At 68.2% G+C, this 111898-nt stretch carries 108 protein-coding genes, 5 tRNA genes and 1 other RNA gene (2 of these 114 cut by a window edge); 63 read left to right on the top strand and 51 right to left on the bottom strand.

The annotated features are described in order from the left end of the window. Nucleotides 1-621, top strand: the 3' end of a protein-coding gene (locus ACKY0X_RS21370) for a PE family protein (RefSeq protein ID WP_409427610.1). The gene continues 7872 nt to the left of window position 1, outside the view; the window shows 621 of its 8493 coding nt (coding positions 7873-8493); its start codon lies beyond the left edge, outside the window; it ends in the stop codon at nucleotides 619-621. Between the two features lie 158 nt (nucleotides 622-779). Here ACKY0X_RS21370 and ACKY0X_RS21365 read toward each other — a convergent pair whose 3' ends face one another. Beyond that, nucleotides 780-1406 (bottom strand): GNAT family N-acetyltransferase, encoded by a 627-nt coding sequence (locus ACKY0X_RS21365; protein ID WP_409427609.1) that lies wholly within the window; start codon nucleotides 1404-1406, stop codon nucleotides 780-782. Nucleotides 1407-1596: 190 nt separating this feature from the next. Continuing rightward, nucleotides 1597-2565: an NAD(P)H-quinone oxidoreductase gene (locus ACKY0X_RS21360; protein WP_409427608.1), complete on the bottom strand. Its 969-nt coding sequence runs from the start codon at nucleotides 2563-2565 to the stop codon at nucleotides 1597-1599. 75 nt (nucleotides 2566-2640) lie between these two features. Between ACKY0X_RS21360 and ACKY0X_RS21355 the strand changes: the two genes are divergently transcribed. From ACKY0X_RS21355 to ACKY0X_RS21310, 10 genes are all read left to right on the top strand, one after another. Continuing rightward, entirely contained in the window at nucleotides 2641-3732 is a 1092-nt protein-coding gene (locus ACKY0X_RS21355) for a MarR family winged helix-turn-helix transcriptional regulator (RefSeq protein WP_409427607.1), read from the top strand. Between the two features lie 341 nt (nucleotides 3733-4073). Continuing rightward, complete coding sequence (gene gjpA, locus ACKY0X_RS21350; protein WP_409427606.1) at nucleotides 4074-5147, top strand: outer membrane porin GjpA; 1074 nt, start codon at nucleotides 4074-4076, stop codon at nucleotides 5145-5147. A 46-nt stretch (nucleotides 5148-5193) separates the two neighbouring features. After that, nucleotides 5194-7659 (top strand): PGRS repeat-containing protein, encoded by a 2466-nt coding sequence (locus tag ACKY0X_RS21345; RefSeq protein WP_409427605.1) that lies wholly within the window; start codon nucleotides 5194-5196, stop codon nucleotides 7657-7659. 45 nt (nucleotides 7660-7704) lie between these two features. Beyond that, complete coding sequence (locus ACKY0X_RS21340; RefSeq protein ID WP_409427604.1) at nucleotides 7705-10206, top strand: PGRS repeat-containing protein; 2502 nt, start codon at nucleotides 7705-7707, stop codon at nucleotides 10204-10206. 100 nt (nucleotides 10207-10306) lie between these two features. Next, nucleotides 10307-10393 (top strand) — tRNA-Ser (locus ACKY0X_RS21335). Nucleotides 10394-10806: 413 nt separating this feature from the next. Next, nucleotides 10807-11352 carry a MarR family winged helix-turn-helix transcriptional regulator gene (locus ACKY0X_RS21330; RefSeq protein WP_409427603.1) on the top strand — a complete coding sequence of 182 codons (546 nt, stop codon included), beginning with the start codon at nucleotides 10807-10809 and terminating at the stop codon, nucleotides 11350-11352. Between the two features lie 412 nt (nucleotides 11353-11764). Beyond that, entirely contained in the window at nucleotides 11765-12277 is a 513-nt protein-coding gene (locus tag ACKY0X_RS21325) for a MarR family winged helix-turn-helix transcriptional regulator (protein ID WP_409427602.1), read from the top strand. Between the two features lie 84 nt (nucleotides 12278-12361). Next, entirely contained in the window at nucleotides 12362-12838 is a 477-nt protein-coding gene (locus tag ACKY0X_RS21320) for a MarR family winged helix-turn-helix transcriptional regulator (RefSeq protein WP_409427601.1), read from the top strand. Nucleotides 12839-13377: 539 nt separating this feature from the next. Beyond that, on the top strand, nucleotides 13378-14523 hold the full coding sequence (gene gjpA / locus ACKY0X_RS21315; protein ID WP_409427600.1) for an outer membrane porin GjpA: 1146 nt from the start codon (nucleotides 13378-13380) through the stop codon (nucleotides 14521-14523). Between the two features lie 61 nt (nucleotides 14524-14584). Beyond that, a complete protein-coding gene (locus ACKY0X_RS21310) occupies nucleotides 14585-19165 on the top strand; it encodes a PGRS repeat-containing protein (protein ID WP_409427599.1) in 4581 nt (1526 codons plus the stop codon). A 133-nt stretch (nucleotides 19166-19298) separates the two neighbouring features. On the opposite strand, the gene lipE is transcribed toward ACKY0X_RS21310, so the two are convergent. The 4 genes from lipE to ACKY0X_RS21290 are packed head-to-tail and all read right to left on the bottom strand — an operon-like array spanning nucleotide 19299 to nucleotide 22590. Further along, nucleotides 19299-20540 (bottom strand): lipase LipE, encoded by a 1242-nt coding sequence (gene lipE / locus ACKY0X_RS21305; RefSeq protein ID WP_409427598.1) that lies wholly within the window; start codon nucleotides 20538-20540, stop codon nucleotides 19299-19301. Between the two features lie 33 nt (nucleotides 20541-20573). Further along, nucleotides 20574-21446 (bottom strand): acyl-CoA thioesterase, encoded by an 873-nt coding sequence (locus tag ACKY0X_RS21300; RefSeq protein ID WP_409427597.1) that lies wholly within the window; start codon nucleotides 21444-21446, stop codon nucleotides 20574-20576. Continuing rightward, nucleotides 21443-21766, bottom strand: coding sequence for a DMT family transporter (locus tag ACKY0X_RS21295; protein WP_409427596.1), 324 nt, complete (start codon nucleotides 21764-21766; stop codon nucleotides 21443-21445). The genes ACKY0X_RS21300 and ACKY0X_RS21295 overlap by 4 nt, the downstream gene beginning before the upstream one ends. Continuing rightward, complete coding sequence (locus ACKY0X_RS21290) at nucleotides 21766-22590, bottom strand: crotonase/enoyl-CoA hydratase family protein (protein ID WP_409427595.1); 825 nt, start codon at nucleotides 22588-22590, stop codon at nucleotides 21766-21768. The genes ACKY0X_RS21295 and ACKY0X_RS21290 overlap by 1 nt, the downstream gene beginning before the upstream one ends. Before the next feature lie 23 nt (nucleotides 22591-22613). Between ACKY0X_RS21290 and ACKY0X_RS21285 the strand changes: the two genes are divergently transcribed. Next, the gene (locus tag ACKY0X_RS21285) at nucleotides 22614-23189 is read left to right on the top strand and encodes a TIGR03086 family metal-binding protein (protein WP_409427594.1); all 576 of its coding nucleotides are present in this window, start codon (nucleotides 22614-22616) and stop codon (nucleotides 23187-23189) included. Between the two features lie 56 nt (nucleotides 23190-23245). Further along, nucleotides 23246-24232 carry a TerC/Alx family metal homeostasis membrane protein gene (locus ACKY0X_RS21280; protein WP_409427593.1) on the top strand — a complete coding sequence of 329 codons (987 nt, stop codon included), beginning with the start codon at nucleotides 23246-23248 and terminating at the stop codon, nucleotides 24230-24232. 9 nt (nucleotides 24233-24241) lie between these two features. Here ACKY0X_RS21280 and ACKY0X_RS21275 read toward each other — a convergent pair whose 3' ends face one another. The 3 genes from ACKY0X_RS21275 to ACKY0X_RS21265 are packed head-to-tail and all read right to left on the bottom strand — an operon-like array spanning nucleotide 24242 to nucleotide 26197. Beyond that, nucleotides 24242-24712, bottom strand: a complete 471-nt coding sequence (locus tag ACKY0X_RS21275; protein WP_409429731.1) for a DUF4334 domain-containing protein — start codon at nucleotides 24710-24712, stop codon at nucleotides 24242-24244. 13 nt (nucleotides 24713-24725) lie between these two features. Next, on the bottom strand, nucleotides 24726-25139 hold the full coding sequence (locus ACKY0X_RS21270; RefSeq protein ID WP_409427592.1) for an SRPBCC family protein: 414 nt from the start codon (nucleotides 25137-25139) through the stop codon (nucleotides 24726-24728). Between the two features lie 11 nt (nucleotides 25140-25150). Continuing rightward, on the bottom strand, nucleotides 25151-26197 hold the full coding sequence (locus tag ACKY0X_RS21265) for a pyridoxal phosphate-dependent aminotransferase (protein ID WP_409427591.1): 1047 nt from the start codon (nucleotides 26195-26197) through the stop codon (nucleotides 25151-25153). 98 nt (nucleotides 26198-26295) lie between these two features. Here ACKY0X_RS21265 and ACKY0X_RS21260 point away from each other — a divergent pair. The 3 genes from ACKY0X_RS21260 (at nucleotide 26296) to ACKY0X_RS21250 (ending at nucleotide 26978) form a co-directional block, all read left to right on the top strand. After that, nucleotides 26296-26384: transfer RNA gene (locus ACKY0X_RS21260), tRNA-Ser, on the top strand. Between the two features lie 37 nt (nucleotides 26385-26421). After that, nucleotides 26422-26494: transfer RNA gene (locus ACKY0X_RS21255), tRNA-Arg, on the top strand. A gap of 106 nt (nucleotides 26495-26600) precedes the next feature. Beyond that, on the top strand, nucleotides 26601-26978 hold the full coding sequence (locus tag ACKY0X_RS21250) for a BlaI/MecI/CopY family transcriptional regulator (protein WP_409427590.1): 378 nt from the start codon (nucleotides 26601-26603) through the stop codon (nucleotides 26976-26978). A gap of 24 nt (nucleotides 26979-27002) precedes the next feature. Here the strand turns inward: ACKY0X_RS21250 and ACKY0X_RS21245 are convergent, their stop codons facing one another. The 7 genes from ACKY0X_RS21245 to ACKY0X_RS21215 form a co-directional block, all read right to left on the bottom strand. After that, a complete protein-coding gene (locus ACKY0X_RS21245; protein ID WP_409427589.1) occupies nucleotides 27003-27752 on the bottom strand; it encodes a hypothetical protein in 750 nt (249 codons plus the stop codon). Further along, nucleotides 27749-28489, bottom strand: a complete 741-nt coding sequence (locus tag ACKY0X_RS21240; RefSeq protein WP_409427588.1) for a hypothetical protein — start codon at nucleotides 28487-28489, stop codon at nucleotides 27749-27751. Before ACKY0X_RS21240 ends, ACKY0X_RS21245 begins: the two co-directional genes overlap by 4 nt. Nucleotides 28490-28498: 9 nt before the next feature. Next, nucleotides 28499-29254 (bottom strand): hypothetical protein, encoded by a 756-nt coding sequence (locus ACKY0X_RS21235; RefSeq protein ID WP_409427587.1) that lies wholly within the window; start codon nucleotides 29252-29254, stop codon nucleotides 28499-28501. A gap of 28 nt (nucleotides 29255-29282) precedes the next feature. Beyond that, the gene (locus ACKY0X_RS21230) at nucleotides 29283-29591 is read right to left on the bottom strand and encodes a hypothetical protein (protein WP_019737957.1); all 309 of its coding nucleotides are present in this window, start codon (nucleotides 29589-29591) and stop codon (nucleotides 29283-29285) included. A gap of 70 nt (nucleotides 29592-29661) precedes the next feature. Continuing rightward, nucleotides 29662-30906 carry an amidohydrolase gene (locus ACKY0X_RS21225; RefSeq protein WP_409427586.1) on the bottom strand — a complete coding sequence of 415 codons (1245 nt, stop codon included), beginning with the start codon at nucleotides 30904-30906 and terminating at the stop codon, nucleotides 29662-29664. Continuing rightward, a complete protein-coding gene (locus ACKY0X_RS21220) occupies nucleotides 30903-31901 on the bottom strand; it encodes a phosphotransferase family protein (protein ID WP_409429730.1) in 999 nt (332 codons plus the stop codon). Before ACKY0X_RS21220 ends, ACKY0X_RS21225 begins: the two co-directional genes overlap by 4 nt. A gap of 93 nt (nucleotides 31902-31994) precedes the next feature. Continuing rightward, on the bottom strand, nucleotides 31995-32339 hold the full coding sequence (locus tag ACKY0X_RS21215; protein WP_409427585.1) for a nuclear transport factor 2 family protein: 345 nt from the start codon (nucleotides 32337-32339) through the stop codon (nucleotides 31995-31997). 75 nt (nucleotides 32340-32414) lie between these two features. Here ACKY0X_RS21215 and ACKY0X_RS21210 point away from each other — a divergent pair, with 75 nt between their 5' ends. The 6 genes from ACKY0X_RS21210 (at nucleotide 32415) to ACKY0X_RS21185 (ending at nucleotide 37638) form a co-directional block, all read left to right on the top strand. Further along, nucleotides 32415-33119, top strand: a complete 705-nt coding sequence (locus tag ACKY0X_RS21210) for a response regulator transcription factor (RefSeq protein WP_409429729.1) — start codon at nucleotides 32415-32417, stop codon at nucleotides 33117-33119. Next, nucleotides 33097-34605, top strand: coding sequence for a sensor histidine kinase (locus ACKY0X_RS21205; protein WP_409427584.1), 1509 nt, complete (start codon nucleotides 33097-33099; stop codon nucleotides 34603-34605). Before ACKY0X_RS21210 ends, ACKY0X_RS21205 begins: the two co-directional genes overlap by 23 nt. 111 nt (nucleotides 34606-34716) lie before the next feature. Further along, complete coding sequence (locus ACKY0X_RS21200) at nucleotides 34717-34902, top strand: hypothetical protein (RefSeq protein ID WP_409427583.1); 186 nt, start codon at nucleotides 34717-34719, stop codon at nucleotides 34900-34902. Between the two features lie 4 nt (nucleotides 34903-34906). Then, nucleotides 34907-35041, top strand: a complete 135-nt coding sequence (locus tag ACKY0X_RS21195) for a hypothetical protein (protein ID WP_256364631.1) — start codon at nucleotides 34907-34909, stop codon at nucleotides 35039-35041. A 46-nt stretch (nucleotides 35042-35087) separates the two neighbouring features. After that, complete coding sequence (locus ACKY0X_RS21190) at nucleotides 35088-36959, top strand: alkyl/aryl-sulfatase (protein ID WP_409427582.1); 1872 nt, start codon at nucleotides 35088-35090, stop codon at nucleotides 36957-36959. 34 nt (nucleotides 36960-36993) lie between these two features. Then, complete coding sequence (locus tag ACKY0X_RS21185) at nucleotides 36994-37638, top strand: histidine phosphatase family protein (RefSeq protein ID WP_046282685.1); 645 nt, start codon at nucleotides 36994-36996, stop codon at nucleotides 37636-37638. 9 nt (nucleotides 37639-37647) lie between these two features. Here the strand turns inward: ACKY0X_RS21185 and ACKY0X_RS21180 are convergent, their stop codons facing one another. Then, complete coding sequence (locus ACKY0X_RS21180; protein WP_046282686.1) at nucleotides 37648-37977, bottom strand: lipopolysaccharide assembly LapA domain-containing protein; 330 nt, start codon at nucleotides 37975-37977, stop codon at nucleotides 37648-37650. Nucleotides 37978-38081: 104 nt separating this feature from the next. Here ACKY0X_RS21180 and ACKY0X_RS21175 point away from each other — a divergent pair, with 104 nt between their 5' ends. After that, nucleotides 38082-38678, top strand: coding sequence for a putative glycolipid-binding domain-containing protein (locus ACKY0X_RS21175; RefSeq protein WP_409427581.1), 597 nt, complete (start codon nucleotides 38082-38084; stop codon nucleotides 38676-38678). Here the strand turns inward: ACKY0X_RS21175 and ACKY0X_RS21170 are convergent. Then, nucleotides 38644-39585 (bottom strand): prephenate dehydrogenase, encoded by a 942-nt coding sequence (locus tag ACKY0X_RS21170; RefSeq protein ID WP_409429728.1) that lies wholly within the window; start codon nucleotides 39583-39585, stop codon nucleotides 38644-38646. The genes ACKY0X_RS21175 and ACKY0X_RS21170 overlap by 35 nt on opposite strands. A gap of 84 nt (nucleotides 39586-39669) precedes the next feature. On the opposite strand from ACKY0X_RS21170, the gene ACKY0X_RS21165 reads away from it, so the two are divergent. From ACKY0X_RS21165 to ACKY0X_RS21155, 3 genes are all read left to right on the top strand, one after another. Then, the gene (locus tag ACKY0X_RS21165) at nucleotides 39670-40191 is read left to right on the top strand and encodes a tRNA adenosine deaminase-associated protein (RefSeq protein ID WP_046282688.1); all 522 of its coding nucleotides are present in this window, start codon (nucleotides 39670-39672) and stop codon (nucleotides 40189-40191) included. Next, nucleotides 40188-40655 (top strand): nucleoside deaminase, encoded by a 468-nt coding sequence (locus ACKY0X_RS21160; protein WP_409427580.1) that lies wholly within the window; start codon nucleotides 40188-40190, stop codon nucleotides 40653-40655. The genes ACKY0X_RS21165 and ACKY0X_RS21160 overlap by 4 nt, the downstream gene beginning before the upstream one ends. 29 nt (nucleotides 40656-40684) lie before the next feature. Continuing rightward, nucleotides 40685-40775 (top strand) — tRNA-Ser (locus ACKY0X_RS21155). 77 nt (nucleotides 40776-40852) lie between these two features. Here ACKY0X_RS21155 and ACKY0X_RS21150 read toward each other — a convergent pair. The 4 genes from ACKY0X_RS21150 to ACKY0X_RS21135 form a co-directional block, all read right to left on the bottom strand. Further along, nucleotides 40853-41695 (bottom strand): formate/nitrite transporter family protein, encoded by an 843-nt coding sequence (locus ACKY0X_RS21150; RefSeq protein WP_409427579.1) that lies wholly within the window; start codon nucleotides 41693-41695, stop codon nucleotides 40853-40855. 164 nt (nucleotides 41696-41859) lie between these two features. Next, nucleotides 41860-42183 (bottom strand): DUF4333 domain-containing protein, encoded by a 324-nt coding sequence (locus ACKY0X_RS21145; RefSeq protein WP_409427578.1) that lies wholly within the window; start codon nucleotides 42181-42183, stop codon nucleotides 41860-41862. Nucleotides 42184-42547: 364 nt separating this feature from the next. Beyond that, on the bottom strand, nucleotides 42548-44011 hold the full coding sequence (locus tag ACKY0X_RS21140) for a neutral zinc metallopeptidase (protein ID WP_409427577.1): 1464 nt from the start codon (nucleotides 44009-44011) through the stop codon (nucleotides 42548-42550). Nucleotides 44012-44013: 2 nt separating this feature from the next. After that, nucleotides 44014-44754 (bottom strand): Rv3717 family N-acetylmuramoyl-L-alanine amidase, encoded by a 741-nt coding sequence (locus tag ACKY0X_RS21135; RefSeq protein ID WP_409427576.1) that lies wholly within the window; start codon nucleotides 44752-44754, stop codon nucleotides 44014-44016. Nucleotides 44755-44804: 50 nt separating this feature from the next. Between ACKY0X_RS21135 and ACKY0X_RS21130 the strand changes: the two genes are divergently transcribed. Next, nucleotides 44805-46163, top strand: coding sequence for a WS/DGAT/MGAT family O-acyltransferase (locus ACKY0X_RS21130; RefSeq protein WP_409427575.1), 1359 nt, complete (start codon nucleotides 44805-44807; stop codon nucleotides 46161-46163). Between the two features lie 3 nt (nucleotides 46164-46166). Next, nucleotides 46167-46643 carry an NUDIX domain-containing protein gene (locus ACKY0X_RS21125; protein WP_409427574.1) on the top strand — a complete coding sequence of 159 codons (477 nt, stop codon included), beginning with the start codon at nucleotides 46167-46169 and terminating at the stop codon, nucleotides 46641-46643. Here ACKY0X_RS21125 and ACKY0X_RS21120 read toward each other — a convergent pair. Beyond that, entirely contained in the window at nucleotides 46640-48493 is a 1854-nt protein-coding gene (locus ACKY0X_RS21120) for a fatty acyl-AMP ligase (RefSeq protein ID WP_409427573.1), read from the bottom strand. The two genes, ACKY0X_RS21125 and ACKY0X_RS21120, sit on opposite strands and share 4 nt — an antisense overlap. Nucleotides 48494-48674: 181 nt before the next feature. Beyond that, complete coding sequence (locus tag ACKY0X_RS21115; protein ID WP_409427572.1) at nucleotides 48675-49091, bottom strand: DUF302 domain-containing protein; 417 nt, start codon at nucleotides 49089-49091, stop codon at nucleotides 48675-48677. A gap of 78 nt (nucleotides 49092-49169) precedes the next feature. Between ACKY0X_RS21115 and ACKY0X_RS21110 the strand changes: the two genes are divergently transcribed. The 3 genes from ACKY0X_RS21110 to ACKY0X_RS21100 are packed head-to-tail and all read left to right on the top strand — an operon-like array spanning nucleotide 49170 to nucleotide 52159. Further along, a complete protein-coding gene (locus ACKY0X_RS21110) occupies nucleotides 49170-50087 on the top strand; it encodes a haloalkane dehalogenase (RefSeq protein WP_409427571.1) in 918 nt (305 codons plus the stop codon). 16 nt (nucleotides 50088-50103) lie between these two features. Further along, nucleotides 50104-51138: an ATP-dependent DNA ligase gene (locus ACKY0X_RS21105; protein WP_409429727.1), complete on the top strand. Its 1035-nt coding sequence runs from the start codon at nucleotides 50104-50106 to the stop codon at nucleotides 51136-51138. Nucleotide 51139: 1 nt separating this feature from the next. Next, nucleotides 51140-52159, top strand: a complete 1020-nt coding sequence (locus ACKY0X_RS21100; RefSeq protein ID WP_409427570.1) for a DNA polymerase domain-containing protein — start codon at nucleotides 51140-51142, stop codon at nucleotides 52157-52159. Nucleotide 52160: 1 nt separating this feature from the next. Here ACKY0X_RS21100 and ACKY0X_RS21095 read toward each other — a convergent pair whose 3' ends face one another. Further along, a complete protein-coding gene (locus ACKY0X_RS21095) occupies nucleotides 52161-52844 on the bottom strand; it encodes a TetR family transcriptional regulator (protein ID WP_409427569.1) in 684 nt (227 codons plus the stop codon). 56 nt (nucleotides 52845-52900) lie between these two features. Between ACKY0X_RS21095 and ACKY0X_RS21090 the strand changes: the two genes are divergently transcribed. The 4 genes from ACKY0X_RS21090 to ACKY0X_RS21075 all read left to right on the top strand — a co-directional run bounded on the left by ACKY0X_RS21090 (nucleotide 52901) and on the right by ACKY0X_RS21075 (nucleotide 57536). Then, nucleotides 52901-53377 carry an MmpS family protein gene (locus tag ACKY0X_RS21090; protein ID WP_065040214.1) on the top strand — a complete coding sequence of 159 codons (477 nt, stop codon included), beginning with the start codon at nucleotides 52901-52903 and terminating at the stop codon, nucleotides 53375-53377. Continuing rightward, entirely contained in the window at nucleotides 53374-56274 is a 2901-nt protein-coding gene (locus ACKY0X_RS21085) for an RND family transporter (protein ID WP_409427568.1), read from the top strand. The genes ACKY0X_RS21090 and ACKY0X_RS21085 overlap by 4 nt, the downstream gene beginning before the upstream one ends. A 214-nt stretch (nucleotides 56275-56488) precedes the next feature. After that, nucleotides 56489-56962, top strand: coding sequence for a DUF5078 domain-containing protein (locus tag ACKY0X_RS21080; RefSeq protein ID WP_373693076.1), 474 nt, complete (start codon nucleotides 56489-56491; stop codon nucleotides 56960-56962). Between the two features lie 10 nt (nucleotides 56963-56972). Next, nucleotides 56973-57536, top strand: coding sequence for a hypothetical protein (locus ACKY0X_RS21075; RefSeq protein ID WP_409427567.1), 564 nt, complete (start codon nucleotides 56973-56975; stop codon nucleotides 57534-57536). A gap of 31 nt (nucleotides 57537-57567) precedes the next feature. On the opposite strand, the gene ACKY0X_RS21070 is transcribed toward ACKY0X_RS21075, so the two are convergent. From ACKY0X_RS21070 to ACKY0X_RS21060, 3 genes are all read right to left on the bottom strand, one after another. Then, nucleotides 57568-59073, bottom strand: coding sequence for a DUF4226 domain-containing protein (locus ACKY0X_RS21070; protein WP_409427566.1), 1506 nt, complete (start codon nucleotides 59071-59073; stop codon nucleotides 57568-57570). A gap of 30 nt (nucleotides 59074-59103) precedes the next feature. Next, nucleotides 59104-59838, bottom strand: a complete 735-nt coding sequence (locus tag ACKY0X_RS21065; RefSeq protein ID WP_409427565.1) for a hypothetical protein — start codon at nucleotides 59836-59838, stop codon at nucleotides 59104-59106. An 81-nt stretch (nucleotides 59839-59919) separates the two neighbouring features. Then, nucleotides 59920-60005, bottom strand: a tRNA-Ser gene (locus ACKY0X_RS21060). 115 nt (nucleotides 60006-60120) lie between these two features. Here ACKY0X_RS21060 and ffs point away from each other — a divergent pair. From ffs to ACKY0X_RS21040, 4 genes are all read left to right on the top strand, one after another. Continuing rightward, nucleotides 60121-60215: signal recognition particle sRNA small type (gene ffs / locus ACKY0X_RS21055), an RNA gene on the top strand. A gap of 32 nt (nucleotides 60216-60247) precedes the next feature. Further along, the gene (locus ACKY0X_RS21050) at nucleotides 60248-61525 is read left to right on the top strand and encodes an aminotransferase class I/II-fold pyridoxal phosphate-dependent enzyme (RefSeq protein WP_409427564.1); all 1278 of its coding nucleotides are present in this window, start codon (nucleotides 60248-60250) and stop codon (nucleotides 61523-61525) included. Between the two features lies 1 nt (nucleotide 61526). Next, a complete protein-coding gene (locus ACKY0X_RS21045) occupies nucleotides 61527-62120 on the top strand; it encodes a CHAP domain-containing protein (RefSeq protein WP_409427563.1) in 594 nt (197 codons plus the stop codon). 54 nt (nucleotides 62121-62174) lie between these two features. After that, nucleotides 62175-64118: a DNA polymerase III subunits gamma/tau gene (locus tag ACKY0X_RS21040; protein WP_409427562.1), complete on the top strand. Its 1944-nt coding sequence runs from the start codon at nucleotides 62175-62177 to the stop codon at nucleotides 64116-64118. Nucleotides 64119-64122: 4 nt separating this feature from the next. Here ACKY0X_RS21040 and ACKY0X_RS21035 read toward each other — a convergent pair whose 3' ends face one another. Beyond that, entirely contained in the window at nucleotides 64123-65433 is a 1311-nt protein-coding gene (locus ACKY0X_RS21035) for a class I SAM-dependent methyltransferase (RefSeq protein ID WP_409427561.1), read from the bottom strand. A gap of 83 nt (nucleotides 65434-65516) precedes the next feature. Between ACKY0X_RS21035 and ACKY0X_RS21030 the strand changes: the two genes are divergently transcribed. Continuing rightward, entirely contained in the window at nucleotides 65517-66740 is a 1224-nt protein-coding gene (locus tag ACKY0X_RS21030; protein ID WP_409427560.1) for an FAD-dependent oxidoreductase, read from the top strand. A gap of 5 nt (nucleotides 66741-66745) precedes the next feature. On the opposite strand, the gene ACKY0X_RS21025 is transcribed toward ACKY0X_RS21030, so the two are convergent. From ACKY0X_RS21025 to ACKY0X_RS21015, 3 genes are read right to left on the bottom strand one after another with little or no spacing between them, the layout of a single operon-like run. Then, a complete protein-coding gene (locus tag ACKY0X_RS21025; RefSeq protein ID WP_409427559.1) occupies nucleotides 66746-68050 on the bottom strand; it encodes a class I SAM-dependent methyltransferase in 1305 nt (434 codons plus the stop codon). Next, a complete protein-coding gene (locus ACKY0X_RS21020; protein ID WP_409427558.1) occupies nucleotides 68047-69426 on the bottom strand; it encodes an FAD-binding oxidoreductase in 1380 nt (459 codons plus the stop codon). Before ACKY0X_RS21020 ends, ACKY0X_RS21025 begins: the two co-directional genes overlap by 4 nt. Before the next feature lie 53 nt (nucleotides 69427-69479). Continuing rightward, the gene (locus tag ACKY0X_RS21015) at nucleotides 69480-70253 is read right to left on the bottom strand and encodes an Rv3717 family N-acetylmuramoyl-L-alanine amidase (RefSeq protein WP_065040205.1); all 774 of its coding nucleotides are present in this window, start codon (nucleotides 70251-70253) and stop codon (nucleotides 69480-69482) included. A gap of 118 nt (nucleotides 70254-70371) precedes the next feature. Between ACKY0X_RS21015 and ACKY0X_RS21010 the strand changes: the two genes are divergently transcribed. The 3 genes from ACKY0X_RS21010 (at nucleotide 70372) to ACKY0X_RS21000 (ending at nucleotide 72283) form a co-directional block, all read left to right on the top strand. Then, on the top strand, nucleotides 70372-70707 hold the full coding sequence (locus tag ACKY0X_RS21010) for a YbaB/EbfC family nucleoid-associated protein (protein ID WP_024443029.1): 336 nt from the start codon (nucleotides 70372-70374) through the stop codon (nucleotides 70705-70707). Then, on the top strand, nucleotides 70708-71319 hold the full coding sequence (gene recR, locus ACKY0X_RS21005; RefSeq protein WP_024443030.1) for a recombination mediator RecR: 612 nt from the start codon (nucleotides 70708-70710) through the stop codon (nucleotides 71317-71319). Nucleotides 71320-71425: 106 nt separating this feature from the next. After that, complete coding sequence (locus ACKY0X_RS21000; protein ID WP_409427557.1) at nucleotides 71426-72283, top strand: hypothetical protein; 858 nt, start codon at nucleotides 71426-71428, stop codon at nucleotides 72281-72283. On the opposite strand, the gene ACKY0X_RS20995 is transcribed toward ACKY0X_RS21000, so the two are convergent. The 7 genes from ACKY0X_RS20995 to ACKY0X_RS20965 form a co-directional block, all read right to left on the bottom strand. Continuing rightward, entirely contained in the window at nucleotides 72280-73452 is a 1173-nt protein-coding gene (locus ACKY0X_RS20995; RefSeq protein WP_409427556.1) for an NAD(P)/FAD-dependent oxidoreductase, read from the bottom strand. The genes ACKY0X_RS21000 and ACKY0X_RS20995 overlap by 4 nt on opposite strands. After that, nucleotides 73449-73631, bottom strand: a complete 183-nt coding sequence (locus ACKY0X_RS20990; RefSeq protein WP_409427555.1) for a rubredoxin — start codon at nucleotides 73629-73631, stop codon at nucleotides 73449-73451. The genes ACKY0X_RS20995 and ACKY0X_RS20990 overlap by 4 nt, the downstream gene beginning before the upstream one ends. Beyond that, entirely contained in the window at nucleotides 73628-73801 is a 174-nt protein-coding gene (locus ACKY0X_RS20985) for a rubredoxin (protein ID WP_065040202.1), read from the bottom strand. The genes ACKY0X_RS20990 and ACKY0X_RS20985 overlap by 4 nt, the downstream gene beginning before the upstream one ends. Further along, the gene (locus ACKY0X_RS20980; RefSeq protein ID WP_409427554.1) at nucleotides 73801-75024 is read right to left on the bottom strand and encodes an alkane 1-monooxygenase; all 1224 of its coding nucleotides are present in this window, start codon (nucleotides 75022-75024) and stop codon (nucleotides 73801-73803) included. The genes ACKY0X_RS20985 and ACKY0X_RS20980 overlap by 1 nt, the downstream gene beginning before the upstream one ends. Before the next feature lie 104 nt (nucleotides 75025-75128). Further along, on the bottom strand, nucleotides 75129-76418 hold the full coding sequence (locus ACKY0X_RS20975) for a PucR family transcriptional regulator (protein WP_409427553.1): 1290 nt from the start codon (nucleotides 76416-76418) through the stop codon (nucleotides 75129-75131). Nucleotides 76419-76431: 13 nt separating this feature from the next. Continuing rightward, a complete protein-coding gene (locus ACKY0X_RS20970) occupies nucleotides 76432-77139 on the bottom strand; it encodes a type 1 glutamine amidotransferase (protein WP_409427552.1) in 708 nt (235 codons plus the stop codon). After that, on the bottom strand, nucleotides 77136-78356 hold the full coding sequence (locus ACKY0X_RS20965; RefSeq protein WP_409427551.1) for a MurT ligase domain-containing protein: 1221 nt from the start codon (nucleotides 78354-78356) through the stop codon (nucleotides 77136-77138). The genes ACKY0X_RS20970 and ACKY0X_RS20965 overlap by 4 nt, the downstream gene beginning before the upstream one ends. Before the next feature lie 130 nt (nucleotides 78357-78486). Between ACKY0X_RS20965 and ACKY0X_RS20960 the strand changes: the two genes are divergently transcribed. Continuing rightward, a complete protein-coding gene (locus ACKY0X_RS20960; RefSeq protein ID WP_409427550.1) occupies nucleotides 78487-79485 on the top strand; it encodes a DEDDh family exonuclease in 999 nt (332 codons plus the stop codon). Nucleotides 79486-79698: 213 nt separating this feature from the next. Then, nucleotides 79699-80700: an alpha/beta hydrolase fold domain-containing protein gene (locus ACKY0X_RS20955; protein ID WP_409429726.1), complete on the top strand. Its 1002-nt coding sequence runs from the start codon at nucleotides 79699-79701 to the stop codon at nucleotides 80698-80700. Here the strand turns inward: ACKY0X_RS20955 and ACKY0X_RS20950 are convergent. Both ACKY0X_RS20950 and leuA read right to left on the bottom strand, forming a co-directional pair. Next, nucleotides 80682-82511 carry a sigma-54-dependent Fis family transcriptional regulator gene (locus tag ACKY0X_RS20950; RefSeq protein WP_409427549.1) on the bottom strand — a complete coding sequence of 610 codons (1830 nt, stop codon included), beginning with the start codon at nucleotides 82509-82511 and terminating at the stop codon, nucleotides 80682-80684. The genes ACKY0X_RS20955 and ACKY0X_RS20950 overlap by 19 nt on opposite strands. Before the next feature lie 38 nt (nucleotides 82512-82549). Next, nucleotides 82550-84424, bottom strand: coding sequence for a 2-isopropylmalate synthase (gene leuA, locus ACKY0X_RS20945; protein ID WP_409427548.1), 1875 nt, complete (start codon nucleotides 84422-84424; stop codon nucleotides 82550-82552). 281 nt (nucleotides 84425-84705) lie between these two features. Between leuA and ACKY0X_RS20940 the strand changes: the two genes are divergently transcribed. The 12 genes from ACKY0X_RS20940 to egtE all read left to right on the top strand — a co-directional run bounded on the left by ACKY0X_RS20940 (nucleotide 84706) and on the right by egtE (nucleotide 96768). Continuing rightward, nucleotides 84706-85971 carry an aspartate kinase gene (locus tag ACKY0X_RS20940; RefSeq protein WP_046282719.1) on the top strand — a complete coding sequence of 422 codons (1266 nt, stop codon included), beginning with the start codon at nucleotides 84706-84708 and terminating at the stop codon, nucleotides 85969-85971. Continuing rightward, nucleotides 85972-87009, top strand: coding sequence for an aspartate-semialdehyde dehydrogenase (locus ACKY0X_RS20935; RefSeq protein ID WP_409427547.1), 1038 nt, complete (start codon nucleotides 85972-85974; stop codon nucleotides 87007-87009). A 95-nt stretch (nucleotides 87010-87104) separates the two neighbouring features. Beyond that, the gene (locus ACKY0X_RS20930) at nucleotides 87105-88211 is read left to right on the top strand and encodes a DUF4185 domain-containing protein (protein WP_409429725.1); all 1107 of its coding nucleotides are present in this window, start codon (nucleotides 87105-87107) and stop codon (nucleotides 88209-88211) included. Between the two features lie 134 nt (nucleotides 88212-88345). After that, a complete protein-coding gene (locus ACKY0X_RS20925) occupies nucleotides 88346-88681 on the top strand; it encodes a hypothetical protein (RefSeq protein WP_046282722.1) in 336 nt (111 codons plus the stop codon). Nucleotides 88682-88762: 81 nt separating this feature from the next. Beyond that, a complete protein-coding gene (locus tag ACKY0X_RS20920; RefSeq protein ID WP_409427546.1) occupies nucleotides 88763-89152 on the top strand; it encodes a hypothetical protein in 390 nt (129 codons plus the stop codon). 133 nt (nucleotides 89153-89285) lie between these two features. After that, on the top strand, nucleotides 89286-90734 hold the full coding sequence (locus ACKY0X_RS20915) for a catalase (protein ID WP_409427545.1): 1449 nt from the start codon (nucleotides 89286-89288) through the stop codon (nucleotides 90732-90734). Nucleotides 90735-90753: 19 nt separating this feature from the next. Further along, complete coding sequence (locus tag ACKY0X_RS20910) at nucleotides 90754-91395, top strand: sensor domain-containing protein (protein ID WP_409429724.1); 642 nt, start codon at nucleotides 90754-90756, stop codon at nucleotides 91393-91395. Nucleotides 91396-91459: 64 nt separating this feature from the next. Continuing rightward, nucleotides 91460-92746, top strand: coding sequence for an ergothioneine biosynthesis glutamate--cysteine ligase EgtA (gene egtA / locus ACKY0X_RS20905; protein WP_409427544.1), 1287 nt, complete (start codon nucleotides 91460-91462; stop codon nucleotides 92744-92746). Further along, a complete protein-coding gene (gene egtB, locus ACKY0X_RS20900; RefSeq protein WP_409427543.1) occupies nucleotides 92743-94023 on the top strand; it encodes an ergothioneine biosynthesis protein EgtB in 1281 nt (426 codons plus the stop codon). The genes egtA and egtB overlap by 4 nt, the downstream gene beginning before the upstream one ends. After that, the gene (gene egtC / locus ACKY0X_RS20895) at nucleotides 94023-94724 is read left to right on the top strand and encodes an ergothioneine biosynthesis protein EgtC (RefSeq protein WP_409427542.1); all 702 of its coding nucleotides are present in this window, start codon (nucleotides 94023-94025) and stop codon (nucleotides 94722-94724) included. Before egtB ends, egtC begins: the two co-directional genes overlap by 1 nt. Next, nucleotides 94721-95689 (top strand): L-histidine N(alpha)-methyltransferase, encoded by a 969-nt coding sequence (gene egtD, locus ACKY0X_RS20890; RefSeq protein WP_409427541.1) that lies wholly within the window; start codon nucleotides 94721-94723, stop codon nucleotides 95687-95689. Before egtC ends, egtD begins: the two co-directional genes overlap by 4 nt. Then, nucleotides 95686-96768, top strand: coding sequence for an ergothioneine biosynthesis PLP-dependent enzyme EgtE (egtE, locus tag ACKY0X_RS20885; protein WP_409427540.1), 1083 nt, complete (start codon nucleotides 95686-95688; stop codon nucleotides 96766-96768). Before egtD ends, egtE begins: the two co-directional genes overlap by 4 nt. Nucleotides 96769-96786: 18 nt before the next feature. On the opposite strand, the gene ACKY0X_RS20880 is transcribed toward egtE, so the two are convergent. Next, complete coding sequence (locus ACKY0X_RS20880) at nucleotides 96787-99102, bottom strand: hypothetical protein (protein WP_409427539.1); 2316 nt, start codon at nucleotides 99100-99102, stop codon at nucleotides 96787-96789. A 294-nt stretch (nucleotides 99103-99396) separates the two neighbouring features. On the opposite strand from ACKY0X_RS20880, the gene glpK reads away from it, so the two are divergent. Together glpK and ACKY0X_RS20870 are read left to right on the top strand one after the other, a co-directional pair. Next, nucleotides 99397-100914 carry a glycerol kinase GlpK gene (gene glpK / locus ACKY0X_RS20875; protein WP_409427538.1) on the top strand — a complete coding sequence of 506 codons (1518 nt, stop codon included), beginning with the start codon at nucleotides 99397-99399 and terminating at the stop codon, nucleotides 100912-100914. Nucleotides 100915-100916: 2 nt separating this feature from the next. Next, nucleotides 100917-101645 carry an HNH endonuclease family protein gene (locus ACKY0X_RS20870; protein WP_409427537.1) on the top strand — a complete coding sequence of 243 codons (729 nt, stop codon included), beginning with the start codon at nucleotides 100917-100919 and terminating at the stop codon, nucleotides 101643-101645. Nucleotides 101646-101660: 15 nt separating this feature from the next. On the opposite strand, the gene ACKY0X_RS20865 is transcribed toward ACKY0X_RS20870, so the two are convergent. Beyond that, nucleotides 101661-102440: a PadR family transcriptional regulator gene (locus tag ACKY0X_RS20865; protein WP_409427536.1), complete on the bottom strand. Its 780-nt coding sequence runs from the start codon at nucleotides 102438-102440 to the stop codon at nucleotides 101661-101663. A gap of 151 nt (nucleotides 102441-102591) precedes the next feature. On the opposite strand from ACKY0X_RS20865, the gene ACKY0X_RS20860 reads away from it, so the two are divergent. Continuing rightward, a complete protein-coding gene (locus tag ACKY0X_RS20860) occupies nucleotides 102592-102831 on the top strand; it encodes an AbrB/MazE/SpoVT family DNA-binding domain-containing protein (protein WP_065038981.1) in 240 nt (79 codons plus the stop codon). Next, complete coding sequence (locus ACKY0X_RS20855) at nucleotides 102828-103265, top strand: PIN domain-containing protein (protein WP_409427535.1); 438 nt, start codon at nucleotides 102828-102830, stop codon at nucleotides 103263-103265. Before ACKY0X_RS20860 ends, ACKY0X_RS20855 begins: the two co-directional genes overlap by 4 nt. A gap of 6 nt (nucleotides 103266-103271) precedes the next feature. Here the strand turns inward: ACKY0X_RS20855 and ACKY0X_RS20850 are convergent, their stop codons facing one another. Further along, nucleotides 103272-104102, bottom strand: coding sequence for an RDD family protein (locus tag ACKY0X_RS20850; RefSeq protein WP_409427534.1), 831 nt, complete (start codon nucleotides 104100-104102; stop codon nucleotides 103272-103274). A gap of 228 nt (nucleotides 104103-104330) precedes the next feature. On the opposite strand from ACKY0X_RS20850, the gene ACKY0X_RS20845 reads away from it, so the two are divergent. Then, a complete protein-coding gene (locus ACKY0X_RS20845) occupies nucleotides 104331-105323 on the top strand; it encodes a stage II sporulation protein M (protein ID WP_409427533.1) in 993 nt (330 codons plus the stop codon). 21 nt (nucleotides 105324-105344) lie between these two features. On the opposite strand, the gene ACKY0X_RS20840 is transcribed toward ACKY0X_RS20845, so the two are convergent. Genes ACKY0X_RS20840 through ACKY0X_RS20820 form a run of 5 tightly spaced genes read right to left on the bottom strand, consistent with a single transcriptional unit; the run spans nucleotide 105345 to nucleotide 110589 of the window. Next, entirely contained in the window at nucleotides 105345-106664 is a 1320-nt protein-coding gene (locus ACKY0X_RS20840; protein WP_409427532.1) for a DUF58 domain-containing protein, read from the bottom strand. After that, nucleotides 106661-107638 carry an AAA family ATPase gene (locus ACKY0X_RS20835; protein ID WP_409427531.1) on the bottom strand — a complete coding sequence of 326 codons (978 nt, stop codon included), beginning with the start codon at nucleotides 107636-107638 and terminating at the stop codon, nucleotides 106661-106663. Before ACKY0X_RS20835 ends, ACKY0X_RS20840 begins: the two co-directional genes overlap by 4 nt. Beyond that, nucleotides 107635-108744 carry a DUF4350 domain-containing protein gene (locus ACKY0X_RS20830; RefSeq protein ID WP_409427530.1) on the bottom strand — a complete coding sequence of 370 codons (1110 nt, stop codon included), beginning with the start codon at nucleotides 108742-108744 and terminating at the stop codon, nucleotides 107635-107637. The genes ACKY0X_RS20835 and ACKY0X_RS20830 overlap by 4 nt, the downstream gene beginning before the upstream one ends. Continuing rightward, entirely contained in the window at nucleotides 108741-109349 is a 609-nt protein-coding gene (locus tag ACKY0X_RS20825) for a DUF4129 domain-containing protein (RefSeq protein ID WP_409427529.1), read from the bottom strand. The genes ACKY0X_RS20830 and ACKY0X_RS20825 overlap by 4 nt, the downstream gene beginning before the upstream one ends. A 10-nt stretch (nucleotides 109350-109359) precedes the next feature. Further along, on the bottom strand, nucleotides 109360-110589 hold the full coding sequence (locus ACKY0X_RS20820) for a hypothetical protein (RefSeq protein ID WP_409429723.1): 1230 nt from the start codon (nucleotides 110587-110589) through the stop codon (nucleotides 109360-109362). A 28-nt stretch (nucleotides 110590-110617) separates the two neighbouring features. Here ACKY0X_RS20820 and ACKY0X_RS20815 point away from each other — a divergent pair, with 28 nt between their 5' ends. After that, nucleotides 110618-111082, top strand: coding sequence for a GatB/YqeY domain-containing protein (locus tag ACKY0X_RS20815; RefSeq protein ID WP_046285066.1), 465 nt, complete (start codon nucleotides 110618-110620; stop codon nucleotides 111080-111082). A 309-nt stretch (nucleotides 111083-111391) separates the two neighbouring features. Here ACKY0X_RS20815 and ACKY0X_RS20810 read toward each other — a convergent pair whose 3' ends face one another. Together ACKY0X_RS20810 and ACKY0X_RS20805 are read right to left on the bottom strand one after the other, a co-directional pair. Beyond that, nucleotides 111392-111793 (bottom strand): hypothetical protein, encoded by a 402-nt coding sequence (locus ACKY0X_RS20810; protein ID WP_409427528.1) that lies wholly within the window; start codon nucleotides 111791-111793, stop codon nucleotides 111392-111394. A gap of 102 nt (nucleotides 111794-111895) precedes the next feature. Beyond that, on the bottom strand, nucleotides 111896-111898 hold the 3' portion of the coding sequence (locus tag ACKY0X_RS20805; RefSeq protein ID WP_046285064.1) for a DUF3297 family protein. The gene runs 255 nt beyond the window's last position; only the last 3 of its 258 coding nucleotides appear in the window; the start codon falls outside the window, past its right edge; it ends in the stop codon at nucleotides 111896-111898.

Raw genomic sequence — 111898 nt, 5'->3', positions numbered from 1 at the left:
ACCGGTGGTAACGGCGGCACCGGCGGTGCCGGCGGCGCGGGTGACCTGGGTCTGCCCGGGCGTACCGGTGGTACCGGTGGCGTCGGCGGTCAGGGCGGCGACGGCGGTGTCGGCGGCGCGGCCGGTCAAGGTGGCGCCGGTGGTGTTGCGCTGGGTGTTGGAAATGCCGGTGAACACGGCGCCGGCGGTCTCGGCGGTCAGGGCGGCACCGGCGGGAAAGCGGGTACCGGTGGCACCGGCGGTGCCGGTGGTGCCGGCTACAACGGCCTCGTCGGTCAGGGCACTGGTGGTGGTGGTACCGGAGGTAGCGGCGGTGCCGGCGGTACCGGTGGCACCGGCGGCCAGGGCGGGGCCAACGCCGACGGCACCCAGGCTCAGGGCGGTGCCGGTGGCATGGGCGGTAAGGGTGGTAACGGCGTCAACGGTGCCTCCCGGCCCAGCAAGTCCAACTGGGCGGGTGCAGGCGGCAGTGGTGGTCAAGGTGGTACCGGTGGAACCAACGGCGACGGTGTCGCCGGTAACGCGGGTGCCAATGGTGTGGCCGGCACTCCTGCTGGCGCTGGCAAGGGCCCGGCTGGTGTGGGCGGTGCCGGTGGTGCTGGCGGCACGGGCGCACCCTAGCCAGACGCCTGGACAGGGCGTAAACGGACGAATCCCCGGTCCGGCACTTCGGTGTCGGGTCCGGGGGTTCATCCGTTGCGGGCCAAGCGAACTCACGCCAACGAACAGGGCGGTGACGGATAATGATCCGTCACCGCCCTTATCGCGCCATCAAGACGCTACGAGGTACTGCGATAACCCGGAATATCTTCGGGCGTTCTCGGCCAGGCAAATAGGACGATGTGCTGATCCCACTTGGACATATAGTGTTCGCCGAGGTAGGCCCCGCCCCGGCGCTCCCAGAATCGACGGCCGTACGAGCCGGCGGCTTTGGAGTCGCCGATGACACGTCGGCACTGGGGTTCGGCCGCGAATATGCTCGACACCAACGGTCCGAAGATGTTCTTTCCATGTCCTTTCTCAACCATGTCGGCCGAGGCCATGGCGCCATGCAGACCGACGTCATAGGGGTGCGCGTCGTAAACAGTCGCGATGTCATCCTGTGCGGCCCGGAACAATTCCATGTATCCGAGGGGCTCCCCGTCGACGCTAAAGACATAGGGGCGCGAGTAGCTGCCTTCGAATTGGACGTTCAAGTGACGCTGCCATGCATCGGGCGGATACGCGTAGCCCCATGTTGATTCCAAATGCGGCCGGTTCATCCACTCGGAGATCATTGCGGCATCGCCGTCCTGGTCTGCAAAGCGAATACTGTACGGCTCATCGAGGATAGGCAATGGTGGCGGCGGAACGCTCAGGAGCGCATCGCTCAAGCCGACCCGTTGCCGCGGCATACGCGAACTCATAGCGCACCCGAATCCGTTGTAGCCGCTCCGGTTTCGGTGGTCATTGCACGTGCCTCCTGGTCTCCGTTGACGGCAGCGCCGTCGCAATCTTCCTCAAGAATGATGCTACGTTGAGGCACGCGTGTCAGCGCCGAAATACCGGTCGCTGCCGCAAAAGTCAGTCGGATGGACACCCCATGGGTGCCGGCGCTCAGAGCGTCAGCACAACCTTGCCCGTCACCTCACCCGACGACAGCATCCGGTGTGCCTCGGCGGCCTGCGTGATGGGCAGTCGCGCACCGATCACCGGCTTGATCCGGCCGTCGCCGAGCATCGGCCAGAGCTCGCTGGTCACCGCGGCAACCACCGTGCCCTTGCTGTGCGGCCCTTCCACTGGCCGGCCGCGCAACGCGGTGCCGATCACCCGGGCGCGCTTGGAGATCAGCTTGCCCAGATTCAGCTCGCCTTTGACCCCGCCCTGCATCCCGATAACCACCAGCTGGCCGTCGTTGGCCAGCGCATCGACATTGCGGTCCAGGTAGGCCGCCCCCATTATGTCCAGGATCACGTCGGCGCCGCCGGCCTCACGCACCCGCGCCACGAAGTCCTCGTCGTGATAGTTGACGGTGATCTCGGCGCCAAGTTCACGACAGAACGCCAACTTGGCCTCGGATCCGGCGGTGACGGCCACCCACGCCCCGAGCTGACGTGCCACCTGAATGGCGTGGCTGCCCACGCCGCTGGCTCCACCGTGTACCAGCAGCAACTGGCCCTCGGACAACCCAGCGGTCAAGACCAGGTTCGACCAGACGGTGCAGGCCACCTCCGGCAGGCCGGCCGCATCCACCAGGTCGACCCCGACCGGGATGGGCAGCACCTGGGGCGCGGGAACCGCGACGTACTCCGCGTAGCCGCCCCCGGCCAACAACGCGCAAACCTGTTGGCCGACCGTCCAATCCGACACGTCATCGCCCACCGCGGCAATGACGCCGGAGACCTCCAGGCCCAGGGTGTCGCTGGCCCCGGGTGGGGGCGGATACAAGCCTGCCGCTTGCAGCAGATCGGCCCGGTTCACCCCGGCGGCGGCAACCCGGATCAGCACCTCGCCCGGGGCCGGTTGAAGATCGCCGACCTCGCGCCAAGCGAGGACTTCGGGGGATTCAGCGATGATGGCGTGCATGTCGGACACGCTACTACCGGCCCGACGCGGTCGAAAACGATGAGGAAACCTAAGTGTTGGGCTTAGCATGACGCTGTGCAGCGCAACGATCGCCGCCGGACGGGGAGTGATTTACCCGGCTTGGATCTCGCCGAACGCCAAGCATGGCAACACTATTTGGAAGCCGTGCTGCGATTCGACGCGGTGCTGAACCGGGCGCTCAACGCTGATCACCAACTGTCGGTAATCGACTTGCGGGTGCTCGACATCCTGGTCAAGTCCTCGGACGGATCTGCTCGGATGGGCGATGTGGCCGAACTGCTCGGCGCGACCCGGCGTCAGATGACGACGCGGATGGACCGGCTGGGGGAGCGCGGGTTGGTGCGCCGCAAGCCTGATCCGCAGGACAAACGCGGGGTGGTCGCGCTGCTCACCGACGACGGGCGCACCATGATCGATCAGGCGATCATCAGTTACGCGAAAGCCGTCTCGACCTACTTGCTGGGACCACTATCGACTCGCCAGGTCACCACTGTCGCGGAGAACTGTTGGCGCATTGGCGAGGGTCTGCGGCTTTCCGAACTGCGGCGCGCCTTGGTTGAACCTGGCACGCCCGTTTCGGTTCGCGTTGACTCCCAAGCCTTTCCGGAGGCGCCCACGTGCTATATGCCCGGGGTTGATGATGCTGGGAAGCGGTGCTGGCATCAGTTCATGTCGTCGTCGGCGACGCTCTTCCCGGTATTGAACGACCGTTTGACCCAGGCGATCCAGCTCGGATTTATCGACATTCTGCTGCTGGATCTGATTGCCAAGTCGCCGGGCGGATCGGCGCCCTTGAGCGCGCTGGGTCAGGCGTTTTCCCTGCAGCCCAGCCGGATAACTCAGCAGATCACCCGTCTGGAGTCCGAAGGCCTGGTGCGCCGTGCACCGGTTCAGGGCGATCGACGACGCGTCGTCGTCAACATCACGCTGCACGGACGCGTGCGACTGGGGCCGGCGCTCTCCTTCTACGGCAGGGAAATTCGCCGGACCTACTTGGACCCGATGTCGCGCCAGCAGGCGATCGCGCTCGGCGACGCATGCCGCCGGATCGGCTTACCCCTCAACACCCGTGCCGACCGGCCGGTACGGACCGTTCGCCGGAGTGCGCCGATAGTTGCGGTGGAAAGCGACGCCGGTCACCGGTAATCCGCCGCTCGAACTATGCCTGGGGCCACCACTGCCTTGTGCTTCCCAGTGTTTTCACAGTTTGCTGATAGGTGGTTGGCGCCATTCCCCATGGGGGACAAGCGGACTGGTTACCCGCTGGTAGTTACAGGTTGAAACAGTTGACCCCGCTGCTTGGGTCGATCCGCCACCCCCGATTACGGCGCTGACCTGGGAATCCACGGTCTGGAGTCGCAACCCGGCGCGGTGTGACAGCAAACGTATTCACGGATAACAAGGTTCGATTGGAGACACTCAGCCCTCGCTTAGTTACGTTCATCGCTGTTCAGTGCGTCACCAATCCATCAGCCGAGGAGTTCCCCTTGCACGCCACCGTTCGCCCCTATGCCACCGCTGGCGTGGCCCTGGTCGGAGCCAGTCTCGTCGCGGTCACGCCGTTGTCTGCGCCGGTGCCGGTTCCCTCTGATGTCCAATCCCACGCGGTCGCATTGACGGGGGCGTTCCAGGACGTCCTCAATGCCGCGTCGGCGAATGTCACAACGATGCTCAACAACTGGTATCTGGCACCCGGCGTAGGGATGCAACAGTTTTGGGCCAACCAGATGGACTACTGGGACCGGCTGCTCAACGACCCGTCAGGATCCACCAACGACGTCAACGAGGAGATCCAGAAGCACCTGAACGCGGTGATCTCGGGCTGGGCGCTGCAGAACGAGACCGACGCGACCCACTCCACGGTGCTCAACCACACGATGGATGGCACCCATCAGTTGATGTTCGGCCAGGTCGCCGGCTACATCCCTGCGGATGTGGACAAGGAATCGATCATGCCGATCATCGACTACCTGGGCTCCCCTGCCAGTGCGGTGTTGATGGGGATGATCGGCCCGATGATCAGCCCGTGGATCGCGTTGCTCAACGGCATCACCGACGGCGACAACCCGTTCGACATCCTGGCCAACATGGGTGGGGCGTTCTTCAACGGCGCCACCTTGAACCTGGATGCGCTGCTGCCGATGATCAACTCGTCGGGCTATTTCCCGGCCGGTATGAACATGGACCACCTGGACTTTGCGTTCGGCGGGTTGCTGTCCACGGGTGCGCCAGCAGTGAGCTATCAGGTACTCGGCCCCGGTGGTGTCGTCGCAACCGAGACGCCCGCGGTCGGCGGCTCCATCTTCCAAAGTGTGGGTATCGAATTCAGCGGTGTCCCGGTTCTGGGAACCCTCGATCTCAACAGTGCCGGCATCGGGCCGATCGCCGCCTGGCAGGCCTGGGGACAGACCGTCGGCGCCCTGCTCGGGTCGGGTTGGGACGGCAAGGGCCCGGTGGTGGTGACGCCACCGTTGGCGGGTGCGGAACTGCCCATCCTTGATGACGGTGGCGCCGCAGCGACCGATGCGTTCGGTTGGCTGGGCGACCTGCTCGGGCTCTGATCCCCTAAACCCTTAACTCCCAGTTGCTTAGAGAGGCACCCGCAATATGAGTCGTCACCTCACCGCCGGTCGCCGCGCGATCAGCGCCGCCAGCACCGCTGGTGCGTTCCTGGCGTTCGGAATGGCCCCGCTGACCGTGGCCCCGCAGGCTCAAGCCGATGAATTCGATTGGATCGCTGATCTTTTCGATTCGTCGGCATGGCTGGTCGCCGAGCCGGCCGACGCGGGTGCTTTTGACTGGACTTCCATGCTGGATCAGTGGTTCTACGACCCGATCCACACCTCGATGGAGGCCTGGATCAACAGTGATTTCGGGTCGATGGTCAACGGCTGGATCAACACCTCGGCGGGGCAGTTCCTGATCGGTGACGGGGTTGACGGCACCGCCGAGAATCCCGATGGCGGCAATGGTGGGCTGTGGTTCGGTGACGGCGGAAACGGCTGGGACAGCACCGAAGCCGGCGTGGCCGGCGGTGCCGGTGGCAACGCGGCCGGCTGGCTCGGCGACGGCGGCACCGGCGGTGACGGTGGCGCGGGCGCCAACGGTGGTGACGGCGGAGCCGGCGGGATCTGGATGGGCAACGGTGGTGCCGGAGGCAACGGTGGGATCGCCCTGGAGGCCGGCGGGAACGGCGGGATCGGCGGCAACGGAGGCAACGCATCGGGCTGGTTCTTCGGCAACGGCGGTGCTGGTGGTGCCGGCGCGGACGGCGCCGCCGGAATCGCTGGCACGTACGCCAACGGTGGTGACGGCAACGCCGGTGCGGGAGGCTCTGGCGGTAACGGCGGCGCCGGAGGCCGCAGCAGCTTCATGTTCGGCAACGGCGGAAGCGGAGGCAAGGGAGGCGCCAGCGGCGACGGCGGCAACGGAGCAACCGGCACCGCCGACCACGTCGACGGCGGTGACGGCAGCTACTCGGGCAGCGCCGGCAACGGCGGCGACGCCGGTGGGCGCGGCTCCACCATCTACACCAGCCCGATATTCGGGCATGCCGGGCAGATGGGTGACGGCGGCGACGGCGGCCACGGTGGCAACGGCGGGGACGCCTATAAGGATGCAAACGGCAATTACGTTGGCGACGGCGGCTCCGCCAGTGACGGCGGCTTTGCCGGTTACGGAAGCAACGGCGGCAACGGCGGTGACGGCGGCCACGGGGGCAACGGCCTGAACGGAGGCCAAGGCGGTGGGGGCGGCTACGCCGGAAACACCCGAGGCGGCGGTGTCGGCGGCAACGGCGGAACCGGTGGCAACGGAGGCGATGCGACCGCCGGCACCGGGGGCGACGGTGGCAGGGGCGGCGTCGGTTACGGCGACCACAGCGGCAACGGCGGCAACGGCGGCAACGGTGCTACCGACAATCCCACCGTCAAGACCATCGGCGGTAACGGTGGCGCCGGCGGCAGGGGCGGATCAGCGGTCCCCGGCGCGAACGGCGGGAACGGCGGAACCGGCACCTATGCCGGCGGTAACGGCGGTGCCGGCGGCTTTGCCGGTACTGACGGGCATGTCGGCGGTAACGGCGGTAACGGCGGCACCAGCACTGGCTGGCAAAACAACGGCACGACCTACAGCCATGGCGGCAACGGCGGTGACGGCGGGCGAGGCGGCAGCGGCAACGCTGATGTTGGCAGTGGAGTCGGCGGCGCCGGGGGCGCCGGCGGTAACGGCGCTACCGGTGCTGGAGTGGTCAGCGTCGGCGGCAACGGCGGTAATGGCGGCCAGGGCGGAACCACCAACGGCGGGACGACGGCCGGCAACGGTGGCATCGGCGGCGCTGGCGGCTCGGGCACGGCATCCGGTGGCAACGGGGGTACGGGCGGCCGCGGCGGTAGCGCAGTTGTCCCCGTGACCGGCGGTACAGGCGGCACCGCAGGCAACGGTGGCGCGGGTGGTGCCGGCGGCGACAGCGGCGGTGTCACCATGCCCACTGATAACCCCTACGGCGCCGGCCCGAGCCATGCCGGCAACGGCGGCAACGGCGGTATGGGCGGAACCGGAACCATCGGTGCCGGCGGTATTGGTGGTGCCGGCGGAGCCGGTGGCAATGCGCAAGGTGCTGTCAACGCCGGTAACGGCGGTAGTGGTGGCCAAGGCGGCACTGGCGCCACCGGCGGAGTCGCCACCAACCCCGCACATGGGCCTGGCGGTGATGGTCACGACGGTGGTACCGCCGGCAACGGCGGCGTTGGCGGTGCCGGTGGTACTGCGGTGGACGGCAACGGTGGCAACGGTGGAATCGGCGGCAAGGGCGGCACCGGCGGAGCCGGAAGCAATGGTGGCAAGGGCGGCACGGACGCCGATGGCAACGTGCTGCCCGGCGGCAACGGTGGCGACGGCGGAACCGGCGGCAATGGCGCGGCCGGTGGAGCGGGCGGCGCCAGCACCAACGGCACCAACGGAACTCACGGTGCAGGCGGTGCGGCGGGTGCAGGTGGCGCCGGTGGCACGGGCGGCACCGGAAACCCCGACGGCCAGCCGGGCGCCGTCGGCGGCACCGGACAACCCGGTTAAACCGTTATCCCCCCGACCGTTTCCGATGAAAGAGGTAACTCGACGATGAATCGTCCTCACCAGCGCGCGATCGGCGCCGCCAGCACCGTAGGAGCGTTCCTGGCCTTGGGAATGGCCCCGCTCACTACGGCCCCGGCGGCGCACGCCGATGAATTCGATTGGATTGCCGATCTTTTCGACAGTTCATCTTGGTTGACTCCCGAGCCAGCCGATGTAGGTGCCTTCGACTGGACTTCCATGCTGGATCAGTGGTTCTACGACCCGATCCACACCTCGATGGAGGCCTGGATCAACAGTGATTTCGGGTCGATGGTCAACGGCTGGATCAACACCTCGGCCGGTCAGTTCCTGATCGGTGACGGGGCCGATGGCACCGAGGCCAATCCCGACGGCAGCAACGGTGGCTTGTGGTTCGGCGACGGCGGAAACGGTTGGGACAGCACTGAAGCCGGTGTGGCCGGCGGTGCCGGTGGCAATGCGGCCGGCTGGTTTGGCGATGGCGGCGACGGCGGTGATGGTGGCGCGGGCGCCAATGGTGGTGATGGTGGCGCCGGCGGGATCTGGATGGGCAATGGCGGTGCCGGAGGCAACGGTGGGATCGCCCTGGACCCCGCGGTGGCCGGTGGCAACGGCGGAGCGGGCGGCAACGCATCGGGGTGGTTCTTCGGCAACGGTGGGATCGGCGGTAATGGAGCGGATGGGTTAGCCGGTGCCGCAGGCACATTCGCCAACGGCGGCGACGGCAATGGTATAGCCGGCGGTTACGGCGGCAACGGTGGGGCCGGCGGGCGCAGCAGCTTCATGTTCGGCAACGGCGGCAACGGCGGCAACGCCGGAGCCGGCGGTAAGGGGGGCGACGGCGCCACCGGCACCGCCGATCACGTCGACGGCGGAAACGGCGGCTGGTCCTGGGGCGGCGGCGCCGGAGGTGCGGCCGGCGGGCGCGGATCCTCCATCTACACCAGCCCCATGTATGGACACGTCGGGCAGCTCGGAAACGGCGGCGACGGCGGAGACGCCGGTAACGGCGGCGACGCCTACCAAGACGTCAATGGCCACTACCTGGGCAACGGTGGTTCCGGCAGTGACGGCGGGATCGCCGGCAACGGCAACGTCGGCGGCAACGGCGGCCTTGGTGGCCACGGCGGCAACGGCCTCAACGGTGGTGGCGGCGGCTGGGGCGGAAACGGCGGCCAGTCCGCCGGCAACAACACCGGCGGCGCCGGCGGAAATGCCGGAGCCGGCGGAGATGCCACCGCGGGTACCGGCGGCAGCGGCGGCTGGGGCGGCTGGGGCGCTCCATCCCAAAGCGGTGCCGGTGGTGCGGGCGGCAACGGAGGCGCCGGAGGCAATGGGGCTACCGGCGACAACACCGTCAAGACCATTGGCGGAGACGGCGGCGGTGGCGGCATGGGCGGAAGCAGCCAAGCGGGGGTCGGTGGGGCCAGCGGCGACAGCGGGGACGGCGGTACCGGAACCTATGCCGGCGGCAACGGTGGTGACAGCTTCTTCGGTGCCGGATCGGGTGCCACCGGCGGGGCCGGCGGCCGCGGCGGAAACGGCGGCGACAGCACCGGGTGGGACGACGGAGCCGGCACCATCTGGAGCCACGGCGGTAACGGCGGCAGCGGCTCGTCGGGCGGAGGCGCTTACACCGGCGATGGTGCGGTCGGCGGCGCCGGCGGAAACGGTGGTGCCGGGGCGACCGGGCCGGGTGTGGTCAGCGTCGGCGGCAATGGCGGCAGCGGCGGCACCGGCGGCACCGCGTACGGCGGCGGCAATGCCGGTGCCGGCGGTGTAGGCGGCAACGGCGGAAGCGGCACGGCATCGGGCGGCAATGGCGGCACCGGCGGCAGTGGCGGCGCGGGCATGGTCCTTCTCGGCGGTAGTGGGTCAGGCGGCACCGCCGGTGACGGCGGTGCCGGTGGGACCGGCGGCAACAGTGGCGGAGTCGCCATGCCCGCCAACAACCCCTACGGTGCTGGCCCCAGCCACGCCGGCAATGGCGGCAACGGCGGTATGGGCGGCACCGGCACGGTCGGCGTCGGCGGTGACGGCGGCGTGGGCGGGACAGGTGGGAGTGCGCAAGGCAGCGTCGATGGTGGCAATGGCGGTACCGGCGGCGTCGGCGGAACCGGCTACACGGGCGCGCCGGCCACCAACCCCGCGCATGAACCAGGCGGTAACGGCCACGACGGTGGCACCGCCGGCAACGGCGGCGTCGGCGGCGCAGGTGGCGCTGCGGTGGACGGCAACGGTGGCAACGGCGGTACCGGCGGAGCGGGCGGCACCGGTGGAGCCGGCAGCCGCGGCGGCAACGGTGGCACCGACGCGGGCGGCAACACCCTGCCCGGCGGCAACGGCGGTGACGGGGGAACTGGCGGCAACGGGGCGGCCGGAGGCGCCGGTGGCACCAGCACCAATGGGTCCAACGGTGCCCACGGAACAGCCGGGGCGGGCGGCTCCGGTGGCGCCGGAGGCGTGGCCGGTACCGGTACCCCGCCGGGCCAGCCCGGCACCACCGGCGGCAGCGGCCAACCCGGCTGACCCGGCGACGAGCGGCCGCAGACTCGCACTAAAGGCGCCGTGCGCGTGCGAGTTTGCGTCTGCTCGGGAGCACTGACCCGGCCAAGGTACGATTTCCCGCGGTGGCGTGGCAGAGCGGCCTAATGCACTCGCCTTGAAAGCGAGAGACGGCTAACACCGTCCGGGGGTTCAAATCCCTCCGCCACCGCCCTTTTCGCACCCGATGCACATCGGGTTCGGCGTATTCCTTCCGCGGGCCGCTCACCGCCGGTGGTTGCGACCCCGCCGAATTCAGCCCATGGCCCAGGCATTCAGCGCGTAGAGATTCGGCAGCAAATTTCGGGCACCGTCGCTGCAGTCCCGATGCGTCTTGCGCATCGCCAGCCGATCAATTTGTATGCAAAATGTGGACAAGCGGTCGGTCTGGGAATCTCTCGCGGCACTGATTCAACGAGCGCATACCCCTCACCCCTGGGCCTTGGTCGGCATTTGTACCGACCGGCTCGGCGGCATTAAATGTATTCAACGAACCGCCAGGCTCGTCGATCCTTAACAGGTGCGAGGTTCTCGGATGCGGAATGACGTTGGTGCGCTGGAGCTAAGCGTGGCTACCATGACGCTATGCAACGTTCGGCTCGTCGCCGCACCCCCAGCGATCTCCCCGGATTGGACATCGCCGAACAAAAGTCATGGCAGAACTTTCTGCACGCTGCGCTGCGCTTTCACGCCACGATGGACCGCTGGCTGACCGAAGCGCACAACCTCTCCGTCATTGACTTGCGGGTGCTCGACATCCTGGACAAGTCTGACGGCGGTGCGGCGCGGATGGGCGACTTGGCCGACGCTCTGGGCGCGAACCCGCACCATATGACGAAACGGATCCGTCGACTCGAAGAGCGGAGTTTGGTTCAGCGCGAACAGAATTCCGATGACCGGCGTGGGGTGGTCGCCCGGATCACCGACGACGGCCGGCGGGTGGCCGGACATGCCAGCCACAACTACGCCCAGGGGGTCAAGACCCATCTCATCGGCACCCTGTCGCGGCGCCAGCTCGCCACGCTCGAGGAGAATTGTCGACGGATCAATTCTGGTCTGCGGCAGGCCGACTCGACTTTGTATGTGTCCCGGGCCCCCGGTGGCGAGCTCGCAGTCAAGCCGCCGCTCTGATCTGCGCCAGCTCGCAGCGCCCCGAGGTTTGCTCCAATGCCGTTTTCACTCCCTGTGAAGTAGCTGGGAAATGCATTACGGGCGTTCATCATTGAAATTCTCGGCCAATGCTCGTTGGGCTCGGGCAGCGCATGTGTCCAGCGGTTACCGGCTGGGTGCGGGACTTCGTCGCTGCTTGGACCCCCTGCTAGAACACGTTCTGATTGCTACTCGCGAGTTAGTTGCCGGTTGAATCAACCGTCCCCATTTGTATATTTGCTGGGGATGCCTCAAAAGGGCGTGTGAAAGGCCTCGATGCCTTGGCTGGCAGCGTTGCGGGCTGGCGCCGCGCAATACTGATGTATGTAGAAGGATGCAAACGCCCCCGATTTTCGTGGTCATTGTGGGAAGGGTTTCGGTACCGTCGCCCGCCGTGGAGGACACAGGGGGCCAAGCGCCGGCGATGCGGCTGCCGGGGCTCGAAGACATCGAGCAGAGTTCTTGGCAAGAGTTCGTCGAGTCGTCGACCAATCTGTTGGGCGCGCTCAACCGAAGCCTGCTGGGCCGGCACCGACTGGATCTGTCCGAGCTTCGACTGCTGGATCTTCTTGCCAAGTCCGACAGCGGATCTGTCCGAATGAGCGAACTGGCCGCGGCGCTGATGCTGCTCCGCAGCCGGGTGACTTGGCTGACCCGGCGGCTGGAAAGTCGCGGTCTGGTTCGCCGGATACCTATTCCCGGTGATGGTCGGGGAGTGCGGGCCGAGCTCACGCCCGAGGGCCGAATGAGGCTGGGGGAGGCCCGCAAAACCTACGCCGAACAGATCCGCCGGCTCTACGTGAACCAGATGTCCCGCCAGCAAATGCTTGCCCTGGGTGCCAGCTGTCATCAGATCAGCGCGTCACTGGACGCCGCAGACCTTCCGAAAAAGTCGACGATGGACTGAGCCACTCGCCTCCTGCGCTGTCCGAAGCACCAAGTTGCCGAATTAGACTCCGGGCGTCGCGTGTCGTGGATACGATCGCCCGGCATGGGGCACCTGCGGGCTCTTGAGCGGCCAGTGTGGGAACTGCCGGCGCTTGACGCCGCTGAAAGTGCCTGCGTCCACCAATTTGTCGATACCTCCGAACGCCTGCTTGCCGCGTTGAATGAATGCCTGGTCCATGCCCACGGATTGACCCTCTTTGAAGTCCTGGTCCTGGACCGCCTCGCCAGTACCGACGCCGGGTCGGCCCAAATGAGGGACCTGGCCAAGGCTTTCGCGCTAGGGCCGAGTCGGGTGACGTCGCTGATCGACCGCCTGGTAGCCGAGGCATTGGTCTATAGGCGGCCGCACCCGGATGACCGCCGAGCGGTGCTTGCACACATCACCGCCGAGGGTCGGAAGCGGTCGGCAGCGGCGGGCGTGACCTACGCGCGCGGGATTCGTGCGTACTACCTCGCTCGGCTGTCGCGACAGCAGGCGATCGCGCTGGGCGACGTCTGCCGGCGAACCGGCCTTCCTTAGCAGATGCCCCTGGGCCGGTTTGGCGATGGAGGCGCGAGGCCGCGCGAGGAGATTCTCAGGATTACGGTCCCTTGAATTGGGGAGCTAGGGCATCCGTGTCTGACGCCCTATCGGCGTGTATGCCCGCTACCTGCGGAGACGCATGTCGACCGCATGTTAGCTAAAGTTTGCCTTATAGGTATCCGTGCTGTCGCGGAATTACTTGACACTTGTTTCTGCGGCGCGGTTGGAGACTTTAGCGCCGTGCTGGACCCTTTCCAGGTCAGCGGCTATTACGCGACGGCGAGGCGCGGAAATACTGTGAATGAACGTGTTTCAGTTCTTACCCGTCGGTAATTTCCAGTTGAACCATTTGGCGGGTGATTTTAGTTTGCTGGCGGCAGATGTAAACGCTTGTACCTGGGCATTTGTTGACCGATCAGATTGCGGGCACCGTATCGGGATGGTTCCTTTGCGGGGAGGCCCTTTCTGACTGCTGATTTTCAGGTCTCCCTCAGTTAAGTTCCGTGTGCTGAGTCACATGACCTGAAGGAGCTCCCTTGCACGCCATTCTTCGCCCCTACGCAACGGCCGGTGTCGTCATCGCCGGGACCGGCCTGATCGCCGCCACGCCGGTTGTGGCGCCGGCGCCTATGGCCCACACGGTCATTGACGTCGCGCTCACTGCCGGCGGCGGGCTGCCCAGTCTCGCCGATCCGTGGATTGACGTGTACAACACCGCGGCCAGCAACGCGACGACTCTGCTCAACAACTTTCTGCTGGCTCCCGGGGTGGCCTTTCAGCAGATGTACGCGAACTGGATGGGCTACATCCAGGATTTCCTGGACGACCCGAGTAGTAGCACTCTTGCTGCCATTAACGCGGAGCTCCAGCAGAACTGGATAGCGGTGCGTGATGGGTGGTCGCTGCCGTTGGATGTCGCCGGCACGACATCGACCATCGTTACCAACCACACCATGGATGGGACCATCACGACAGGCCATAGCGTGCTGTACAACCAGGTTCCGGGGTACCTGCCGCCCGGCACCGACGTAGACATGGTCAACTCGATTCTGAATTGGATGATCTCGCCGGCTTCCGCGGTCCTTATGGGCTCGATTGGCCCGGGCATCAGCCCGTGGATCGCCATGATGAACAGCATCGGCGAAGGTGACAGCTTCAACGAGATCATCGCCAGCATGTGGAACGGCTTCCTCAACGGCGCCACCCTCCACCTGGACTCTTTGCTGCCTGCCATCAACGACGCGGGCTTCCTCCCGGCGGGAATGAGTCTGGATCGCTTGGATTTCGCCTTCGGTGGACTGCTCAGCACCGGCGAGGTGAAGATGACCACCTACCAGGTGCTGGGCCCAAACAGCGAAGTGTTGCAATCGGTTCCCGTGGTCGGCGGCTCGCTGTTCAACGCCCTGGGTCTGGAAATGGTCGGTGTCCCGTCGCTGGGGAAGATCGACGTTGAGGGCCACGGGATCGGTCCGATCGCTGCCTGGGAGACGTGGAGTCAGACCGTCGGTGCGCTACTGGGCTCCGGCTGGACCGGTAAGAACGCCGTCACCGTGACACCGCCGTGGTTCGGTGTCGAATTCCCGACTATCCCAGACAACTTCCTTGATGACGGCGGCGCGAGCGCACAGGCCACTGACGTGTTCAGCGGGCTGGACGACCTGCTTTCCGGTCTCTTCAGCTGATCCGCCACTCAATAAACCCTAACTACCCCAAGGCTTTACATCTGATGAAAGGTGTTCCTCAATGAGTCGTCGTCACAGCAGCAACCGGCGTCGCGGCCAACAGGCTGGCCAGTCGCGCCGCAAGCGGGTGATCGGTGCCAGTGGTGCGGCCACTGCTTTCTTGGCGTTCGGGATGACGCCGCTGGCGGGCCTCCCGTCCGCCCAGGCCGACGATGGTCTGGACTGGCTGTTGGACCTGTTCGACCCCGCGGCGTCGGCGGCTGACCCGCTGCCCGCTGCCGGCGGCTTCTTCGACCTGTCCACGATCATCGACCAGTGGTTCTACGAGCCCATCCACTTCGGTGTGGAGGCCTGGATCAACAGCGATCTCGGTGAGTTGGTCAACGGCTGGATCAACGAATCTTCTGGCCTGTTCTTGATCGGTGATGGTGCCGACGGAACCGCCCTCGACCCCAACGGTGGTGATGGCGGACTGTGGTTCGGAGACGGTGGCGCCGGCTGGAACAGCGATGACGGAGCGCTGGCTGGCGGTAACGGTGGTACCGCAGGCTGGTTCGGCAACGGTGGTGCGGGCGGCGATGGCTTCGAGGGCAGTGCCGGTGGCAACGGTGGCGTCGGCGGGTCGTTCATGGGTATCGGCGGTGACGGTGGCGCCGGTGGACTCGGTGTCGGCCAAGGCGCCGGTGGTGGCATCGGCGGTGCCGGTGGCGACGCAGTCGGCTGGTTCTTCGGCACCGGCGGCAACGGCGGCGCGGGCGGAGACGGCACCGCCGGTGCCAACGGCAGCTACGCCAACGGTGGTAACGGTGTCGGTGGTAACGGCGGCAGCGGCGGCGGCGGTGGTATCGGCGGCCGAAGCGGCTACTTGTTCGGCAATGGTGGCAATGGTGGCGACGGTGGTAAGGCCGGCGCCGCTGGGACCTCCGCTGACGGCGTCAGCGATGGCATTGCCGCGCACCTCAACGGTGCCGCCGGTGCCAACGGTGGCAATGGTGGTGCCGCAGGTGCAGCGGGCATCAAGTTCGACGGCTCCTATGGAAGCGCCGGCCAGGATGGGACAGCCGGTGCGGCTGGCGATGGAAGTGACGGCGGCGACGCCTATAAGGACCCAATTACCGGTGCCTACCTTGGCAACGGTGGTGCCGGTGGCAATGGCGGTTTCGGCGGGGCCGGCGTGCACGGCGCGGCCGGCGGCGCAGCCGGAGACGGCGGTGCCGGAAGCACCGGCGGTAACGGCGGCAATGGCGGTGGCGGCGGCGCCGCGCTCAAAGACAGTGGCGGCGTCGGAGGCGATGGTCGTGATGGTGGCGCCGGCGGATTCGGCGCGCTCAAGGGCGGCAATGGCGGAACCGGTGGCGCCGGTGGTTCCTCCGGCGGCACCCTTGCCAGTGCCACTGGCGGTATTGGCGGCAAGGGCGGTGCCGGTGGCGCCGGTGGTGACGCCGCCACCGATGACAACACCGTCAAGACCACCGGCGGCAACGGCGGCACCGGTGGTGCCGGTGGTGCCGGTGGTTACCTGCCTGCCCTCACTGGGACTCCCAGGGACGGCACCGGTGGTGCCGGTGGTGACGGTGGAGCGGCCGGCACTGGCACCTACGTCGGCGGTAACGGCGGTAGTGGCGGCGCCGGCGGCCAGGGCGGTGGTGGCTGGGCGAGCCTTGGCGGTGACGGCGGCCGTGGTGCTGACGGCGCTGCCAGCACCGGCTGGAAGGCCCTCGACGGCACCATCTTCAGCAAGGGCGGTGACGGCGGCAACGGCGGGGTCGGCGGCAAAGTCGCCTCCAACGGCACGGCTGGGGCCGGCGGTGAGGGCGGCGACGGCGCGGACGGCGCGACTGGCGCCAACGTCATCAGCACCGGCGGTAACGGCGGTAACGGTGGGGCGGGGGGCGCTACCTCGCCGAGCATCGGGGTCGCCGGTGGCTTCGGCAATGACGGCGGTGACGGCGGCAACGGCGGCAACGGCACCGCCTCCGGCGGCAACGGCGGTAACGGCGGCATCGGCAGCACCGCGCAGGTGCAAGGCGGTAACGGCGGCAGTGGCGGCAACGGCGGCAACAGCGCCGGCGCCACCAGCCCCAGCAACCCCTTCGGCGCCAGCCGGGCCGGCAATGGCGGAGCCGGCGGTTCCGGCGGAGGCGCCACCGGTGGATCTTCCGGTTTCCCGGCCGGCGCGGGTGGTAACGGTGGTGACGGTGGTAACGGTGGTACCGGCGCCGGCGCGGTCAACGGTGGCACCGGCGGTGCCGGCGGCAACGGGGCTGGCGGTACCACCGGCAGCGATGCCGGCAATGGCGGTAACGGTGGTGCGGCGACGGGCACCGGCAATGGCGGTAACGCCGGCAGTGGCGGCATGGGCGGCACCGCAAATGTCGCCGGAACTGCCGGAGTACCGCACCCGCGCGCGGCCGGTGGTGACGGTTATGCCGGCGGCGACGGCGGGGCCGGCGGCAAGGGCGGTGTTGGCGGCGCCGCGGTCACCGGTAACGGCGGCCTGGGCGGTAACGGCGGCGTCGGTGGCACCGGTGCTAACGGCGGCAAGGGCGGCCTAGGTGGCGTCGACGCCAACGGAAACGGCCTCAAGGGTGGTAACGGCGGCACCGGTGGCAATGGCGGCGCCGGCGGTGACGGTGGCGCCGGTGGTGTCAGCACCGGTGGCACCAGTGGAGCCGCCGGTAGCGATGCCCTGGATGGCAACGGCGGCGCCGGTGGTGTCGGTGGGGCCGGTGGTGTCGGAACCACCGGGGTCTCCGGTGATGGCGGTAACGGTGGTACCGGTGGAACCTCCGGCACTGGCAACGGCGGTGTCGGTGGCGTCGGTGGCGCCGGTGGCGCCGGCCATGCGGGTGCGGTTGGCAGCAGCACCGTGGCGGGAACCGCTGGCGGTGATGGCGGCAACGGCGGTAGAGGCGGTGTCGGCGGTGCCTCCACTTCCGGCAGCTACGGCAACGCCGGGGCAGGCGGTGCGGGTGGTGTCGGCGGCGTTGGTGGTGTCACCGTGGCAGGCAACGGCCTGAACGGCGGCAATGGTGGTACCGGTGGCGCCGGTGGTTCTGGCAGCAACGGTGGTGTCGACGGAAACGGCGGCGCCGGCGGTAACGGCGGAATCGGTGGTGTCGGAGTAAACGGCGGGACCTCCGGTGGTGGTGGCAACGGTGGTGTCGGTGCTGCGGGTGCGATCGGCAGTAGCACGGTTGCGGGAACCGCTGGCGGTGATGGCGGCAACGGCGGCAAGGGCGGCGTCGGCGGTGCGTCCACTGCCGGCACCTACGGCAAGGCCGGCGACGGAGGCTCCGGTGGGGCTGGTGGTGTCGGCGGCGTCAGCGCCGCAGGTAACGGCCTGAACGGCGGCAATGGTGGTACCGGTGGCGCCGGTGGTTCTGGCAGCAACGGTGGTGTCGACGGTAACGGTGGCGCCGGTGGTGCCGGCGGAACCGGGGGCACCGCAACCGCCGGGACCTCCGGTAATGGCGGCAACGGTGGCACCGGTGGTACCTCCGGCACCGGCAACGGTGGCACCGGCGGCTCCGGTGGTTCAGGCGGACAAGGAATCCTTGGCGGAGCTGCCGGTGACGGCGGCACCGCTGGTAACGGTGGCGCCTCAGTCAGTGGCAGCGCCGGTAACGGCGGCACCGGTGGCACCGGTGGATTCGGCTACAACGGCAACGGCACGACAAACGCCGGCGGTGATGGCGGTAGCGGCGGTAAGGGTGGCAGCGGAGGCCTCTCCGACACCGGTGTCAATGGCAAGGCCGGCGTTGGTGGTCAGGGTGGTTCTGGCGGTATCGGCGGCATCGATGCCATCGGAAACGGCCTGCGCGGTGGCAACGGTGGCACCGGTGGTGCCGGTGGCGCCGGCGTCGCCGGTGGTCTCGACGGCAACGGCGGCAACGGCGGTGCCGGCGGTTCCGGTGGTTCCGGAACCAACGGGGCTTCCGGCGACGGTGGCAACGGTGGTGCCGGTGGTACCTCCGGCAGCGGTAACGGTGGCACCGGTGGTGTCGGTGGCGCTGGCGGAGCCAGCCGCATCCCACCGGTTGGCGGCTCTGCAGGCACGGGCGGCAACGGCGGTGTCGGTGGCACCGGTGGCGCCTCGATCAGTGGCAACGGTGGTATCGGCGGTAACGGCGGTGCCGGTGGCCTCGGCAGAGCGGGGACTGCGGGAACCGCTGGAACGACCACGCCCGGCCTCAGCGGAACCAACGGCGGGAACGGCGGTAACGGCGGTGCCGCGGGTAACGGTGGCACCTCCGAGACCGGCACCGGTGGCAAGGGCGGCACCGGTGGCGCAGGTGGCGCCGGTGGGGTCGGCGGCACCGGTGGCAAGGGCGGCGTCAACGCCGGCGTCGGCCAGGCCGGCGGTGCTGGCGGTAACGGCGGCAACAGCGGTACCGGTGGCAAGGGCGGTGCAGGCGGTGACAGCACCAGCGGCACCGATGGCGCCAACGGTAACGGCGGTGCGGGCCCGGCCGGTGGCAAGGGCGGCAACGGCGGTAACGGCGGAAGCCCCGGCGGTACCGGTGGCACCCGCGGGACCGGCGGCGCTGGCGGTACCGGTGGTGCGGCTGGTGGACCCGGCGCGATCCCCGGCACCAGCGGTGCAACCGGCGCCAACGGCAACAACGGCACGCCCGGCTAAACGCCGACAGATCGCGTATCGCGGCCGTCGGGTCCCTCACCGGACTCGGCGGCCGCGGTCGCGTTTCAGGCCAATTCGTTCACTCTGCGTCCACGGCGCAGTGCACTCGCACTTTCCCGCCTTGAGCGCAGAGTCAACGCCAAGAGATAGGGATCTCCGCGGCGATGGTGTTCATCAGCGCGGTGTAGCGCTTGGCCTCCGGGTCCTGGCCGGGCTTGCCGCTGGAGATCAACCCGGCCGACAGCCCCCGCTCGGGGTCGGTCCAAATAGCACAGTTGACCAGGCCAAGATGCCCGAACGCGGCCGGCGCATTCCGGCCGAACGGCCCGAACCGCTTGGACCCCAGCATGTAACCGGTGCCCCAACGCAGCGGCGCCAACCCGGTGGCGACATCGGGCCGCAGCCGGCGGCACTGCGCCGTCGCCCCACGCAAGGTCTCCGGCGACAGTACCCGCACTCCGTCGAGTTCGCCTCCGCGGCGCCAGATCTCGGCGAACCGCGACAGCTCGAACGCGGTGGAGATGGTGTTCGACGACGGCACCACCGTGGTCAGGAAGAACGGGCTGTTGGTGACCGGGATGATCTCGTACACCGACCCGCCGATCGCCTTGCGGAAAACCGCGACCGCCGCGCCGGTCGGCTGCTTGCCGGTGGCATGGCTGGGTGCCACCAGCGGAATATCTTGTGGGGCAACGCCATAGTTGGTCCACCGGAAGCCCAACGGGTCCAGGATCTCGGTGGCCAGCACGTCGCGGATGTCTTTGCCGGTGGCTGCCCGCACGATCTCCCGCGTCAGCGGCCCCCAGGTCAGGGCGTGGTACATGTGCATCAGCCCGGGCGGGTACACCAAGCGCAGATTGGCCAGCTGTGCCTGGGCGTACTCCGGGTCGTCGGCGCGATTGAGGTCGGGCTTGGGCCCGGTGGCGAACGGCACTCCGGCGCTGTGGGTCATCACGTGCCGAATGGTGGTGCGGTGCTTGCCGTGTCGGCCGTAGTCGGGCAGATAGTTGCTGACCCGATCATCGAGGGAGAAGGCGCCGCGCTCGGCCAGCATGTGCATCACGGTGCTGGTGATGGCCTTGGCGGTCGAGTACACACAGAACGGGGTGTCCACGCTCACCGGGACCAACTCGGCGTCCTCGGGATCTTCGGGGCCGTTGCCCCAGCCGTGCCCGATCGCCCGGTTGAGCACCACGCGGCCGTTGTGGCGCAGGCACAACTGGATGGCCGGGTGCAGGCCGGCGGAATACCAGTGCCGGGCGGCCCGCCAGATCCGGTCCACGGCCGCCGGGTCGATACCGGAGTGGTCCTCGTCGCCGATCGCGGTGACGACGTCGAGGTCGGCGGGGATACGGACGGTGCCGTCAGGAGTCATGCCCGCCAGGTTACGTGCGAGGCCCGGCGGGCCTCAGACGGCGCGGCCCCGGCCGAAATAGAGCTCCTGGGTCGCCAGGCAGACCAGCTGCCCCGCCCGGTTGTACATCGTCGAGGTCGTCAGGCCGCGCCCGGCGATGCCGCTGGGCGTGAACTGGTCCGACAACACCCAGTCCGAGAGGTCGACGGGGCGCTGGAACCACAGCGCATGGTCGATCAGCGCGTTGAAGGTGCTGGCCTGGTTGGTGCGCCGCATGGCCAGCGCGGCCTCCACCATGGTGGTGCCGGACAGGTAGGTCAGCAGGGCGCTGTGCATCGCGGGATCAGCGGGCACCGCCTCGGCGGGTTTCCACCACAACCGCAACCGCGGCGATGGCTCGGCACGCTCCATGGCGATCCGCGGCGGTGCGTCCACGTAGCGCAGGTCGAAGGGGTGCGGCTGGACCCAGTAGCCACCGAGTTCCTCGGCGTAGGCGGACAGTTGTTCCTGCGACGACGGCAGCGAATCCGGGTCGGGGACATCCGGTATCGGCTGCTGGTATTCCGGTGCGTCCACGGCGGTGGTGAACGACGACAGCACCTCGAGCAGGATCTGGCCGTCTTGGCGGGCGGTGACCTGGCGCGTCGACAGCGTGCCGCCGTCGCGGGCCACCTCCACGTGCAGGTCGACCGGGCGGCGGGCGTCCCCGGCCCGCAGGTAGTAGACGTGCACGCTGTGCGGCACCCGCCCCGGCGCGGTGCGGCTGGCGGCGATCAGCGCCTGGCCGGCGATATGTCCGCCGACGATGTGGTGGATCCGGTTGTCCAGCTGGGTGGCCACGAAGTGCTCGTCGTCGACGCGGTCGACGTCGAGGGTGGCGATGATGTCGGCCAGGGCCGGCTGGCGGTGCGGCACGTCAACGCTCATGCGTGCGCCCCCATCTCCATCAGGTACACGCCCGCGCCGATCAGCACCACGCCACCGGCCATCACCGGGGTGAACGGATCGTCGAACAAGAACCGGGCCAGCACCGCCGTGGCCGCCACGCCGATGCCCGACCAGACCCCGTAGGCCACCCCGACCGGAATCCCGCGCTTGAGCACCAGCGCCAGCAACACGAACGACACCACATAGCCGACGGCCACCGGGATCGCCCACTGCCAGCGGGAGAAGCCGTCGGAGGCGCGCATCGACAGCGTGCCGGCGACCTCGAAACCGATCGCTCCCAGCAGCAGCAGCCAGGCCATCACTCGCCGGTGAACTCGGGCTTGCGTTTGCCCATGATGGCGCCGATACCCTCCATCAGGTCTTTGGACGCCAAGAACGCCGAGTTCCACGCCGCGACATAGCGCAGGCTGGCCGCCACCCGGTCGGTGCGCTGCTCGTCCAGAACGTCTTTGACCCCGGCCACGGTCAGCGGCGGGTTGGCGGCGATCTCGGTCGCGGTGGCGTGTGCGGCGGCCAGGCAGGCCTCGGCGTCGGCATAGACGTCGTTGACCAGGCCGATCTTCTCGGCCCGGGCGGCGTCGATGTCCTTGCCGGTCAGCGCGAGTTCACGCAGGTGACCGTCGGACAGGATCAGCGGAAGCCGGGCCAGGCTGCCCACATCGGCGACGATGGCCAGCTTGACCTCGCGCACGCTGAACTTGGCGTCGGCCGCGGCGTAGCGGATGTCGACCGCCGAGATCAGGTCGACCCCGCCGCCGATGCACCAGCCCTGGATCGCGGCGATGGTCGGGGTGCGGCAGTCGGCCACCGCGGTGATCGCACCCTGCATACGCTGCAGCTCGCGATGGAAGTCCGCCCGCGGCCGGGCCAGCGCACCCTCGGCCAGCATCGGTGTCATGGTGCCGCCCATCGCGGCCAGATCCAGCCCGTAGCTGAAGTTCTTGCCGGAGCCGGTCAGCACGATCGCCCGCACGTCGCGGTCGGCGTCCAACGCGGCGAAGACCCCCGGAAGCTCCGCCCAGAACGCCGGGCCCATCGCATTGCCCTTGCCCGGCCCGATCAGCGTGACCTGGGCAACGTGGTCTTTGATCTCGACGGTGAGGGATTCATAGGTCTCGGCCATACTCCAGACCGTAGCGTGGAACCATGGCCTCCGATCTGCGACCCGGTCCCGACGCACCCCCTGCCGACGAGCTGGCCGGCGCCGAAGCCGCCCTCGCGGTGTTGGAGCAGGTGCTGCACCACATCAGCAGCGACGAATTGACCAAGCCGACGCCGTGCTCGGAATTCGACGTCGCGCAGCTGACCGAGCATCTGCTGAACTCCATCCGCGTCCTGGGTGGCGCGGCCGGCGCTGTGTTTGCCGACAGCGACACCGCCGAGTCGCCGGAACGGCAGGTCATCGCCGCGGCCCGGCCCGCTTTGGACGCCTGGCACGGCCGTGGCCTGCAGGGCACCGTCGCGATCGGCCCCAACGAGTTGCCTGCCACGATGGTGGTGGGCATTTTGTCGCTCGAGTTCCTGGTGCACGCGTGGGACTACGCGACGGCGACGGGCCGCACGGTGCAGGTGGCCGAACCGCTGGCCGAGTACGTGTTGAGCCTGGCGCACGCGATCATCACACCGGCGGGCCGGGTGCGAGCTGGGTTCGATGACCCGGTCGACGTCCCCGATTCGGCGTCTAGCCTGCAGAAGCTGATCGCCTTTACCGGACGGTCATAGCCTCGCAACCTGCTGTCCAGTCCAGCGTCGTTCAAGGTGCCTAGCGTTGGTAGGACATGGACATTGCCGGATGGTTATGGGCATTGACGATCGTCGGCCTACTAGGGCTCCTGGCGTTCGACTTCTTCATGCATGTCCGCAAGGCGCACATTCCGACGTTGAGGGAATCCGCGCTCTGGTCCGCCGGCTACGTCGGTGTCGCCGTGCTCTTCGGGGTTGGCGTGTTTGTCTTCGGTGGAGCTGATCCGGGCTCGGAGTACTTCGCCGGCTACGTCACGGAGAAGGCGCTTTCGGTCGACAACCTGTTCGTATTCCTGGTCATCATGGCCAGCTTCCGAGTGCCGCGCGCCGACCAGCAGAAGGTCCTGCTGTTCGGGATTGTCATGGCGTTGGCCGCCCGCACCGGCTTCATCTTGCTCGGCGCCGCGCTGATCAACCGTTTCTCCTGGGTTTTCTACTTCTTCGGCCTGCTCCTGCTGCTGGCGGCGGGCAACATGCTCAGGTCGGGCAGCGCAGAGGAGGCCCACCGAGCTCCCGATGTCATCGTCGGGCTGGTGAAGAAGGTGGTGCCCACCACCGAGCGCTATGTCGGCGACCGACTGTTGACCCGCATCGACGGGCGCTGGGCGATCACCCCGATGGTGTTGGTGATGCTGGCGATCGCCGGCACCGATGTGCTCTTCGCGCTCGACTCGATCCCGGCGATCTTCGGCCTGACCCAGAACAGCTACCTCGTGTTCACCGCGACGGCTTTCTCCCTGCTGGGCCTGCGGCAGCTCTACTTCCTGATCGACCAACTGCTCGACCGGCTGGTGTACCTGTCCTACGGATTGGCGCTGATCCTCGGGTTCATCGGCGTGAAGCTGATCATGCACGCGATGCACGAACAGGGCGCCGGCGGCATCGAGATCGGCACCGGACCGTCGCTGCTGGTGATCGTCGGTGTGCTCACGGGCACCGTCATCGCCTCGCTGCGCCACCGCCGGAAAGCACCGGACACAACCCGGAGCGACACCGATCCCGGACTGGTGCTACGCCGCTGATCGCGGCGACTACACCCGCTCGAGATAGAAGTAGAAGTACCGCCCGTTATCCAACACTCCTGCTTTGCCGTTCATGATGCCCAGCACGGTGTTGTCGTCGACCCGCTTGAAGTGGTCATGGGTGGGCTGACCGTCATAGACCATGGTCGCCACCACCTCGCCGCGGAACTCCTCGGCCCACAGGCTCGCCTCGCCCTTACCGAGCTTGACGTTGGAGAACTTGTTGCCGTCTTCGTCCAGGCACACCAGCGGCTGCACGTCGGTGAGCGAGTTGAACGTCTTGCCGAACCAGCGGACCTTTTCCAACAGGCCGTTCATCTTGTGGCCGGTGACGAATTCCCCGCCGCGCCACTCGCCGATCATCTGCTCGACGGTGGCCGGCGGCAGCGCCGCCCAGAATTCGTCGATCTCGGCGTCGGGGATCTGTTCGGTGCGCTCCTTGAGCGCATTGAACGTCTTGCGGGCCAGCTCGTCATTCATGGCGGTCATCGTCTCAGGCGGCCTTGTTCACGGCCCGCTTGAGGCCGAACAGCAGGCCCTGCGCCAGCACCGCGGCGACCCCGGGCAGGCGGTTGTCGGCGCTGACGGTGTAGCTGATCTCGGTGCCGGATCCGGTCGGCCGCAGGGCCACGTTGCCGACGTAGTTGCGGAACGGGATGCCCGAGACACCGCGGTAGCTCAGCCGCTGATCCGGCTCGAACGCGATGATCTCCTCCACCAGCGGCGCCATGCCCGGCACCGCCTGGATGCGACGCTGGGCGCCGACGCCGTTGGGCTCGGGTGTGCCGGGCCGGATCACGGTGATCTTCAGCCCGGGGGCCCAGCTGGACATGCCTTCGTAGTCGGAGAGCACCGCCCACACCTGAGCCGCGGATGCGGTGACGGTGGCAGTCGCGGTCGCGTGCATAAAGTTCCTCCTCAGCGGTACGTCTGTGCGAACCGTAACAGCGCGTCGTTCTCCTCCGGCGCGCCGATGGTCACCCGGACTCCGTCTTGCCCGTAGGGGCGGACGACGAGGCGGGCCGCCGCGGCAGCCGCTACGAAGTCGGCGGTGCGCTCGGCCAGGGGCAGCCATACGAAGTTGGACTGCGAATCCGGCAGCTCGAACCCGGCTTCACGCAGCGCTGCCGACACCCGGGCCCGTTCGGTGACCACCGCGTCGGTGCGTGCCATCAGCTCTTCGGCTGCGTCCAGCGAGGCGATCCCGGCGACCTGCGCCACGCTGGACACCGTGAACGGCACGTAGACCTTGCCCAGGGCGGTGATGATCTCCGGATCGCCGACCGCGTAGCCCAGTCGTAGACCGGCTAGCCCGTATGCCTTTGAAAACGTGCGCAGCACAACCACATTCGCGTGGCGCCGCACCAGTCCCAGGCTGTCGGGGAGCAGGCCGTCGCGGATGTACTCCACATAGGCCTCGTCGATGGCGATCAGGATGTGCGGTGGCACCGCGGCGACGAACCGCTCCAGCGCGTCGGGGTCGACGACGGTGGACGTCGGATTGTTCGGGTTGCAGACGAAGATCAGCCGGGTGCGCTCGGTGATGGCGGCCAGCATCGCGTCCAGGTCGTAGGTGTGCTCGCGCAGCGGCACCTGCACCGGAACGGCGCCGGCGGTGCGTACCTGCAGCGGGTAGATCTCGAAGCTGCGCCAGCCGAACACCACCTCGTCGCCGGCTCCGGCACTGATCTGGATGAGCTGCTGGCACAGGCTCACCGATCCGCAACCGGCCGCCACATGCTCCCGGCCGAACCCGACATGCTCGGCCAGTCGGGCGCGCAGCGCGGCGTAGCCGTTGTCCGGGTAGCGGTTGGTGGTGGCCAGGGCGGCTTCGACGGCTTTGGCCACGCTGGGTAGCGGCGGGAACACCGTCTCGTTGCTGGCGAGTTTGATCGATCCGGGGACCGTCTTGCCCTCGACGTAGGCTGGCAGCGCGGCGATCTCCGGGCGCAGTCGGGCGGTCACGGACCACAGCATATGTGTGTCGTTGGCGGTCTTGTTGCCCGCATCAACCCCGCGGTTTCAGAACTGGGGGAGTGATCCGGTACCCTCAACGAGTTCGAGGAGGCGTGCCAGAGCGGCCGAATGGGACTCACTGCTAATGAGTTGTCCCCTTTACGGGGGACCGGAGGTTCAAATCCTCTCGCCTCCGCAACGGCCGGGCTTGCTCGACCGACAACTGAAGACCGGCGCCCGTAGCTCAACGGATAGAGCATCTGACTACGGATCAGAAGGTTGGGGGTTCGAATCCCTTCGGGCGCACATTTTCATCGGTGACAGATTGCCCCGGCTACGGCCGGGGCTTTTCTGTTTTATGGGCGGGGCCACTCCGGGCCCCAAATCCCTCTAATTAGGTTAGCCTTACCTTGTGGCGGCGCGCATTGGGTTGGGTGATCTCGAACGCACGGTCATGGAGTGCCTGTGGTCGGCGTCGGGGGCGTTGACCGTCCGTGAGGTGCACGCGTCGGTGGCGGTTAAGCGAAACCTGGCTTACACCACGATCATGACTGTGCTGCAACGACTTGCGAAGAAGAACCTGGTGGTCCAGCGGCGTGACAATCGCGCCCACCGGTATGTACCGACGCAGGGCCGTGCCGAGTTGGTCGCCGAACTGATGTCGTATGCGCTCGATCAGGTGGCCGACTCCTGCGGGCGTGAGGCCGCGTTGGTTCACTTCGTCGAACGCGTCGGCGTCGACGAAGCCACCGCGCTACGACGAGCGTTGGCCGAACTCGACGGCGCCTGACGGATCGGTGCCACGCGCCGTCGGCTAGGACCGCCCGCTTCGTCTATCGCTGCGCGGGGTGGAGGTGTTCGGTGCGAACCATGCCCTCTTGGCCTGCCAGGACCTCGCCAGCCCATAGGCGAAGATCGACACCGAGAGACAGACGCAGGCCCAGATCGCCGGGCCGGCGTCGCGGTCGATACAGATCGAGATGATTCCGGCCAGGCAGGCCGCCACCGCGAAAGTCATTGCCGCCAGGTACAGCACGAGCGTCGTCCGGGCCCGGTGGTCGTGCCGCAGCGACAACATCAGCCGAGCGACGTAACCGGTCAGGTACAACAACACCACAGTGCCGGTCACCTCGAAGGCCGCCACCCAGTGATCGCCGGCCAGCGTGGCGAACAGATCTGGCTCGAAGCCCCGATCGGTATTGAAGAACGCCACCAGCATCACCGCGACGCACAAACCGACCGGCACCAGGAGGTGCTTGCGCATGATCGGCCACACGTGCGCGGGATCGGTGAGCCGCACCAGCATGTGGTAGATGTTGCCGATCACCCCGGCGAGCAGGCATAGCAAACCGAGCACCTGCTGGGCGTTCCACCGCCCCAGCACGTCGTAGAGGGTCGGACCCAGCTCGGTGCCCGCCCAGGGCGTCAGCAAGAGCAGGGCAAGACCCTCCATCGCGATGGCAAAGGTGGCGCCGGCCTCCCAGCGTGATCGCCAGGTGTCGCGACGAACCCACAGGCAATAGATGACCATCGCTACGGTGGCCAGGATGAACGCCGGTGTCATTGCGCGCCGATCACCGACTCGTCGCCGTTGGCGGTAAACCAGGCGCTCTTGGCTTTCCAGGATCGTGCGGACCCGTAGGCGAACGTGCCCACCGCCAGGCAGATGCAGAGCCAGATCCCGGGGCTGGCGTTGTCACCGTCGACCCACGTCGAACCGATCACGATCAGACATGCTGCCGTGGCGAATGCCATCGAGACCAGGTAGAGGTCAATGGTGGGCTTGGCGCGCGGATCGTGCCGCAGCGTCAGCATCAGCCGGGTGACATAGCCGCTCAGGTAGATCACCAGCGCACTGCCGACCACTTGGTACAGCTCCATCCAGGCGTCGGTCCTGAGTGCGGCGAAGACATCAGGCTGGTAGTCCTGATCGGAGCGTAGGTAGGCCGGGACCATCACGGCGATGCCCAACCAGATCGGGATCATCAGCTGGCGGCGCATGATGAACCGCACTTGATCGGGGTCGGCCAGACGCACCAGCATGTGATAGATGTTCGCCGTGACGGCCACGATCAGGCACACGTGGCCGATCAGCTGCTGAACGTTCCACACCCCCAGGCCGTTGTGCAGTACCGGGCCGATCTGGGCTCCGGCCCACGGCGACATCAGTAGCAGCGCACAGGCTTCCAACGCCAACGCGAAGGTGGCGGCGTTCTCCCAGCGCGTCCACCAGGTGTCGCGGCGAACCCAGAGGCTATAGGCGACGACTGTCAAGGTGGCGACAATGATTCCGGACGTCATCGGGTGCCCTCACGACAGGGCTTGCGGAGGATTCTGCTGCGCAACCGGACGATCACTGCTGGTGAACCACGCGGCTTTGGCCTGCCAGGAACGGGCCGAACCGTAGGCGAAGATCGCCACCGAAATACATGCGCACAGCCAAATCAGCGGGCTGACATCGGCTTTGGACCAGGCGTTGCTCAAAAGTGCCATGATGGCCGCCACCGCGAAGGCCGTAGAGGCCGTGTAGAGCTCGACGGTCTCTTTGGCGCGTGGATCGGATCGCAGCATCGACAGCACCCGTGTCGCGTAGCCAGACAGGTAGATCAGCATCAGGGACAACAGCACCCAGTACGCGCGCGCCCAGGCACCGCCGCCCCCGAGCGACGAGAAGCCGTCCGGTCGATAGCCGGCGTCGGCGATGAGGAACACTGCCACCATCGCCACCACACCGGCCTGTAGGGGCAACTGCACGTGCAGGCGGAACAGCGGGCGGACTTGGTCGAAGTCGGCCAGGCGTGCCAGCACATGGTAGATGTTGGACGCGATGGCGACGACGAAGCAGATGTGACCGGCCAGCTGCTGGATGTTCCATATCCGCATGACATGGTGCAGCGCCGGGCCCAGGGCCTCGGCTGCCCATGGCGACATCAGTACGAGCGCGAAGGTCTCCAGTGCGATCGCCAGGGTGATACCGATCTCCCACCGCGACCACCACGTATCGCGGCGCACCCACAGGGTGTACAGCGCCACCGCCACGGTGGCACCAATTAACGCCGACGTCATGCGTCGACGGTACTTCCTAGCGGTCCGATTAGACGGGCGGTTTGTCCAGATCCGCCTTCAGATCACCCAGCCGCAGCGGCCGTGATGAGGACTCCAGGTATTCGGCGACGGCGTCGTGCTCGATCAATCCGAACCGTACCTGCAGGTCGACGGGGTTGAGGCCGAAGTACCGGGCGACTCGGATCAGATTGTCCGCGCTGATCAGTCGGCCCTCATGGGCCGCCTTGTAGTAGGCGGACTTGCGATAGCCGAATGCCTCGTAGACCTCGGTCGCTCCTAGCGGCCTGCCCACGAGGTAGGGCAACACGACGGTTGGGTCTTTGTGACGATCGTCCACAGCAATACACCTTAGCTCGTCTTCGTGGACCGCACAAGTGTTTCAGAAACTCGGCGGCGTGTAATTACTACTAAAACCGACTGGGAGTAAGCAATTCAAGCATTGCACGGGCTGCAATCCTGGTTCCGAGCGGGATAGCGGAAAGGTCGACCATATAGTCCGGCGAGTGCGGTGTATAGGGGAACAATTGACCCTTTTCCGCGGACTTCGCGTACACCTGTGGATCGGCCACCCCTACCAGCAGATATGCCAGCGGTACATCGGCGTGCGGCCCTTTGAGCAGGTGGCAATCCTCCGAGCCGGTCAGTGCCGGAAGCTGGCGCACGACGTTGTCCGGGCCGAGCAGATCGCCCAGCGCGGTTGCCACCCGGTCGGTCAGCGCGGTGTCGTTGACTAGTGGGGTGGCACCACCGGCCATGTTGACCTCCGGCAGCCGGTCTTCGGGCATGCCGTAGCTGCGTGCGATGCCCGTGCAGATCGCCTCAATGCGGCTCAGCATCGTTTCGCGCACGGCCGGGTTGAACCAGCGCAGATTGACTTTGAGCAGTGCCCGGTCCGGAATGACGTTGTAGGCACTGCCGGCCTGTACCGAGCCGACCGTCAGCACCGCCGTCTCGCTGGGGGCCACGGCCCGGCTGACAATGCTCTGGAACTGCACGACCGCCTGCGCCGCCATGAGCACCGGGTCGCGGGCCAGCTGGGGCATCGATCCATGCCCGCCGACGCCGTGGAACACGATGTCGAGCTGATCGGTACCGGCCATCCGTTCTCCGCCGACCGCGGCGACCATGCCGACCGGTACCGGCGCGGTGTGCAGCGCCAGGAAAGCGTCCGGTCGCGGAGCGACGTCATAGAGGCCCGCGTCGATCATGGCTTGGGCGCCGGTGATCAGTTCCTCGGCGGGCTGTCCGATCAGCACCGCGGTGCCCGCCCAGGAGTCGGTGGTCTCGGCGAGCACCTTGGCCAACCCCAACATCCAGGTCACGTGCGCGTCGTGGCCGCACATGTGTCCCAGTGCCGGGTTGCTGCTGGCGTAGTCCAGGCCGGTGGCCTCGGGAACTGCCAGCGCGTCCATGTCGGCCCGGTACATCACCGCCGGGCCCGGGCCGTTGGCCAGCACCGCCACCACGCCGGTGCGACCGATCCCGGTGGTCACCGTGAAGCCGAGGTTGCCCAGTGCCTGCGCGGCGGTGCGCGCGGTGCGCACTTCCTGAAACCCCAACTCGGGGTTGCGGTGCAGGTCTTTGAAGATGTCGACCAGACGCCGCGTGTCGGCCTCAACGATCCGGTCGATGTCGTCGATACGCTCCGTCATTTCGCGCTCGCCATCCAGGTCTGGGCCCGGTCGAAGAGCCAGACGGCGGCCTCGTGCAACTGATCGCCCACTTCCTTCTGCGCCATGCCTGCCGACGCCCGGGCCAGGGTGCCCTCGATCACGATGGCCAACTTGAAGGCGGCCATCACCGTGTACCACCCGATATGCGTCAGATCGCGAGAACTGCCCGCGGCGTAGCGCTGCACCAGGTCATCGGGGGAGGCCAGCCCGTCCATGCCGGTCAGCGTGTGGCTGAACACGCTGGACCCGTCATCTTGGCGCCAGGTGGCCAGCAGCCAGCCCAGGTCCAACAACGGGTCCCCGATGGTCGACATCTCCCAGTCCACGATGGCCGCCACCTCCGGTCCGGTGGGGGAGAACATCACGTTGGCCGCGTGATAGTCGCCGTGCAGGATCCCCGGCTGCCAGGACGTCGGCACATTGCGCTGCAGCCAGTCGGCGACGTCGTCGAGTCCGGGCAGGTCGGGCCCGGGGTAGTTCTCGAACTGCCGGTAGGAGTCCAGTTCGGAAAGCCACCGCGGCACTTGGCGTTCCAGGAAGCCGTCGGGTTTGCCGTAGTCCGCCAACCCCACCGCGACATGGTCGACAGCACCGAGCTTCGCCAGCGCGTCGGCCATCGACAGTCCCATCCCGTACCGGACCGTCGCGTCGCCGGCGTGCAGGGCGGGCAGTTCCCCACTCGCGTTGAACCCGTCGACCGGCTCCATCAGGTAGAACACCGCGTCACCGAGCATCGCCGGGTTGTCGCAGACCGCGATCAATCCCGGATGGGGCACGTCGGTGCCGGCCAACGCGGCCAGCAGCCGGGTCTCCCGCAGCATCACCGCGTTGCTTCGCGGTCGCAGATGCCGTGGGCCGCGCCGCAACACGTAGCTGCGGCCGGATCGGGTGAACTGCAGCATGACGTTCTGGGTGCCGCCGGACAGCTCGGTGACGTTTTCCAGCGGGCCCTCGCCCAGGCCCGTGGCGGACATCCAGTCCGCGACCGCTTCGAGGTTCACGGGGGGAAACCTAACCCGTCAGCCCGCGCCGATTCAGTGGTTTCGCGGGCCCCGATTTCAGCGGCGTCAGCTCTTGGGTCGGACCTGCTGGGAGATCGTCTGCACCCGGATCGAGTCATCGCCGAACAGGAAGGTGTCTACCCCGTCGACGCTGAAACCCGGTGCGTCCAGGGTCCATTCCAGCAGCAGCACGTTGCCGCTGTAGGTCTGTGACTTGATCTCGAAGGTGGCGTCGGCCAGTGCGGCGGACAGCTGGCTGAACGCCGCCCGGATGCCGCTGCTGCCCTGCGCCACGCCGGCGGCGGTGATCAGCTCCGATTCGTCGGTGTAGTCGACGAGCAGCTCGTCGACGTCGCGGGCGAGCAGAGCCTGGAGGTGGTGGTCGAAGATTTCCTGCGGTGAGCGTGCCATGCGATGAACATATCGGCGCTACCGACATACTGGAACGTGATGTCTGCGCCACGGGGATCGGTCGAACGCGTCGTGATGTCGCGCGCCGACGGCAAGCCCATCACGGTGCTTGTGGTCGACGATGAGTCGGTGCTGGCCGAGATGGTGTCGATGGCGCTGCGCTACGAGGGCTGGACTACCGCGACGGCGGGGGATGGCGCTTCGGCGATTGCCGCCGCCAAGGCCGAACGCCCCGACGTCGTGGTGCTCGACGTGATGCTTCCCGACATGAGCGGACTTGACGTTCTGCCCAAGCTGCGGGAGATCAACCCGCGGCTGCCGGTGCTGTTCTTGACCGCCAAGGACGGCCTCGAGGACCGCATTGCGGGGTTGACCGCCGGCGGCGACGACTACGTCACCAAGCCGTTCAGCATCGAAGAAGTGGTGTTGCGGTTGCGGGCGCTGTTGCGCCGCGCCGGGGTGAGCACCGCCGAGGCCGGCGCCCAGATAGTGGTCGGTGATCTGGTGCTCGATGAGGATTCCCATGAGGTGACCCGCGGCGGTGACCCGATCACGTTGACGTCCACCGAATTCGAGCTGCTGCGTTACCTGATGCACAACGCCAAGCGGGTGCTGTCCAAGGCGCAGATCCTGGACCGGGTGTGGGACTACGACTTCGGCGGCCGAGCCAACATCGTCGAGCTCTACATCTCCTACCTGCGAAAGAAGATCGACAACGGCCGAGCGCCGATGATCCACACGCTGCGCGGTGCGGGCTATGTGCTCAAGCCGGCTCCCTAATCTCTGGCGCCCCTGGTCGCTGCGGGCGCGGCTGCTGGCCGGTCAGATTGTGCTGCTCACCGTGGCCTGCCTGGGTATCGGCGCGGTGACGGAGCTGGCCCTCTACCAGTATCTGGTCGGCCAACTCGACCATCAGCTCTCCGACGCCGCGCGCCGCTCCGCGCGGCTGCACGGCCAGCCCCTGCCGCCGCCCGGGCACCGGCACCACCGGCCGCGGCCGGGTCCCGGCCCGGACTTCCTGGACGCCCCCGGCCAGCCGGCCGGCATGGTCGGTGCCGTGATGGAAAGCGGGAGCGCTCCCGGGCCCGGTCAAGACGTCGAGGCGGGTTATCTGAGCATCTCGGGTCAGCGGGAGGAGCTGAGTCCGTCCGCCACAACACGATTGATCGACGTGTCGGCCGGGGAACCGCCGGTGACGCGTCGCCTCGACGGTGTGGGCCGCTACCGGGTGGTCGCGACCACCGCTCGACGTGGCGACGACGTGATCGTCACCGGGCTGCCGCTAGCCGGGGTGGACGACACCATGGTCCGGGTGCTGCTGATCTTCGGGCTGGTCACCCTGGTGGCGGTGGCCGCGGTGGCCACCGCGGGCAGTGTGGTGATCCGGCGAGCACTGACCCCGCTGCGCCGCGTCGCGCAGACCGCCGGGGAAGTCGCCGGCCTGCCGTTGGATCGCGGTGAGGCGACGCTGCCGGTGCGCGTCGCCGAATCCGACGCCAATCCCCGCACCGAGGTCGGACAACTGGGCGCCGCGGTCAACCGGATGCTCGACCACATCGCTGCCGCGCTGTCTACCCGCCAGGACAGTGAGACCCGGGTACGCCAGTTCGTCGCCGACGCCAGTCATGAGTTGCGCACGCCGCTGACCGCGATCCGCGGTTACACCGAATTGGCGCAACGCATTCCGGTATCAGACGGAGCGGACTCGCAAGCCCTGGCGCATGCGTTGAGCCGGGTGCAGTCCGAGACCGAGCGGATGACCCAACTGGTCGAAGACCTGCTGCTGCTGGCCCGGTTGGACTCCGGCCGGCCGCTGGAGCATGAGCCGGTGGACCTGTCCCGGCTGGCGGTCGACACGGTCAGCGACGCCCACGTGGGAGGACCGGACCATCAGTGGCAACTCGATCTGCCCGACGAGCCGGTGACGGTGCCCGGCGACGCCGCCCGGTTGCACCAGGTGGTGGCCAACCTGCTGACCAACGCCCGCGTCCACACCGGCCCGGGAACCGTGGTGACCCTTCGGCTGGGTGTCGACGGCGACGAGGCCGTGCTCAGCGTCACCGATGACGGCCCGGGAATCCCCGCGGAGTTCCTGCCGGAGATCTTCCAACGGTTCGCCCGCGGCGACACCTCCCGGTCGCGCAAGGGCGGCAGTACCGGTCTCGGGCTGGCGATCGCCTCGGCGGTGGTCCGTGCGCACCGGGGCACCATCGCCGTCAGCAGCGAACCCGGCCGGACCGCGTTCACCGTGCGCCTGCCCCGCTAGCCCCATCTCCGCGAGCGTGCGTGTCTGTCCGGCGACACGCCGGGTTTGCCGTACAACTGCGCACGTTCGCCCCCGGGTTTGCAGCCGCCGCCCCGCGGGTAGGCGACCCAGATGAATCCCGAACTGCCTCCCGAACCGGGCCGGCCGGAAGAGCCGCCACACCGGCGTGTTCCCGAAGAGCCGCCGGAACGACTGGTGCCCACGGAACCGCCGGAACGACTGGCGCCCGCCGAGGTGCCCGAACGGCTGGTTCCCGAAGACCCGCCGGCCCCGCCCGACGACACACCGGAGAAGTGATCCCATGCGTGCTGAAGAAGGCGACGAATCCATCCGTGACTACGCGCACGAGGCGCGCGAGACCCGCGACCGGGTCGCCCGCCCATCGTGGCCGACGCGGCTGCGTCACGCACTGACCTCGTTGCGTCGGCGCCACTGACGCGACAACCGCACGGCGGCACAGCATTGATGGCAAGCTGGACGCCATGGAAAGCCAGCCGGTGAGTGCAACGATCGAAGCCGCCCACGCCGCGCACCTCAAGGCGCTGCCCTTTGGCGACACAACGGATTTCGCCGACGCAGACCGCGGCTTCATCGCCGCATTGACACCGTGCGTCATCACCGCGGCCGACGGCCAAGTGGTTTGGGATAACGACAGCTACGACTTCCTCGCCGGTGACCCGCCGACCTCGGTGCACCCGTCGCTGTGGCGCCAATCGCAGCTGGCCGCCAAACAGGGCCTCTATGAAGTGGTCGAGGGCATCTACCAGGTGCGCGGCTTCGACATCTCCAACATCACCTTCGTCGAAGGCGACTCCGGGGTCATCGTCATCGATCCGCTGATCTCCACCGAGGTCGCCGCCGCCGCACTGAAGCTCTACCGAGAGCACCGCGGCGGGGACCGCCCCGTCACCGCGGTCATTTACACCCACAGCCACGCTGACCATTTCGGCGGCGTGCTGGGCGTGACCTCGCAGGCCGACGTCGACGCCGGGCGGGTGGCCGTGCTCGCCCCCGAGGGCTTCATCGAGCACGTGGTGGCCGAGAACGTCTACGCCGGCACCGCGATGCTGCGCCGGGCCGGCTACATGTACGGCACCGTGCTGGCCCGAGGCCCGCGCGGGCAGGTCGGCTGCGGCCTGGGGCAGAACACCTCGACCGGGGAGGTGTCGGTCATCGTCCCCACCGTCACTATCTCCCAGACCGGCGAGTCCCATGTCATCGACGGCGTACAGATCGAATTCCAGATGGCGCCGGGTACCGAGGCGCCGGCCGAAATGCATTTCTATTTCCCGCAATTCCGGGCGCTGTGCATGGCCGAGAACGCCACCCACAACCAGCACAATCTGCTGACGCTGCGTGGTGCGCTGGTTCGTGATCCGCGGGCCTGGGCCGGCTACCTCACCGAGGCCATCGACACCTTCGCGGGACGGGCTGACGTCGTCTTCGCCTCGCACCATTGGCCGACATGGGGCACCGAGCGAATCACGGAGTACCTGGGGCTGCAGCGTGATCTATACGCCTACCTGCATGACCAGACGCTGCGGCTGCTCAACCGCGGCTTCACCGGGATCGAGATCGCCGAACAGTTCCAGCTGCCGCCCGCGCTGGAAAACGCCTGGCACGCCCGCGGTTACTACGGCTCGGTGAGCCACAACGTCAAGGCCGTCTACCAGCGGTATCTGGGCTGGTTCGACGGCAACCCGGCCCGGTTGTGGCCGCACCCGCCCGAGGCGCTGGGGCCCCGTTACACGGCAGCGCTGGGCGGCGTGGACCGCGTCGTCGAACTGGCCGAAGCGGCCTTCAACGACGGCGATTTCCGTTGGGCCGCAACCCTGCTCGACCATGCGATGTTCACCGACGCCGACCACGCCGGGGCGCGCAGGCTCTACGCCGACACGCTGGAACAACTGGCCTACGGGGCGGAGAACGCGACCTGGCGCAACTTCTTCCTCTCCGGCGCCACCGAATTGCGCACCGGCAACTTCGGCACCGTCGGCCAGGTGACCTCGGTGGCGCTGATCTCGCAACTGAGCCCCGAGCAGCTCTTCGAGAGCCTGGCGATCCGGATCAACGGCCCGCGGGCCTGGGACCTGGCGCTGGCCCTCGACGTCTCGTTCGCCGACACCGGGGTCAACTATCGCCTCACCCTGCGCAACGGGGTGCTCGTGCACCGCAAGACGCCGGCGGACCCGGACAGCGCGGACGTCACCGTCACGGCGCCCACCAAGCTGGCGCTGCTGGCGGCGCTGCTGGGCAATGCTGGGCTGGAGGTCTCCGGCGACCAGAGCGCCTGGGCGAACCTGCTCGGTGCACTGGACAACCCCGACCCGAACTTCAACATCGTCACCCCGTAAGGCCGGGCCGAGCTGGCCCCTTAGGGTGAAACTCATGCAGTTGCTGCTGATTCGCCATGCCCTCCCGCTGCGCAGCGAGTACGGCCAGGGCTCAGACCCCGAGTTGTCCGAGACCGGCTTCGCCCAGGCGCAACGCCTGCCGGACGCGCTGGCGCGGTTCCCGATCACCCGGCTGGTCAGCAGCCCGCAGCGTCGTGCGATCCAGACCGCCGAGCCGCTGGCCGCGCAGCTCGGCCGCAGCGTCGACATCGATGAGCGGTTCGCCGAGTACGACCGCGATCTGGCCGGCTATCTGCCCGTCGAACAGTTGCGCACCGAACGGCCCCAGGATTGGGCCCGGATGGCGCAGGGGCACCTGCCCGCCGACGTCGACGAGGCCGCGTTCTGCGCCCGAGTCGCTGACGCGGTCGCCGACGTGGTGGCCGGCTCAGGTCCCGACGACACGGTCGCGGTGTTCAGCCACGGCGGCGTGATCAACGTGATCCTGCACCAGGTTCTGGGCACCCAGCGGCTGCTGTCGTTTCCCATCGACTATGTGTCGATCACCAGGCTGCTGTACTCGCGGTCGGGCCAGGCGGCAGTGGCATCGACGAACGGCACCGAGCATGTCTGGGACCTGCTGCCGCGCAATCAGGCCCGCTTGCCCGGCGGTGACGAAAGCGGCGAAGCCGCGGGCTGATCCGGCGGGCTACCGCCGAGCCGCGAGGGTCTTCTTGGCGGCGCGACGCAGCTGGAAGATCCGCGCGGTACCCACCAGGGCCGTCACCAGCCCGCCGCAGATCGCCGCCAGCAGGATCGCCACGCCCTTCGGCAGGCTCCAGGTCCAGGTCAAAAACGCCAGGTCGACCGGATCCGTGTTCTGGGTGACGAACACCAGCAACACGATCAGGACCAGAAAACCAGCGATCAGTGCGCTCCACAGCGCGCCGGCACGGGTGAACGGCATCGTCGCCGCAGGCGGCGGAGTGCTGGCTTCGCCCGCAGGCGGGTCGACGGGCACGCTCGGGTCGCTGCTCATGAGGACATCTTGCCGCGTAGCACCCAGAAATGAACGGGTTCCGGTGAGTTTGCGCATCGGGGGGCCTGACTGCGGATCGTTGGCCGGTCGCTTACGGTGGGTTGGTGAGTGCAGCCCCGTCCGGCCAGTGGCCGGCGATTCTGACCTGGCGGGCGCCCGACGCCCCTCGGATGGAATCGGTACGTGTGCAGCTGTCCGGAAATCGGATTCGGGCCAATGGCCGCATCGTGGCCGGGGCCACCGCCGACCATCCGGCGTTCGGCGTCTATTACGACCTGCACACCGATGAGTCCGGCGCCACCAAACGGCTGGGGCTGACGGTCACCCTCGCCGAACGGGAACGCCAGCTGGTGATCGCCCGCGACGAAGAGAACATGTGGCTGGTCACTGACGCCCGGGGCCAGTCCCGCGCCGGCTATGACGGTGCCCTGGACATCGACATGCTGTTCAGCCCGTTCTTCAACACCTTGCCGATCCGGCGGGCCCGGCTGCACGAGCGCGCGGCAGCGATCACCCTGCCCACGCTGTACCTGAACCTGCCCGACATGTCGGTGGTGGCGGCGACCGCCAGCTACAGCAGTGCCGGGACCCAGCCTGGCATCAAGGTGATCACCCCGGGCACCGATGCCCGCGGCACCACCCTCACCGTCGATGCCGACGGCTTCGTCATCGACTATCCCGGGTTGGCAACGCGGATCTGATCACCCCGCCGGCCCGGCCGGCGGCGGCCAACTCGCGGCGCCAGTCCTTGGCACCGACGACGACCGTGACGATCTCGCTGCGGGGGAAGTTGTCGTAGCGCGTGCGGGCGGCGTGCCCATGATTGACCAGTTCGGCCACCGAATCCGAGGCCGACAGCGAATCACGCGCATCGGCCAACAGCGCGATCGCGCGATCCAGCGCCGGCAGCAGCCGCTGCCAGTTGGCCTCACACATGGCCCGGACCAGGTCCGGAGCCGTTCCGGCCACCCGGGTGCCGTCGCGGAAGGAGCCGGCGGCCAGCGCGAACGCCAGCGGTACGTCGGCCGCGGTCACGGCTAGCGCCTCAGCCATCAGGTGCGGCAGATGGGAGATGGCGGCCGCGGCCGCATCGTGTTCCTCCGAGCGCGCCGGTACCGCCAGCGACCCGCAGTCCAGAATCAGGTCCAGCACCTCAGCGAACACCGCCGGGTCCACGTGGTCGTCGACGCTGATCACCCACGGTGCGCCCTGGAACAGATCGGCGTGCCCGGCCGGCCAACCGGAGTGGGCGGTGCCAGCCATCGGATGGCCGCCGACGAAGCGAGCCTGCAGTCCAGCGGCGGTGATCTCGTCGAGAACCGGGCTCTTGACGCTGGTGACATCGGTCAACGGGCATTCGGGTGCCAGGCGGCCGATGGGGCCGAGCAGCATCGGCAGCGCCGGCACCGGGACGGCGATCACGATCAGCGCACCGGTCGCCGCGGCCCGCTTCAGGGCCGTTTCGAGCTCGGTGGTGGCGTCGAATCCGTCGGCGACGGCGGCGTTCACCCCGTCGGCCGACCTGTTGTAGCCGAACGCCGTCCGGCCTGCCGCCGCGGCCGCACGCAGCACCGAACCGCCGATCAGGCCGAGTCCCAAAACACACACCGGAGTTTTCACTGCGCTTACTGCCACCTGTCCAGGTTGGCACACGCTGGTCAAGGGCGTAAGCGGCGACTACCGTAGGCGCCCATGGGAGCACAGAGCTCGTCTGCACCGGGCCGGCCGGCAGAGACGCTGGACGGTTTTGGAGTGGCTGTTGTGCGCGAAGACGGCAAGTGGCGTTGCACGTCGATGCGTGCCGCGGCCCTTACCAGCCTGTCCACAGCAGAGACCGAGCTACGTGAACTGCGCAGCGCCGGAGCTGTTTTCGGTCTGATCAATGTTGACCACGAGTTCTTCGTGATCATCCGGCCGGGTCCGGCCGGCACCCGCCTGCTGCTCTCGGATGCCACCGCAGCCCTGGATTACGACCTTGCCGACGAGGTGCTTGAGGAGATCGACGCCGACATCGACGCCGACGACCTGGAGGATGCCGATCCCTTCGAGGAGGGCGATCTGGGGGTGCTGTCCGACATCGGCCTGCCGGCCGCGGTGCTGGGCGTCATTCTCGACGAGTCCGACCTGGCCGTCGACGAGCAGCTGCACCGAATCGCCAACGAGATGGGTTTCGACGAGCAGCTCACCGCGGCGCTGCCGCGACGCAATCGGTGAGCGGTCCGCTCACCGACGAGGACCTGATCCGCGCGGCCCTGGCGGCCGCCGGCCAGGCCGGACCCCGTGATGTGCCGGTGGGTGCGGTGGTGGTCGGTCCCGACGGCACCGTGCTGGCCCAGGCGGCCAATGCGCGCGAAGCTCTGTCGGACCCGACCGCGCACGCCGAACTGCTGGCCATCCGCGCTGCCGCCGCCGTCCTCGGTGACGGTTGGCGGCTGACCGGCGCGACCTTGGCCGTCACCCTGGAGCCGTGCACCATGTGCGCGGGCGCACTGGTGGCCGCGCGGGTGGAGCGCCTGGTGTTCGGGGCCTTCGAACCCAAGACCGGGGCGGTCGGTTCGCTGTGGGACGTCGTGCGGGATCGCCGGCTCAATCATCGCCCCGAAGTGCGAGGTGGAGTGCTCGCCGCAGAGTGCGCTGCACCACTGGAAGCGTTCTTCGCCCGGCAGCGATTGGGTTGATGGCCGCTTCATTGGGTACGCTGTCCCGCGGTGGCGTGTCCGAGCGGCCTAAGGAGCACGCCTCGAAAGCGTGTGTGGGGTAACCCCCCACCGAGGGTTCAAATCCCTCCGCCACCGCCAAATGCCCCCTATCTGCACTTGCAGGTAGGGGGTCATTTTTGCGTTCGCTGGACGTCGGGCCTTGCCGGCTGCGGCCGTCAGACTCCGGCGGTCACTTCCTTCTGCAGCGCCGAAGTGTTGCGCTTGGGTGCGGTCCGCGAATGAGTCGCGTACATCGCCAACCCGGTGAATGCCAGTCCGCCCACCAGGTTGCCCAGCACCGTGGGAATCTCGTTCCACTCGATGTAGTCGAGGATGGTGAAGTGCCCGCCGAGCATCAGGCCGGAGGGGAACAGGTACATGTTGACGACCGAGTGCTCGAATCCCATTGCGAAGAACAGTGATACGGGTAGCCACATGGCGATCACCTTTCCGGTGACGTCGGTGGCCAGCATGGCCCCCACCACGCCGGTGGAGACCATCCAGTTGCACAACATGCCGCGCACGAACAAGGTCAGCATGCCCGGAAAGCCGTGTGCGGCATAGCCGAGCGTGCGAGCCTCGCCGATGTGCCCGATCGCCTGACCGATTTCGTTGGGCGGGCTGGAGAAGCCGTAGGTGAACACGATCGCCATCAGCACCGCGACGGTGAAGGCACCGGCGAAGTTGCCGAGGAAGACCAGTCCCCAGTTGCGCAGCACCCCGCCGATCGTGACACCGGGACGCTTGTCGAGCCAGGCCAGCGGCGCCAACACGAACACACCGGTCAGCAGGTCGTATCCGAGCAGGTAGAGGATGCAAAAGCCGGCCGGAAACAGCATTGCCCCGATGATCGCGTGACCGGTCTGCACCGTCATGGTCACCGCGAACGCCGCGCCCAGCGCCAGCGTCGCACCGGCCATGAATGCGCGGATCAGGGTGTCGCGGGTGGACATGAAAATCTTGGACTGGCCGGCGTCGATCATCACATTGATCAGCTCGGGCGGTTTGACGTAGGTCATCGAACTCCTCGGGGCCATACGGCGCAGTAGTTGGATCGGCGCGTGTGACCCTATTTCGCTGCGGCCCGCTCGGGCCTAGCTGGTCAGCCAACTCCTAGCCAGCCCACAGACGTTGCCCAACAACGTCTTTGCGGTGACTTTTGCGCGTTTTACCAGCTAAGACCTCACCGCGGACGGTCGACCGCATACGTCCCGGCGTCGTCGGTGAACTCCACGAGCACCCGGCGCTGAGCGCCGTCGACAGTGACCACACAGCTGAAACTGGTGCCCTTGCGCACGGTCGGATTCACCCCGTTGTTGCATCGAACATTGGTCACGTTGTCGCGTCCATAGCCGTTGATCGGGTCGGCGAGCACCTGGCGAACACCGTCTTGGGCCTTGAGCACATCGAGCTCGACGGGGCCCGAGCCGCCGACGGTGCCACGCAGCACCAACATCAGAAGCACGCCGAGGACGAGCAGTCCGGTCAGGCCCGCGGCGATCAGCACGGCGCGGTTCGACGGAGGTTGCGGGCTCGCCGGTTTCGGGGCACCGGCATCCGAGCCCGCCCGCGGCTGGCGACGGTCCGGCGGTACCGGAGGCCGAGGGCCCGACGGCGGCGGCCGGTGCGGCTGCGGGGGCGCCGGCACTCGGTGCGGCGGGGGTGTGGGGGGCCGGCGGACCTCCAGATACCAGGGCCGTTCAGGCGGCCGCGGCCGCTGCGGTGGTGGTCCCTGTGGCCCACCTGGCGGTCCACCTGGCCCACCCGGTCCGCGCGGCCCCTGCGGCTGCTGTGGTGGCCGCGGTATCGGCGTGGTCCGCCGCTCCGGCCGTTCGCGCGGGTCGTCTGGACGGTTCATGGCGTCACGCTCATCACGGGAACCGCTCGAAGCATCCGTCGATGTCGCCGTGCAGCCCGGAGCGGAACGCGAGGATCCGGGTGAAACCCGCCGGCACGGTGTTGTCCTCGGCATCGCTGGCGACGATCCCGTTCATCAGCAGGCCCGTCACCGCCTCGTCGAGATCCCCGCCGGCCAGCGTCAAGCCCTGGCCGGATGACAGCGCCATGGGCTCGGCCATCCGACGCTGGGCCACCCCGGTCAGGCACGCGGTGCGCAACGCCGCCGCCGCCGACTCCAAGCCGACCTCGCGTTCCCGTTGCACCGCAAGCGCATACCGCGACGTGACGGCCGACAAACCAGTGTTGTCGCCCTGCGGCATACCCAGCGTCGACTGATCGGTCGGCGCGCTCATCTCCTGCAGTCCGGCCAGATCGACGACTATCAGGTTGGACTCCGGGCAATAGGCCACCGGGTCGGGGCGGCGGCCACTGGGGCATTTGCCCGACGTGGCCAGCTCCGGCGGGCGGGACAAGCCGAAGATCTGGCCCAGCTGCTCCATCAGGGTCGACAACACCGACGCGTCGATCGTGAGATCGCTTTGCGGATTCTCGGAATCGAACAGGGAATTGGGCAGATTGCCACGGCGCTTGCGGATCTCGTCCATGTCGATCTCGGCGCACATCGCCGCGCCGCCGTCGAAGCCGGTTTGGAAGGCACCGACCCGGTCCAGTGCGGTGCCATGCTCATCAGAGATCGAGACCGGATTGTCCGGCGTCGACACCGGGTCGCGGATCACGATCAGCCCGGCCAGCACATGGTTGAGGCCGTCGCCGGTGCTCAACTGCACCCGTGCGGAACTGCCCGCGGCCACCCACTGCAGATACACCCCGGCAAAACAGTCGGCCTGCTGTTCGCGGACCAGGGTGCGCGTCAGCGGGTTGACGATTCCCGCCATGTTCTGCAGGGCGTGCCCGTATTCGTGAGCCAGCGTCCCATTGATCGCCATGTCGCCGAAGTACTTTCGGGCGGTGGGCAAGAATTTGGCGCGGTCCCAGGCCATCGTGTCCATCCGACGGCAATACATCGCGTTCGGCAGATGGTAGACGTCGCCGCCGCACACCGACGGGCCGTCTGCGTCGGTGGAGTCATACGACATCAGCGTCGAGACCGGCTGGAAGCGTCCGCGCAGCGCCTCGGCGTAGTGCTGCGTCCAGAAGTCCTCGATGTCATCGATTGCCAGCAGAGACAGGCGGTCGATGTCTCCGCCGTCGCTGTTTTGCACCCGGGCGGTGACCGCCGGAACGTCGCCGCGCGGGCCGCTGGGCCCCTCCGCGGTAGGCAGCCCGCCGACCCGTCCGGGGTCATACAACATCGATATCGCGTGCCCAGCGATCACCGTCGGCGTGGTGTTCTGTGCGCACCCCGTCAGCGCCAGAGTCAGGGCGGCCACCCCGAAGAGTGTTCTGGCGGTAAGGCCGAATCCGCGTTGAGACATCGTCACCTGCTGAGGTAGGCCACGATCCCGTTGGTGACCGCCGCGGCGTACTGCGCTCGCCCGTCGGCACTTTCCAGCAGCGCCGCGTCCTGGGCATTACGCATGTTGCCCAGCTCGACCAGCACCGCCGGATACTCGGCCAGATTCAGCCCGGCCAGATCCGCTCGCCCGTACAGGCCGTCCGCCCCGAGATAGGTGGACTGGGGAATTCCCGCGGCCAACAGGGAATCCCGGATGTCGCCGGCCAGCGCCACCGCCGGCCCGGACTGGGCGTCGTTGAGCGCTGGGCTGGAGTAGTTGACGTGAAAACCGCGGCCTGAAGCGGGCCCGCCGTCGGCGTGGATGGACACGATCGCGTCCGGGTGCGCGGCGTTGGCCGCGGCGGCGCGCGCGTCGATGCACGGGCCTACCGAGGTGTCGTCGCCACGCGAGAGTTCGGTGCGCACGCCCAGCCGGTCGAGTTCCGCCCGGATCCGGTTGGTCACGTCCCAGTTCAGGCTGTGCTCGGGGTAGCCGTCGTCGGCGGCGGTTCCGCTGGTCTGACAGGGCTTGGTGCCGCCGCGCCCGTTGGGAACCTGCCGGGCGATTGAGGCGTCGTTGGCGCCGCTGTGCCCGGGGTCCAGAAACACCGTCTTGCCGGCGACGGCGGGGCTGGCGGGATCTGCGGGAGCGGCGGGCGCGACAATGCCGGCCGCGAGCAAGCACGCGGCCGCGGTGACACAGACAACGGCCCGCCGGCGCACGGGGCAAGACTAGCAAGCGGCCATGGGCCCCTCCGGGGTCTAATGGGTTGATGCAGCTGATGTCACCGCTCGACTCGGTCTTTCTGTTGACCGAAACGCGTGAGCACCCCATGCACGTCGGCGGGCTGATGTTGTTGGAGCCGCCGGAGGGCTCCGGACCGGAATTCGTCGGCGAGATCTACCGGGGCCTGCTGGGCGCCCGTGATCTGCAGCCCGCGTTCCGGAAGCGCCCGGCGTCGCTGTTCGGTGGCGTTTCGAGTCTGCGCTGGGCCTTCGACGACGACGTCGATCTGGAGTACCACGTGCGGCGCTCGGCGTTGCCGGTGCCCGGGCGAGTGCGCGACCTGTTGGAGCTGACCTCGCTGCTGCACGGCAGCCTGCTTGACCGGCATCGCCCGCTGTGGGAAGCCCACGTGGTGGAGGGGCTCAACGACGGCCGGTTCGCCGTCTACGTCAAGATCCACCACTCGCTGATCGACGGTGTCTCGCTGCTGCGGTTGATGCGCCACACGCTCTCGACCGACCCGCGGGAGTCGGAACTGCGTACCCCGTGGTCGGTCCGGCCCCAGTCGCGGCCGCGCCCGGATTCTCCGTCACCGTTGAGCGAACTGACCTCGATGGTCAAAGGCGTTGCCGCCCTGGGGCCGTCGACGGTGAAGCTGGCGCGTGCCGCACTGGTGGAGCAACAGCTGACCCTGCCGTTCGAAGCGCCGCGCACCATGTTCAACGTCAAGATCGGCGGCGCCCGCCGCTGTGCGGCGCAGTCCTGGCCGGTGGAGCGGGTGATCGCGGTAAAACGGGCGGCCGGCGTCACCCTCAACGACGTGGTACTGGCGATGTGCGCCGGCGCGCTGCGTGGCTACCTCGATGAGCGCAACGCCCTGCCGGACCATCCGCTGGTGGCGATGGTCCCGGTGAGCCTGCGTACCGAGGCCGAAGCCGACTCCGGCGGCAACATGGTCGGCACCATCTTGTGCAACCTGGCCACCGACATCGAAGACCCGGCGCAGCGGCTGGAGACCATCAGCGAGTCGATGCGCCGCAACAAGAAGGTGTTCAGCGAGCTGCCGCGCACCCAGGCGCTGGCGTTGTCGGCGGCCAACATGGCGCCGCTGGCCTTGGCGGCCATCCCCGGATTCGTCTCGGCGGCCAAGCCACCGTTCAACATCGTCATCTCCAACGTGCCCGGCCCGGCCGAGCCGCTGTACTGGCGGGGCGCCCGCCTGGACGGCAACTATCCGATGTCGATCGCGCTGGACGGGCAGGCCCTGAACATGACCGTCGTCAGCAACGCCGGAAACCTTGATTTCGGACTGGTCGGCTGCCGTCGCTCGGTTCCGCACCTACAACGCCTGCTCGGGCACCTGAACACCGCGCTGGAAGACCTGGAACACGCCGTGGGGGTGTGAGACGTGGCCAAGCGCAGCGCGGGGCTGCTGGTGTACCGGCCGAGCGCCGACGGCGGAGTCGAGGTGTTGATCGCCCACCCCGGTGGCCCGTTCTGGGCGCGCAAGGACGACGGGGCCTGGTCGATCCCCAAGGGTGAACAACCCGAGGGTGAGGACCCGTGGGACACCGCGCGACGTGAATTCGCCGAGGAGCTTGGCCTGCAGCCGCCGGACGGCGAGCGCGCTGATCTGGGTGAGGTGCGCCAGGCCGGCGGAAAGGTGGTCACGGTGTTCGCCGTCGGCGGCGACCTCGACGTGACCGACGCCCGCAGCAACACCTTCGAACTGGAGTGGCCGCCGCGGTCGGGCCAACGACGGGAGTTTCCCGAGGTTGACCGGGTCGGCTGGTTCTCGGTGCCCCAGGCGCGAATCAAGTTGTTGGCCGGGCAGCGGCCCATCCTCGACCGACTGGTCGACTACCTAGGGGCTACGCAGTCCTAATTGTTGGCGGGATTTGGCGGTGTGCCTTGTTGCTGCTGACGGCGCTGCGCCAAGCTGGAAACGATCATCCGGGCCAGCGTGCTCGCTCCGGTTGCGCCGGGTGCCTGCGGGTGCCGTACGGCCGGCACCGCTGGAGCGTGCCACTGCGCCAGCGCATTGAGTTCGCCGGCGAGGAACTGTCGCCGGCATTCGCCCCGTTGAATCTTGCCGCTTGAGGTGGTGGGCACCCGCATCGCCGGCACCAGCAATACGTCATCGGCGTCCAAACCGTGCTGCTGGCTGACCGCCGCGCGGATGGACTCCATGATTCCGGCATAGTCGCTCTCGGCGACCTGCAGCCGATAGTCCAGTTCCTGCACGATCACCAGGCGGCTGTCGGCATTCGGTTTCGGTTGCACCGCGAAGACCGCGCCGCGGTCGGGTAGCAATGCGGGATGGCTGCCTTGCACCGTCGGCTCGATGTTGTTCGGGAAATAGTTGCTGTCGCCGATGGTGATGAGGTCATTCCACCGTCCGGTGACGAATACCTCGCCTTTGCACAAGAATCCCATGTCGCCGGTGCGCAGGAAGGGGCCCTCGCCGGTGTCTGCCAAGAACCCGGCGAACGAATGCGCATTCTCCTCCGGCCGTGACCAGTAGCCCTGGGTAACGCTGAGCCCCGATACCCAGATCTCGCCGACCTCATCGGGTCCGAGTTGTTGGCGGGTCTCCGGATCAACGATCACGACCCGCTGGCCGAACACCGGGGGACCACAGCTGACCAGTGCGAGGCCGTCGTCGGTGCTGGCATCGACCGCTCGGTTTTGGCTCAGCGCTGCGCGGTCTATGTATCGGACGCCGGCGACACCAGGACCGGGGTCTCCGGTGACCAACAGGGTCGCCTCGGCCAGCCCGTAGGCCGGACGAAACGCTTCCAGCCGGAACCCTGACGGAGCGAAGGCGTCGGCGAACTCCGCCATCGTCTGTGCGTCTATCTGCTCGGAACTGATCGCTGCAGTGGTCCAGTGCGAGAGATCCAGTGCCGCACGTTGTTCGGGGGTGCTTTGTTTGACACACAACCGGTAGGCGGCGTTCGGCGCCGCGGTCGTGGTCGCGCGATAGTGAGACATCGCTTCCAACCACGCCATCGGCCGCTGGAAGAAGACGATCGGGGACATCAACACGGCGCTGCAGCCGACGTAGATCATCTCCAGTACGCCGCCGATCAGTCCCATGTCATGCTGCTGCGGCAGAAAGTAGACGTTGATCTCGTTCTCGTCGCCGCGCCAGGCCCGCCGAATGGCTTCCAAGTTGTGCATGAGGTTGCCGTGGGTCACCACCACACCCTTGGGTGATTTGGTCGAACCGGAGGTGTACTGGATCAAGGCCGTGGTGCTCGGGTCGATGGCGGGCGGTTGCCAATCATCGGGATCGCCCGCTTGGTCGGTGGCGCACCACCGCAAAGCTGACATACCGGGCACATCGCCGGCCACTGCCTGCAGTTGTTTTTGGGTAGCGGAGGTCGCGACCGCGAAGGAGGCTTGCGCGTCGGGCGCGACCAATTTCAGGCGCGGCAGCGGAGTATCCACTGGCACCGCAGTCACCCCGGCGAAAAAGCAGCCGAAGAAGCTGACGATGTTGTCCAGGCCCGGTCGGCAGATCACCAGTGCCCGCTGCCCCGCAGCCCCCTGACGTTGCAGGTTGGATGCGATTGCCCGTGCCCGAGTGTCGAGTTCCCGGTAGGTCAGGGTGGCGCTGACGGTCTTGCCGTCGGGGGCGAAGCTGAACGCGACTTTGTCCCCGTATCGGTCGGCCTGCAGCCGAAGCAAGTCCACCAGGGTGGGCGTTTTTGGAATGTACTGCTCTGGCATGCCCACACCATAATCCGTACCCCCAGCGGCGTGACTAGGAGCGTTGCGTCTCCGAGTGGCCGGCGCACCACTGCTCCGGAGGCACCTGAGCCTTCACCTCTGCGATGTGCTCGCCGCACCCGTCCCAGGTGGTCTTACCGCAGACTCGGCAGGGCACGGGGTAGCACATCGGCGGTTCCTTTCAGGGGGTGCGCAACGCAACCGCCAGCGTATCGATGACGGTGCGGATTTTCTCGCTCACCTCGTCGGCGATCGCTGCCAACGCCGGATTGTCGATGACCTGGGCCATCAGTTGCGGATTCATGGCCTCCACCAGCACCGTGCCCGGCCGCTCGGTGTCTTCGCGGACCACGACGTTGCAGGGCAGCAGCACCCCGATGCGCTTCTCGGCGGTCACGGCCCGGTGGGCCAGCGGTGGATTGCAGGCACCCAGGATCAGGTAGCGCTCCATCTCCTCGCCGAGCTTGGCTTTCAATGTTGCCTGCATATCGATTTCGGTCAGCACGCCGAAGCCGTTGTCCTTCAAAATCTCTCGGGTCTTCGCGGTGACTGCGTCGAAATCGGCGCCGGTCACTGCTGTGCTCATTGCCACGGACATTCCAGACCTCCTTGGTCGCGTTGAACCCAGTCTATCAGACACCCCCGGGGGTATATGCCGACGCGGTATCGTCGCCTCATGCAGACCCTGCGAACCCCCGACGACCGGTTCGCCGGCCTCCCGGATTTCCCCTACCCGCCGCAGTTCTGCGACCTCGACGACCTGGACGAGGACGAGCCCGGCGGCACACTGCGGGTGGCGTGGGTTCAAGACGGCCCCGAAGACGGGGACCCGATCCTGATGCTGCACGGCGAACCGTCGTGGTCGTACCTGTACCGCAAGATGATGCCGATCCTGGCCGAGGCCGGGTATCGGGTGATCTGTCCGGACCTGGTCGGATTCGGCCGGTCGGACAAGCCGACCCACGCGCAGGACCACACCTATGCGCGCCATGTCGAATGGATGCGTGCGCTGGCGTTCGACGTCCTCGACCTGCGCAACGTCACGCTGGTGTGCCAGGACTGGGGCGGGCTGATCGGGCTGCGGGTGCTCGCGGAGAACCCGGACCGGTTCGCCCGCGTGGTCGTGGCCAACACCGGTCTGCCCACCGGGGACATTCCGATGCCGAAGGTCTGGTGGCGCTTCCGGGAGGCGATCCAGAGCGCACCGACGATCAACGTCGGATGGTTCGTGCAGGCCGGATGCCGCCGGCCGATGAGCGACGCCGTGCGGGCCGGCTACGACGCCCCGTTCCCCGACGACAGTTACTGCGTCGGTCCCCGGACCATGCCGTCGCTGATCCCGACCACGCCCGAGGATCCCGCGGCCCCGGCCAACCGGGCGGCCTGGGCTGCGCTGTGCGCCTCGCAGACCCCGATGCTGGTCGCGTTCAGTGACGGCGACCCGATCACCGGGGCCATGGCGCCGATCTTCGAGCGCGAGATGGCCGGTGCGCACGGCCGGGCGCACCCGATGATTCACGACGCCGGGCACTTCCTGCAGGAGGATGCCGGCGAAGAACTCGCCCGCCACATCGTGGAGTTCCTGCGCCGCTGAGACTCCACCGCCCATGATGGACACCATGGACCTGCCCGTGGCCTCACCGGTAGCCCCGATGCTCGCCAAGGCGGCCGCCAAGGTTCCCGACCAACCGGGCGCCTGGAGCTATGAACCCAAATGGGACGGCTTTCGCGCGATCGTGTTCCGCGACCGCGACGATGTGCTGCTGCAGTCCCGCAACGGCAAACCGCTGAGCCGGTACTTCCCGGAGCTGCTGGAGGCGCTGCGCGCCGAGACCGCCCCGCGCTGTGTGCTCGACGGCGAGGTGGTGGTGCCGCGGCAGATCGGCGGGCGGACCCGGCTGGACTGGGAGTCGCTGAGTCAGCGGATCCATCCCGCCCAGAGCCGCGTGCAGATGCTCGCCGAGCAGACCCCGGCACAGTTCATCGGTTTCGACGCGCTGGCCACCGGTTCGGCCTCGCTGCTCGACGAGCCGTTCCAGGTGCGCCGCGAGGCGCTGGCCGACCTGATCACCGGTGGCCGCAGTTGCCACGTCACCCGCGCCACCGCCGACCCCGAACTGGCCACGCGCTGGCTCACCACCTTCGAGGGCGCCGGGCTGGACGGGGTGGTCGCCAAGCGGACCGACGGGCCCTACCTGCCCGGCAAGCGCGACATGATCAAGGTCAAACATCACCGCGACGCCGACTGCGTGGTGATGGGCTACCGCATCCACAAAAGCGGTGTCGGCATCGGCTCGCTGCTGCTGGGCCTGTATCGCCCCGACGGCGAACTGATGATGGTCGGCGGCTCGTCGGCGTTCTCCGACGCCGATCGGCTCAAGCTTCTGGCCGAGCTGGAACCGCTGCGCCTCGGTGACGTCCGCGAGGGCGAGGCCAGCCGGTGGAACTCGGCGGCCGACAAGCAGTGGGTGCCGATCCGGCCCGAGCGTGTCGCCGAGGTCGCCTATGACCAGATGGAAGGGGACCGCTTCCGGCACACGGTGAAGCTGCTGCGGTGGCGCCCCGACCGCGATCCGGCCAGCTGCACCTTCGACCAGCTCGAGGTGCCGCTGAACTACGACCTCGCCGACGTACTGGAGACCTGAGATGGCCAGCCCGGAGGAGTTGCAGGTCGATGGCACCGCCGTCCGTTTCACCAGCGGCGACAAGGTGTATTTCCCTCGGTTGGGCGGCGGCGGCACCAAGCGGGCGCTGGCCGACTACTACCTGGCGGTGGCGGGCGGGCCGCTGCTGCACGCCCTGGCCGACCGGCCCAGCCATCTGCAGCGGTTCCCCGATGGCATCGAGGCCGACGAGGTTTACCAAAAGCGGCTGCCGCGGGGTCGTCCGGACAGCCTGCAGTCCTGCCAGGTGACGTTCCCGTCCGGCCGCACCGCCGACGTCCTCAAGGTCACCCGGCCCGCCGACATCCTGTGGGCCGTGCAGATGAGCACCGTGACCTTCCATCCCTGGCCGGTGCGCTGCCCCGACACCGACCACCCCGATGAGCTGCGCATCGACCTGGACCCGCAGCCCGGTACCGGCTTCGCCGAGGCACGGGCGGTCGCGTTGGAGGTGGTGCGCCCGCTGCTCGACGAGCTCGGGCTCATCGGCTACGTCAAGACCTCCGGCGGCCGCGGCCTGCACGTCTACCTGCGGATCAAGACCGACTGGGATTTCATCGAGGTCCGCCGGGCCGGTATCGCGCTGGCCCGCGAGATCGAGCGGCGCGCACCGGACGCGGTCACCGCCTCGTGGTGGAAGGAAGAAAGGGGCGCGCGGATCTTCGTCGACTTCAACCAGAACGCCCGCGACCGCACCATGGCTTCGGCTTACTCGGTGCGGGCCACGCCGATCGCGACCGTCTCGACGCCGTTGACGTGGGACGAGCTGGCCGATGGCGCCGATCCGGACGACTACACCATCAGCACGGTGCCCGACCTGATTGCGCGCCGAGGTGACCCGTGGAGCACCATCGACGACCTCGAACAGTCCCTCGAGCCGTTGCTCGACATGGTGGCTGCCGACGAAGCCCGGGGGCTGGGGGACATGCCCTACCCGCCGAATTACCCGAAGATGCCGGGTGAACCCAAGCGGGTGCAGCCCAGCCGGGAGAAATCGGACTGAGTCAGTTGGAGGACGCCAGCAGTCCGACGCAGGTGGCGGTGAGCAGTCGGGTCAACGCGGTGGTGAAGTCCAGGTTCCACTCCGGTGGTACCTGCCGCTCGGCGGCATAAGCGTCGGCCAGTTTCGTCGGTGGGTGCGCAACCTGCCACAACGGCGCTGCCAGCGAATAGGACGCCAACAACAGGTCGAAGGCACCTTGCTTGCCCAGTCGGGGGAGTGCCTGCAGCAGGGCGTCGGCCATGGTCAGCCCCGCCGCGGTGATCTTTCGTCGGATCTCGATCACCCGCTCGGCGTCTACTTCATGGTCGAGGTGCAAATGCAAGTTGGCCAGCATGTCGCAGAACAACGGGTCTGCGGCCAATCCGCTGGCCAGGGTGGCGGCCACCCGCTCCGGCGACATCGTTTCGGACTGTTGCAATGCGGTGCAAACGGTGTCTGACCAGCCTTCCCAGCTTTCGGCGGCCAGGCGCAGCAGCACTTCTTTGTGCGAGCTGAAGTAGCGCCGCACCGCGGAGTGGTGCACCCCGGCCCTGCTGGCCACGGCGGTCAGGGTCACCGATGCCACGCCGGTCTCTATTGCAACCGAGCGGGCGGCCTCCATCAACGCTTCAGCCCGCTGACGCTTGTTCGCGTCGCTGCGGGCGCGTTTGAAGGCGACCTGCCGCACAGCGAGAGGATAACGCACAAGATGTGCGTTGCAGGCCTCCGTGGGAGTGCTGTAGCGTGCGTTTACGCACGTTGATGTGGGTTAGGGTATCCAAAGCTTGCTGGTGTGAGGGGACTTCGATTTTCAAGGTACTGAGCCGGGTGTGGATACCCCTGGTGATCTTGGCGGTGGTCTGTGTTGCCGCATTCGCCGTGACGCGCATCCACGGCCTCTTCGCCTCTGAGAAGCGCCCTTCCTATTCCGACGGTCAGAACGACGAAACCAAGCCGTTCAACCCCAAGCGGTTGACGTACGAAATCTTCGGCCCGCCAGGAACGGTGGCCGACATCAGCTACTTCGACGTCAACTCCGAACCGCAACGCGTCTCCGACGCCACGCTGCCGTGGCACCTCGAAATCGTCACCACCCTTCCCGCGGTAGTGGGAAGCATCATGGCCCAAGGCAATAGCAACAGCATCGGCTGCCGCATCACGGTGGACGGAGAAGTGAAGGCGGAACGGATCTCCAACGAGGTCAACGCCTACACCTTCTGCCTGCTGAAGGCGGCATGAGCCAGCCCAGCACCCCCGGCGCCGGCGCCGCGCCGGAGCGACCGTTCATCGCGCGGACCATCCGCCGGTTCGCCATACCGATCATCCTGGCGTGGCTGGCGCTGATCGCGGTGCTCGTCACCACCGTCCCGCCCCTGGAGGAGGTCGGTAAGCAGAACGCCGTTTCGGCGAGCCCCAAGGACGCCCCGTCCATGCAGGCCATGACCGAGATGGGCAGGGTCTTCCAGGAGTCGGACTCCGACAGCACTGCGATGGTCGTGCTGGAGTCCGACCACGAGCTGGGCGATGCCGAGCACGAGTACTACGCCGAAGTGGTCGAGAAGCTCAAGGCCGACACCGCACACGTCCAGCACGTGCAGGACTTCTGGGGTGACCCGATGACTGCCGTCGGCGCCCAAAGCCCCGACGGCCGAGCGACGTACGTGCAACTGAACCTGGTCGGCAACATCGGCCAGGCGGCCGCGAACGACTCCGTCGAATCCGTTCGGCAGATCGTGGACTCGGTCCAGACCCCGCCCGGGCTGAAGGTCTACGTGACCGGCACCGCGGCGCTGGCCAAGGACATGAACCACGCCGGCGACAAGTCGATGTTCAAGATGATGATGGTCACCATCCTGGTGATCCTGACCATGCTGTTGCTCGTCTACCGGTCGATCATCACGGTGGCGCTGCTGCTGGGCATGGTCTACATGGAGCTCAACGCCGCCAGCGGAGTGGTGGCGTTCATGGGACATCACCACTGGGTCGGCTTGACGACGTTCGCCGTCAACCTGCTGGTCTCGCTGGCGATTGCCGCCGGCACCGACTATGCGATCTTCCTGATCGGCCGCTACCACGAGGCGCGCCAAGCCGGCGAAGACCGGGAATCGGCGTACTACACGGCTTTTGAAGGCGTCGCGCACGTCATCCTGGGCTCGGGCCTGACCATCGCCGGGGCGGTGTTCTGCCTGCACTTCACCCGGATGCCCTACTTCGTCACGCTGGGCATCCCGTGCGCGGTGGGCATGCTCATCTCGGTCACCGCGGCGTTGACGCTGGGCCCGGCGATCATCACGGTCGGCAGCCGGTTCGGCCTGTTCGACCCCAAGCGCGCGACGAGCACCCGCGGCTGGCGGCGGGTGGCGACGGTGATCGTCCGCTGGCCGGGTCCGGTTCTGGTCGCCTCCCTGGCGGTCGCGGCCGTCGGCCTACTGACGCTGCCGGGATATCAGCCGGCCTACGACGACCGGAAGTACATTCCCACCGACATCCCCGCCAACGAAGGATTCGCCGCAGCGGACCGGCATTTCTCGCAGTCCCGAATGATGCCCGAGATACTGCTGATCGAGTCCGACCACGACATGCGCAACCCGTCGGACTTCCTGATCATCGACAAGCTGGCCAAGTCGGTGTTCAAGGTCGTCGGGATCTCCCGGGTTCAGGCGATCACCCGCCCGCAGGGCACCCCGCTGGAACACACCTCGATCCCGTTCCAGATCAGCATGCAGAACGCCGGCCAGCTGCAGACCATGCAGTTCCAGAAGAAACGCATGGACGACATGCTGACCCAGGCCGAGGCGATGGCCCAGACCATCGCCACCATGCGCCAGATGTATGGCCACATGAGCCAACTGGCCGGCATCACCCACGACATGGTCGTCGACATGGACGACCTACAGGCCCAGATCTACGAGATCCGGGACCACATCGCCGATTTCGAAGACTTCTGGCGGCCGATCCGCAATTACTTCTACTGGGAACCGCACTGCTACGACATTCCGATCTGCTTCTCGCTGCGCTCGGCGTTCGACATGGTCGACAGCGTTGATCCGATGAGCGAGAGCATGGACAAGATGATCGCGCACATGGGCGACATGGACGCCCTGATGCCGCAGATGCTGAGCACCTTCCCGCCGATGATCGACACCATGGAGACCATGCGGACCATGATGCTGACGATGCACAGCACCATGTCCGGGATCTTCGATCAGATGGACGAGATGAGCGACAACGCCACCGCGATGGGCAAGGCGTTCGACGAGTCCAAGAACGACGATTCGTTCTACCTGCCGCCGGAGGTGTTCGAAAACCCGGACTTCAAGCGGGCCATGAAAATGTTCATCTCCCCGGATGGCAAGGCCGTCCGGATGATGATCTCGCACCGGGGCAATCCGGCTACGGCCGAAGGCATTTCGCACATCGACAAGATCCGCGTCGCGGCAGAGGAAGCGCTCAAGGGCACGCCGCTCGAAGACGCCAAGATCTATCTCGGTGGGACAGCGTCACTGTTCAAGGACATGCACGACGGTTCCAACTACGACCTGCTGATCGCCGGAATCGCCTCGCTGTGCCTGATTTTCATCATCATGTTGCTGATCACCCGCGCCCTGATCGCGGCGTTGGTGATCGTCGGCACCGTGGCGTTGTCGCTGGGTGCGTCGTTCGGGCTGTCGGTGCTGTTCTGGCAGTACCTCATCGGCATGCAGCTGCACTGGCTGGTGCTGGTGATGTCGGTCATCATCCTGCTGGCGGTGGGCTCGGACTACAACCTGCTATTGGTGGCCCGGTTCAAAGAGGAGATCCACGCCGGACTGCATACCGGCATCATCCGCGCGATGGGCGGCACCGGGAAGGTGGTGACGTCGGCCGGGCTGGTGTTCGCCTTCACCATGACGTCGATGGCGGTCAGTGACCTGCGCATCATCGGACAGATCGGCACCACTATCGGGTTGGGGCTGATGTTCGACACGTTGATCGTGCGGGCGTTCATGACTCCGTCGATAGCGGCGCTGCTGGGGCGCTGGTTCTGGTGGCCAATCAACGTGCTGCCGCACGTCGGCGGGAAAGCCGCCCGGCATCGAGACGCCGCCGCGCTCGCACGAGGGGATGACACCGAGGAGCTGGCCCACAAGCGGTAGTCGAGTGTGAGCGATCGCATGCTCAGGCCCGGAAAACTAGTTAGGTAGCATGGCTAAAGTTATGTAGCATTGCTTACTGAGTTCGGATGGCTAAGCGGCCATTTGCTGGCGCTTTCGCCTCACCTGCTTCACCCGACTCAGCGGTCTCACCGGCGGGTTTAGCGTCCGAAAACTGACAGAGTGAAAGGGCCGGGGAATGGCTACAGTGGACTCCATGCGTACGCACCGCTCGATTCTGCGGGGCATCGTCGTGACCGCTGCCGCCGCCGGCGCAGCCGTGGCCGCGGTGCTGTTGCCCGCCACCGCCTCCGCCGACGCGACCGACGACTTCCCGATCCCGCGTCGCGTGATTCGCACCGACTGCAGTGCCGAGCAGATGCTGGCCGCCAGCCGCGACCTGTCGCCGATCTACTACGAGCGCTACATGATCGACATGCACAACAAGCCGGTCCAGGTGCAGCAGGCCACCATCGACAAGATGCACTGGTTCTTCTCGCTGAACCCCGATCAGCGCCGGGCCTACTCCGAGGAGTTGGCGACCAATTTCGCCGACCCGCTGACGGTGTCGTGGCCCAACCACGCCAAGATCTTCTTCAACAACAAGGGCGTCGTCGCCAAGTCGACCGAGGCCTGCAGTCAGTACCCGCGCGACGACATGTCGGTGTGGGACTGGGCCCCCAAGCCGTAACAGGAGACCGATGAACGGTTCCACCCGTCGAGTCATGCGGGTTCTGCTCGTCGCCGGCGCGGTGGGCGGCCTGTTTCTCGGGGCCCCGGGATCACCGGCGGGCGCGCAACCTGCGGGGTTCCCCAACTTCGACGACTTCACCGCGGTCCCGGTGGACAACTACATCTCGACGGGCCCCAAGGGGCCGGGGCGGTGGGTGAACTTCTCCACCCCCTACAACGTCGCCTGCCAATTCGACGCCGTCGACCCGCCCGCCGGATCGTCGCAGGCCATCATGTGCGACGGCGATATGCCGGGCTTGGCCAACGCGCCGCTGGGCTCGGGCGCCCCCGTGCCGGGCGGCTGTGTGATCGGGACAGTGCGCTCGCAGGGCGCGGCGGGGCTGCGGCTGAACCGCGAATCGACCGGTTGCGGTCGCCAGTTCTCCAACGGAGCCTTCCTGGGCGTCGGGCAGAAGTTGTCGTACGGCAATGTCACCTGCGCGGTGGGCACCGATCAGCTTGTCGCCTGCCTGGACACCTCGCTGGGGCATCACGGCTTCGTGCTGAGCCCGTCGGGCAGCACGGCGTTCTAGAGGTTCTAGGGCCCTCCCGGTCCCGCCTGCGCTACCGGTCGATGTTGAACGTGGTGGTGTAGGTCCGCGGGTGATAAGGCGGTGGCGGCGCATCCGGCCCGCTCGGCCAGCCCTCGGGCCTCGGCCACGTGCTGACCCGCATCGTGACCTGCTCTTGCCCGTTGGGAAGCGTCTCGATGTTGACGATGCTCGGCCCGTACGGGACGGCCGGCTCATTACCGGGGCTTGGGATGAATCCGGGGCCGGTGAGCTCCTGCGAGGGAGCCTGCAGCAGTCCCTGTGGGCTGCCCGCGGTGACGCCCACGACCTGGCCGTCGTCGCTGGCGCTGGTCAACAGATACCCGCCCTGGGGCAGCGACACAATCTGATTCTCCCGATCGGCCGGACCGAGGTTGTTGAAGGTGCCGACCTCGTGCAGGCTGTTCATCCAGGCATTCGGCGGGTCACCGGCGCCGACCGGGGCCGACTGCCACAGGGCGCGCTGACCGTCCTGGCCGACGTTGCCAACGATCATCATGGTTCCGGATGCCGGGTCGTAGACGCCGCTGGCCTGGGAGATGCCCACCTTGGTGTCCGAGCCGAGCGGGGTGCCCAGCAGCGGCCCCAAATCCGTTGCCGGATCGGCCAGATTCTGGACCCGCGATTCTGGCGCGATGTAGTTCTCGGGTGAGGTGCCGGGCCCGTAGGGGCGCACACTGTAGAAGGCGTATTGCTGGCCGTCGGGGCCGACGGCGGTGCCGGTCGGTAGTGCCCGGAAACCCTCGTCGACGGGGAACGGATTGTCGATGTCGGGCTTGCCGGGGGTGTGCAGGCGGGGGTGGCCGCTCTCCGGGTCGCCGGTGATGACGATGCCGGTGCCCGGGATCGTCGCGCCCAGGTCATACGGCGAACCGTCCTGCTTCTCCGGCATCGGTGGGCTGCCCACGCCGGCGATGGTGGGATCGCGGGGCTGCTCGCCGTCAGCGGGAATGGTGTTGTCCACCAGTCGGATATGCGGGTCCTGGTCGTCCTCACCGCTGCCCAGCTTGTAGTGGTTGGTCAGGGTCTGCGCCAGCTGCGACCGGTGGCGGCTGTCGGCGGCGGCGTCGGAGACCACCCGGTGGATCTCGCGGGTCTTGGCGGTGAGGAATCGCTGGAACTGCCGGGAACCGGTGGGGGTGTCCAGTCCTGGCCAGGTGGCGGCCGTTTCGCGGATCTCGGCCTCGATGGCGTCGAGGCGTTGCCGTGAACTCACGGCATTACGTACGGCCTGTTGCAGGATCGTCTGGAGCTCTTTGTCGGCTGCTACCGATGTGGCCAGCCGGTTCGCGAGCGCCTCTTCACGCGCGCGCGCCGCATCCGCGAAGGCACCGCGTTGATGCGGCGGTTCCAGCTTCGCCTCTCCTCCGTCGAGCCTCGCTGAACCGCCGGGTCCATGCGGCGGTTCCAGCTTCGCCTCTCCTCCGTCGAGCCTCGCTGAACCGCCGGGTCCATGCGGCGGTTCCAGCTTCGCCTCTCCTCCGTCGAGCCTCGCTGAACCGCCGAGGTTCTCGGCCATAGCGAACAGGGTAGCCGCGGCGGATCGGGCTTACTGGCCCTTTTTCGCCCGGCGCTTGCCGGACGGGCGCAACTTGTCCTCGCCGGTTGAGGCCGACTCGCCCGCTTCTTCGCCCGTCGACTCGACGATCTCAGTGGCTTCAGGCTCCTCGTCAACCGCGGCGTCAGCGTCGGCGTTGTCGTCGGACTCGTCGGTGTCAGCCTCCTCGGAGTCCTCAGGGCCCTCGGTGTCCTCAGCGTCCTCAGCGTCCTCGGCCTTTGCGTCGTCGGACTTCTTACCCCGGCGGCGCCCGCGCTTGGGCTGCTTCTCGGCCTTGGGCTTGATCGGTTTGGGCGGCGGCGGCGGCAGTTCAGCGACGAATGCCAGGTAGAACGCGCCGATCCCCAACAGGGCGATCGCGGCAGCGGCGCCGTAGATCCCGAACAGCCACACACCGAAGCTGTCCAGCGACAACCAGATCTCACTGACCGCGGTGCCGGCGATCAACACTGCGGCCACCAGGTGCGCCACGATCGAGCCGGTCCGCAGCGACAGCGCAAGCTGCGGGGTGCCGTACTCGGGCTTGCGGGACTGCTTCAACACCGCTGCTACCGGCAGGGCCGTCGCCCCGACCAGCAGTCCGAGGAGGACTCGCATCACGGTGCCCAGCACGTGCGGGCTGAAGCCGGTTAGCTCCCACCACCGCGGCAGGACAAAGAGGAAATAGAGGATGGCGGCGAGAGTCGAGAGCGACGCGTGCCAAACCGTGGCGACGGTACGACTCACGCCACCTCCCATGCTCGTCAGCTAGTGATTCAGGTGCGGCCGGACCTCGATCTTTCGGTCCGGCCGCACCTGAATCGGGTGCGGAGGATAGGGGATTTGAACCCCTGAGGGCTATTAACCCAACCCGCGTTCCAGGCGAGCGCCATAGGCCACTAGGCGAATCCTCCGTCGGCAATGGTAGCTGAGTCCCGTGCGTGCCTCGCGCACTCCTCTTCCTGCCCGCCTCCGCGGTGGCCCGCAGCGCCCGGCTTCGCCGCGCTCGCGACCCCCGCTAGACTTGCCCGTGGACCCCGCGCGGCGTCCATCCTGTGAACTCCCCCAGGGCCGGAAGGCAGCAAGGGTCAATGGGCTCTGGCGGGTGCGCGGGGTCCCCTTATATCTCGGGCCTTCGACGTTGAAAGGCGCACCCGTGTCGCTGCATACCCTCAACCGTGCCGACCTGACCGCGCAATATGAGCGCTACCAGCGAGACTACGCCGAGCTGCAGGCCAAGAAGCTCGCACTGGACCTCACCCGCGGCAAGCCGGCGCCCGAGCAGCTCGACCTCGCCAACGGACTGCTGGCCCTGCCCGGCCCGGACGACTACCGCGGTGACGACGGCACCGACACCCGCAACTACGGCGGCCTGCACGGCCTACCCGAGCTGCGCTCCATCTTCGGGGAGCTGCTCGGCATCGCGGTGCCCAACCTGATCGCCGGCAACAACGCCAGCCTCGAATTCATGCACGACGTCGTCGTCTACTCGATGCTGCACGGCGGTGTGGACTCGCCGCGGCCCTGGGGGCAGGAGCAAGACGGCATTAAGTTCCTGTGCCCGGTGCCCGGCTACGACCGGCACTTCGCGATCACCGAGACCCTGGGCATCGAGATGATCCCGGTCCCGATGCGCGAGGACGGCCCGGACGTCGACCTGATCGAAGAACTCGTCGCCGCCGACCCGGCCATCAAGGGCATGTGGACCGTGCCGGTGTTCGGCAACCCGACCGGCATCACCTACTCCTGGGAGACCGTGCGCCGGCTGGTGCAGATGAAGACCGCCGCCCCCGACTTCCGGCTGTTCTGGGACAACGCCTACGCGGTGCACACCCTGACCACCGAGTTCCCCCACCAGATCGATGTGCTCGGGCTGGCCGCGGCGGCGGGCAACCCGAACCGGCCGTACGTGTTCGCCTCCACCTCGAAGATCACCTTCGCCGGAGCCGGCGTCAGCTTCTTCGGTGGCTCGCTGGGCAACATCGCCTGGTACTTGCAGTACGCCGGGAAGCGCTCGATCGGCCCGGACAAGGTCAACCAGCTGCGTCACCTGCGGTTCTTCGGCGACGCTGACGGCGTGCGGCTGCACATGCGCCGCCACCAGGAGATCCTGGCGCCCAAGTTCGAGTTGGCCGCCGAGATTCTGGAGAACCGACTCGGTGACTCCAAGATCGCGTCGTGGACCGACCCCAAGGGCGGCTACTTCATCAGCCTGGATGTCTGGCCGGGCACCGCCCGACGCACCGTGGCGCTGGCCAAGGATGCCGGCATCGCGGTCACCGAAGCCGGTGCGTCGTTCCCGTACCGCAAGGACCCCGACGACAAGAACATTCGGATCGCCCCGTCGTTCCCGTCCCTCGAGGACCTGCGCAACGCCGTTGACGGTCTGGCCACCTGTGCGCTGCTGGCCGCCGCCGAGCACCTGTTGGGCTGACATGCCGCGTGCCTGGGGCTGCGCAGTACTGACGGCAGCGTTCTGTGTGCTGGGCCAGATTCCCGCGGCCCACGCGGTGCCCGATCGGCCGGTCGACCCTGCGCCGGTGCAGGTCGGGCCCGAGGAGCCCGGGGCATTGCCGCCGAGGGCCGCCGAACAACTCGACGCCTTCCGTCACGATGCCGCCGAGGGTGCACTGGGAAATCCGGTCATGTACGGCGACGGCCAGTGTTATCCGCTCGTGCAGCAGTACATTCAGGCGCTGGGTTCCTGGCAAAACAGAGACCCCAGCGGCAACGCCTTCGACCTCTACGAGCATTTCCCCACCAACGGTCTGGGCCAATACTTCGACCAGGTGCCATTCGACGGCGGTCTGAACGCGCCGCGGGTCGGGGATGTCGTGGTCTATGGCCCCGGTGGGTATGTCAGTGAACACGGCCATGCCGGGGTCGTCACGGCCGTGCGGGGCAGCGGCAGCCTGCTTCAGTACGAGGTCGCCGAACAGAACTCCAGCGGCCGGTTGTTCGTGACGCTGAACTGGCGTGACGTCAGCCCGATGTGGAACACGCTGGGGTATCTGCGTCCGAAGCCGTAGCGCTTCGGCTGCCGGGCCTGCACCGCCGTCGGGCCGAGCAAGTACCCTGCTGGCGTGGCGCTCTACCGCAAATACCGGCCGGCATCCTTCGCCGAAGTGGTGGGGCAGGAGCACGTCACCGAACCCCTGTGCACCGCGTTGTCGGCGGGCCGGATCAACCACGCCTACCTGTTTTCGGGACCTCGCGGGTGCGGCAAGACCTCGTCGGCGCGCATCCTGGCCCGATCGCTGAACTGTGCGCAGGGGCCGACGCCGACGCCGTGCGGAACGTGTGACTCGTGCGTGGCGTTGGCCCCCAACGGCCCGGGCAGCATTGACGTCGTCGAACTCGACGCGGCCAGCCACGGTGGCGTCGACGACACCCGCGATCTGCGCGATCGCGCCTTCTACGCGCCCGCCCAGTCGCGCTACCGGATCTTCATCATCGACGAAGCGCACATGGTGACCACCGCGGGTTTCAACGCGCTGCTCAAGATCGTCGAGGAGCCGCCCGACCACCTGATCTTCGTGTTCGCCACCACCGAGCCCGAGAAGGTGCTGCCGACCATCCGGTCGCGCACCCACCACTACCCGTTCCGGCTGCTCGCGCCGCGGACCATGCGAGAGCTGATCGGCCGGATCTGCGAGCAGGAGCAGGTCGCCGTCGACGACGCTGTCTATCCCCTGGTGATCCGTGCCGGTGGCGGCTCGCCACGCGACACCCTGTCGGTGCTCGACCAGCTGCTGGCCGGCTCGGAGAAGGGCGCCGACGGGATCAACCACGTCCACTACCAGCGCGCGCTCGGCCTGTTGGGGGCCACCGATGTCGCACTGATCGACGAGGCGGTCGACGCCCTGGCCGCCGGGGACGCCGCATCGCTGTTCGGAGCGGTGGAGGCGGTCGTTGACGCCGGCCACGACCCGCGCCGGTTCGCCATCGACCTGCTGGAGCGGTTTCGGGACCTGATCGTGCTGCAGGCGGTCCCCGACGCGGTCGCCAAGGGTGTGGTCGACGCGCCCGAAGACATGCTGGAGCGGATGTATGAGCAGGCCGCCCGGCTGGGCCCGGCGACCTTGGCCCGTTATGCCGAGGTGGTGCACGCCGGCCTCGGCGAGATGCGCGGCGCGACCGCGCCCCGGTTGCTGCTGGAGGTGGTGTGCGCCCGGCTGCTGCTGCCGTCGGCAGCCGACACCGAAGCCGCACTGCTGCAACGGGTTGAGCGCATCGAGGGCCGACTGGACATGTCGATCCCGGCGGCGCCCGCACGGACCGGGGCCGCCCCCGCCGCGAGCTCGCCGGCGCCGGCCGCTGCCCCTGCGCCAGCGGCACCCGCCGCGTCACCCCCCAAGCAGTTCACCCGTCGCTCTACCCGGGCCGCTGAGCCCGCGCCCGCGCCGGCGCCCGCTGCCGCGCCCCCTCCCGAGCCGGTGCCGGCACCCGCCACGACGGTGCCCGAACCCGAACCCGCTGCACCACCCGCGCCGGCCCCCGCGCCGCCGCCCGAACCGGAGCCTGCCGCCGCGCCGCCGGCACCCGCACCCGCTGCGGTGGTGACTCCGGGCGAGCCCGATGCCGCCGCCGTACGCGCGATGTGGACCACGGTGCGCGACAAGGTTCGTCAGCGCAGCCGCACCACCGAGGTGATGCTCGCCGGCGCGACCGTGCGCACCGTGGACGGCAACACGCTGGTGCTCAGTCACGAGTCCGCCCCGCTGGCCCGGCGGCTCTCCGAGCAGCGCAACGCCGACGTCATCGTCGAGGCGCTCAAGGACGCCCTCGGGGTGAACTGGCGGGTGCGCTGTGAGGCCGGCGGACCCGCTCCAGACGCGGGCCAGTCGGCGGTGCCCGCTCAGGTCGACGTGGAGTCGGCGCGCCGCGCCGACGAGGAGGCCATGCTGGCCGAGGCTTTGGAAAACACGGCAGACGCCTCCGGTGCACCACCTCGTCGCGACCCCGAAGAAGTGGCCCTGGAGTTGTTGCAGAACGAGTTGGGCGCCCGCCGGATCAGCGGCGACTGATCGGCTAGGGCTGCCACCAAGGCCGCAGCGGCAGGTCGTCGTCACCGTCACGGTCGACGTTGCTGGCCAACACCTGATGCAGCTGGAACAGGTTGCGCTCGAAGCACAGCACCGACGCCGCCATGTAGAGCCCCCACACCTTGGCCCGGCCCAGCCCGACCTCGGCGACGGCCTCGTCCCAGTGCGCCACCAGGTTGCGGCCCCACTGCCGCAGCGTCATCGCGTAGTGGTGGCGGAAGTCCTCCTCGTGCAGCACTTCGAGCCCGGTCTGCTGAATGTCGGAGATGACGCGGCCTGAGCCGGTGATCTCGCCGTCGGGGAAGACATAACGGTCGGTGAAGGCGTCGCCGCGGTAGATCGAGTTGTCCGGCAGCGTCACGCACTGATTGAGCAGCAACCCGCCGGTGCGCAACTTCGACTTGAGGAAGCCGAAGTAGGAGCGGTAGTTCTTCACCCCGATGTGCTCGCTCACCCCGATCGATGAGATGGCGTCGAACCCGTCCTCGCGGATGTCGCGGTAGTCGCAGTGCCGCACCTCGGCCAGGCCCGCGAGCCCCTCGTCGGCGATGGCCCTTCGTGCCCACTCGACCTGTTCGGCCGACAGGCTCACCCCCAGCGCCTGAACGCCGCGGCGGGCGGCGTAGCGCACCATTCCGCCCCAGCCGCAGCCCACATCGAGCAGCCGGTCGCCGGCTTGCAGGCGCAGCTTTTCGAAGATCAGTCGGTACTTGTTCTCCTGCGCTTCCTCCAGGCTCGCATCGGGATTGGGGTAGATCGCACAGCTGTAGGTCATCGACGGGCCAAGCACCCACTCATAGAAGGTGTTGGAGACGTCGTAGTGGTGATGGATCGCGTCGGCGTCGCGCGCCTTGGAATGCCGCAGTCCCTCCGCGGTGCGACGCCATCGGGGTGGGGCTTCCTCCGGCGGTGGCGGTACGGGCTTCAGGTTCTTCAGCCCGATGGAACGGACGATGTTGGCCAGCTCGCGGGGCGACGGGTGCTTGAACTCCAGGTCCGCCATGGCGTTGAGCACCGGGTACGGATTGCCGGGGTGCACGCCGCGCAGCTCCAGATCGCCGGCGACGTAGGCGCGGGCGATCCCGAGCTGACCGAGTGACGTGGCCAGATAGGCGGTGGCGCGGGGGTTCAGCAGATCGACGCCCAGCTCCGTGTCGCTGGGTCCGACGCTGCTGCCGTCGTAGGCGGAGATCTTCAGCGGTGGCTGGCCTCCGCCCGCAAGGAGCATCAGAATCTCGGCCAAACCGAGCTTGCCGTTGGTGGTTTTCGTGCTTTTGGTCAGTGTTTTGGTCGCCATGGTATGAACCCCCCTTGCCGAGATGCGGATAACCGCCTGGGGGGCATCTCAAACACAGGTAACGTCGCACTTCTATGGGCGATATGACCGAAGCAACCACCTGTGCGATCGTCGGTGGCGGACCGGCAGGCATGGTTCTCGGTTTGTTGCTGGCCCGGGCTGGCGTAGAAGTGACGCTGCTGGAGAAGCACGCCGACTTTCTGCGCGATTTCCGTGGCGACACCGTGCACCCCACCACCCTGCGCCTTCTTGATGAGCTCGGGCTCTGGGAGCGCTTCACGACGCTGGGGCACAGTGAGATCCATCAGGTCAGCCTCGACGTGGCCGGGCGCGACGTCACGGTGGTCGATTTCGGCCGGCTGCGTCGCCAGCCGCACCCCTATGTTGCGATGGTGCCGCAGTGGGACCTGCTCAACCTGCTCGCCGAGTCCGCGCAGACCGAGCCGACGTTCACCTTGCGAATGCTGACCGAGGTCACCGGGCTGCTGCACGAGAACGGTCGGGTGGCCGGGGTGCGTTACCGCGCTGGCGAGCGCACCGGCGAACTGCGTGCCGATCTCACGGTGGCCTGCGACGGGCGCTGGTCGGTCGCGCGGCATGAGGCGGGCCTGCACTCACGCGAGTTTCCGGTGAACTTCGATGTGTGGTGGTTCCGGCTGCCGAACGACCGCGCCGCCCAGCCCACCTTGTTGCCGCGCCTCGGACCGGGCCGGGCCGCGATCATGATTCCGCGCGACAGTTACTTTCAGGTCGCCTACCTGGGGCGCAAGGGCACCGACGCCGACAAGCGAGCGCGCGGTATCGAGGGATTCCGTCGCGACGTGGTCGAGCTCATTCCCGAGGCCGCGGATTCGGTGGAGGCGCTGCAGAGCCTGGACGACGTCAAACACCTCGATGTGCGGGTGAATCGGTTGCGGCACTGGAGCATTGACGGGCTCTTGTGCATCGGCGACGCCGCACACGCCATGTCGCCGGTGGGTGGGGTCGGTATCAATCTGGCGGTGCAGGATGCGGTGGCCGCTGCGACCATCCTGGCCGAGCCGCTACGGCGCGGGCGGGTGACCGTTCGGGATCTGGCCGCCGTGCAGCGACGCCGGCAGCTGCCCACCGTCGTCACCCAATCGGTGCAGCGGGCAGCGCACCGGGCGCTGAATCCCATCCTGCGCGGCCAGAACCTCAGCCCGCCGGCGAGCGTGGGCAGGCTGTTCGCGATGTTGCCCTGGCTCTCGGCGATTCCGGCCTACCTGGTCGGTGTGGGCGTGCGCCCGGAGCGGGCCCCGGCCTTCGCGCGCCGCCAGAGCCGCTAGGGCTTTTAGGGCCGCCACCACGGCCGCAGCGGCAGGCCGGCGCCGTCGGCGCCGTTGACCGCCAGCGCGTGATGAAGCTGAATGCCGTTGTGCTCGAAGCCCAGCCGGGAACCGGCCATGTACAGGCCCCACACCTTGGCGGTGGCCAGCCCGACCTCGGCCACGGCGTCGTCCCAGTGCGCCACCAGGTTGGCGCACCAGTCGCGCAGGGTCAGCTCGTAGTGGTTGCGCAGATTCTCGGTGTGCAGTACCTCTAGGCCGACGTCCTGGATCTCGCTGATGATCCGGCCGGATCCGGCCAGCTCCCCATCGGGGAACACATAGCGGTCGATGAAATCGCCCGCGGTCGCACTGGATTTGTTGTCCGCCCGGGTGATGCAGTGGTTGAGCAGCAGGCCGCCGGGACGCAGCTTGGATTTGAGGAATCCGAAGTAGGCGGGGTAGTTGGCCACCCCGATGTGTTCGGTCATCCCGATCGAGGAGACCGCGTCGAATCCGGATTCGCCGACGTCGCGGTAGTCGCAGTGCCGCACCTCGGCGCGGTCGGACAGGCCGGCGTCGGCGATCGCGCGCTGCGCCCACTGGGCCTGCTCGGCCGACAGCGTCGCCCCGATGGCGCGCACCCCGTGCCGCGCCGCGTAGCGCACCATGCCTCCCCAGCCGCAGCCCACGTCGAGCAGCACGTCGCCGGGGCTCAACCGCAGCTTGTCGAAGATCAGCCGGTACTTGTTCTCCTGCGCCTGCTCCAGCGTCGCGTCCTGGGTTGGATAGACCGCGCAGGTGTAGGTCATCGACGGCCCCAGCACCCACTCGTAGAAGTCGTTGGACACGTCGTAGTGGTGATGGATCGCCCCGGCGTCCCGAGACTTGCTGTGCCGCAAACCTTCCGCGATGCGCCGCCACCGGGGGAGTGCCTCTTGGGGCGGCGGGGCGATCGGCACCAGATGTTCGATTCCGATCGAGCGCACGATGTTGGCCAGCACTCTGGGCGAGGGCCGTTTGAAGTGCAGTTCGTCGGCCAGTGCCTTGAGCAGCCGATAGGGGTCCCCGGGGTGCACGCCGTGCAGCCCCAGGTCGCCGGAGATGTAGGCGCGGGCCATCCCCAGGTCGCCGGGGGCGGTGGCCAGATAGGTGGTGCCGCGCGGGGTCAGCAGGTCCAGGCCCAAGGGGGCGTCCTCGGGCCCGGTGCTGCTGCCGTCGTAGGCGGTGAAGCGCAGCGGCAGGTGTCCGTCGGTGGCCAGGGTCTCCAGCACCTGGGCCAGGCTCAATCTGCCGGTCGGAGTGCGTACCTGCTCGCTGTCGATCGTCATCGTCGTCGCACCGCCTTGGCGTAGAGGTCCAGTAGCCGCGAGTCGGGGTCGTAAGTCTTTTTGATCCGGCGATAGGTTTCACCGCCGTAGAGCTCGTCAAACTCCGCGGGGGTGTAGTAAGAGTCGGAGTACAACGACTTGTGGCCGTCGAGCTCGCTCACCTTGGCCTCGATCAGCCGATTGGTGGCTCCCTCCGTGGCGCCGGCCGGGACCGATGACCAGAATCCGACGTTGACGTAGGTGCGATTGGACCGGATCGGGTACAGCGGCCACTCCTCGTCGCCGCGCAGCCGGAGCGGGCACAACCACACCGGCTCGATCGGAACGTGAGCGAAGAACCAGTCCAGGAATTGCCGGCAGCGCTCCAGTGGGACCTCGATGTCCTGCACCACCCGCTCACGAGGCGGGCGGTTATGCCGCTTCTCGATCCGGTCGGCGATGGCGAAGCGCTGGTCGTAGGCGATCAGTTTCGAGTAGACACTGCTGCGACGGTAGCGCCGCGGCCACCACCGGCGCACCAGGGGACGCTGGGCGCCGAACGCGCGCGAGCACCAGAACCAGTCGGTGTCCCAGCGCCACAGGTAGTCGTGGATGGTCAGCCGGTCATCTTTGATCCCGTGTGCGTGCCGGATCGAGCGGTAGTAGATCTGCTGGCCGGTGTAGTCGCTGACGGCGCCGGGGGAATCGGTCGCGATACCGACACACAGGTAACTCTCCCGGGGGCTGAACACCACGCCGTCGAGGTAGTCCACCGGAACGCCTTCGAGCCCGCCGGTGTCGATGATGCGGTCCATCGTGGCGACCAGCTCGTCCAGGGAATCGAAGCGGACGTGCCGCAACGCGACGAACGGCTTGACGGCCTCCAGTTCGATCCGCAGGCGCGTCGAATACCCGAGCGTGCCATAGGAATTCGGAAACGCGTGGAACAGATCCTCATGCTGGTCGCGCGATACCGTCAACAGTTCGCCGTCGCCGGTGAGCACGTCCATCTCCAGCACCGACTCGTGGGGAAGCCCGTTGCGAAACGACGCCGATTCGATTCCCAGGCCGCTGACCGCACCGCCGACGGTGATCGTCTTGAGCTGCGGGACCACCAACGGTGCCAGGCCGTAGGGGAGGGTGGCGGCGACCAGATCCTCATAGGTGCACATGCCGTCGACGTCGGCGGTGCGGTTCTCCGGGTCGATGGCAATGACGCTCACCAGACCCGAGGTGTCCAGACCGGGTGCTTGGCGCTTCGCGCGTGCCCGAAACAGGTTGGAGGTGGGCTTGGCCAGTCGGACCGATTCGTCCGCGGGGATGTTGCGGTAGCTGTCCAGCAGCCGGCGCACCCCCCGCGCGTGGGATGTCGGTGTATCGGCCGGCCGAACGGACATCACCTCCCACGCTAACGGCGGATCGGCGGACGTGCACGCCGCAGCGCTGCGAGTTAGGGCACTTGTGTCTGAGCGCTCAGGAAGCTGGCGATGCCGCGAGCCACGGCGTCGGCGTAACGCTGGCGGCCCGCTGGGCTCTCCATCAGGGCCGCGTCGGTGGCGTTTTTCATGTTGCCCAGCTCGACGAGGATCGAGGGGTATTCGGCCAGGTTGAGCCCGGCCAGGTCGGCGCGACCCTTCAACCCGTCGGTGCCGATGTAGTTGGCCGGCGGAATGCCCGCGGCCTGCAACTGGCTGCGCATGATCTGGGCGAACCGTACCGCCGGTCCCTCCTGGGCCGGGTTCAGCGGGGGTGCGGAGTAGTTGACGTGGAATCCGCGGCCGGCGGGCTGTCCGCCGTCGGCGTGGATGGACACGATGGCATTGGGGTGCAGCGCATTGGCCGCCGCGGCGCGTGCGTCGATGCACGGAGCCGGTCCGTTGTCGTCACCTCGCGACATCGCGGTGCGGACCCCGGCGGAGTTGAGGGCTTGGCGGATCCGCAGCGTGGTGTCCCAGGCGAAGCTGTGCTCGGGGTAGCCGGAGTTGGTCGCGGTGCCGCTGGTCTGGCAGTTCTTGGTGCCGCCCCGGCCGTTGGGCACCTGACGCGACAGGGCGGCGGGGTCACCCGCGCCGCTGTGGCCGGGGTCGAGGAACACGATCATCCCGGCGATGTTGCCGGGGGCTGCCGAGGCCAAGGGAGCGAGCGGGGCGCTCGGCACCGCGGCGGCCACCACCAGGCCGGTGGTGATCGCGATACCGACACGGACAAGAACTGGTACGCGCACGCCGCCAACGTAGGCCGGGGCCGTCTACGCTGGAATTCTCACACGCACCGGGTCTCGGAGCTGAAACCAAGCCGCAACCCAGTCGAGACCACGCACACGACAACGCAAGGGGAGTGTCATGCAACCAGGAGGCCCGCCCGACATGTCGGCGTTGCTGGCCCAGGCTCAGCAGATGCAGCAGCGACTGCTGCAGGCGCAGCAGGAGCTGGCCGTCACCGAGGTGCACGGGGAGGCCGGAAACGGCCTGGTCAAGGTCACCTCCAACGGCAGCGGCGAGGTGCTCGCGGTGCACATCGACCCGAAGGTCGTCGACCCCGAGGACATCGAGACCCTGCAGGACTTGCTGGTGGGAGCGCTCGCGGACGCCTCGAAGAAGGCGCACACGCTGGCCCAGCAGCGGCTGTCACCGCTGGCCGGCGGCATGGGCGGTGCGCTCGGCATGCCGGGAGCCTAGGTGTTTGAGGGTCCGGTTCAGGACCTGATCGATGAGCTGGGCAAGCTGCCGGGCATCGGCCCCAAGAGCGCCCAGCGGATCGCGTTTCACCTGCTGTCGGTGGAGCCGCCGGAGATCGACCGGCTTACCGCGGTGCTCACCAAGGTCCGCGACGGGGTGCGGTTCTGCGAGGTGTGCGGCAACGTCTCCGACGCGGAGCGGTGCCGGATCTGCGGGGATCCGCGCCGCGACTTCGCCCAGATCTGCGTCGTCGAGGAGCCCAAGGACGTCGCCGCTATCGAACGCACCCGGGAGTTCCGCGGCCGCTACCACGTGCTCGGCGGCGCGCTGGATCCCTTGTCGGGGATCGGCCCCGAGCAGCTGCGGGTGCGTGAGCTGCTGAATCGGGTCGGGGAGCGGGTGGATGGGGTGGACGTCAGCGAGGTGATCATCGCCACCGACCCCAACACCGAGGGCGAGGCCACCGCCACCTATTTGGTGCGGGTGCTGCGCGACATTCCCGGGCTCAGCGTGACGCGGTTGGCGTCCGGGTTGCCGATGGGCGGCGACCTGGAGTTCGCTGACGAGCTGACTTTGGGCCGGGCCTTCACCGGCCGCCGCGCCATGGCCTGACGTTCCCCTTTGCCTCGAAACCGACGTTTTGCAGGGAAAGTGCGAGTAGAGGCCTGCAAAACGTCGGTTTCGGGGAAGTGCCGGTGCCCGGGGGCACCATCGCGCCATGGAAAGGGTCTTCGTCGGCAGCGAGGCGATCGCCGCGGGCTTCCTGACCCGTCACGAACTCCAGCGGTGGTACCGCGCGGTCTTTCGCGGGATCTATCTGCCCAAGGACACGACGCCAACCCTGCGTGATCGTACGACGGCAGCCTGGCTCGCCTCCGGGCGCAAAGGAGTGATCGCCGGGGTCGCCGCCTCGGCACTGCACGGGGCCGAGTGGGTCGACGCCGACGTGGACATTGAACTCATCGCGCACAACACCCGCCCGCAAGCGGGCCTGATCGTCCGCGACGAAACCCTCGCCGACGACGAGAACACCAAAATTGCCGGTATCCCGGTCACCACCCCCGCCCGCACCGCATACGACCTGGCTCGCCACCTGCCCCGCGGCCAAGCGCTGGCCCGGCTCGACGCCTTGGCCCGGGCCACTCCGTTCAGCACCGAGGACGTGCTGTTGATCGCCAAGCACCACAAAGGTGCACGGGGTTCACGACGGCTGCGCACGGTGCTGCCGCTCGTCGACGCCGGCGCCGCTTCACCCAAGGAGACCTGGCTACGGCTGCGACTGATCGACGCCGGACTGCCCACCCCGACCACCCAGATCCCGGTGTGCGACCGCCGCTACTGGCCGTTCGCCTGGCTTGATCTGGGGTGGGAGGACTACAAGGTGTCCGCCGAGTACGACGGGGAACACCATCAGAAGGACCGCGCCCAGTACGTCAAAGACCGCCAGCGCCAGCGCAGGCTGGAACGCCTGGGCTGGATCAACATCCAGGTGATCAACGAGGACGACCCCCAAGAGGCGGTCCGCCGCGTCACCGAGGCGCTGCACGCCCGCGGCTGGCGATCGAAAGCCCCCTAGGCCGGCTGCAACACCTCGGCGATCGCCACCCCGGCGGCGATCTTGCCGCGGGCCGTCCGCACCTTCTCCGGGATACCGGCGCCCACCACCGCGACCAGCACTCCGTCACGCTCGTAGTAGGCCAGGAAGCGGCGGCCGTCATCGTCGACCACGTGCACGGTGTCGCCGGCTCCGGGCCGTCCCAGGCACTGAATCTTGACGTCGTACTGGTCGCTCCAGAAGTACGGCACGCCCGGGCTCACCACCGCTTCCAGGTTCAGCATCGCCGCCACCAGGGTCCGCGCCTGATCGGCGACGTTGCTCCAATGCTCGACGCGGATCTGGGTTCCGGCCGCATCCCGCCAGGACGCCACGTCGCCGATCGCCCACACATCCGGAGCGCTGGTGCGCCCGACCGCGTCGCAGACCACACCGTCGGCGACGTCGACATCACTGCCGGTCAGCCAGTCGCTGGCGGGCCTCGACCCGATGCCCACGACCACCAGATCGGCCGTCACCACCGAGCCGTCGGACAGCGTCACCGACTCGACGCCGTCGCCACCGGCGAGGGAGTCAACTGCCACGCCGGTGCGCACGTCGACGCCCTCATCGTGGTGCAGCCGGGCGATCAACGCCCCGGCCTGCTCGCCCAGCACGCCGGCCAGCGGTGCCGGCTGCGGCTCCACCAGCGTCACCTGCACGCCCAGACCGCGCAGGCTGGCGGCGACCTCGCATCCGATGAAGCCGGCGCCGATCACCACGGCGCGGCGTGCGCTCGCGGCCCGGCGCTGCAGCGCCACACAGTCGTCCAGCGAGCGCAGCACGCAAAGGCCGTCCCGGTCGCCGAGCGCCGCGATGCGGTTGGGTACCAGGCCGGTGGCGATCACCAGCTGGTCGTAGCCGAGCAGCTGTCCGTCGGCCAGCTCCACGGTGTGCGCCGCGACGTCGATGCCCAGAGCCGGGACACCGAGGCGCAACGTGATGCCGTTGTCGTGGTAGAAACTCGCCGGTTTCAAGGCAACATCATCCACCTCGCCGCGCAGCATTTGTTTGGACAGCGGCGGCCGGTCGTAGGGCGGGTGCTCTTCGGCGCCGACGATCGTGATCGGGTCGCCAAAGCCGTTGCGCCGAAGCTGTTCGGCGGTGCGTACGGCCGCCAGGCCCGCCCCGACGATGAGCACCCCGCTCACGGCCGCGCCACTTCCACCATCTCGAAGTCGGCCTTGGCTGCGCCGCAGTCCGGGCAGCTCCAGTCTTCGGGGATGTCCGCCCAGCGGGTGCCGGGCTCGATGCCGTCCTCCGGCCAACCCAGCGCCTCGTCGTATTCGAAGCCGCACTGCAGACACCGGAACAGTTTGTAGTCGCTCATGAGGTCACTCCCATCGGTTCGAAATCCAGCTTTTCGCGTACCGCGCAGTCCGGGCAGGTCCAGTCGTCGGGGATCTGTTGCCAGGGCGTGCCGGCCGGGAATCCCTCGCGGGGTTCCCCGTTGGCCTCGTCGTAGAGGTAGCCGCAGCCCGGGCATCCGTAAACGGCCATCAGACGGCCGCCCCGTAGCGAGCCAGCACCTTGTCGCGCACCCGCGGGTGAATGTTGGCCCGGGTGATGTCACCGGCGTAGTGCTCGAGCACCCGGTGGTCCATCAGCTTGCGCCACACCGTCGGGAAGTAGGTCACCCCGATCAGCGCCCCATAGCCGGCCGGCAGGTTCGGCGAGTCGTCGAAGCTGCGCAGCGTCTGGTAGCGCCGGGTGGGGTTGGCGTGGTGGTCGCTGTGCCGCTGCAGGTGGTAGAGGAACAGGTTGGTGACCATGTGGTCGGAGTTCCAGCTGTGCTGCGGTGTGCAGCGCTCGTAGCGGCCGCTGGCTTGCTTCTGGCGCACCAGCCCGTAGTGCTCGAGGTAGTTCACCGACTCCAGCAAGGACGACCCGTAGATGGCGTTGATCAGCACGTAGGGCCACAACGCGACGCCGAACACCGCGATCAGCACGCCCCAGAACAGCACTGACATGGCCAGCGCGTTGATCACGTCGTTGTCCGCCCAGGTCCGCGGGTCCCACGGGTTCTTGCCGGTCCGGCGGACCCGCTGGGCCTCCAATTCCCATGCCGACCGGACGCCGCCGAAAGTGCTGCGCGGCAAGAACTCCCAGAACGTCTCGCCGAAGCGGGCCGACGCCGGGTCTTCGGGGGTGGCCACCCGGACGTGGTGGCCCCGATTGTGCTCGACGTAGAAGTGGCCGTAGCAGACCTGGGCCAAGGTGATCTTGGCCAGCCAGCGCTCCAGCGACTCCCGCTTGTGGCCCAGCTCGTGGGCGGTGTTGATGCCGACCCCGGCGACGGTCGCGGTGGTCAGCGCCACCCCGATTTTGCCCAGCCAGCCCAGCGGCCCGTCGAAGCCGAGCCAGCCCAGGTCTGAGGCGGTGAACAGGTAGGCGCCGAAGATGGCGCTGGCGTACTGGAAGGGGATGTAGGCGTAGGTGGCGTAGCGGTAGTACTTGTCGTTCTCCAGCGCCGCCATCACCTCGTCCGGCGGGTTCTGCCCGTCGGCGCCGATCCAGAGGTCCAGTGCCGGCAGCAGCACGTAGAGCAGGATCGGCCCGATGTACAACGGCAGCTGCGCGGCGGTGTGCAGGCCGGCCTGGTTGAGTGCCCAGACCAGCGGCAACATCAAGAACAGCATGGTGGGCACCACCAGGCCCAGCAGCCACAGGTGACGCTTCTTGTCCTGCCAGAGCTTCGGTTCGCTGGCCATCTCGGTGCTCATCGCGTTCAACCCCTCGCCTCGGTCACACCACGTTTTCGGATGTGCCTGACGTTAGGTAGCGCCGCGGCCTCGCCGCTCGTCCCGCGCGGCCGTAATTCGGCCGGCTATTCGTCCCCGGAAGACAACACGGCAGCGCCGTACCACTGACACAGCAGCAGGGCGATCTCGACGTCCAGGCGATCGTCGGTGATCGGGCGGCCGCGGCGCTCGACCGCGCGCTGCACCCGGTACTTCATGGTGTTGACATGGAAATGGAGTTGCTCGCCGGCCGCCTTGAAGCTGGATCCGGTGCGCAGGAACACCCGCAGGGTGTCGCGCAGCCGGCCGTCGCTCTCGGTCGCGTAGGCCAGCGGGCCGAGCACCTCGGCGACCCAGGCCCGCGCGGCGGTCAGGTTGTCCCCGCCGAGTAGCGCCGCCGCGGCCAGTCCGGGGTCGCCGGCCGCACTGACCCGGTTCGCGGTTGCGCCGGAGGCCACCGCCAGGGCGTGGGCCGCCAGGGCCTGCTGGTGCGATCGGCGGAAACCCTCGACGCCGGGCAGCGGATCGCCGATCGCCACCCACGGTTCACCTTCCGCGGCGAGCGAGCAGGCGCGGATCTGTTCCACCACATCGTCTCCGGCTCCCGAGGGCAGCGGAAGCCACGCCCACCCGCACGCGCTGTCGGCGGGGACGAACAGCGGTGCCCCGTGCACCGGCAGCGACTCGGCGAGGTGCTTGATAAAACCCTCCGCGGCGGCCAGTCGGTCGCCGGCCGAATCGGGATACCACACCACGATCCCGGCATGGGTGCGCCGCAGCGGGTAACGGATCGCGGTCGTCATCGCGTCAACATCCAGGCTATCGTCGGCCAGGATGTCGCGGACCCGCAACGCGCGCACCGCATTTCGACTCTCCAACCAGCGTTCCCGCTCGGCTTGGTAGACGGCTGAGACCTGCTGCGACATCTCGTCGATATAGCCGAACATGAGTGCCGACATGGTGCCGAGCACGCTCAGGCTCAGGTCGGGATCCAGTTCGGCGGAACGGATCTCGGCCAGCACCAATTGCAGCGCCACCGAGTGGCCCAGCCGGTAGCCACGCACCAACGCGTTGACCGGCACCCCGCGCTGCGCCAGCCGGCGGGCGTGTTCCAGGGCGACCGGCGGTGCCGCGATATCGGCCACCGGAATGTTGTGGCGGATCGCCGAGAAGTATGTGTCGACGTTCGCCGACACGGTCTCGTGCAGCAGCTGCAGCAGCGACGAGTCGCTGGTGAGGTCCGGCGACTCCTTGGCGACGAGATCCTCGATGACCCCGATGGTCTCGGCTAGGCGATCGTAGAGGCGCTGGGAGATTGCGATCGCGGCCTCGGCCACTTGGGCATCCGGGGCATCCGGGGCGCTCTGATCGGTCATGGTCCGACCGTAGTCAGACCCGCCGGGGCGCAGCCAGCCGTTCGCGGCGCAGCACGTCCACTTCCGGCAGTTCCAGGGGCGCCAGCTCGCCGACCACCTTCGACAGCAGCAGGTCGGCCAGTTCCGGGTTGCGGGCCAGGCATGGCCCGTGCAGATAGGTGGCGACGACGCTGCCCTGCACCGCACCGTCGTAGCCGTCGCCGGCCTTGTTGCCGGCGCCCTTGGTGACCGCGCTCAGCGGCGAGGCGTCCGGCCCCAGCACGGTGCCGCCGCGGTGGTTCTCGAAGCCGGTCAGGGGCGCCGACAATCCCGCCAGCAGCGGCGTGGCGACCACCTCGCCGATGGTGCGCGACTCCTGCGGAGAGGTGGTCACGTCGAGCAACCCGACCCCCTCGACTCGCTCACCGGCCGAGGTCTCATACCAGTGCCCCAGCACCTGGATGGCCGCGCAGATCGCCAGCACGGGCGCTCCCCGCGCCGCCGCGCGCTGCAAACCGGGGTGGGTGATCAGGTGCCGGGTGGCCAGTCGCTGCGCGTAGTCCTCGGCGCCGCCCAGGGTGTAAAGGTCCAAGGACTCGGGCACCGGTTCGGCCAGGGTGATCTCGACGATCTCGGCGGGAATCCCGCGCAGCAGCAGTCGCTGCCGCAGCACCACCGCATTGCCGCCGTCACCGTAGGTGCCCATCACGTCGGGCAGCACCAGCCCGATCCGCACGGTCATGCCAACCTCCGCTGCAATTGCAGGAACGCGGTGTAGTTGGCCACCACCTCGACCGGCCCGGGCGGGCAGGATGCGATCGCGGCGAGGGTGTCGTGGACCAGGGTGTGCTGCACCCCGGCGTAGCCCAGCCGCACCGCCAGGTCGGTTCCGCGCTCCCCGGCGGCCACCACATGAACACCTTCGAAGTGCTCGAAGCGCACATCCCACAGCCAGGACAGGTCTTCGCCGTCGGGCACCTGACCGTTGACGGCGATCACCACCCCGGCGGCGTGCTTGTCGACCATCGACAGCGCCTCCTGCCAGCCGGCCGGGTTCTTGGCCAGCAGCATCCGCACCGTGTGGTCGCCGACCTGCACGCTGCGGTAGCGTCCGGCCACCTCGTCGACGGCGGAGACCGCGGCCACGGCTTTGGCCGGATCGGCGCCTAGGGCCACGGCGGCGGCGACGGCCTGGGCGGCGTTGCCCCGATTGACGGTGCCGGGCAGGGCCAGCCGCATCGGTAGCACCAGCCCGTCCGGCCCGTAGAGCGAATCGTCGTCGAACCACCACTGCGGGGTGGGCCGGCTGAACTCGCTGCCGGTGGAGCGCCAGTGGTCCTCGTGGCGGTCGATCACCTCGCCGCTGCGCGGGCAACTGACCGAGTCGCCCGACCAGCCGGCGCGGGCGGCCACCCAGACCACGTTGGGGCAGTCGTAGGCGGCCGAAGTCATCAGCACGTCGTCGCAGTTGGCGACGACCACCGTCTGCGGATGGCGGGCCAGGCCGGTGCGCAGCGCGCGCTCCACGGCATTGATCTCGCCGACCCGGTCCAGCTGGTCCCGGGACAGGTTGAGCAAAACGACTACCGCGGCATTTACTGCGTCCAAGACGTGCGGGACGTGCATCTCGTCAACCTCGAGCGCCGCCAGGGGCGCGGTCCGGTCGGCGGCCAGCGCCGCCACCAGCCCGGCGTCCATATTGGCGCCCTCGGAGTTGGTGGCCACCGCGCCCAGGTCGCTCAGCGCGGCCGCGAGCATCCGGGTGGTGGTCGACTTGCCGTTGGTGCCGGTGACGATCGCGGAGCGTCGCCCAGCGCCGAGCTGACGCAGGATCGATCGGTCGAGGGCCATCGCGATCAGACCGCCGATCATCGCGCCGGCACCGCGGCCCGTCACGCGCGACGCCCACCGGGCACTCGCTCCGGCGGCCAGCGCCAGGCGTCCTCGGGCGGTGATCATGGCGGTGAGTTTAAGGCGACCGCGAGCGCGGTGCGTGCGCCGGGCGAAGCGGGTCGCCTGCGGAGGTTTAAGGCGGCGACACGGGCGGTCGCGACCCGGATCGGTCACACCGGCATGCCATCCTCGTCACATGAGTGCTCGGTGGGGCCGCCCGGCCCGCGAACCCGGCGACGGCTGGGTCGTGGTCGACGTCGAGACGTCGGGGTTTCGGCCCGGGCAGGCGCGGGTGCTCAGCGTCGCTGCGTTAGCACTGGACGCCGACGGTCGGGTGGAGCAAGCGGTATCGCACCTGGTCAACCCGGGCATCGACCCCGGGCCCACGCACGTGCACGGGCTGACCGTGGAGATGCTGGCCGGACAGCCGCAGTTCGCCGATGTCGTCGACGAGGTGGTCGCGCTGCTGCCGGGACGCACCCTGGTGGCCCACAATGTGGCATTCGACTACACGTTTCTGGCCGCCGAAGCGGAGATGGCCGGGGCGGTACTGCCCGTCGATTCGGTGATGTGCACCCTGGAGCTTGCGCGACGGTTGGACCTGGGCCTGCCCAACTTGCGGTTGCAGACGCTGGCCGCACATTGGGGCGTCGCCCAGACCCGCGCGCACGACGCACTCGATGACGCGCGGGTGCTGGCCGGGGTGCTCGAGCCTGCGCTGCAGCGCGCCCGCGAGCGCGACGTGTGGTTGCCGGTGCGGCCGGTGACCCGGCGGCGTTGGCCCAACGGGCGGATCACCCACGAGGAGCTGCGGCCGCTGAAGGCGCTGGCGTCGCGGATGCCGTGCGCCTACCTCAACCCGGGCCGCTACGTGCGGGGACGCCCGCTGGTGCAGGGCATGCGGGTGGCGTTGTCGGCGGAGTGCACCCGCACCCATGAGGAGCTCGTCGAACGCATTCTGCACGCCGGGCTGGCCTACAGTGACGTCGTCGACGCCCACACGTCACTGGTGATCTGCAACGAGGACCGCCCTGAGCAGGGCAAGGGCTACCTGGCGCGCGAGCTGGGCGTGCCGATGGTCTCCGACTCCGACTTCATGGCGTATGTCGGCGGGATCGGCGGCGTCGTCGGAGGCACCGGCATCGAGGAATTCGTCGACACCGGGGTCGCCGGAGATCAGATCTCGCTGTTCTAGGGGCTCTCCCGGCGCGTTGAGTGTCCCAATTTGGGACATCGACAGGTGAACGGCTAACGCCATGCTGTTAACCGTGACGAAACATTTGGCGTCATCGGCGGTCCAGCGATGACCACCGCTGTGCGCGAAGACCGGGTAACCGCCGACGTGACCCCGCTGCTGGGCCGGGCTCGTCGAGGCGCGTCGACCCCGGGTCGCCGGCGGGATTCTGCGATGCCGGACGAGGTCGTGGAGAACGGTCCCAGCCTCGCCGGCCAACTCGTCGGGCTCGCCGCCCGCCTCAGCATCTGGCCCATCCTGGCCATCGGCAGTCAGCTGCCGAAGGCGCCATGGCCCTGGGGCCTGGTGGACCACGCTGCCCGGGTCGTCCCCTCCGCCCCGGGCAGCGTTCGCCACACGATTCGGTTGCCGCACTGCACGGCACGGTTGGTCCGCGCCGCCGGCGTGCTGCCGGCGGATGGCACCGGGCGCGTCGTGCTGTACCTGCACGGTGGCGCCTTCTTGACGTGTGGCGTCAACACCCACGACCGGCTGATCACCACGCTGTCGAAGTACGCGGACAGCCCCGCGTTGGCGGTCAACTACCGCAAGATCCCCACCCACTCGATCGGGGCGGCGATCGACGACTGCTATGAGGGCTATCAGTGGCTGCGTCGTCAGGGATATGCGCCGGACCAGATCGTGGTGGCCGGTGACTCCGCCGGCGGCTACCTGGCTCTCGCGCTGGCCCGACGGCTCCTGGATGAGGCCGAGCAACCCGCGGCCCTGGTCTGCTTGTCGCCGCTGACCCAGATCGCCAAGGCATCTCGGCGTACGCACTCCAACAGCGGCACCGATGCGATGTTCCCGGCCAAGGCCTTCGACGCGCTGGTCGAGCTGGTCACTCATGCCACCGCGCGCCGCACCGACGGCACGCGCGAGGAGGTCTTCGAACCACTGGATCACATTGAACCCGGGATGTGCCCCACCCTGATCCACGTCTCCGGCTCCGAGGTCATGTTGCAGGACGCCAAGCTGGTTGCGCAGAGCTTGGCCGGTGTCGGCGTCCCGGTCCAGCTGCGGGTGTGGCCGGGCCAGATGCACGTGTTTCAGATCGCCGGCCCGATGGTGCCGGAGGCCAACCGGTCGTTGCGCCAGATCGGCCAGTACATCCGTGAGGCGACTGATTGGATGACGGTTCCCGATGCGATCGACGACTACGTGGTGATCCCGTAGGTCTTGAGCTTCCGGTACAGGCTCGACCGCGACATCCCCAGTTGCGTCGCGGCAGCCGCCCGATTGCCGCCGGCCTGTCGTAGGGCTGCGACGATCGCGTCTCGTTCGATGCCTTCGAGCTGAGTCAAGGCCCGGCGGGCGACGCTCTGGCAGTATCCGGGCAGGTCGGTGTCGGCGATCTCACCGATCTGACGCTGGCGTAGCGCATGCACCAAGGCCGCCCGCAGCTGAGTGATGTTGCCGGGCCACGGATATCGGCTGATGAGCCGGTGCGCTCCCGGGCTGAGCCGCACTTTGCGTTCCGGTGCGATCCCGCGCAGCAGGGCGGCGGCGATGCCCGGCAGATCATCGGTGCGGTATCGCAGCGGCGGCACGGTGATGGCGGCATGAAAGTGGCTCAGCAGCTCACCGAACTCCGGCGTGGATTGTGTTGAGCTCGACGGGTCCTGCGACACCGTCGCGACGACCCAGCCGGGTAAGGCGAGCGATTCGACCGCAGTGAAGTAGGCGTTCAGCGCTGCGATGCCGGCCGGGCTGGACTGATCGATGTCACGCGCGATGTGCAACGCGGGTCCACCCGGACCGCTAGGTGGTGGGCCGGCCGCACCGTGTGCCGCAAGCTGTTCGGCGTCGACGGTAATGCTGCGAGCGCCGGGATGGACCGATTGAAAAAGCTGCGTCGCCAGAGTGAACTTGCCTACTCCGGATTCGCCGACCAGCAGTACCGGCGTTTGGCTCTCCAGCGCCTCGCGTAGTTCGTCGCAGGCCCGCACCCATGCCGGGGAGCGACCGCCGGCCAGGGGTTTCTGCGAGCCGAACAGCGTGGTCAACCCGAGTGGGACAACGCCGGGCTCAGCGGCGGCCCCCGCCGATCCGGCGCGACCAGAGGTCGCCGGTTCGGCGATCACCAGCATGCCGGCGACTTCGCTACCGGCGAAGACGCGGGTTCCGCGAATGCGCACGATGCGTTGGCTGCTCGGCAGGACGACGGTGTCGCTGGCGCGTTCCCTGCGGGCCAGCAGGAACGTCGCGTGATCGCGGAGCACCTGCTGTTCCCCGGCGTCGAACATCTGCTGGGCGGCGGGGCTGGCGATCAGCAGCGCGGCACCGAAGGCGAACACCGCCGCGCGGGCCGACCGGGCCGTGACACGCAGGTAGGCGTCGAAGACGGCCTGTTGCGTCTGGCTGCGGTCCAGCAGCAGGTTGCGGCTGATCTCCTTCGCGGCGTTCTTGACCAGAACGTGCATGATGGGGTTCCACGCCTTGGTCAAGGTCGCGATTGCCACGACGCCTTCGACGCGGCCGGTGACCGGGTCGAGGATCGGGGCGCCACAGGCGGCGAAGTTCTCCAGGCTCTCGCTGTAGTGCTCCGGGCCGACGACGCTGACGGGCTGGCCCGACTCGAAGACGGTTCCGGCCCCGTTGGTGCCCACGGCCGCCTCCGAGAAGTCGAATCCGGGCGCGTACTGGACCCGGTCGAACAGGCGGGTGGCCGTCGACGAGGAGTCGATGCGTTGGACGACGCGCACCTTCCGGTCGCTCAGGCCGATGGCCAGCGGCAGGTCGGCGGCGGAGGTGTCGTCGCCCAACTGCTCCAGCACTGGACGCGCGCAGCGCGCCAACAGCGAATCGGTGTCGATCTCATCGGTGAACGTGCTGATCGGGCGGACGGCATCCACACCGGCGTCCCGGCTGCGCTCCCAGGAAGCGACAATCAGGTCGGAGACTCCCGCGACGCTTGGCCTGCCGAACTCGAGGAATGCCATCCGGTCGGCGGCAGCCCTCAGCAGCGGGTTGTCATCCCCGGACATCGCGTCACTCGCGTCATGCCTGCCCCCCGTAGGTCGCGTCAGCCGAGCCGGGCCGCCCTGTTCACCGCTGAGACCACCGCCCGCAGCGATGCGGTGGTGATCGATGGTGCGATCCCGACACCCCAGACCGTGTTGTCGCCGGCTGTGCCTTCTGCGTGCCGACCCGCTTCGCCCGGCTCCGCCGCGCTCGCGATCGTCACGCGGGCCTCCACGTACGCCGCGGCCTGGGCCTCCTCGCCGGCGCTCATCGCGTGCTCGGAGTAGTCCAGCACGTGGACCTGGACACCGACCTGGCTCAGCGCGTCGACGAACGCGGCCAGCGGGCCGTTGCCGGAGCCGGTGATCTCGGTCTCTACTCCGTCGACCAAGACGGTGGCCTCGATGCGGTCGGTGCCGTCGTCGGTCTCGGCGGCCAGCAGCTTCTGGTGCATGCGCTCCAGCGGCCGGATCGGGTTCAGGTACTCGTCGGCGAAGGCGTCCCACATCTCCTTCGGCGTGACCTCGCCGCCCTCGCCGTCGGTCAGTTGCTGGATCACCCGCGAGAACTCGATCTGCAGCCGGCGCGGCAGCACCAGGCCGTGGTCGGTCTTCATCACATACGCCACGCCGCCCTTGCCGGACTGCGAGTTGACCCGGATCACCGCTTCGTAGGTACGGCCCACGTCGCGGGGGTCGATCGGCAGGTAGGGCACCTGCCAGAGCATGTCGTCGACGTCGGAGTCGGCCGCGTCCGCATCGATCTTCATCTGGTCCAGGCCCTTGTTGATGGCGTCCTGGTGGCTGCCGGAGAACGCGGTATAGACCAGGTCGCCGCCGTAGGGGTGACGCTCGGGCACGTTCAGCTGGTTGCAGTACTCGACGGTCCGGCGGATCTCATCGATGTTGGAGAAGTCGATCTGCGGGTCCACGCCGCGGGAGAACAGGTTCAGCCCCAGCGTCACCAGGCAGACGTTGCCGGTGCGTTCGCCGTTGCCGAACAGGCAGCCCTCGATCCGGTCGGCGCCGGCCTGATAGCCCAGTTCCGCGGCGGCCACGGCGGTGCCGCGGTCGTTGTGCGGGTGCAGGCTCAGGATCACGCAGTCGCGTCGCTTCAGGTTGCGGCTCATCCACTCGATCGAGTCGGCGTAGACGTTCGGGGTCGCCATCTCCACGGTGGCCGGCAGGTTGAAGATGATCGGATTGTCCGGCGTCGGCTCGATGACGTCACCGACCGCATCGCAGACCGCCTTGGCGTACTCCAGTTCGGTTCCTGTGTAGGACTCCGGCGAGTACTCGTAGCGCCACCGGGTGTCCGGGTACTTGGCCTGCTCCGCCAGGCACTTGCGTGCCCCGGCCACCGCGATGGCCTGCACCGCCGCCTGGTCGGCGCGGAACACCACCCGGCGCTGCAGCACCGACGTCGAGTTGTAGAAGTGCACGATCACGCTCTTGGCGCCCGCGCAGGCTTCGAAGGTGCGCTCGATCAGCTCGTCGCGGCACTGGGTCAGCACCTGCAGGGTGACGTCGTCGGGCACGGCGCCCTGCTCGATGATCTCGCGGACGAAGTCGAAGTCGGTCTGGCTAGCCGACGGGAAGCCGACCTCGATCTCCTTGTAGCCCATGGCCACCAGCAGGTCGAACATGCGGCGCTTGCGGGCCGGGCTCATCGGGTCGATCAGCGCCTGGTTGCCGTCGCGCAGGTCGACCGCGCACCACAGCGGGGCGCGTTCGATGACACGGTCGGGCCAGGTGCGGTCGGCCAGCGTGACGGGTTCGACCTCATCGGCGAAGCTGCGGTACCGGTTTACCGGCATTGCCGAGCCGCGCTGCGGGTTCCAGGCGGGCTGGCCGGGGTTGGGAGGCCCCGCGGGTGTGGTGATAGCACGGGTGGACGTGAAGGCGTCCGGGTGAGAAGGGCTGGAATAGGTAGTCACGATTTTCGCTCCGGCTTGTCAGGGACTTGTCCAGTGGACTCAAGAACCGGCGCATCGGCGAAACCCGCGACGGGGAGCCGGTCCTGGTCAGACCCCGTCGCGGCGTCCGAGCAGGAGCACGCGCTGCACGTGGAGAAGCTTACACGCCGATCCAGCGGCCGCAGCGCGATGTCCTCGCACGTCCTCGCCCCGGAGGCCGAGTGAACCCGCGAAGTCCTTCCCCTATCCTTGTTGAGGTTCTTGTAGAGGCCCGATCAGTCAGATCGGCGGAAAGGACGACCGTGGCGCTCGTCGTGCAGAAATACGGCGGATCGTCGGTGGCCGACGCCGACCGGGTCCGCCGGGTCGCCGAGCGCATCGTCGAGACCAAAAGAGCTGGTAACGAGGTCGTGGTGGTCTGCTCGGCGATGGGCGACACCACCGATGACCTTCTGGACCTTGCGCAGCAGGTGTGTTCTGCTCCGCCGGCCCGTGAACTGGACATGTTGCTGACCGCTGGAGAGCGGATCTCCAACGCCCTGGTCGCGATGGCCGTCGAGGAGTTGGGCTGCAACGCCCGCTCGTTCACCGGATCGCAGGCCGGGGTCATCACCACCGGTGCGCACGGCAAGGCCAAGATCATCGACGTCACCCCGGGCCGGCTGCAGGCCGCGCTCGGCGAAGACCAGGTGGTGCTGGTCGCCGGCTTCCAGGGCGTCAGCCAGGACACCAAGGACGTCACCACCTTGGGCCGGGGCGGCTCGGACACCACCGCGGTCGCGCTGGCCGCGGCGCTGAAGGCCGACGTCTGCGAGATCTACACCGACGTCGACGGCATCTTCAGCGCCGACCCGCGCATCGTGCCCAACGCCAAGCGCCTGGACACCGTCACCTTCGAGGAGATGCTCGAACTGGCCGCGTGCGGCGCCAAGGTGCTCATGCTGCGCTGCGTGGAGTACGCCCGCCGCTACCACCTGCCCATCCACGTCCGGTCCTCCTACTCGGACAAGCCCGGCACCATCGTTTCCGGATCGATCAAGGACATCCCCATGGAAGACGCCATCCTGACCGGAGTCGCTCACGACCGCAGCGAAGCCAAGGTGACCGTGGTCGGCATCCCCGACCTGCCTGGCTACGCGGCCAAGATCTTCCGCGCCGTCGCCGACGCCGACATCAACATCGACATGGTGTTGCAGAACGTCTCGAAGATCGAGGACGGCAAGACCGACATCACCTTCACCTGCCCGCGCGACAACGGGCCGGCCGCGGTGGCCAAGTTGGAGTCGCTCAAGGGCGAGATCGGCTTTACCGAGGTCCTCTACGACGCCAAGGTGGGCAAGGTGTCGCTGATCGGCGCCGGGATGCGCAGCCACCCGGGCGTGACGGCCACCTTCTGCGAGACGCTGGCCGACAACGGGGTCAACATCGACCTGATCTCCACCTCCGAGATTCGAATCTCGGTGCTGTGCGCCGAAGATGATCTGGACAAGGCCGTCGTTTCGCTGCACGAGGCGTTCGGCCTCGGCACCGACGAGGCGGCCACGGTCTACGGCGGGACGGGGCGCTAAATGGTTTCCATCGGTGTGGTCGGTGCGACCGGCCAGGTCGGCCAGGTGATGCGCACCCTGCTGGAGGAGCGCAACTTCCCGGCCGAGCAGGTGCGGTTCTTCGCCTCGGCGCGGTCGGCCGGGCGCAAGCTGGAATTCCGCGGCGCCGAGATCGAGGTCGAGGACGCCGAGACCGCGGACCCGTCCGGGCTGGACATCGCGGTGTTCTCCGCCGGGGCGACGATGTCGCGGGTGCAGGCGCCGCGGTTCGCCGCCGCCGGGGTCACGGTGATCGACAACTCCTCGGCGTGGCGCAAGGATCCCGATGTCCCGCTGGTGGTCTCGGAGGTGAACTTCGACCGCGACGTGCGCGGGAAACAGTTGGCCAAGGGCATCATCGCCAACCCGAACTGCACCACGATGGCGGCGATGCCGGTGCTCAAGCCGCTGCACGACGAGGCCGGCCTGACCCGGCTGATCGTCTCGACCTACCAGGCGGTTTCGGGTAGCGGGCTGGCCGGCGTGCAGGAGCTGGCGACGCAGGTCCGTGCGGTCGTCGACGGCGCCGAGCAGCTGGTGCACGACGGTAGTGCGGTGGATTTCCCGGCGCCGGACAAGTACGTCGCACCGATCGCGTTCAACGTGGTCGCGCTGGCGGGCTCGCTGGTCGACGACGGCTCGGGCGAGACCGACGAGGACCAGAAGCTGCGCTACGAGAGCCGCAAGATCCTGGGTGTGCCAGAGCTTTTGGTGAGCGGCACGTGTGTTCGCGTGCCGGTGTTCACCGGGCACTCGCTGTCGATCAACGCCGAGTTCGCTCGGCCGCTGTCGCCGCAGCGGGCCGCCGAGATCCTGGCGGACGCCCCGGGTGTGACGCTGACCGACGTGCCGACTCCGTTGGCTGCCGCCGGCGCCGACGACTCGCTGGTGGGCCGAATTCGGGTTGATCCGGGTGCTCCCGACGGGCGCGGCTTGGCGCTGTTTGTCTCCGGGGACAACCTGCGTAAAGGTGCGGCGCTCAACACCATTCAGATCGCCGAGCTGTTGGCTGGATCTTAATCGTCCAACCCCTCCTCAATGCGCCGAACGTGCAACCACTGCGAAGAATCGTTGAAAATTTCGCAGTGAATACACGCTCGGCGGGGGCGGCGGTGATGGCGCTGCTGTTGGCTCTGCCTGGGGTGGCGCACGCCGAGCCGCCCGCGCCCATTCCACGTCCGGTGCTGTGGCCACTGGCCGAAGGCCAGGTGGTGCGGATCGGGCCCAGCGCCGGAACCGGAACGCCTACCGGTGATTACGGTATCGGTGCCACCGACCTGTGTGAGTTCATGGAGTTCCCCACCGCGGTGCTGCAGATCTGCGGGGACAGCTTCGCCGGCCAGGGCGTCGGGTACGGCGGCTGGTATTCGCCGATTGCGCTGCGGCTGGACCCAGATTCGGTCGACGACTCCGACGGGGTGCGCTACACCGGGGTGCTCGGGGTGGACCGGCCGCTGTTGGCCGACCCGGGGCCGGCGGGCACTACGCAGCTTCCGGCCGGAATCGTCTCGATCAACCGGACCAACTATCTGATGGTGACCACCGCCAAGATGTTGGTGCCGCAAAGCTCACGGTTGGTGAAAGCCGATCCGGCGCAACCGGGTTGGCAGACGGTGCCGGGATCGGTGCGGCCCGCGTCCTACCAGGATCACGGTCAGTCGCAGATCAGTGGTTACTACGACCCGATTCCGACCCCGGACTCCGCCAGCGGCTGGGTGTATGTGGTGGCCAACAACTTTGACCGCAGCGCGTCGGTGACGCTGTACCGGGTCGCGCCGGCCAAGTTCACGGACCGGTCGGCCTGGCAGGGCTGGTCGGCCACCGCGGGCTGGGGGCACACGCCCACGCCGCTGTGGAATGACCAGATCGGCGAGCTCAGCCTGCGCCAGATCGACGGCAGGCCAGTGCTGTCCTACTTCAACGGCACCACCGGGAACATGGAGGTGCGGGTGGCCTACGAACCGACCGGGCTGGGCACCGCCCCGGTAACCACGGTGGTGCAGCACGCCGAATGGCCCGATCCGCCGGTGCCCGTCGAGACCCTGCCGTCGCCGTACGACAACCGGCTGGCCCAGCCCTACGGCGGCTACATCTCGCCGGGATCGACCCTTGATGAGCTGCGGGTGTTCGTCAGCCAATGGAACACCCAGCCGCGTGACCGCGCGCCCTATCGGGTGATCCAGTTCGCAGTGAACCCGTTCAAGCCCTGGTCGGTCAGCTGAACAAGTGCCACAGCCCGGCCAGGAAGTCCGCAGCCATGTTGCCGCTGCCGCCGCCTGGCCGGCGCTTCGGCTCATAGCTGATGCATAGCCAAGACCTAGCGGCGCCGGGTGTTGCCCCCGGCAAGATGCCTTGTATGAGCGAAACACCTGACACCACAACTACCCCACCGGCACCGCCGGGTGAGCCCAAGCCCTACTGGCTGTACCGGCTCGCGGCCTGGGTCGCGATCGTCGCCGGCATCGTCTTCATCGTCTCGTCGATCTTCTTCGCCGGCGTCTGGGTCAGCCGCGGCGGCCCCGGCGGACACCACTGCCACGGACATCACGGGCATCACGGCCAACACGCGATGTTCCACAAGGGCCACCACCGCGGCCCGGGGCCGATGGGACCCGGCCCGGACCAGCGAGGACCCGGTGAGCTGCCACCCTCGGTGAGCACCCAGGCACCGCCGCCCCCACCCGGCCGGTAACCCGGTCCGGCCACGAGCAACCGGCCGCCGCCCCTCCCGAAGGGCGGCGGCCGGCGTCGTTGTGGGGCATGATTGATCGGTATGAGCGAGTCGCCAGTTTCCACCCCACCGCCTCCTCCGCCACCACCGCCGCCGAACCGGCTCTACCAAGCCGCCGCCTGGGTGGTGATCGTCGCCGGAACCGTCTTCGTCGCCGCCGTCATCTTCGGCACCGGTGTGTACCTCAGCGGCGGCGGTTGGTACGGGCACCACCACGGACCGTGCATGATGCATCACGGTCCGCCGATGGGCCCCGGCTTCGGGCCGGGTGGGCCCGGTTTCGGTCCCGGCGGTCCCGGCGAGGGCCCGGAGTGGCCGGGATACCGGCCGGCCGGCCCGGGTAACGGTCCCGGCGGTCCCGGCGGGCCACCCGCACCGCCGCCACCTCCGCCGTCGCCGCCACCTCCGCCGTCGGCGCCGCCGCACCGCTGATCCTTTCCAAAGCTGCCGAGTGTGCGGTTCCTGCGCGACGTGCCATGTCAGCAGTAGGTAACCGCACACTTGTCGGCGGCCTGAGTCAAACGCGTTGATTCACAAGCTCTTGAGCGCAAGGGGAGACAAGCAGATGACCGAGCACCACACCACCACCGATGCCGGAATCCCGGCGCCCAGCGACGGTGAATCGCTGACGCTCGGCCCGGATGGCCCCATCCTGTTGCAGGACCACTATCTGATCGAACAGATGGCGATGTTCAACCGGGAGCGCACCCCCGAACGTCAGCCGCACGCCAAGGGCGGTGGGGCATTTGGGCACTTCGAGGTCACCGCGGACGTCACCAAGTACACCAGGGCCGCGGTGTTTGCGCCGGGCGCCAAGACCGAGACGCTCACGAGGTTCTCCACCGTCGCCGGCGAGCGCGGCAGCCCCGACACCTGGCGGGATCCGCGTGGTTTCGCGACGAAGTTCTACACGTCGGAGGGCAACTTCGACTTGGTTGGCAACAACACCCCGGTCTTCTTCATGCGTGATCCGTTGAAGTTCCAACACTTCATCCGCTCCCAGAAGCGGCGCGCGGCCAGCAATCTGCGCGACCACAACATGCAGTGGGACTTCTGGAGCCTCACACCGGAGTCAGCTCACCAGGTCACCTGGCTGATGGGGGACCGGGGCATCCCGAAGAACTGGCGCCACATGAACGGCTACTCCAGTCACACCTACAGCTGGATCAACGCCGCCGGAGAGATCTTCTGGGTCAAGTACCACTTCATCAGCGACCAGGGCGTGGAGTTTCTCGCCCAGGATGAGGCCGACCGTTTGGCCGGCGTCGATGCCGACTACCACCAGCGCGACCTCTACGAAGCGATCGAACGCGGTGAGTATCCGAGTTGGACACTCAAGATGCAGATCATGCCGTTCGAGGAGGCAAAGACCTACCGCTACAACCCGTTTGACCTCACCAAGGTGTGGCCGCACGCCGATTACCCGCTGATCGACGTCGGCAAGCTGACCCTGGACCGCAATGTCAGCGACTATCACAGTGAGATCGAGCAGGCGGCGTTCCAGCCCAACAACATGGTGCCGGGCACCGGTTTGAGCCCGGACAAGATGCTGCTGGCTCGAGGGTTCTCCTATGCCGACGCCCATCGTGCCCGGATCGGGACGAACTACAGCCAATTGCCGGTCAACGCACCGAAATCCGAGGTGCACAGCTATTCCAAGGATGGCGCCATGCGGTTCGTCAATGCGACGGACCCGGTGTACGCGCCGAACTCGATGGGCGGACCCAAGGCCGACCCGGCCAGAGCCGCCGAAGTCCGCTGGCACGCCGACGGAGACATGGTGCGCGCCGCCTACACGCTGCGCCCCGACGACGACGACTTCAGCCAGGCCGGGACACTGGTCCGCGATGTCCTCGATGACGATGCGCGGAAGCGGTTGGCTGCCAATATTATTGGGCATGTGTCGGCCGGCGTCACCGAGCCGGTGCTGTCCCGGGTGTTCGAGTACTGGCGCAACGTCGACCCGGATCTGGGTCGAGCGGTGGAGGCCGGGGTGCGGGCCAACCTTGCCTGACGGGCGGCGGGCCTCCGCGATCCTGCTGGTGGGACTGGGACTGGGACTGGCCGCTGCCGGTGCAGCGGTCGCTCCGGTCGCCGCCGCCGGACCGTCGGAACCCGGCGTGGTCTCCTACGCGGTGCTGCCGAAGGGATCGGTCGGCAACATCGTCGGCGCCCCGATGGGCTTCGAAGCCGTCTCCGGCCAGCCGTTCCAGGCCTACTGGGTCGACGACCCGGCATGCAACAACTGGGCCGATATCGGACTACCCGAGGTCTACAACGATCCCGACCTGGCGTCGTTCAACAGCGCCGTCACCCAGACCTCGGCCACCGATCAGGGCCACTTCGTCAAGCAGGCGGTGGGGGTGTTCGCCACCAACGATGCTGCCGCCGCGGCATTCCACCGTGTCGTCGACCGGACCGGCGGCTGCTCGGGCCGCACCACCGCGATGCATCTGGACACCGGAGCCACCCAGGTGTGGGAGTTCAGCGGCGGGCCGGCCACGGCGACGGACGCGGCCTGGACCAAGCAGGAGGCCGGCACCGACCGGCGCTGTTTCAACCAGTCCCGGCTGCGGGCCAACGTCTTGCTGCAGGCCAAGGTCTGCCAGACCGGTAACGCCGGCCCCGCGGTGAACGTGCTGGCAGGGGCGATGCAGAACTCCCTAGGTCAGTAATCACCGGTCCGCTTGTCGCCCCTCTCCGGTAGCGTCGGGAAGATCGACGGGCGGAGGGGTTGATATGGGGTTCGCCGCGGCGACGCAACTGTCCCGCGGAGATGAGTCTTGCCTGGGCGGCCCCGAGCTGTCCGGTGCCGCCGACGCCGCCGACTACATCGCCGAACGATGCCTCACCGACGCCCCGCACGGCCGGGTGGGTTTGGAGATCGAGGCACACTGCTTCGACCCGACCGACCCGCACCGCCGGCCCGGCTGGGCCGAGATCGGTGACGTGCTGCGGTCCCTGCCGGCCTTGCCGGGCGGCAGTGTCGTCACGGTCGAACCCGGCGGCGCCGTGGAGCTCTCCGGCCCGCCGCTGACCGATGCCCTCGCCGCGATCGACGCGATGGCGGCCGATCAGGCGGTGCTGCGGGCGGCGTTCGCCGACGCCGGCCTGGGGTTGGTACAGCTGGGCGCCGACCCGCTGCGGCCCACGGAGCGGGTCAACCCCGGCGAGCGTTACGCGGCCATGGAGCAGTTCTTCGCCGCCAGCCACACCGGTTCGGCGGGTGCGGCGATGATGACATCGACGGCGTCGGTCCAGCTCAATCTGGATGCCGGTACACGTTCCGGTTGGGCCGACCGTGTCCGGCTGGCCCACGCGCTGGGCCCGACGATGGTCGCGATCGCCGCGAACTCCCCACTGCTGGCCGGGGAGTTCTCCGGCTGGCGTTCCACCCGGCAGCGGGTGTGGAGCCGGCTGGACTCGGCTCGCTGCGGGCCCGTCCTCGGCCTGGACGGCACCGACCCCGCCACCGACTGGGCGCGGTACGCGCTCAAAGCGCCCGTCATGCTGGTGCACACTCCCGAAGCGATTCCGGTCAGCCGCTACGTGCCGTTCGCCGCCTGGGCCGACGGGCGGGTGCGGCTCGGCGACCGCCGCGCCGGGACCAAAGACCTCGACTACCACCTGACCACATTGTTTCCGCCGGTGCGGCCACGCGGATGGCTGGAGATCCGCTACCTCGACAGTGTCGACGACACCCTTTGGCCGGCATTGGTTTTCACCTTGGCCTCCCTGCTCGACGACCCGGTCGTCGCCGACAGTGCCGCCGACGCAGTCGCCCCCGTCGCTACCGCCTGGGACGTCGCCGCCCGGACCGGCCTGGCCGACCCACGGCTGCATGCGGCGGCCGGGCGCTGTGTTGGACTGGTCGCAGACCGGGCACCGGCATCCTTGCGTGACGGGATGGACCGGCTGGTCGGCATGGTCGAACGAGGGCGTTGCCCGGCCGACGACGTCACCGATGAAGTGTCCCGGTCCGACGCCACGGCGATGGTGACTCGATTGGCGCGCAGACAGTTATGACCACATCCGAAATATTGGCCCGCGACCTGAGTCGGGCGCGGCAGCGCACGCTGGCGCTCGTCGATTTCGACGACGCCGAGCTGCACCGCCAGTACGACCCGCTGATGAGCCCACTGGTGTGGGACCTGGCTCATATCGGTCAGCAGGAGGAACTGTGGCTGTTGCGCGACGGGGACCCGGTGCGCCCCGGCATGCTGCCGGCCGATGTCGAGGGCCTCTACGACGCCTTCATTCACCCCCGGGCCAGCCGCGTCGACCTACCGCTGTTGGCGCCCGATCAGGCCCGGAAGTATTGCGCCACCGTGCGTTCCAAGGTTTTCGACAAGCTGCAGACCCTGCCCGATCGGCCGGGGGACGGGTTCGTGTTCGGCTTGGTGCTCAGCCATGAACACCAGCACGACGAGACCATGCTGCAGGCGCTGAACCTACGTGCCGGCCCGCCGCTGCTCGGCGTGGGCGACGGCCTGCCCGCCGGGCGGCCCGAGCTGGCAGGAACCTCGGTGCTGGTACCGGGCGGTGAATTCGTGCTCGGCGTCGATGCCAGTGATGAGCCCTTCTCGCTCGACAACGAGCGCCCCGCGCACCACGTCGATGTGCCGGCGTTCCGGATCGGCCGGGTGCCGGTGACCAACCGCGAATGGCGGGCGTTCATCGACGACGGCGGCTACCGGCAACCTCGATGGTGGAGCGAACGCGGTTGGCGCCACTGTGTGCAGGCCGGGTTGACGGCGCCGGAGTTCTGGGGCCCCGATCATCGATCCCGGGTCCGATTCGGCCACGCCGAGGATCTTCCCGACGACGAGCCGGTGCAGCACATCAGTTATTTCGAGGCGCAGGCATACGCGGAATGGGCCGGCGCCCGGCTGCCCACCGAGATCGAATGGGAGAAGGCCTGCGCCTGGGATCCGGTCAGGGGGGCGCGACGCCGCTACCCCTGGGGCGGCGCCGAACCGTCGGCCGAGGTGGCCAACCTCGGCGGCGCGGCGCTGCGGCCGGCGCCGGTCGGGGCCTACCCGGACGGGGCGTCGGCCTATGGCGCGCAACAACTCCTCGGCGATGTCTGGGAGTGGACGAGTTCGCCCCTGCAGCCGTGGCCGGGCTTCTCGCCGATGATCTACCAACGCTATTCGGAGCCGTTCTTCGGCGGCGACTACCGGGTGCTGCGCGGCGGTTCGTGGGCGGTCGCCCGCGAGATCCTGCGGCCGAGCTTTCGTAACTGGGACCACCCCTATCGGCGGCAGATCTTCGCCGGCGTCCGACTGGCCTGGGACGCCTGATGTGCCGGCACCTGGGCTGGCTGGGCCGGCCGCGGTCATTGGCCGAGCTGATGCTGGAACCGCCACAGGGGCTGCTGGTGCAGTCCTATGCTCCGCGCCGGCAGCAGCACGGGTTGCTCAACGCAGACGGTTGGGGCGCAGGATTTTTCGATGCCTCCCACGGCGGGGTCCCTCGCCGATGGCGCAGCGCCGCACCGCTGTGGAGCGACGGGTCGTTCGCCTCGATCGCCCCGGTGCTGGCCAGCCACTGCGTGGTGGCCGCGGTGCGTTCGGCCACCGTCGGGATGCCCATCGAGGCCAGCGCCACCGCGCCGTTCACCGACGGCAGTTGGCTGCTCTCGCACAACGGCGTGGTGAACCGCCAAGTCCTGACCGCCACCGATCGTGCCGAATCGGTGTGTGACAGTGCCGTACTGGCCGCGACGATCTTTGCCCGCGGGGTGGAATCGCTGGGCGAGGTGATCGCCGAGATCGGTGCGGCCGATCCGCAAGCGCGACTGAACATAGTGGCCGCCAACGGTTCCCGGATGTTGGCGACGACCTGGGGAGATACCTTGTCGATGTTGCACGGTGCCGATGGTGTGGTGTTGGCCAGCGAGCCCTACGACGACGACCCGCGCTGGGTGGATATCCCGGATTGTCACCTGGTGGATGCGCACGACGGAGAGGTCCGTGTCACCGCCTTGGGCGTGACCCGATGACGGGGGTCACCATCGCCAATCACCTGGCCGCCGACGCGGCGCGCACCGCGCTGCGGGCCGATGTCCGCCACGGGCTGGCGCAGCATCCGAAGTCTTTGCCGCCCAAGTGGTTCTACGACGATGTCGGCAGTGAGCTGTTCGACCGGATCACCCGGCTGCCCGAGTATTACCCGACCCGCGCCGAGGCGGAGATCCTGCGAGTCCATTCGGGCGAGGTGGCGGCGCTGTCGGGTGCGGACACCCTGGTGGAACTGGGCAGTGGCACCTCGGAAAAGACCCGGATGCTGCTCGATGCGCTGCGGGACGCCGGGACGTTGCGCCGATTCATCCCGTTCGACGTGGACGCCGGGGTGCTGGAAACGGCGGGGGAGGCGATTGCCGGTGACTATCCCGGCGTGCGAGTGGACGGTGTCTGCGGCGACTTCGAGCACCATCTGGGGCAGATCCCCGACGGTGGCCGGCGACTTTTCGTGTTTCTGGGGTCGACCATCGGTAACCTGACGCCGGGTCCCCGTGCCGATTTCCTGGCCGACCTCGCCGCAGTCATGCACGACGGTGATGGTCTGTTGTTGGGCACCGATCTGGTCAAGGACACCGGCAGACTGGTGCGTGCCTACGACGATGCGGCCGGGGTGACCGCGGCGTTCAACCGTAACGTGCTCGCGGTGGTGAATCGTGAACTCGATGCCGACTTCGATCTGGACGAGTTCGCCCATGTGGCGCGCTGGAATTCGGCGGAACAGCGCATCGAGATGTGGCTGCGGGCCCGTCGTGCCCAGCATGTCGTGGTCGGTGCGCTGGATCTGGCTGTCGATTTCGCCGCCGGTGAGGAGATGCTGACCGAGGTGTCCTGCAAATTCCGGCCGGAGCAGGTGGCAGAAGAACTGGCCGCCGCGGGTCTGCGCCGTCGACGGTGGTGGACCGATGCGGCAGGCGATTTCGGCCTGTCGCTCGCCATCAAATGAGTCTCGCCGACAGCTGGCGCGCCGCGCGCCCACCGGTCGCCGGGCTGCACCTGGACAGTGCGGCCTGCTCACGGCAGAGCTACGCGGCACTGGACGCCGCGGCCCGCCATGCCCGTCACGAAGCCGAGGTCGGTGGCTACGTGGCCGCCGAGGCGGCCGCGCCGGTACTCGACGCCGGGCGGGCGGCATTCGCGGTCTTGACCGGCATGGCCGATGCCGACGTGGTGTTCACCACCGGCTCGCGAAATGCGCTGGATCTGCTGCTGTCCCGATGGCCGGGGGCGCAGCGCACCTTGGCCTGTCTGCCCGGCGAGTACGGCCCGAATCTGGCGGTGATGGCGGCGCACGGGTTCAGCTGGCGGCTGCTACCGGTGGACGACACCGGCCGCCTGGTGCTCGACGATGCGGCGACTGCACTAGCGGCCGACCCGCCGAGCCTGGTGCACCTGACCCCGGTCGGCAGTCACCGCGGGCTGGTGCAGCCTTTGGCGCAGCTGGCGGATATCTGCCGCGGGCTCGGCGTTCCACTGGTTGTCGACGCGGCGCAGGCCCTGGGCCAGATCGACTGCGCCGTGGGCGCCGATGCCGTCTATTCGTCGTCACGCAAGTGGCTTGCCGGGCCGCGCGGTGTGGGGGCGCTGGCGCTGCGGCCGGCGTTGGCCGAACTGTCGGCGTCCGGACCGGAGGCCGGTGACGTCAACGTCGCTGCGCAGCTGGGGTTCTCCGTTGCGCTGGGGGAACACTTGGCGGCCGGGCCGGTCGCGGTTCGTGCTGCGCTGGCCGGCGTGGGTGCCCGGAGCCGACGGGTGCTGGCTCAGCTACCCGGCTGGCGGGTGGTGGAACCGATCGACGAGCCGAGCGCCATCACCACCTTGGTACCGCCCTCGGGTACTGATCCGGTGGCGGTGCAGGCCTGGCTGATCACCGAGCGCGGGATCGTCACCACCGCAGCCGGAGTCGAACGCGCACCGCTGGAGCTGACCGTGCCGGTGCTGCGGATCTCACCGCACGTCGACACCACCGAGGCAGACCTGGAGGTGCTCGCCACGGCGTTAGCCGATGCGCCGCACGGCGAATGAAGGCGTTCTGGGCGAACGTTAGTGGCCGAACAGGCCCTTGCCTCCGCCGCCGAAGAGTCCGCCACCGCGGGATCCGCCGCCGAACAGGCCGCCACCACCCCCGCCGCCGAACAGTCCTCCGCCGGGCTTGCCGCCGCCGAAGATTCCGCCCGGGTTGCCCCCGCCGCCGAAGATTCCGCCCGGCTTGCCGCCTCCGCCGAACAGGCCACCACCCAGATTAGGCATGGAGGGAGCGCTCGGTGCAGGCAGTGCGGGCAGCGACGGTGCCTTGGGCGCCGGCATGGACGGCAGTGCGGGCAGCGAGGGTGCCTGGGGTGCGGGCAGCGACGGCAGCGACGGTGCCTGCGGTGCGGGCAGCGACGGCAATGCGGGCAGCGAGGGTGCTTGGGGTGCGGGCAGCGACGGCAGCGACGGCGCCTCGGGCACCGGAAGTCCGGCCGGGGGGCCTGAATTCGGCAACTGAATCGGCAGACTCGGCAACTGGATTCCCGGGCTGGGGTTGACGGCGGGAGCGTCGGGAACCTTGACCGGCAGTTCCGGCAGCTGGATTCCCGGGTTGGGGTTAACGACGGGAAGGTCCGGGACCTGAACCGGCGGATCCGGCAGTTTCACCACCGGTGGGTTCGGCTTGACCACCGGGATCTCGGGCTTGACGACTGGTGGGTTCGGCTTGACCACCGGGATCTCGGGCTTGACGACCGGTGGGTTCGGCTTGACCACCGGGATTTCGGGTTGGACCACCGGGGGATTGGGCTTCACGACCGGCGGATCGGGAAGCTCGATCGGCGGGTTCGGCTTCACCACCGGGGGATTGGGCTTCACAATCGGCGGATCGGGCTTGACCACCGGGGGATTGGGAAGCTCGACGGGCGGCGTGGGCTTGACCACCGGGGGCTCGGGCTTGACCTCGGGCGGTTGGGGCTTGACCACCGGCGGGGCGGGTGCCGCCGGCTTCTTGCCGGGCAATCCCCACAGGAATGACAGATCGGGCATCCCCGACAGGACGGGCCGGTGCGGGGCCGGCTGCGGAAGCGGCGCCAGCAGGAAGGGCGACGGCGTCTGCGCCGCCGGCGGGTGGATGGGCAACGGCGGACCGAAGATCGGGGCGGGAACGAACAACGGCCCGGTGCTGGCCCCGGCCGCCACCGGCTGTGGAGCCGGCAGCCCGGGCGTCGGCGCACCCAGCGGCACTGCCGCCGGAAGGTCGGGTGCCGACGGCAGGCTCAACGGCGGCAGTGGAATCGAGTCCGCTGGTGCCTGCCCCATCACCGGCGGTTGTCCCCCGAACGGCTCGGTGGCGGGGACCTGAAGGTTCGGAGCCCGGTGTGGAAGGGTCAGCGCCCGCCCCAGATCCGGCCGCAGCGCAACCAGGTTGGGAGTGATGTCCAGCGTCATGGCCACCATCAGCGCCGACGCCGCGGCGAAAGCGGCAGACGCCAACGCCGCGCCGGCCACCAGCAGCGGACGGCGAGGCGGATGGCCCACCGGTTCGAAGATCTCGGTGGCCGCTTCGGCATCTTCGTCGGGCACTGCGCTGTAGGCCAGATCGTCGGCGTCAAAGCCGGGGATGTCGTAGTAGCAGGGCCCGACAGCATCGGATGCGGGCTCTTTCGTGTAGGCCAGCGCAGCGGACTCCGCCGCGACACCGGCCAGGCGGGCAGAGGCTAGTGCCGCACCGCGGGCCAGCGCGGCACGCGGCTCCGCGGGTTCACACACCTCGTGGTCGACCGTCGCTTCCAGTCGCGGCCGCAACGCGGTCGAATCGCCCTCGGCGCAGATCAGAAACAGACCGTCCGGAGACGTGTGGGCGGCGGTGAGCCGATCGGCGACCGTGTCGACCGCGGCGGTGGCGTCGCCGTCAGCGAGGGCTTGCCGAAAGATCCGGGTGATGGTGCCGTCGGTGCAGTCCACCATGGCCAGTGTCGCGGTTGACGCCTCGACGGACAGCAGCCCCATCTGGTCGCAGCCGACCGTCTGTCCCAGGTTGTGGGTCAAGCTTGCCGCCGCAAGCACCGGGGAGACCAGAGCCACGTTTTCCAAGCCCTCGAGGGCGCCGCTGGAAAGCCGTGAACTCAGTGCGGCCGCGTCGAGCGGATCGGTCACCGTCACGCCGGTCGACACCAGGCGAAGACCGGCCGAGTCCGCGGCGTCACGCGCCCGCAGGATCGCCGCGATCAACGCGTCGACGGCGGCGAACTCGACGGAGTCGTCGGGAGGCACGTCAATGCTGAGCTCTTCCAGCGTGACGCCGTCCCCGCGTTCTCCGCAGACCAGCACGGTGTGGATGGTGGCGGGTGTGCTCGACGCAAGTGCCACACCGAGGACGACGTCCATGTCTTCTCCGATTCAGTTCTGACCTGCACGCGGTCGGCCACGGCGGCTTCTGGGGGGCACAGACATCGGCGGCGTTCCGACACCGTTTGTTCACCATCACGAGATGTACTCGCAATACATCGAAATATGCGTCTGAGTGAATAAATAGCGTCTGATGGGTTCGTGAAGAATGTCTAATTTTGTGGACTGACCTGCCCGGGCGCCGCGATCCTGCCGTGTAGCGCCACCCGATCGGACCAGGTGGGCGATGATGGACGCGGCACCGACCGGCACCGGTATGGACAGGAGTCAGACTTGGCCGATTTCGTCGCGTCGATCGACCAGGGCACCACCAGCACTCGCTGCATCATCTTCGACCACGACGGTGCAGAGGTGGGCCGCCATCAGCTCGAACACGAGCAGATCCTGCCGCGAGCCGGCTGGGTGGAACACGATCCGTTCGAACTGTGGAACCACACCGCGGCGGTGCTGGTCTCGGCGCTCAACACCACCAAGTTGCACGCGTCGGATCTGGCGGCGCTGGGCATCGCCAACCAGCGCGAAACCACGGTGGTGTGGAACCGCAAGACGGGCCAGCCCTACCACAACGCGATCGTCTGGCAAGACACCCGAACCGACGCCATCGCCGCGGCCCTCGAGCGCGACGGCCACGGGGAGGTGATCCGGCGCAAGGCCGGCTTGCCGCCGGCCACCTACTTCTCCGGCGGCAAACTGCAGTGGATTCTCGACAACGTCGAGGGGGTGCGTGCCGATGCCGAACGTGGCGACGCGCTGTTCGGCACCTGCGACAGCTGGGTGCTGTGGAACCTGACCGGGGGCCCGCGCGGCGGCGTGCACCTGACCGACGTCACCAACGCCAGCCGCACCATGTTGATGAACCTCGAGACCCTGGATTGGGACGACGAGCTGCTGGCGTTGTTCTCGATCCCCAAGGCGATGCTGCCGCGCATCACGGCGTCGTCGACGCGACGCCGGCATGCGGTCACCGCGAGCACCGGACCGTTGCGCGGCGAGGTGCCGATCGCCGGCATCTTGGGCGATCAGCAGAGCGCGATGGTCGGCCAGGTGTGCCTGTCGGCGGGCGAGGCGAAGAACACCTACGGCACGGGAAATTTCTTGCTGCTCAACACCGGTGAGCAGATCGTCCGCTCCAACAACGGATTGTTGACCACGGTCTGCTACCAGTTCGGCGACGCCAAGCCCGCGTATGCGCTGGAGGGCTCGATCGCGGTCACCGGGTCCGCGGTGCAGTGGCTGCGCGACCAGTTGGGCATCATCAGCGGAGCCACGCAGGTCGAGAGCCTCGCCCGCCAGGTCGCCGACAACGGCGGGATGTACTTCGTGCCTGCGTTCTCCGGGCTGTTCGCACCGTACTGGCGTTCGGATGCGCGCGGCGCGATCGTGGGGTTGTCCCGCTTCAACACCAACGCGCATCTGGCGCGGGCCACCCTGGAGGCGATCTGCTACCAGAGCCGAGACGTGGCCGAAGCGATGGAAGCCGACTCCGGTGTGCACCTTGGTGTTCTGAAGGTCGATGGTGGCATCACCGCCAATGATCTGTGTATGCAGATCCAGGCTGATGTTCTCGGCGTCGACGTGGTCAAGCCGGTTGTGCCCGAAACCACCGCGCTGGGCGCGGCGTATGCGGCCGGATTGGGCGTCGGCTTCTGGAAGGGACCTGACGATCTTCGCGCCAATTGGCGCGAAGATCGGCGCTGGACCCCGAACTGGTCGGATGAGCAGCGCGCCGAAGGCTATGCCGGGTGGCGAAAGGCCGTGCAGCGCACGCTGGACTGGGTCGAGCTGCCCTGAGAATGGCCGCACGCAGGCGGGTGCTGGCCGGCGCGGTGGTTGCGCTGGTCGTGGTGGCCGTTGTCGGCTGGGCGTGGTGGCAGCAGGCCGGGTGGTTCACGCAGCCGTCGGGGCCCTCGCCGACTCCGACGCCGCCGAGGCCGAGCGCGGCGCCGCTGGATCCGGGCTACGACGACGCCCGCCGCCTGCTCGAAGCGCTGCCGGTCAGGGGCTGGGATCGCGAGAAGGACTTCAAGCGCTACCGGTTCGGCGAGCGGTGGAGTGATGACGTCGACGTCGAATTCGGCCATAACGGCTGCAATACCCGCGACGACATCCTGCGCCGCGACTTGACCCAGGTCGAACTGCGACGGGGCACCTGCCTGGTGCAGCGTGGTGTCCTGCACGACCCGTATTCCGGGGAGACCATCGCCTTTGCCCGTGGCCCCGAGACGTCCGAGGCCGTGCAGGTCGACCATCTCGTGTCGTTGGCCGACGCCTGGTACAAGGGAGCGCGAACCTGGGACGACAGGCGCCGCCGCGATTTCGCCAACGATCCGCGCAACCTGCTCGCGGTCAGCGCCCAAGCCAACTTCGACAAAGCATTCCGCGACGCCGCCGGCTGGCTGCCGGCGAACGCCGCGTTCGAATGCGAATTCGTAGCCCGCCAGATCACGGTCAAAACCGCTTACGGACTGTGGGTTTCATCGAACGAGAAGACCGCGATGCATCGGGTCCTTCGGCACTGTTGACCCGCACGGTCAGACTCAGTCGGTTTCCCCCAGGATTCCGTAGATCTCTTTGCGGGCGCTGTTGATGATGTCGACGATGCGCTGCTGCTGCTCGGGCGTGGCTGCCTGGCCGGCCTGCGCGACGGCACCGAACAGCTGGCCGGTGGCGGTGCGCAGGTTGATCTGCCCCGGGTCGGCGCCGTCGGCGATCTGTTCCCACGGCGGTGTCTCGATCGTCTCCGCGACCCCGCGACCTTCTTCGGTCAATTCGAAAAGTCGCTTCTTGCCATCGGTTTCGGTGCCGGTGATCAGACCTTCATCGACCAGCATCTGCAAAGTCGGATAGACCGATCCGGGGCTGGGACGCCACAGCTGCTGGCTGCGCTCGGCGATCTGCTGAATGATCTCGTAGCCGTGCATCGGACCCTCGGCCAGCAGGGCCAGGATGGCGAGCCGCACGTCGCCGCGCCGGCCGCGATTGCCGCGCCGGTGCCCACGGTGCCCGCCCGGGCCGAAGCCGAAGCCGAAGCCGGGGCCGCCGGGTCCGAAACCAGGGCCGAAACCGGGGCCGAATCCGTGCCGGAAATCCGGGCCGAATCCGGGGCCGGTGGCCTCGTGGCCCGGACCGAAGCCGAACGGCGCGCAGTGCTCGGCGGCCTGGTCGCGCAACTGCCTGCGAAATTCACGCCGGGCCTGCCGACGCGCGATGTGTGCCGCGCGGCGCTGATGTGGCGCCGCGGGACCGAAACCGAACCCGACCTGGTGTGCGGCGTCTTCTGGGAAGGGCCCGCCGGGCGGACCAAAGGGGCTGTTCATGCGTACCTCATTGCTTGGGAAGGGGGAGCGCGATTCGCTCCCGATACGCTAACGATATATCGAGAACTATCGAGATGCAACGAATTTTCTTCGGCGGCCGGCCAGATCGCGGAAAAGATGGAAATGGGATTTGGCTGGTAGCGTCATCCCAATGGAGGCTGTTATCGATTCCGCAGGCAGGATCGTCGTGCCCAAACCGCTACGCGACAGCTTGGGCCTTGCGCCCGGAACCGTGGTCGACATCTCGCAGTACGGCAACGGCGTGCAGATCACGCCCGGTGGTCGCACCGCCCGACTGGAGCGCGATGCCACGGGTCGACTGGTCGCCCAAAGTGATACCGCGGTTACCGACGAGACGGTTTTCGGACTCATCGACGCGGGTCGGCGTTGACTGCCCAGGGCGCGGTGGCGGTCGATACCAGCGTCGCGGTACCGCTGCTGATCGGCAGTCACGAGCACCACGCGCACGTTGCCGCGTGGGCCCATGGGCAATCGTTATGCCTGACCGGGCACAGTCTGGCTGAAACATACGCGGTGCTCACCCGGCTGCCCGGTGACGCGCGGGTGTCCGCACCTGATGCGGCGCGCCTGATTGACGAGAACTTCGCACAACCGCTGGCGCTTTCGGTTCGTGCCGCACGGGTGTTACACCGGGAGTGTGCTGGCAAGGGCGTGACGGGCGGTGCGACGTATGACGCGCTGGTGGCGCTGACTGCTCGGGAACACCATGTGCCGCTGGCCACCAGAGACGCCCGGGCGCGCTCCACCTATGAGGCGCTCGGGGTCACCGTGCTACAACTGCCACTGGGGCCAACCGCGAGGTGACGCCGCTCAGCTCGGGGGGAAGAATCCGCCGGCATTCGGCGGCGGCCACGGCGCCGGAGGCGGCGGGAAATACGGCCCGGGCGGCATGACCTGAAACCGCGCTAGCTCGCGCTGATGTCGTTCGGCCAGCACCGCGGCCAGCACCAGCTCGGGCGGGGCGTCCGGGGGCGGTGGTGGTGAGATGTGCGCGAGCACATCGCCGGAGATCCGGTAGGCCATCATCTGCCGGGTATGCGGGTCGAGCTGTGCGGCCCGACCCAGGAATTGCCTTGCCAGTTCGGCGGATTCGGCCCGCAGGCCCGATAACTGCAACGTCGAGGCCCACCAGGCCAGTCCCGGCGGCATCATGGGCGGGGGCGTCGAAGCCGGCGCGCGTTCGCTGATCACCACCGTGCCGGCGAAGATGTCACCCAGGCGTTTTCCGCGCGGTGATAGCAGGCTGCAGATCACCGCCGGGCTGCCGGTCAGTCCCCAGATCTCGATTACGGAGGCCAGCGCCCGAAAGAGGGCCTGTCGGAAGCGTTCCGGGCCGCCGTCATCGGAAACCACCCGCAGCCCCATCGCCATCTTGCCCAGCGACCGGCCCCGGGTGACGGTCTCCATGATGACCGGATAACCGACCAAGAGCAGCACCGCGAAGATGATCATGATGGCCGTGGTCAACGCGTCGTCGAACCGGCCGAGGGTGGTGGCCCACAGCACGATCGCGCACAGGTATCCCACTATCACGACGGTGATGTCGATCAGCGCGCTGACCGCGCGTACCGGCAACTGCGCGATCGCGATGTCGAGGACGACGGCGTCGCCGGTCACCAGCTCGGGGCTGCGGTTCGCCATAGCTCAGACGCTACTCGCCGAACAGGACTCATCGAGGCGCTCGCGGCCGTGCCGCAGGGCGCAGATCTGTATCGCCCGGCTTCGCCGTGCTTGCAGTCCTCGCTGTGCCTGATGGCGCGGACCTGCGTCGCCCGGCTTCGCCGTGCTCGCAGTCCTCGCTGTGCCTGATGGCGCGGACCTGCGTCGCCCGGCTTCGCCGTGCTCGCAGTCCTCGCTACGCTCGGCGACGTGGATGTCGACGCCTTCGTGCTGACCCATCGACCGATCTGGGACCGGCTGGAGACGTTGGTCAAGAATCGGCGTCGGCTCAGCGGCGCAGAGGTCGACGAGCTAGTCGACCTCTACCAGCGGGTGTCCACCCATCTTTCGGTGCTGCGCTCGTCGTCTTCGGACGCGGCGCTGATCGGCCGACTTTCCGCCCTGGTGGCGCGGGCGCGTGCCGCCGTCACCGGTGCCCATGCGCCGCTGGCCTCGGAATTCGTCCGGTTCGTGACGGTGTCGTTTCCGGTGGTCGCCTACCGCGCCTGGCGGTGGTGGCTGGGCACCGCCGTGGTGTTCCTGGCGGTGTCGGCGGTCATCGCCTGCTGGGTGGCCGGCAACCCCGACGTGCAGGCGGTGATCGGCACCCCCGCGGAGATCGACCGGTTGGTCAACCACGACTTCGCCGCCTATTACAGCGATCACCCGGCCGGATCCTTTGCGCTGCAGGTCTGGGTGAACAACGCCTGGGTGGCCGCTCGCGCCATTGCGTTCTCCGTGTTGCTGGGTCTGCCCATCCCGGTGCTGTTGTTCTCCAACGCCGCCAACCTCGGCTTGGGGCTCGGACTGATGTTCCACGCCGGCCGGGGCGGTTTCATGCTGGGACTGCTTGCCCCGCACGGGCTACTGGAGTTGACGGCGGTGTTCTTGGCCGGCGCGGTGGGCATGCGCCTGGGCTGGACCGTGATCGCCCCGGGCGATCGCCCCCGCGCGCAGGCACTCGCCGAACAGGGCCGCGCCGTCGTCGCGGTCGCCGTGGGGTTGGTCGTGGTGTTCGCCGTGGCCGGGCTGCTCGAGGCGGTGGTGACCCCATCGCCGCTGCCGACGTGGCTGCGGATCGGCATCGGGGCCGCGGTGGAGGTCGCGTTTTTGGCCTACGTGGGGTACTTCGGGCGCAAGGCGGTGGCCGCCGACGAGACCGGTGACATCGCCGATGCCCCCGACGTCGTCCCCACCGGCTAGCCCCTCCCGCAAGTCCAGCGATCAGAGCCGCCCGGCGGCCTTCATCGCCAGATAGGCATCGGCCAGCGCCGGTGCCAGATCCTCGGGCGGAGCGTCGATCACTCGCACGCCGCTGCGACGCAATCGGGCCGCCATCGCGCGGCGGTCATTGCGGGCTCGCTCGGCGGCGCCGGCGTCATAGACCGCGGCCGCGTCGCCGCGTCCCTGAGCCAGCCGTTCCACTCGCGGATCGGCGACCGCGGCGAGGATCACCTGGTGGGCCGCGGTCAGCGTCGGCAACACCGGCAGCAGGCCCTCTTCCAGGGCGGACGGGTTGAGATCGGTCAACAGCACAACGAGGTTGCCGCGGCGCGCCCGCCGGGACAAGGTGGCCAGCATCGCCGCGGCATCGGATTCGACCAGCGCCGGCTGCAGTGGCGCCATCGCGTCGACCAGTTGAGCGAACAGGCGAGTCCTCGATGCGCCGAATACCCCGGCGCGGGTCACCTGATCATGGGCGAGCAGATCGACGTGATCGCCGGCGCGTAATGCCAACGCCGCCAGCAACAGTGCGGCATCCATCGACCAGTCCAGTCGCGGCCAGCCCGCGGGATCGCGTGCGGTGGGGTCGACCCCGATCCGGCCGGCCGCCGTGCGGCCGGTGTCGAGCACGATGACGACCCGCCGGTCCCGTTCGGGCCGCCAGGTGCGCACCACCACCTCGGAGCGCCGCGCGGTGGCCCGCCAATCGATCGAGCGCACGTCGTCGCCCGCGACGTATTCGCGCAGCGAATCGAATTCGCTGCCCTGGCCGCGTACCAGTGCCGGAAGATTCCCGTCGACCTCCCGCAGCCGGGCCAGCCGTGCCGGCAGGTGCCGGCGGGACAAGAAGGGCGGAAGCACCCGCACCTGCCCCGGCACCTGCCGAGAGCGCTGCCGCCCGGCCAGCCCCAGCGGCCCGATCGAGCGCACCGTGACGCGGGCGGCCTGCTGGTCGCCGCGGCGGATCGGCCGTAGCTCGGTGACCACGCGGGATAGCTGGCCGGCCGCAAGCTCCAGCGGATGGGTGCGCGGTGCGGCACAGGCACTGGGCGACCAGGCGTCACGGATCTGACCGCGAAATGGGCGGCTGCCGTTGACGATCCACAAGGTGGTCGTGATCGTCTGGCCGAGCCGTACCGCGTTGTCCATGGACCGGTCGATGTGCAGCGTGGCGGGATCTGTCGTCAACGCGACGTCGAGCAGCACTGCCGCGGTGAGCCCAGCCAGCAGCACCGCGAAGGCGGCCGCCGGCCAGGGGGCCAGCGTGATCGGCACGGCGCCCAGCAGTGCGATCAGCGCGGCACGACCGGTCACAATCACCAGCGCGGCACCGGAACCGAGGCCAGAATGCTGTCGAGAACGCCGTCGGCGGTGGCGCCTTCGAGTTCGGCCTCCGGGCGCAACATCACCCGGTGCCGCAGCGTGGAGCGAGCCATCGCCTTGACGTCGTCGGGCGTCACGTAATTGCGCCCGGACAGCCACGCCCACGACCGCGACGTGGCCAGCAACGCGGTCGCGCCGCGCGGTGAGACACCCAGCTGTAGGGCGGGCGAGTGCCGGGTCGCCGCCACCACGTCGACGATGTAGCCCAGCACCTGGTCGGCCACCAGCACCTGGCGCACCGCGGCGCGCCCGGCCGCCAGATCCTGCGCGCCGGCCACCGGGGCCACCGCGGACAGGTCGTGCGGATCGAAGCCGTGGGCATGCCGAGCCAAGATGTCGATCTCGGCTTCGCGCACCGGCAGCGGCACAGTCAACTTGAGCAGGAAACGGTCGAGCTGGGCCTCCGGCAGCCGGTAGGTGCCCTCGTACTCGATGGGGTTGGCGGTGGCGGCAACGATGAACGGGTCGGGCAGCGGCTTGGCCGCGCCGTCGACGCTGACCTGACCTTCCTCCATCGCCTCCAGCAGCGCCGCCTGGGTCTTGGGCGGAGTCCGGTTGATCTCGTCGGCCAGCAGCAGATTGGTGAAGACCGGTCCGGGCCGGAACACGAACTCCGCGGTGTGGGTGTCGTAGACCAGCGAGCCGGTGATGTCTCCGGGCATCAGGTCCGGGGTGAACTGGACGCGCTTGAAGTCCAACCGCAACGCAGCGCTCAGGGTTCGGACCAGCAGTGTTTTCGCCACGCCCGGAACACCTTCGAGCAGCACATGGCCGCGGCACAACAGCGCGATCACCAGGCCGCTGACCACAGCGTCCTGGCCGACCACTACCTTGGCGACTTCGCTGCGCAACGCCAGCAATGCGTCGCGGGCTGCGGCGGCAGCCGGATTCTCTGCGGGAGTGTGCGTCACGAGTGGGTGACCTGCCTTTCGATGTCGTCGAGTGCGTGGGCCAGGGCGACCAGGGCATCGTCGGAATCCGGGGGAGGACCGAACAGTAAGTGCCACAACCAGTCCGGGTGCGCCCCAATGCGCGTCGACACTGCCGCGATCAACGCGGGCGGTTCGGGTCCCGGGCCCAATCCCAGGCGGGGAGCCAGTCGGCGTAGGGCCGCGGTGCGCAGGGCGGCGGCTGCTCGATCGCGGGCCCGATGCGAGCGGTAGAGCCGGCCGAGCCCTTCGACGGTCTCCGATGCGCGGACGACCACGGGCATTTGTTCGGTGACCAGGGGGCCGAGCCGGCGGCCCTTCCAGGCGGCGGCCAGGGCCAGTGCCACACACAGTTGCCAGAACAGCCATCGTAGGTTCTGCGGGATCAGGGCGGCGATCGCGGCCTTCCCCGATTTTGCGCCTTGAATATGTTGGGGCGCATACCAGATCAGGCGATCGGAGGTGCCGGCAAGATTCATCGCCAGCGCGGCGTTGCCTTCCCGCGCCAGGTCGGCGTTGGTCATGAACGTCTCGCTGCCGATCACCGTTATGGTCCGCTTGCCGTCGCGGTAGCGCACCAGAGCGCCGTCGTAGCAGCTGTCCAGTGAATAGCCTTTGTTTGCAACATAGGTCGCAGTGGTGCGCAGGTCGACGGCTCCGGCCTGTTGCGCCTCGCGCAGTCCGCAACCGGGCTGGTGGGTGTACGCCCGTGCGGGGCCGGACCGGATGCCGGGCGCGAGGGCCTTGCGGGCCAGGGCGTCCGGTGCGACCAGCAGCAGGTCGCCGGGCAGATCGGCAAGCCGGTTCATCAGCTCACTGCCCGCGATGCGCGGGGTCTGGGCCACCAGCACCAATGTGTCGGGACGTGCCTGCAGGGCAACGTCATCGACGGTTGCGGCGGGCAGGACCTCGACCCCTCGGTGACGCAGCAGTGTCACCAGAGCGTGCGTGCCCTCGGGGCCGGTGGCATTGGGGTCCATTCGGCCACCCGGTCGCGGTGAGGTCAGGTAGGCGCCCACCGCCGAAACCGCCACGATCACGGCCAAGGCAGCCGCGACCCACAGCCATGTCCGCAGCCTGGTGGTCATCGGTACTGCCGAGCCTGTGTTGTGGCCTGCACCCGCTCGTCGAGCTCTGTGACGATCCGATATCCCTCCGGGGTGGCGGGCAGCTCGCCATAGTTGACGTCGTTGAATGTCTCGGCAGCCCGGAACAGCTCACCGGCCAGGGCGGGTAGAGCCGCACCGGCGTCGCGGGCCAGTTCGGTTGCGGTACGGCCCGTGGCAGGACGCAAGACCCCGTTTTCCTCGAGTGCTCGAGCCACGGCCCTCAGGCGGTGCCGGATCGCCTCGACCCAATCTCCCGATGCGGCGTGTTGTTGCGCGGCGGCACGGTGTTCGGCGGCGCTGAGCTGTGTTGTGCCGTACAACGGATCGCCGCGGTGGCCGTCGTGCAGCATGCGACGGCTGACGTGGACGGCGGCTATCACGGCTGCCGCGAGGACGATCAGCAACACGCTGATGGTGAACCATCCGCCGGGCAACTCCGCACCCTTGAGCACCAACCGCCGTACCAGCGTCTCGATGAAGTCGAGGAACTGCTGCTTGGGCGACGGCCGCGGGTACATCGGTTTTGCCAGCTCGCGTTCGGCCGCTTCGCGGGCGGCTTCGCGGTCGACGTCGACGGTGGGCACCCCGGGATCCTTACCCCGGAGGCCTGGTCAGCCAGAGGTTGTCGGTCCACCCGCCGACGTACGGCCCACCGGTGGCGCCGGTTCGCAGCACCAGATCGAAGGCCTCGCCCCGGATGCGGCGGTCGGTGTACAGCAGTACCGACACCCCCGCGCTGAAGGGCAGCACGATGATCTGACCGATCGTCGTTCCGATCCGGGAGAACAGGCTCAACTGTGCACCGCCGGTCAGGGCGTCTGCGCCGTGGGTGACGATCATCCCGAAGATGTTGAAGGGAAACGCCACTGCGCTGCTGATCAGGGAGACGATCAGTGCCGTCAGCGCCATGATGCCCAGCACTCGCCAGAAACTGTTGCGCACCAAGTAGAACGAGCGGCGCATCGCTTCGAACACGGGTTGGCGCTCCAGCACGATCACGGTCGGCGCGAAGACCAGCACGGTGTAGCCGTAGGCCAATGCCGCGATCAGTGCCGGTACCAGCGGCACGGCGATCAACACCGCGGCGCCGGTGCCGCCCGCTCCGTCGGCAAAGGCGATCAGGGCCGCCGCGAAACCACACAACACTGCCGCGGCGAGGCCGATCAGGGCGGTCAATCCGATCAGCGGCCCGAAGCGATCGCGCACGATCGCCCAGGCTTCGGCGATGGTGATCGGCGACCCGAACACCGCGCGGCCGACCACCACCGTCAGTAGGCCGGTCAACACGATGGTGCCCAGGGCGGTCACGATAGCCGCACCAACAGAACCGGTCAGCCACGCCGCGACGTCACCGCCGGAGAGCTCCGTGGACGACCTACCCGGGCCCGAGGGGTCGAGCGTCGAGAGCAGGCCGAACAGCGCGATTCCACTGATGATCTGGGTGGCCACCACCACCACGGCGGTAAGGCCGAGCACGGTCTTCGGGTTGGCCCGGATGTAGCCGACGGCGCCGTTGTAGATGTCGGTCAGGCTCAGGGGGCGCAACGGAATGATGCCGGGCTTGAGTTCAGGCTGCGGATAGCCCACCGGGGCGCCGTATCCCGGCGGCGGGCCGTAGCCGGGTGGGGGACCGAAGCCAGGAGGCGGTGCTCCGTAGCCGGGCGGTGGGCCGTAACCCGGAGGCGGGGGACCGTAGCCCGGGGGTGGTGGGCCGTAGCCGGGCGGTGGACCGTAGCCCGGTGGCGGTGGGCCATAGCCCGGTGGCGGGCCGTAGCCGGGAGGCGGAAAACCAGGTCCGGGGTAGCCGGGCGGAGGCGGATTCACCATGAGGCTGAGCGTAGCGTTATGGGGCATGGCGGAACTCAAATCCCAGTTGCGTACCGATCTCACGGCGGCGATGAAGGCGCAGGACAAGCTGCGCACGGCGACTCTGCGAATGTTGTTGGCCGCGATCCAGGCCGAAGAGGTCGCCGGAAAACAGGCCCGGGAACTGACCGACGAGGACGTCCTCAAGGTGCTGGCGCGCGAAGCCCGCAAGCGTGCGGAGTCCGCGACGATCTACACCCAGAACGGCCGAGGTGACCTCGCCGCCGAAGAGCACGCCGAGGCTCGGATCATCGACGAGTACCTTCCGGCGCCGCTCAGCGACGCCGAATTGGCCGACGTCGTCGACACCGCGCTGGCGCAGGTCGCCGAGGCGATCGGGGAGCGGCCGCACATGAAGCACATGGGCCAGGTGATGAAGGCCGCCACCGCAATTGCCGCGGGCAAGGCCGACGGTTCGCGGCTGTCGGCCGCGGTCCGCGAAAGGCTCTAGCGCGATCAAGGCGGTTGCGTTCAAATGCATTTCGGCACAAGCCCTGAGGTGATGTAGCCAGCATCAAAGGACGATCCCGGACTGGCCCCATCGGGGCCGAATTTCGGTCTCGATGGGGCCGAGTCGTAAACACCGCTCAGTCGTGGTTGAAATGTGCCGAAAGCGCGATCAGGATCGCCACGATAACGAGAATGACGACGACGGGAAGCGCCCACGGGAGTACCGCTTCGATCACACCACCAGCATAGGCCCGTTCCGGCTGGCAGGGATCAAGGCCGCCACCGCGTTCGCCGCGGTCCGCGAACTGCTCTAGGAACCCGTCGCGGGCAACTGCCAGCCCGTCAGCGCGGCGATGAAGCCGTCGGGATCGGTAACGCTGACGTAGAGACAGCGGACCGGCCTGTTGAACAAGCCGGCCGTCGGCGCTTTGCTCGGTTTGACGCCGTGGGTGAGCCGTATCTGGACCACGCCGTGCCGGGATCCGTTGACCAGCCAGCCATTACATGCCTGATGGACGCCCCAGCCCCACATGCGTTCCGGCGCCGGCCGGGCGGATTCGATGTTGTTCAAGGCGATGTCCATGGCGAAGGCCCACCCGCTTCGGACTTGCAGCAGACCGTCGGCCACCCGGATGCTGGCCCGCCCGGGTCCCAGGCCGAACACGGTCGCCAGTGGTCGATACCACCGGTCGTAGCGCATCGGGAAGTCCACAGCAGACATTGTCTACGGCCAACGAGGCTGGTGGACCGGTTTCGATACAACCAGGCACGGTCTGACGAACTCAGAACCGCGCCGGTAACCGCGGGGCGTCCGCTA

This window comes from Mycobacterium sp. SMC-11 (assembly GCF_046250095.1).
GTDB classification, from domain to species: Bacteria; Actinomycetota; Actinomycetes; order Mycobacteriales; family Mycobacteriaceae; genus Mycobacterium; species Mycobacterium heraklionense_A.
This window is presented reverse-complemented; position numbering and strand designations above follow the sequence as displayed.

What these genes read in the sequence shown, in the direction of transcription:
- ACKY0X_RS21310 (WP_409427599.1), top strand. Translation starts at nt 14,585, where the DNA reads ATGAGTCGTCGTCACAGCAGCAACCGGCGTCGCGGCCAACAGGCTGGC.
- egtC (WP_409427542.1), top strand. Translation starts at nt 94,023, where the DNA reads ATGTGCCGGCACCTGGGCTGGCTGGGCCGGCCGCGGTCATTGGCCGAG.
- egtB (WP_409427543.1), top strand. Translation starts at nt 92,743, where the DNA reads ATGACCACATCCGAAATATTGGCCCGCGACCTGAGTCGGGCGCGGCAG.
- ACKY0X_RS20960 (WP_409427550.1), top strand. Translation starts at nt 78,487, where the DNA reads ATGAGTGCTCGGTGGGGCCGCCCGGCCCGCGAACCCGGCGACGGCTGG.
- ACKY0X_RS21205 (WP_409427584.1), top strand. Translation starts at nt 33,097, where the DNA reads ATGTGCTCAAGCCGGCTCCCTAATCTCTGGCGCCCCTGGTCGCTGCGG.
- ACKY0X_RS20815 (WP_046285066.1), top strand. Translation starts at nt 110,618, where the DNA reads ATGGCGGAACTCAAATCCCAGTTGCGTACCGATCTCACGGCGGCGATG.
- ACKY0X_RS21105 (WP_409429727.1), top strand. Translation starts at nt 50,104, where the DNA reads ATGGACACCATGGACCTGCCCGTGGCCTCACCGGTAGCCCCGATGCTC.
- ACKY0X_RS21025 (WP_409427559.1), bottom strand. Translation starts at nt 68,050, where the DNA reads ATGACGATCGACAGCGAGCAGGTACGCACTCCGACCGGCAGATTGAGC.
- egtE (WP_409427540.1), top strand. Translation starts at nt 95,686, where the DNA reads ATGAGTCTCGCCGACAGCTGGCGCGCCGCGCGCCCACCGGTCGCCGGG.
- ACKY0X_RS21100 (WP_409427570.1), top strand. Translation starts at nt 51,140, where the DNA reads ATGGCCAGCCCGGAGGAGTTGCAGGTCGATGGCACCGCCGTCCGTTTC.
- ACKY0X_RS21320 (WP_409427601.1), top strand. Translation starts at nt 12,362, where the DNA reads ATGGGGCACCTGCGGGCTCTTGAGCGGCCAGTGTGGGAACTGCCGGCG.
- ACKY0X_RS21290 (WP_409427595.1), bottom strand. Translation starts at nt 22,590, where the DNA reads ATGGCCGAGACCTATGAATCCCTCACCGTCGAGATCAAAGACCACGTT.
- ACKY0X_RS20920 (WP_409427546.1), top strand. Translation starts at nt 88,763, where the DNA reads ATGAGCGAGTCGCCAGTTTCCACCCCACCGCCTCCTCCGCCACCACCG.
- ACKY0X_RS20985 (WP_065040202.1), bottom strand. Translation starts at nt 73,801, where the DNA reads ATGGCCGTTTACGGATGCCCGGGCTGCGGCTACCTCTACGACGAGGCC.
- ACKY0X_RS21295 (WP_409427596.1), bottom strand. Translation starts at nt 21,766, where the DNA reads ATGGCCTGGCTGCTGCTGCTGGGAGCGATCGGTTTCGAGGTCGCCGGC.
- ACKY0X_RS21240 (WP_409427588.1), bottom strand. Translation starts at nt 28,489, where the DNA reads ATGACGTCCGGAATCATTGTCGCCACCTTGACAGTCGTCGCCTATAGC.
- ACKY0X_RS20950 (WP_409427549.1), bottom strand. Translation starts at nt 82,511, where the DNA reads ATGTCCGGGGATGACAACCCGCTGCTGAGGGCTGCCGCCGACCGGATG.
- ACKY0X_RS21245 (WP_409427589.1), bottom strand. Translation starts at nt 27,752, where the DNA reads ATGACACCGGCGTTCATCCTGGCCACCGTAGCGATGGTCATCTATTGC.
- ACKY0X_RS21150 (WP_409427579.1), bottom strand. Translation starts at nt 41,695, where the DNA reads ATGACCTACGTCAAACCGCCCGAGCTGATCAATGTGATGATCGACGCC.
- ACKY0X_RS20870 (WP_409427537.1), top strand. Translation starts at nt 100,917, where the DNA reads ATGGCCGCACGCAGGCGGGTGCTGGCCGGCGCGGTGGTTGCGCTGGTC.
- ACKY0X_RS21110 (WP_409427571.1), top strand. Translation starts at nt 49,170, where the DNA reads ATGCAGACCCTGCGAACCCCCGACGACCGGTTCGCCGGCCTCCCGGAT.
- ACKY0X_RS20830 (WP_409427530.1), bottom strand. Translation starts at nt 108,744, where the DNA reads ATGACCACCAGGCTGCGGACATGGCTGTGGGTCGCGGCTGCCTTGGCC.
- ACKY0X_RS21030 (WP_409427560.1), top strand. Translation starts at nt 65,517, where the DNA reads ATGACCGAAGCAACCACCTGTGCGATCGTCGGTGGCGGACCGGCAGGC.
- ACKY0X_RS21045 (WP_409427563.1), top strand. Translation starts at nt 61,527, where the DNA reads ATGCCGCGTGCCTGGGGCTGCGCAGTACTGACGGCAGCGTTCTGTGTG.
- ACKY0X_RS21235 (WP_409427587.1), bottom strand. Translation starts at nt 29,254, where the DNA reads ATGACGTCGGCGTTAATTGGTGCCACCGTGGCGGTGGCGCTGTACACC.
- ACKY0X_RS21020 (WP_409427558.1), bottom strand. Translation starts at nt 69,426, where the DNA reads ATGTCCGTTCGGCCGGCCGATACACCGACATCCCACGCGCGGGGGGTG.
- ACKY0X_RS21000 (WP_409427557.1), top strand. Translation starts at nt 71,426, where the DNA reads ATGGAAAGGGTCTTCGTCGGCAGCGAGGCGATCGCCGCGGGCTTCCTG.
- ACKY0X_RS21270 (WP_409427592.1), bottom strand. Translation starts at nt 25,139, where the DNA reads ATGCACGCGACCGCGACTGCCACCGTCACCGCATCCGCGGCTCAGGTG.
- ACKY0X_RS21225 (WP_409427586.1), bottom strand. Translation starts at nt 30,906, where the DNA reads ATGACGGAGCGTATCGACGACATCGACCGGATCGTTGAGGCCGACACG.
- ACKY0X_RS21115 (WP_409427572.1), bottom strand. Translation starts at nt 49,091, where the DNA reads ATGTCCGTGGCAATGAGCACAGCAGTGACCGGCGCCGATTTCGACGCA.
- ACKY0X_RS21185 (WP_046282685.1), top strand. Translation starts at nt 36,994, where the DNA reads ATGCAGTTGCTGCTGATTCGCCATGCCCTCCCGCTGCGCAGCGAGTAC.
- ACKY0X_RS21200 (WP_409427583.1), top strand. Translation starts at nt 34,717, where the DNA reads ATGAATCCCGAACTGCCTCCCGAACCGGGCCGGCCGGAAGAGCCGCCA.
- ACKY0X_RS20970 (WP_409427552.1), bottom strand. Translation starts at nt 77,139, where the DNA reads ATGACCGTGCGGATCGGGCTGGTGCTGCCCGACGTGATGGGCACCTAC.
- ACKY0X_RS21215 (WP_409427585.1), bottom strand. Translation starts at nt 32,339, where the DNA reads ATGGCACGCTCACCGCAGGAAATCTTCGACCACCACCTCCAGGCTCTG.
- ACKY0X_RS21165 (WP_046282688.1), top strand. Translation starts at nt 39,670, where the DNA reads ATGGGAGCACAGAGCTCGTCTGCACCGGGCCGGCCGGCAGAGACGCTG.
- ACKY0X_RS20860 (WP_065038981.1), top strand. Translation starts at nt 102,592, where the DNA reads ATGGAGGCTGTTATCGATTCCGCAGGCAGGATCGTCGTGCCCAAACCG.
- ACKY0X_RS20880 (WP_409427539.1), bottom strand. Translation starts at nt 99,102, where the DNA reads ATGGACGTCGTCCTCGGTGTGGCACTTGCGTCGAGCACACCCGCCACC.
- ACKY0X_RS20930 (WP_409429725.1), top strand. Translation starts at nt 87,105, where the DNA reads ATGGCGCTGCTGTTGGCTCTGCCTGGGGTGGCGCACGCCGAGCCGCCC.
- ACKY0X_RS21075 (WP_409427567.1), top strand. Translation starts at nt 56,973, where the DNA reads ATGAACGGTTCCACCCGTCGAGTCATGCGGGTTCTGCTCGTCGCCGGC.
- ACKY0X_RS21275 (WP_409429731.1), bottom strand. Translation starts at nt 24,712, where the DNA reads ATGAATGACGAGCTGGCCCGCAAGACGTTCAATGCGCTCAAGGAGCGC.
- ACKY0X_RS21035 (WP_409427561.1), bottom strand. Translation starts at nt 65,433, where the DNA reads ATGGCGACCAAAACACTGACCAAAAGCACGAAAACCACCAACGGCAAG.
- ACKY0X_RS21180 (WP_046282686.1), bottom strand. Translation starts at nt 37,977, where the DNA reads ATGAGCAGCGACCCGAGCGTGCCCGTCGACCCGCCTGCGGGCGAAGCC.
- ACKY0X_RS20980 (WP_409427554.1), bottom strand. Translation starts at nt 75,024, where the DNA reads ATGAGCACCGAGATGGCCAGCGAACCGAAGCTCTGGCAGGACAAGAAG.
- ACKY0X_RS20935 (WP_409427547.1), top strand. Translation starts at nt 85,972, where the DNA reads ATGGTTTCCATCGGTGTGGTCGGTGCGACCGGCCAGGTCGGCCAGGTG.
- ACKY0X_RS21360 (WP_409427608.1), bottom strand. Translation starts at nt 2,565, where the DNA reads ATGCACGCCATCATCGCTGAATCCCCCGAAGTCCTCGCTTGGCGCGAG.
- ACKY0X_RS21195 (WP_256364631.1), top strand. Translation starts at nt 34,907, where the DNA reads ATGCGTGCTGAAGAAGGCGACGAATCCATCCGTGACTACGCGCACGAG.
- ACKY0X_RS20955 (WP_409429726.1), top strand. Translation starts at nt 79,699, where the DNA reads ATGCCGGACGAGGTCGTGGAGAACGGTCCCAGCCTCGCCGGCCAACTC.
- egtD (WP_409427541.1), top strand. Translation starts at nt 94,721, where the DNA reads ATGACGGGGGTCACCATCGCCAATCACCTGGCCGCCGACGCGGCGCGC.
- ACKY0X_RS20850 (WP_409427534.1), bottom strand. Translation starts at nt 104,102, where the DNA reads ATGGCGAACCGCAGCCCCGAGCTGGTGACCGGCGACGCCGTCGTCCTC.
- ACKY0X_RS21010 (WP_024443029.1), top strand. Translation starts at nt 70,372, where the DNA reads ATGCAACCAGGAGGCCCGCCCGACATGTCGGCGTTGCTGGCCCAGGCT.
- ACKY0X_RS21345 (WP_409427605.1), top strand. Translation starts at nt 5,194, where the DNA reads ATGAGTCGTCACCTCACCGCCGGTCGCCGCGCGATCAGCGCCGCCAGC.
- ACKY0X_RS20915 (WP_409427545.1), top strand. Translation starts at nt 89,286, where the DNA reads ATGACCGAGCACCACACCACCACCGATGCCGGAATCCCGGCGCCCAGC.
- ACKY0X_RS21130 (WP_409427575.1), top strand. Translation starts at nt 44,805, where the DNA reads ATGCAGCTGATGTCACCGCTCGACTCGGTCTTTCTGTTGACCGAAACG.
- ACKY0X_RS21085 (WP_409427568.1), top strand. Translation starts at nt 53,374, where the DNA reads ATGAGCCAGCCCAGCACCCCCGGCGCCGGCGCCGCGCCGGAGCGACCG.
- ACKY0X_RS21140 (WP_409427577.1), bottom strand. Translation starts at nt 44,011, where the DNA reads ATGTCTCAACGCGGATTCGGCCTTACCGCCAGAACACTCTTCGGGGTG.
- egtA (WP_409427544.1), top strand. Translation starts at nt 91,460, where the DNA reads ATGGGGTTCGCCGCGGCGACGCAACTGTCCCGCGGAGATGAGTCTTGC.
- ACKY0X_RS21330 (WP_409427603.1), top strand. Translation starts at nt 10,807, where the DNA reads ATGCAACGTTCGGCTCGTCGCCGCACCCCCAGCGATCTCCCCGGATTG.
- ACKY0X_RS21340 (WP_409427604.1), top strand. Translation starts at nt 7,705, where the DNA reads ATGAATCGTCCTCACCAGCGCGCGATCGGCGCCGCCAGCACCGTAGGA.
- ACKY0X_RS20925 (WP_046282722.1), top strand. Translation starts at nt 88,346, where the DNA reads ATGAGCGAAACACCTGACACCACAACTACCCCACCGGCACCGCCGGGT.
- ACKY0X_RS21285 (WP_409427594.1), top strand. Translation starts at nt 22,614, where the DNA reads ATGGCCTCCGATCTGCGACCCGGTCCCGACGCACCCCCTGCCGACGAG.
- lipE (WP_409427598.1), bottom strand. Translation starts at nt 20,540, where the DNA reads ATGACTCCTGACGGCACCGTCCGTATCCCCGCCGACCTCGACGTCGTC.
- ACKY0X_RS20975 (WP_409427553.1), bottom strand. Translation starts at nt 76,418, where the DNA reads ATGACCGATCAGAGCGCCCCGGATGCCCCGGATGCCCAAGTGGCCGAG.
- ACKY0X_RS21220 (WP_409429730.1), bottom strand. Translation starts at nt 31,901, where the DNA reads ATGTCCGCCACGGGCCTGGGCGAGGGCCCGCTGGAAAACGTCACCGAG.
- ACKY0X_RS20965 (WP_409427551.1), bottom strand. Translation starts at nt 78,356, where the DNA reads ATGATCACCGCCCGAGGACGCCTGGCGCTGGCCGCCGGAGCGAGTGCC.
- ACKY0X_RS21090 (WP_065040214.1), top strand. Translation starts at nt 52,901, where the DNA reads ATGTGGGTTAGGGTATCCAAAGCTTGCTGGTGTGAGGGGACTTCGATT.
- ACKY0X_RS21070 (WP_409427566.1), bottom strand. Translation starts at nt 59,073, where the DNA reads ATGGCCGAGAACCTCGGCGGTTCAGCGAGGCTCGACGGAGGAGAGGCG.
- ACKY0X_RS20865 (WP_409427536.1), bottom strand. Translation starts at nt 102,440, where the DNA reads ATGAACAGCCCCTTTGGTCCGCCCGGCGGGCCCTTCCCAGAAGACGCC.
- ACKY0X_RS21300 (WP_409427597.1), bottom strand. Translation starts at nt 21,446, where the DNA reads ATGAGCGTTGACGTGCCGCACCGCCAGCCGGCCCTGGCCGACATCATC.
- ACKY0X_RS21365 (WP_409427609.1), bottom strand. Translation starts at nt 1,406, where the DNA reads ATGAGTTCGCGTATGCCGCGGCAACGGGTCGGCTTGAGCGATGCGCTC.
- ACKY0X_RS21280 (WP_409427593.1), top strand. Translation starts at nt 23,246, where the DNA reads ATGGACATTGCCGGATGGTTATGGGCATTGACGATCGTCGGCCTACTA.
- ACKY0X_RS21190 (WP_409427582.1), top strand. Translation starts at nt 35,088, where the DNA reads ATGGAAAGCCAGCCGGTGAGTGCAACGATCGAAGCCGCCCACGCCGCG.
- ACKY0X_RS21080 (WP_373693076.1), top strand. Translation starts at nt 56,489, where the DNA reads ATGCGTACGCACCGCTCGATTCTGCGGGGCATCGTCGTGACCGCTGCC.
- ACKY0X_RS20990 (WP_409427555.1), bottom strand. Translation starts at nt 73,631, where the DNA reads ATGAGCGACTACAAACTGTTCCGGTGTCTGCAGTGCGGCTTCGAATAC.
- ACKY0X_RS21210 (WP_409429729.1), top strand. Translation starts at nt 32,415, where the DNA reads ATGTCGCGCGCCGACGGCAAGCCCATCACGGTGCTTGTGGTCGACGAT.
- ACKY0X_RS21120 (WP_409427573.1), bottom strand. Translation starts at nt 48,493, where the DNA reads ATGCCAGAGCAGTACATTCCAAAAACGCCCACCCTGGTGGACTTGCTT.